Source organism: Dyadobacter sp. SRI_021 (assembly GCF_057586235.1).
Window position 1 is genome coordinate 57,672 of sequence record NZ_JBYCZM010000011.1, and the last position, 115,343, is coordinate 173,014.

General features: G+C 49.8%; 100 protein-coding genes and 1 pseudogene (1 of these 101 only partly in view). 49 read left to right on the forward strand and 52 right to left on the reverse strand.

Features of this window, described 5'->3' with window-relative positions:
* Window positions 1–62: 62 nt before the first annotated feature.
* Window positions 63–905, reverse strand: a complete 843-nt coding sequence (gene accD / locus AC2YIT_RS26420) for an acetyl-CoA carboxylase, carboxyltransferase subunit beta (protein WP_487281193.1) — start codon at window positions 903–905, stop codon at window positions 63–65.
* 219 nt (window positions 906–1,124) lie between these two features.
* On the opposite strand from accD, the gene AC2YIT_RS26425 reads away from it, so the two are divergent.
* Entirely contained in the window at window positions 1,125–1,667 is a 543-nt protein-coding gene (locus tag AC2YIT_RS26425; RefSeq protein ID WP_430850027.1) for an NADPH-dependent FMN reductase, read from the forward strand.
* A gap of 47 nt (window positions 1,668–1,714) precedes the next feature.
* Here the strand turns inward: AC2YIT_RS26425 and ftsZ are convergent, their stop codons facing one another.
* The 15 genes from ftsZ to AC2YIT_RS26500 form a co-directional block, all read right to left on the reverse strand.
* A complete protein-coding gene (gene ftsZ / locus AC2YIT_RS26430) occupies window positions 1,715–3,151 on the reverse strand; it encodes a cell division protein FtsZ (protein ID WP_430850029.1) in 1,437 nt (478 codons plus the stop codon).
* A 36-nt stretch (window positions 3,152–3,187) separates the two neighbouring features.
* Window positions 3,188–4,534, reverse strand: coding sequence for a cell division protein FtsA (gene ftsA / locus AC2YIT_RS26435; protein WP_487281194.1), 1,347 nt, complete (start codon window positions 4,532–4,534; stop codon window positions 3,188–3,190).
* A 15-nt stretch (window positions 4,535–4,549) separates the two neighbouring features.
* A complete protein-coding gene (locus AC2YIT_RS26440) occupies window positions 4,550–5,326 on the reverse strand; it encodes a cell division protein FtsQ/DivIB (RefSeq protein WP_430850033.1) in 777 nt (258 codons plus the stop codon).
* A 25-nt stretch (window positions 5,327–5,351) separates the two neighbouring features.
* Window positions 5,352–6,755, reverse strand: a complete 1,404-nt coding sequence (gene murC / locus AC2YIT_RS26445; protein WP_430850253.1) for a UDP-N-acetylmuramate--L-alanine ligase — start codon at window positions 6,753–6,755, stop codon at window positions 5,352–5,354.
* A gap of 17 nt (window positions 6,756–6,772) precedes the next feature.
* Window positions 6,773–7,870 carry an undecaprenyldiphospho-muramoylpentapeptide beta-N-acetylglucosaminyltransferase gene (gene murG / locus AC2YIT_RS26450; RefSeq protein ID WP_487281195.1) on the reverse strand — a complete coding sequence of 366 codons (1,098 nt, stop codon included), beginning with the start codon at window positions 7,868–7,870 and terminating at the stop codon, window positions 6,773–6,775.
* Between the two features lies 1 nt (window position 7,871).
* Window positions 7,872–9,026, reverse strand: coding sequence for an FtsW/RodA/SpoVE family cell cycle protein (locus tag AC2YIT_RS26455; RefSeq protein WP_430850037.1), 1,155 nt, complete (start codon window positions 9,024–9,026; stop codon window positions 7,872–7,874).
* Window positions 9,027–9,073: 47 nt separating this feature from the next.
* Entirely contained in the window at window positions 9,074–10,417 is a 1,344-nt protein-coding gene (murD, locus tag AC2YIT_RS26460; RefSeq protein WP_487281196.1) for a UDP-N-acetylmuramoyl-L-alanine--D-glutamate ligase, read from the reverse strand.
* Between the two features lie 153 nt (window positions 10,418–10,570).
* The gene (mscL, locus tag AC2YIT_RS26465; protein ID WP_487281197.1) at window positions 10,571–10,900 is read right to left on the reverse strand and encodes a large-conductance mechanosensitive channel protein MscL; all 330 of its coding nucleotides are present in this window, start codon (window positions 10,898–10,900) and stop codon (window positions 10,571–10,573) included.
* A gap of 24 nt (window positions 10,901–10,924) precedes the next feature.
* The gene (locus AC2YIT_RS26470) at window positions 10,925–11,857 is read right to left on the reverse strand and encodes a DUF3078 domain-containing protein (protein ID WP_430850042.1); all 933 of its coding nucleotides are present in this window, start codon (window positions 11,855–11,857) and stop codon (window positions 10,925–10,927) included.
* 98 nt (window positions 11,858–11,955) lie between these two features.
* The gene (locus AC2YIT_RS26475; protein ID WP_487281198.1) at window positions 11,956–12,558 is read right to left on the reverse strand and encodes an RNA polymerase sigma factor; all 603 of its coding nucleotides are present in this window, start codon (window positions 12,556–12,558) and stop codon (window positions 11,956–11,958) included.
* Between the two features lie 135 nt (window positions 12,559–12,693).
* A complete protein-coding gene (gene tsf, locus AC2YIT_RS26480) occupies window positions 12,694–13,530 on the reverse strand; it encodes a translation elongation factor Ts (RefSeq protein ID WP_487281199.1) in 837 nt (278 codons plus the stop codon).
* 183 nt (window positions 13,531–13,713) lie between these two features.
* A complete protein-coding gene (gene rpsB, locus AC2YIT_RS26485; protein ID WP_090382083.1) occupies window positions 13,714–14,532 on the reverse strand; it encodes a 30S ribosomal protein S2 in 819 nt (272 codons plus the stop codon).
* A gap of 157 nt (window positions 14,533–14,689) precedes the next feature.
* A complete protein-coding gene (gene rpsI / locus AC2YIT_RS26490; RefSeq protein ID WP_015812950.1) occupies window positions 14,690–15,076 on the reverse strand; it encodes a 30S ribosomal protein S9 in 387 nt (128 codons plus the stop codon).
* A gap of 3 nt (window positions 15,077–15,079) precedes the next feature.
* Window positions 15,080–15,523, reverse strand: a complete 444-nt coding sequence (gene rplM / locus AC2YIT_RS26495; RefSeq protein WP_487281200.1) for a 50S ribosomal protein L13 — start codon at window positions 15,521–15,523, stop codon at window positions 15,080–15,082.
* Between the two features lie 125 nt (window positions 15,524–15,648).
* Window positions 15,649–16,344 (reverse strand): hypothetical protein, encoded by a 696-nt coding sequence (locus AC2YIT_RS26500; RefSeq protein WP_487281201.1) that lies wholly within the window; start codon window positions 16,342–16,344, stop codon window positions 15,649–15,651.
* A gap of 18 nt (window positions 16,345–16,362) precedes the next feature.
* On the opposite strand from AC2YIT_RS26500, the gene AC2YIT_RS26505 reads away from it, so the two are divergent.
* The 6 genes from AC2YIT_RS26505 (at window position 16,363) to AC2YIT_RS26530 (ending at window position 20,349) form a co-directional block, all read left to right on the forward strand.
* A complete protein-coding gene (locus tag AC2YIT_RS26505; protein ID WP_487281202.1) occupies window positions 16,363–17,115 on the forward strand; it encodes a 3-keto-disaccharide hydrolase in 753 nt (250 codons plus the stop codon).
* 65 nt (window positions 17,116–17,180) lie between these two features.
* Window positions 17,181–17,423, forward strand: coding sequence for a hypothetical protein (locus AC2YIT_RS26510; protein WP_430850053.1), 243 nt, complete (start codon window positions 17,181–17,183; stop codon window positions 17,421–17,423).
* The gene (locus AC2YIT_RS26515) at window positions 17,420–17,833 is read left to right on the forward strand and encodes a type II toxin-antitoxin system VapC family toxin (RefSeq protein ID WP_430850055.1); all 414 of its coding nucleotides are present in this window, start codon (window positions 17,420–17,422) and stop codon (window positions 17,831–17,833) included. Before AC2YIT_RS26510 ends, AC2YIT_RS26515 begins: the two co-directional genes overlap by 4 nt.
* Window positions 17,830–18,633 carry a Rossmann-like and DUF2520 domain-containing protein gene (locus AC2YIT_RS26520; RefSeq protein ID WP_430850057.1) on the forward strand — a complete coding sequence of 268 codons (804 nt, stop codon included), beginning with the start codon at window positions 17,830–17,832 and terminating at the stop codon, window positions 18,631–18,633. The genes AC2YIT_RS26515 and AC2YIT_RS26520 overlap by 4 nt, the downstream gene beginning before the upstream one ends.
* A gap of 64 nt (window positions 18,634–18,697) precedes the next feature.
* Window positions 18,698–19,219, forward strand: a complete 522-nt coding sequence (locus AC2YIT_RS26525) for a KdsC family phosphatase (protein WP_487281203.1) — start codon at window positions 18,698–18,700, stop codon at window positions 19,217–19,219.
* Window positions 19,220–19,230: 11 nt separating this feature from the next.
* Window positions 19,231–20,349, forward strand: a complete 1,119-nt coding sequence (locus AC2YIT_RS26530; protein WP_487281204.1) for an acyltransferase family protein — start codon at window positions 19,231–19,233, stop codon at window positions 20,347–20,349.
* On the opposite strand, the gene AC2YIT_RS26535 is transcribed toward AC2YIT_RS26530, so the two are convergent.
* A complete protein-coding gene (locus AC2YIT_RS26535) occupies window positions 20,350–21,180 on the reverse strand; it encodes a polysaccharide deacetylase family protein (RefSeq protein ID WP_487281205.1) in 831 nt (276 codons plus the stop codon). It abuts the gene before it with no gap.
* 44 nt (window positions 21,181–21,224) lie between these two features.
* Between AC2YIT_RS26535 and AC2YIT_RS26540 the strand changes: the two genes are divergently transcribed.
* Window positions 21,225–22,445, forward strand: coding sequence for a metallophosphoesterase family protein (locus AC2YIT_RS26540; RefSeq protein ID WP_487281206.1), 1,221 nt, complete (start codon window positions 21,225–21,227; stop codon window positions 22,443–22,445).
* A 109-nt stretch (window positions 22,446–22,554) separates the two neighbouring features.
* Here the strand turns inward: AC2YIT_RS26540 and AC2YIT_RS26545 are convergent, their stop codons facing one another.
* The 5 genes from AC2YIT_RS26545 to AC2YIT_RS26565 all read right to left on the reverse strand — a co-directional run bounded on the left by AC2YIT_RS26545 (window position 22,555) and on the right by AC2YIT_RS26565 (window position 31,188).
* The gene (locus AC2YIT_RS26545; RefSeq protein ID WP_106595637.1) at window positions 22,555–22,941 is read right to left on the reverse strand and encodes a TraR/DksA family transcriptional regulator; all 387 of its coding nucleotides are present in this window, start codon (window positions 22,939–22,941) and stop codon (window positions 22,555–22,557) included.
* A 190-nt stretch (window positions 22,942–23,131) separates the two neighbouring features.
* Window positions 23,132–24,112, reverse strand: a complete 981-nt coding sequence (locus tag AC2YIT_RS26550) for a pyruvate dehydrogenase complex E1 component subunit beta (protein WP_430850067.1) — start codon at window positions 24,110–24,112, stop codon at window positions 23,132–23,134.
* Window positions 24,113–24,320: 208 nt separating this feature from the next.
* On the reverse strand, window positions 24,321–25,196 hold the full coding sequence (locus AC2YIT_RS26555) for a transglutaminase family protein (protein WP_430850069.1): 876 nt from the start codon (window positions 25,194–25,196) through the stop codon (window positions 24,321–24,323).
* Window positions 25,186–27,738 carry a circularly permuted type 2 ATP-grasp protein gene (locus tag AC2YIT_RS26560; protein WP_487281207.1) on the reverse strand — a complete coding sequence of 851 codons (2,553 nt, stop codon included), beginning with the start codon at window positions 27,736–27,738 and terminating at the stop codon, window positions 25,186–25,188. Before AC2YIT_RS26560 ends, AC2YIT_RS26555 begins: the two co-directional genes overlap by 11 nt.
* 27 nt (window positions 27,739–27,765) lie before the next feature.
* The gene (locus tag AC2YIT_RS26565) at window positions 27,766–31,188 is read right to left on the reverse strand and encodes a transglutaminase family protein (protein WP_487281208.1); all 3,423 of its coding nucleotides are present in this window, start codon (window positions 31,186–31,188) and stop codon (window positions 27,766–27,768) included.
* A gap of 315 nt (window positions 31,189–31,503) precedes the next feature.
* Here AC2YIT_RS26565 and proC point away from each other — a divergent pair, with 315 nt between their 5' ends.
* Both proC and AC2YIT_RS26575 read left to right on the forward strand, forming a co-directional pair.
* Window positions 31,504–32,307, forward strand: a complete 804-nt coding sequence (proC, locus tag AC2YIT_RS26570; protein WP_430850075.1) for a pyrroline-5-carboxylate reductase — start codon at window positions 31,504–31,506, stop codon at window positions 32,305–32,307.
* A gap of 86 nt (window positions 32,308–32,393) precedes the next feature.
* Window positions 32,394–33,305, forward strand: a complete 912-nt coding sequence (locus AC2YIT_RS26575; protein WP_487281209.1) for a 2-oxoadipate dioxygenase/decarboxylase family protein — start codon at window positions 32,394–32,396, stop codon at window positions 33,303–33,305.
* Here AC2YIT_RS26575 and AC2YIT_RS26580 read toward each other — a convergent pair.
* Genes AC2YIT_RS26580 through AC2YIT_RS26590 form a run of 3 tightly spaced genes read right to left on the reverse strand, consistent with a single transcriptional unit; the run spans window position 33,302 to window position 35,836 of the window.
* Complete coding sequence (locus AC2YIT_RS26580; RefSeq protein WP_223400718.1) at window positions 33,302–33,598, reverse strand: DUF2442 domain-containing protein; 297 nt, start codon at window positions 33,596–33,598, stop codon at window positions 33,302–33,304. The two genes, AC2YIT_RS26575 and AC2YIT_RS26580, sit on opposite strands and share 4 nt — an antisense overlap.
* Window positions 33,598–33,861 (reverse strand): DUF4160 domain-containing protein, encoded by a 264-nt coding sequence (locus AC2YIT_RS26585; protein WP_291200876.1) that lies wholly within the window; start codon window positions 33,859–33,861, stop codon window positions 33,598–33,600. The genes AC2YIT_RS26580 and AC2YIT_RS26585 overlap by 1 nt, the downstream gene beginning before the upstream one ends.
* Window positions 33,862–33,898: 37 nt before the next feature.
* Entirely contained in the window at window positions 33,899–35,836 is a 1,938-nt protein-coding gene (locus AC2YIT_RS26590; RefSeq protein ID WP_487281210.1) for an SGNH/GDSL hydrolase family protein, read from the reverse strand.
* 101 nt (window positions 35,837–35,937) lie between these two features.
* On the opposite strand from AC2YIT_RS26590, the gene AC2YIT_RS26595 reads away from it, so the two are divergent.
* Window positions 35,938–36,222, forward strand: a complete 285-nt coding sequence (locus AC2YIT_RS26595; protein WP_291200882.1) for a hypothetical protein — start codon at window positions 35,938–35,940, stop codon at window positions 36,220–36,222.
* 131 nt (window positions 36,223–36,353) lie between these two features.
* Here the strand turns inward: AC2YIT_RS26595 and mraY are convergent, their stop codons facing one another.
* From mraY to rsmH, 5 genes are all read right to left on the reverse strand, one after another.
* Window positions 36,354–37,568: a phospho-N-acetylmuramoyl-pentapeptide-transferase gene (gene mraY / locus AC2YIT_RS26600; RefSeq protein WP_223400721.1), complete on the reverse strand. Its 1,215-nt coding sequence runs from the start codon at window positions 37,566–37,568 to the stop codon at window positions 36,354–36,356.
* Window positions 37,569–37,639: 71 nt separating this feature from the next.
* Window positions 37,640–39,115 carry a UDP-N-acetylmuramoyl-L-alanyl-D-glutamate--2,6-diaminopimelate ligase gene (locus tag AC2YIT_RS26605; RefSeq protein ID WP_430850083.1) on the reverse strand — a complete coding sequence of 492 codons (1,476 nt, stop codon included), beginning with the start codon at window positions 39,113–39,115 and terminating at the stop codon, window positions 37,640–37,642.
* 6 nt (window positions 39,116–39,121) lie between these two features.
* Window positions 39,122–41,266 (reverse strand): penicillin-binding protein, encoded by a 2,145-nt coding sequence (locus tag AC2YIT_RS26610; protein WP_487281211.1) that lies wholly within the window; start codon window positions 41,264–41,266, stop codon window positions 39,122–39,124.
* 20 nt (window positions 41,267–41,286) lie between these two features.
* A complete protein-coding gene (locus tag AC2YIT_RS26615) occupies window positions 41,287–41,700 on the reverse strand; it encodes an FtsL-like putative cell division protein (RefSeq protein WP_106595648.1) in 414 nt (137 codons plus the stop codon).
* 275 nt (window positions 41,701–41,975) lie between these two features.
* Window positions 41,976–42,893, reverse strand: a complete 918-nt coding sequence (gene rsmH / locus AC2YIT_RS26620; protein WP_430850088.1) for a 16S rRNA (cytosine(1402)-N(4))-methyltransferase RsmH — start codon at window positions 42,891–42,893, stop codon at window positions 41,976–41,978.
* A 140-nt stretch (window positions 42,894–43,033) separates the two neighbouring features.
* On the opposite strand from rsmH, the gene AC2YIT_RS26625 reads away from it, so the two are divergent.
* The 4 genes from AC2YIT_RS26625 to AC2YIT_RS26640 all read left to right on the forward strand — a co-directional run bounded on the left by AC2YIT_RS26625 (window position 43,034) and on the right by AC2YIT_RS26640 (window position 47,851).
* On the forward strand, window positions 43,034–44,281 hold the full coding sequence (locus tag AC2YIT_RS26625; protein WP_487281212.1) for a peroxiredoxin family protein: 1,248 nt from the start codon (window positions 43,034–43,036) through the stop codon (window positions 44,279–44,281).
* Between the two features lie 144 nt (window positions 44,282–44,425).
* Window positions 44,426–44,893 (forward strand): MarR family winged helix-turn-helix transcriptional regulator, encoded by a 468-nt coding sequence (locus tag AC2YIT_RS26630; protein WP_430850092.1) that lies wholly within the window; start codon window positions 44,426–44,428, stop codon window positions 44,891–44,893.
* A 36-nt stretch (window positions 44,894–44,929) separates the two neighbouring features.
* Window positions 44,930–47,335: a 3-hydroxyacyl-CoA dehydrogenase/enoyl-CoA hydratase family protein gene (locus AC2YIT_RS26635; protein WP_487281213.1), complete on the forward strand. Its 2,406-nt coding sequence runs from the start codon at window positions 44,930–44,932 to the stop codon at window positions 47,333–47,335.
* A gap of 72 nt (window positions 47,336–47,407) precedes the next feature.
* Window positions 47,408–47,851 (forward strand): RrF2 family transcriptional regulator, encoded by a 444-nt coding sequence (locus AC2YIT_RS26640; protein WP_430850096.1) that lies wholly within the window; start codon window positions 47,408–47,410, stop codon window positions 47,849–47,851.
* Here the strand turns inward: AC2YIT_RS26640 and AC2YIT_RS26645 are convergent.
* From AC2YIT_RS26645 to dctA, 7 genes are all read right to left on the reverse strand, one after another.
* Complete coding sequence (locus AC2YIT_RS26645) at window positions 47,843–49,492, reverse strand: hypothetical protein (protein WP_487281214.1); 1,650 nt, start codon at window positions 49,490–49,492, stop codon at window positions 47,843–47,845. The genes AC2YIT_RS26640 and AC2YIT_RS26645 overlap by 9 nt on opposite strands.
* Before the next feature lie 4 nt (window positions 49,493–49,496).
* Window positions 49,497–50,444, reverse strand: coding sequence for a glycosyltransferase (locus tag AC2YIT_RS26650; protein WP_487281215.1), 948 nt, complete (start codon window positions 50,442–50,444; stop codon window positions 49,497–49,499).
* A gap of 54 nt (window positions 50,445–50,498) precedes the next feature.
* Window positions 50,499–51,575, reverse strand: a complete 1,077-nt coding sequence (locus tag AC2YIT_RS26655) for an NAD-dependent epimerase/dehydratase family protein (protein ID WP_430850102.1) — start codon at window positions 51,573–51,575, stop codon at window positions 50,499–50,501.
* 240 nt (window positions 51,576–51,815) lie between these two features.
* Window positions 51,816–52,070, reverse strand: a complete 255-nt coding sequence (locus AC2YIT_RS26660) for a hypothetical protein (RefSeq protein ID WP_309988257.1) — start codon at window positions 52,068–52,070, stop codon at window positions 51,816–51,818.
* Between the two features lie 77 nt (window positions 52,071–52,147).
* Entirely contained in the window at window positions 52,148–53,881 is a 1,734-nt protein-coding gene (locus tag AC2YIT_RS26665; protein WP_487281216.1) for a M3 family oligoendopeptidase, read from the reverse strand.
* A 201-nt stretch (window positions 53,882–54,082) separates the two neighbouring features.
* Window positions 54,083–54,313, reverse strand: coding sequence for a DUF433 domain-containing protein (locus AC2YIT_RS26670; RefSeq protein WP_430850106.1), 231 nt, complete (start codon window positions 54,311–54,313; stop codon window positions 54,083–54,085).
* 46 nt (window positions 54,314–54,359) lie between these two features.
* Window positions 54,360–55,631 carry a C4-dicarboxylate transporter DctA gene (dctA, locus tag AC2YIT_RS26675; RefSeq protein ID WP_487281217.1) on the reverse strand — a complete coding sequence of 424 codons (1,272 nt, stop codon included), beginning with the start codon at window positions 55,629–55,631 and terminating at the stop codon, window positions 54,360–54,362.
* 214 nt (window positions 55,632–55,845) lie between these two features.
* Here dctA and AC2YIT_RS26680 point away from each other — a divergent pair, with 214 nt between their 5' ends.
* From AC2YIT_RS26680 to AC2YIT_RS26710, 7 genes are all read left to right on the forward strand, one after another.
* Window positions 55,846–56,193, forward strand: a complete 348-nt coding sequence (locus AC2YIT_RS26680; protein WP_487281218.1) for a DUF6686 family protein — start codon at window positions 55,846–55,848, stop codon at window positions 56,191–56,193.
* A 42-nt stretch (window positions 56,194–56,235) separates the two neighbouring features.
* A complete protein-coding gene (locus tag AC2YIT_RS26685; protein ID WP_487281219.1) occupies window positions 56,236–57,033 on the forward strand; it encodes a heme/hemin ABC transporter substrate-binding protein in 798 nt (265 codons plus the stop codon).
* 6 nt (window positions 57,034–57,039) lie between these two features.
* The gene (locus AC2YIT_RS26690; RefSeq protein ID WP_487281220.1) at window positions 57,040–58,146 is read left to right on the forward strand and encodes a FecCD family ABC transporter permease; all 1,107 of its coding nucleotides are present in this window, start codon (window positions 57,040–57,042) and stop codon (window positions 58,144–58,146) included.
* On the forward strand, window positions 58,143–58,940 hold the full coding sequence (locus AC2YIT_RS26695; protein ID WP_487281221.1) for a heme ABC transporter ATP-binding protein: 798 nt from the start codon (window positions 58,143–58,145) through the stop codon (window positions 58,938–58,940). The genes AC2YIT_RS26690 and AC2YIT_RS26695 overlap by 4 nt, the downstream gene beginning before the upstream one ends.
* A 25-nt stretch (window positions 58,941–58,965) precedes the next feature.
* Complete coding sequence (locus AC2YIT_RS26700) at window positions 58,966–60,012, forward strand: hemin-degrading factor (RefSeq protein WP_487281222.1); 1,047 nt, start codon at window positions 58,966–58,968, stop codon at window positions 60,010–60,012.
* A 289-nt stretch (window positions 60,013–60,301) separates the two neighbouring features.
* Window positions 60,302–62,854 (forward strand): adenosylcobalamin-dependent ribonucleoside-diphosphate reductase, encoded by a 2,553-nt coding sequence (locus tag AC2YIT_RS26705; RefSeq protein ID WP_487281223.1) that lies wholly within the window; start codon window positions 60,302–60,304, stop codon window positions 62,852–62,854.
* A 138-nt stretch (window positions 62,855–62,992) separates the two neighbouring features.
* Complete coding sequence (locus tag AC2YIT_RS26710; RefSeq protein ID WP_430850122.1) at window positions 62,993–63,223, forward strand: helix-turn-helix domain-containing protein; 231 nt, start codon at window positions 62,993–62,995, stop codon at window positions 63,221–63,223.
* A 5-nt stretch (window positions 63,224–63,228) separates the two neighbouring features.
* Here AC2YIT_RS26710 and purB read toward each other — a convergent pair whose 3' ends face one another.
* The gene (gene purB / locus AC2YIT_RS26715; RefSeq protein WP_430850124.1) at window positions 63,229–64,584 is read right to left on the reverse strand and encodes an adenylosuccinate lyase; all 1,356 of its coding nucleotides are present in this window, start codon (window positions 64,582–64,584) and stop codon (window positions 63,229–63,231) included.
* Window positions 64,585–64,738: 154 nt separating this feature from the next.
* On the opposite strand from purB, the gene AC2YIT_RS26720 reads away from it, so the two are divergent.
* The gene (locus AC2YIT_RS26720; RefSeq protein ID WP_487281224.1) at window positions 64,739–65,479 is read left to right on the forward strand and encodes an MIP/aquaporin family protein; all 741 of its coding nucleotides are present in this window, start codon (window positions 64,739–64,741) and stop codon (window positions 65,477–65,479) included.
* Between the two features lies 1 nt (window position 65,480).
* Here AC2YIT_RS26720 and AC2YIT_RS26725 read toward each other — a convergent pair whose 3' ends face one another.
* The gene (locus AC2YIT_RS26725) at window positions 65,481–70,940 is read right to left on the reverse strand and encodes an alpha-2-macroglobulin family protein (RefSeq protein ID WP_430850128.1); all 5,460 of its coding nucleotides are present in this window, start codon (window positions 70,938–70,940) and stop codon (window positions 65,481–65,483) included.
* Between the two features lie 141 nt (window positions 70,941–71,081).
* Window positions 71,082–72,305: a 4-hydroxy-3-methylbut-2-enyl diphosphate reductase gene (locus AC2YIT_RS26730; RefSeq protein ID WP_487281225.1), complete on the reverse strand. Its 1,224-nt coding sequence runs from the start codon at window positions 72,303–72,305 to the stop codon at window positions 71,082–71,084.
* Between the two features lie 180 nt (window positions 72,306–72,485).
* On the opposite strand from AC2YIT_RS26730, the gene AC2YIT_RS26735 reads away from it, so the two are divergent.
* The 3 genes from AC2YIT_RS26735 to AC2YIT_RS26745 all read left to right on the forward strand — a co-directional run bounded on the left by AC2YIT_RS26735 (window position 72,486) and on the right by AC2YIT_RS26745 (window position 74,954).
* Window positions 72,486–73,049, forward strand: a complete 564-nt coding sequence (locus AC2YIT_RS26735; RefSeq protein ID WP_487281226.1) for an RNA polymerase sigma factor — start codon at window positions 72,486–72,488, stop codon at window positions 73,047–73,049.
* A gap of 275 nt (window positions 73,050–73,324) precedes the next feature.
* Window positions 73,325–73,933, forward strand: a complete 609-nt coding sequence (locus AC2YIT_RS26740; protein WP_090149522.1) for a restriction endonuclease subunit S domain-containing protein — start codon at window positions 73,325–73,327, stop codon at window positions 73,931–73,933.
* Window positions 73,893–74,954, forward strand: a complete 1,062-nt coding sequence (locus AC2YIT_RS26745; protein WP_430850135.1) for a hypothetical protein — start codon at window positions 73,893–73,895, stop codon at window positions 74,952–74,954. Before AC2YIT_RS26740 ends, AC2YIT_RS26745 begins: the two co-directional genes overlap by 41 nt.
* A gap of 9 nt (window positions 74,955–74,963) precedes the next feature.
* Here AC2YIT_RS26745 and bshC read toward each other — a convergent pair whose 3' ends face one another.
* The 7 genes from bshC to AC2YIT_RS26780 all read right to left on the reverse strand — a co-directional run bounded on the left by bshC (window position 74,964) and on the right by AC2YIT_RS26780 (window position 85,434).
* Window positions 74,964–76,514: a bacillithiol biosynthesis cysteine-adding enzyme BshC gene (gene bshC / locus AC2YIT_RS26750; RefSeq protein WP_430850137.1), complete on the reverse strand. Its 1,551-nt coding sequence runs from the start codon at window positions 76,512–76,514 to the stop codon at window positions 74,964–74,966.
* Window positions 76,515–76,765: 251 nt separating this feature from the next.
* A complete protein-coding gene (locus AC2YIT_RS26755) occupies window positions 76,766–78,580 on the reverse strand; it encodes an acyl-CoA dehydrogenase family protein (RefSeq protein ID WP_487281227.1) in 1,815 nt (604 codons plus the stop codon).
* A 165-nt stretch (window positions 78,581–78,745) separates the two neighbouring features.
* Window positions 78,746–81,634, reverse strand: a complete 2,889-nt coding sequence (locus AC2YIT_RS26760; protein WP_430850141.1) for a putative Ig domain-containing protein — start codon at window positions 81,632–81,634, stop codon at window positions 78,746–78,748.
* A 1-nt stretch (window position 81,635) separates the two neighbouring features.
* Window positions 81,636–82,751, reverse strand: a complete 1,116-nt coding sequence (locus AC2YIT_RS26765) for a glycosyltransferase (protein WP_430850143.1) — start codon at window positions 82,749–82,751, stop codon at window positions 81,636–81,638.
* Window positions 82,748–83,755, reverse strand: coding sequence for a glycosyltransferase family 2 protein (locus AC2YIT_RS26770; RefSeq protein ID WP_430850145.1), 1,008 nt, complete (start codon window positions 83,753–83,755; stop codon window positions 82,748–82,750). Before AC2YIT_RS26770 ends, AC2YIT_RS26765 begins: the two co-directional genes overlap by 4 nt.
* A gap of 106 nt (window positions 83,756–83,861) precedes the next feature.
* Complete coding sequence (locus AC2YIT_RS26775) at window positions 83,862–85,040, reverse strand: acetyl-CoA C-acyltransferase (RefSeq protein ID WP_430850147.1); 1,179 nt, start codon at window positions 85,038–85,040, stop codon at window positions 83,862–83,864.
* Window positions 85,041–85,200: 160 nt separating this feature from the next.
* Window positions 85,201–85,434, reverse strand: coding sequence for a PspC domain-containing protein (locus AC2YIT_RS26780; protein ID WP_430850149.1), 234 nt, complete (start codon window positions 85,432–85,434; stop codon window positions 85,201–85,203).
* Window positions 85,435–85,729: 295 nt separating this feature from the next.
* Between AC2YIT_RS26780 and secA the strand changes: the two genes are divergently transcribed.
* Complete coding sequence (gene secA / locus AC2YIT_RS26785) at window positions 85,730–89,074, forward strand: preprotein translocase subunit SecA (RefSeq protein WP_487281228.1); 3,345 nt, start codon at window positions 85,730–85,732, stop codon at window positions 89,072–89,074.
* A gap of 328 nt (window positions 89,075–89,402) precedes the next feature.
* Entirely contained in the window at window positions 89,403–90,062 is a 660-nt protein-coding gene (locus AC2YIT_RS26790) for a phosphatidylserine decarboxylase family protein (RefSeq protein WP_487281229.1), read from the forward strand.
* Here the strand turns inward: AC2YIT_RS26790 and AC2YIT_RS26795 are convergent.
* Together AC2YIT_RS26795 and AC2YIT_RS26800 are read right to left on the reverse strand one after the other, a co-directional pair.
* Window positions 90,054–90,674, reverse strand: coding sequence for a rhomboid family intramembrane serine protease (locus AC2YIT_RS26795; protein ID WP_430850155.1), 621 nt, complete (start codon window positions 90,672–90,674; stop codon window positions 90,054–90,056). The two genes, AC2YIT_RS26790 and AC2YIT_RS26795, sit on opposite strands and share 9 nt — an antisense overlap.
* A gap of 24 nt (window positions 90,675–90,698) precedes the next feature.
* Complete coding sequence (locus AC2YIT_RS26800) at window positions 90,699–91,673, reverse strand: polyprenyl synthetase family protein (RefSeq protein WP_430850157.1); 975 nt, start codon at window positions 91,671–91,673, stop codon at window positions 90,699–90,701.
* Window positions 91,674–91,898: 225 nt separating this feature from the next.
* Here AC2YIT_RS26800 and AC2YIT_RS26805 point away from each other — a divergent pair, with 225 nt between their 5' ends.
* Entirely contained in the window at window positions 91,899–92,729 is an 831-nt protein-coding gene (locus tag AC2YIT_RS26805) for an aminotransferase class IV (protein ID WP_487281230.1), read from the forward strand.
* A gap of 62 nt (window positions 92,730–92,791) precedes the next feature.
* On the opposite strand, the gene AC2YIT_RS26810 is transcribed toward AC2YIT_RS26805, so the two are convergent.
* The 3 genes from AC2YIT_RS26810 to AC2YIT_RS26820 form a co-directional block, all read right to left on the reverse strand.
* The gene (locus tag AC2YIT_RS26810) at window positions 92,792–93,649 is read right to left on the reverse strand and encodes a hypothetical protein (RefSeq protein WP_487281231.1); all 858 of its coding nucleotides are present in this window, start codon (window positions 93,647–93,649) and stop codon (window positions 92,792–92,794) included.
* 143 nt (window positions 93,650–93,792) lie between these two features.
* Window positions 93,793–94,815, reverse strand: coding sequence for a thiamine-phosphate kinase (gene thiL / locus AC2YIT_RS26815; protein WP_487281232.1), 1,023 nt, complete (start codon window positions 94,813–94,815; stop codon window positions 93,793–93,795).
* An 81-nt stretch (window positions 94,816–94,896) separates the two neighbouring features.
* Window positions 94,897–95,352, reverse strand: coding sequence for a hypothetical protein (locus AC2YIT_RS26820; RefSeq protein ID WP_430850165.1), 456 nt, complete (start codon window positions 95,350–95,352; stop codon window positions 94,897–94,899).
* A 139-nt stretch (window positions 95,353–95,491) separates the two neighbouring features.
* Here AC2YIT_RS26820 and AC2YIT_RS26825 point away from each other — a divergent pair, with 139 nt between their 5' ends.
* The 20 genes and pseudogenes from AC2YIT_RS26825 to AC2YIT_RS26920 all read left to right on the forward strand — a co-directional run.
* Window positions 95,492–95,728 (forward strand): cytochrome b5 domain-containing protein, encoded by a 237-nt coding sequence (locus AC2YIT_RS26825; protein ID WP_015813015.1) that lies wholly within the window; start codon window positions 95,492–95,494, stop codon window positions 95,726–95,728.
* 20 nt (window positions 95,729–95,748) lie between these two features.
* Entirely contained in the window at window positions 95,749–96,618 is an 870-nt protein-coding gene (locus tag AC2YIT_RS26830) for an N-acetylglucosamine kinase (RefSeq protein ID WP_487281233.1), read from the forward strand.
* Between the two features lie 105 nt (window positions 96,619–96,723).
* The gene (locus AC2YIT_RS26835) at window positions 96,724–97,974 is read left to right on the forward strand and encodes a sensor histidine kinase (protein ID WP_430850171.1); all 1,251 of its coding nucleotides are present in this window, start codon (window positions 96,724–96,726) and stop codon (window positions 97,972–97,974) included.
* Complete coding sequence (locus AC2YIT_RS26840; RefSeq protein ID WP_487281234.1) at window positions 97,974–98,660, forward strand: response regulator transcription factor; 687 nt, start codon at window positions 97,974–97,976, stop codon at window positions 98,658–98,660. The genes AC2YIT_RS26835 and AC2YIT_RS26840 overlap by 1 nt, the downstream gene beginning before the upstream one ends.
* Window positions 98,661–98,753: 93 nt before the next feature.
* Window positions 98,754–98,993: a 50S ribosomal protein L28 gene (gene rpmB / locus AC2YIT_RS26845; protein ID WP_090384950.1), complete on the forward strand. Its 240-nt coding sequence runs from the start codon at window positions 98,754–98,756 to the stop codon at window positions 98,991–98,993.
* A 90-nt stretch (window positions 98,994–99,083) separates the two neighbouring features.
* Window positions 99,084–99,575, forward strand: coding sequence for a 2-amino-4-hydroxy-6-hydroxymethyldihydropteridine diphosphokinase (gene folK, locus AC2YIT_RS26850; protein WP_487281235.1), 492 nt, complete (start codon window positions 99,084–99,086; stop codon window positions 99,573–99,575).
* Between the two features lie 278 nt (window positions 99,576–99,853).
* A complete protein-coding gene (locus tag AC2YIT_RS26855; RefSeq protein WP_487281236.1) occupies window positions 99,854–102,217 on the forward strand; it encodes a TonB-dependent receptor in 2,364 nt (787 codons plus the stop codon).
* Between the two features lie 35 nt (window positions 102,218–102,252).
* Window positions 102,253–103,176: a DUF4249 domain-containing protein gene (locus AC2YIT_RS26860; protein ID WP_487281237.1), complete on the forward strand. Its 924-nt coding sequence runs from the start codon at window positions 102,253–102,255 to the stop codon at window positions 103,174–103,176.
* 89 nt (window positions 103,177–103,265) lie between these two features.
* Window positions 103,266–104,384 carry a DmpA family aminopeptidase gene (locus tag AC2YIT_RS26865; protein WP_487281238.1) on the forward strand — a complete coding sequence of 373 codons (1,119 nt, stop codon included), beginning with the start codon at window positions 103,266–103,268 and terminating at the stop codon, window positions 104,382–104,384.
* Window positions 104,385–104,620: 236 nt separating this feature from the next.
* Complete coding sequence (locus tag AC2YIT_RS26870) at window positions 104,621–105,271, forward strand: response regulator transcription factor (protein ID WP_487281239.1); 651 nt, start codon at window positions 104,621–104,623, stop codon at window positions 105,269–105,271.
* 137 nt (window positions 105,272–105,408) lie between these two features.
* Window positions 105,409–105,600: pseudogene (locus tag AC2YIT_RS26875) on the forward strand (response regulator transcription factor); the annotation flags it as partial.
* Between the two features lie 21 nt (window positions 105,601–105,621).
* Window positions 105,622–106,785: a hypothetical protein gene (locus tag AC2YIT_RS26880; protein WP_487281240.1), complete on the forward strand. Its 1,164-nt coding sequence runs from the start codon at window positions 105,622–105,624 to the stop codon at window positions 106,783–106,785.
* A 156-nt stretch (window positions 106,786–106,941) separates the two neighbouring features.
* Window positions 106,942–107,880, forward strand: a complete 939-nt coding sequence (locus AC2YIT_RS26885) for a hypothetical protein (protein WP_487281241.1) — start codon at window positions 106,942–106,944, stop codon at window positions 107,878–107,880.
* Between the two features lie 32 nt (window positions 107,881–107,912).
* A complete protein-coding gene (locus AC2YIT_RS26890; RefSeq protein WP_487281242.1) occupies window positions 107,913–110,381 on the forward strand; it encodes an ATP-dependent Clp protease ATP-binding subunit in 2,469 nt (822 codons plus the stop codon).
* Window positions 110,382–110,423: 42 nt separating this feature from the next.
* On the forward strand, window positions 110,424–110,891 hold the full coding sequence (locus tag AC2YIT_RS26895) for a hypothetical protein (protein WP_430850193.1): 468 nt from the start codon (window positions 110,424–110,426) through the stop codon (window positions 110,889–110,891).
* A gap of 43 nt (window positions 110,892–110,934) precedes the next feature.
* Window positions 110,935–111,774 (forward strand): hypothetical protein, encoded by an 840-nt coding sequence (locus AC2YIT_RS26900; protein ID WP_430850195.1) that lies wholly within the window; start codon window positions 110,935–110,937, stop codon window positions 111,772–111,774.
* 105 nt (window positions 111,775–111,879) lie between these two features.
* On the forward strand, window positions 111,880–112,965 hold the full coding sequence (locus tag AC2YIT_RS26905) for a hypothetical protein (protein WP_487281243.1): 1,086 nt from the start codon (window positions 111,880–111,882) through the stop codon (window positions 112,963–112,965).
* 38 nt (window positions 112,966–113,003) lie between these two features.
* A complete protein-coding gene (locus AC2YIT_RS26910; RefSeq protein WP_487281244.1) occupies window positions 113,004–113,834 on the forward strand; it encodes a fibronectin type III domain-containing protein in 831 nt (276 codons plus the stop codon).
* A 4-nt stretch (window positions 113,835–113,838) separates the two neighbouring features.
* Complete coding sequence (locus AC2YIT_RS26915) at window positions 113,839–114,960, forward strand: hypothetical protein (RefSeq protein WP_487281245.1); 1,122 nt, start codon at window positions 113,839–113,841, stop codon at window positions 114,958–114,960.
* Window positions 114,957–115,343, forward strand: the start of a protein-coding gene (locus AC2YIT_RS26920) for an OmpA family protein (protein ID WP_487281246.1). The gene runs 933 nt beyond the window's last position; the window shows 387 of its 1,320 coding nt (coding positions 1–387); its start codon is at window positions 114,957–114,959; the stop codon falls past the right edge of the window. The genes AC2YIT_RS26915 and AC2YIT_RS26920 overlap by 4 nt, the downstream gene beginning before the upstream one ends.

Below are 115,343 nucleotides of genomic sequence, written 5' to 3' on the forward strand. Positions count from 1 at the left end.
CATTACAAATGCAAAGCGGCCCGCCAGATAACCTGACGGGCCGCTTCGCTCAATGCATTTGCCTATTTGAGCATATTCAGCAAGCTTGTCAATTTATCTTTCAAATCCTTCCGATCGACGATGAAGTCGAGGAAACCATGTTCCAAAACGAATTCTGCGCTTTGAAAACCTTTCGGCAGGTCTTTACCGATCGTCTCGCGGATGACGCGCGGACCGGCGAAACCGATCAAAGCTTCGGGCTCCGAAATGTTGAAGTCGCCAAGCATCGCGTAAGAGGCTGTTACACCGCCGGTTGTGGGGTCGGTTAGCAGCGAAATATAGGGCACTTTGGCCTCCGACAATTGCGCCAGGCGTGCAGAGGTCTTGGCCATCTGCATCAGCGAAAACCCTGCCTCCATCATCCGTGCACCTCCCGACTTCGAAATCATGAGGAACGGCACCTTCTTTTCGAGCGAATAGGAAATCGCACGAGCGATTTTTTCCCCTACCACCGAACCCATCGAACCACCGATGAAGCTAAAATCCATACAAGCGATCACGAGGTCGAGGCCATTCATTTTACCATGCGCTGTCCGAACCGCATCCTTCAACCCGGTTTTCTTCATGGTCGACTTGATCCGGTCCGGATAAGCCTTGGTATCCACAAAGCCCAGCGGGTCGCCGGAGATCAGGTTAGCGTCGAGCTCGATGAACTCGTTGTCGTCGAAAAGCAAATTGAAATATACATCCGAACCCACCTTCTCGTGGTAGTTGCAATGCGGGCAGGTAAAAGCATTCTGCTTATGTTCCCTGGTAGGGGTGATTTTTTTGCAATTAGGACATTGATACCACAAACCGTCCGGCGCTTCGCGCTTCATTTCAGTTGGTGTATTGATACCTTTTTCTTTGCGAATAAACCAGGACATATTTTATGCGGGTTGATTTATGTATAATTATCTGAAAATCAGATGATTATTTAAATTTCATGATGAATAACGGGCTCAAATATAACAATAATTGTTGTGTATCCTGAAAACCGGCCTGGTAACGTGTCCGTTTGGCGGTTAGATTTGCTACCAGTAACCGCGTCGTTAGAACAATTTCAAACATAATTTGTTACTAGTGACAAGAACATTAACCGGCACATGACTGCATCCACATCGCCTATTGTGATCATCGTTGGCACCAACCGGCCCAACTCGATGTCCAGGAAAATAGCGGAATATTATCAGGGAATTCTACAACAACTGCACGCACCGAGCATTATCCTTGATCTGGTGAACCTACCCGACGACTTTACGGTATCCGCATTATATGCCAATACCGGCAAGAACGAGTCATTCAACAATCTGAAATCGTTGCTGGAACAGACAGACAAGTTCGTGTTCATCGTGCCGGAGTACAACGGCTCGTATCCCGGCGTTCTGAAAGCCTTTATAGATGGCCTGCCTTACCCCAACAGCTTTTCAAACAAGAAGGCCGCATTAGTAGGCCTATCGTCCAACATGCAGGGCGCCGCCATTGCATTGAGCCACTTGAACGACGTTTTCAGCTACCTGGGCATGAATACGCTCGCGTTACGCGTGAAGCTCGCGCAAATCCGCTCACATTATGCGGATAATGTAATTTCAAATGCATTATATAAAGAACTGCTCGAAATTCAGGCCGGGCAGATCATCCATTTCTAGGACATTTAAATAATGCATTAAAAAAGGGAGCTCATCGCTCCCTTTTGCTATTTCAGCCAGTGCTGTTCCATTTCATGTGCCGGAATGGCGGGTCGCTTCCAAAGCTCTACCCTGCTGCGGCGGTAAGCCGGGCCTTCCAGATCGGAATATTTTACAAGCCCGTCACGGAATGATTTGATCATCATTTCCATTTTCAGGGCATCTTCGTCCGTCCAATCGCTCGCTGGCTCAACTTCTGTCAACGAAATGTTGATAGGATCGAAACCGTGCGTTACTCTTTCATCTTCCAGAACAAGGTCGATCGAGCTCGTTGGGGTATTTTCTTCGAGTTCGCCCGTCAATACCAGTTCTTCTTCAACGACCACAGGAGGGAGCTCGTCTTTTGGCTCTTCCACAACTATCGGAGCCGGTTCAGGCTGTCCTTTCACGCCTTTGAGCTGAATGCCTGGAATCGGCGATTCGATGCTATCGAAACCAGCGGCTACGACAGTCACGCGGAGCTTGTCGCCCAGTGAATCGTCGGTGATCGTACCCAGTTTGAACATACGTGCCTCTCCACCTACTTGTGAAAGCACATATTGCCAGATCTCGCGCTGCTCGCGCATCGTAGCCTCCTTCTTCTTGCTGGTAGCAAGCGTTACGAGGATTCTCTTCGCGCCACGGATATCGCGGTCGTTCAGAAGTGGCGAGTCGAGCGCTTCTTTGATTGCATTCTGCGCGCGGTCGGCTCCGGTGGATTCCGAAGTTCCCATTACCGACTGACCGGCGCTTTTCAACACTTTCTCCACGTCTTTGAAGTCGGTGTTGATATTACCGTTGGTGGTAATGATCTCGGAAATACTTTTCACGGCATTGAGCAAAATGCCGTCCGCTTCCGCAAACGCCTGCGTCAATGTCATGTCCTCGTACAGTTCTTCAAGCTTGTCGTTAAGCACCACGAGAACCGTATCGCTATATTCTTTCAGCTGCTCGATACCCTCGAGCGCTTGTTCTTTTTTGTCAAGTCCCTCCCAGGTGTAAGGCGCGGTTACCACGGCCACCGTCAGTTTGCCCATTTCCTTGGCCAACTGCGCAATCACCGGTGCGGCGCCTGTTCCTGTTCCACCACCCATACCTGCGGTGATAAATACCATTTGTGTAGAACCTCCCAGAAGACCTTTAATCTCCTCGATCGTCTCCAAAGCCGCTTCCTTGCCTTTCGTGGCATCGGTACCGGCTCCCAGGCCTTGTGTCAAAGTTGCACCCAGCTGGATTTTCACGGGCACCGGGCTGTTGGCAAGCGCTTGTCTGTCGGTATTACAAACCGCAAATTCCACATCTTTGATTTTTTTCTCAAACATGTAGTTCACAGCATTGCTACCACCTCCGCCGACACCAATTACCTTGATGATGGCCGGCTCCCCGTTGCCCTCTCCGCTTGGGTCTTTAACGATTTCATTCACTATATAATCCTGGTCTAATGCGTGCAACAAGCTTTTGTTCATATTCTTTCCGGGGTTGAGTATGCGTAATAATAGCTGTTAATAGTCTCCCAGACTTTCGTCTTTCTTTCCGATAATACCTGTAATGTTGTCCCAAAACGTTCCATTGCGCTTAGGCTGCTCTTTCACTTCCTTCACAGGTTCTTTCTGCACCACATTACCCGTATTGAATGCCGATGCAGGCTTGCAAACCGACTTCACCCGCGGGTCTACCGATTTTAACCCCGCCCAGGCCAGTCCGATGGCGGTATTGAATGATGCGTTGCTTACCGCGTCGGCTTTCGCCGTGCGATCCAGGTTTTCGGGATAGCCCACGCGTACTGACATATCGGTAACCCTTTCGAACAAGGCTTCGATCTCCGGAATGTTCGCCGAGCCGCCGGTAAGGACGAGTCCACCGATCAGTCTGTCGGCATAACCCGACTTGATGATCTCCGCATAAACCATCGCCGCGATTTCTTTCAAACGCTCTTCGATGATCAGTGCTACATTCTTTTTTAAAACCGGCTTGGGTTGGCGGCCTGCGAGGTAGTTGATCAGGATCTCGACATTCAAAGGAACGTCTGCAGAAACTGCTACGCCGTATTCTTTCTTCAAATGCTCTGCATTCTCGAACTGAATACCGCAGCCAACTTCGAGATCGGATGTAATGTGCCGCCCGCCGATTGGGAACGACGCAATATGACGCACAATGCGGTCATGGTAAATGATCAAGTCTGTGGTATGGTCGCCTATGTCCACCATCGCGATGCCGGCTTTCATTTCATTGTCCGTAAGCACGGCCAGGCTGGTCGCCAATGGCGCCAGTACCAGCTTGTCGCATTTCAATGCCTGGTCGGCCTCCGCAAGGCTTTTCTTCGTGCGCAATACCGACTGGCTGTTGGCAGAAACTACCAGGAAGTTCCCCCCCAGTTTAATGCCCGTGCGGCCCACCGGCTCGCGTACGCCCGTCGAGTTATCGACCGTGAAGTCCATTGGCAACACATGCAGCACATCGAAGTTCGGTTCGATTTTCGCGCGGTACATATCATCGACCAGCTGGTCTACATCCCGCTGTGTCACTTCCTCGCCCGACGACGCCGACGGACGGATCACGCCATCGCTTTGCGCGCTCACTTTTACATGTGTACCGCCGAAGCTCACATTCACTATTCCAATATCGAGATCCGATCTTGAACCGGCTTCCGCCAGTGCTTCCCTGATCGCGCTGCCAACCTGTTTAATGTTTTCAACAGAGCCGTTTACTACTGCTCCTGACGGCACAGGGACTTCGCTGAAGCCCAGAATCTCGATATTGTTCCGGCGTGTCGCTGAGCCTTGCGCAGCCACCACCGTTATTTTGGTACTTCCAATATCTACCCCAACTACAATCTTATCGTGTGCCATGCTGATGGTGAATTATTATTCACAAACTATTTGATCTTGAAACTTAACACTAATTCTTTTATACCGGCCCCAATCCTTGCTTAACACCTTATCATAAAAGATGCGCAGCTTTTTGAACTTGGACTCGAAATCCTCCGCCATTCCCAGCTCGATCCGCTGATCGCCCAGCAATGTCATAAGGCCTATCTCACCATCCTTATCTACATTCATTTGTGTGACTTGCGCCTTCCAGAACGGATCAGTGTTCAGAAAACGCAATAACTCCAAAACCTGAGCGCCCTTTTCGGACCTCAGCTTTTGAGGGTTCTGGAAATACGCTCCTGAAACCAGTAACGTTCTTGCTGAATAACTTTCTGATAGAGGAAAAAAAACGCCCTCGTGGTTGATATAGTATCCCGATGTGTTCCGTATTTCCCCATTATCCGAAGTGTTAATCCAGCGCGCAAGCGGCTTTTCCTGCTCTACTTCGACTACTATATTACCCCTGAGGTCACGAAAAACCTGACATTTCTTGATCAATTTATTGCGGCTGACACGGTTTTCCAGATCGTGCAGGGCCACATCACTAAGCCTGGCACCGATCAGCGGATCACCACCGTTCTCAGTCAGCAGCATTTGTACATCCATTTGGTTCAGGAATCTTGTACCCGAATCGCCCTGGATTGATATTACGAGATTTGTACAACGCTGTTGACCCAGCTTGCTTTCCGCCATACCGATGCCGGCAATAGGCAGAATAAGCCACAAACTACGCTTCAACAAAGTCCATGAATAGTCAAATTTACGTAACATCTTAGTAATATTAAAAATGCTTTGACTAATTATTCGCAACTGGATTTTGCAGTAAATCGCGTATCGGGCCCACCAAAGTATCGATGTCCCCGGCGCCTATTGTGACTACAATATCCGTATTTAATTCTTTTAAAAGTTGTAAAACTTCTTCTTTTGCAACCAGTTGTTTATCATTCGAGGTGACTTTGTCCAGGATCATTTCAGAATTGACACCGTCGATGGGCAACTCGCGTGCAGGATAAATATCGAGCAATAAAAGCCGGTCGGCCAATGACAAACTTTCTGCGAAACCATCGGCAAAGTCGCGCGTGCGGGTGAACAGGTGCGGCTGGAAGATCGCCGTCACGTGTCGACCCGGGTACAACCCTTTTACGGATGATAGAAATGCCTCGATTTCCGTCGGGTGATGTGCATAGTCGTCGATATATACATTCCCTTCTTCCTCCACCTGGTATTCGAAACGGCGCTTTACACCCCCGTAACTTTCCAGCGCTTCCTTAATCTTCGCCGGCTCCACGCCTATATATAGTGCCACTGCACTCGCTGCGATAGAATTTTCGATGTTATGGTAGCCCGGGATTTTCATCGCAATGCCTTCGATTACGCCGCCGGGATAGACCAGGTCGAACACGAACCGCGCATTTTCGATGCGGATATTCTCCGAATGGTATGGCCCGCTATTTAAGGAATAGGTAAATACCTGCGCCTTGCAGCTATCCGCAATTTCCAAACCCTCCCGCATGAACAATGCGCCATTCTCGTCAATCTGGCTCACATAATCGCGGAAAGATTCGAGGACGGCTTCGTGCTTGCCGTAAATGTCGAGGTGGTCGGCGTCGGTAGAGGTTACGATCGCGATCTCGGGAAACAACGTGAGGAAAGAGCGGTCGAACTCGTCGGCTTCTACTACACAGAAAACTTCTTCCAGCCTATCGGTAGGCTCGTTCAGGAGCAAGTTAGTGCCATAGTTTTGTGTAATACCTCCCAAAAACGCCGTGCTGTTCACATGTGCGTGGCGCAGGATATGCGCTACGAGCGAGGACGTGGTCGTTTTCCCGTGCGTACCCGCGACGCCGATCGTTCTCAGGTTTTTGGTTAAAATGCCTAAAACCTGTGAGCGTTTCAGGATCAGGAAATTCTCGTCCCTGAAATAAAGCATTTGCTTGTGCTGCACAGGTACGGCCGGTGTGTAAACGACGAGCGTCTGCTGTGGATCGGCGACGAATGCTGCCGGAATGGTCGCGATATCATCTTCAAGCGTTACCGAAATGCCTTCTTCGATGAGCTTGCCGACCAGGGTGGTCATGGTTTTGTCATATCCGGCTACTTCAAAGCCATTGGCCTTGAACCAGCGGGCCAGCGCACTCATGCCAATCCCGCCTATTCCTACAAAATAGATATATTTCCAATTTGTCACAGAGGATGACATCATATTCAAATCTAGGGTTACTGAATCAAATTAAATACTTCCGCGGCAATGTCGTCGGCCGCGCTCGGGCGGGCCAGTTTGTTGATATTGGTTTGCAATTCACGCTGGCGGCCCACATCGTCGAGCAATGCCAATGCCTGATCCACCAGCTTCTCGCGTGCTTCCGAGTCTTTGACAAGAATGGCCGCATTACTATCGACGAGGTTCATCGCATTCTTGGTCTGATGGTCTTCCGAAGCATACGGGAACGGCACGAGAATGGCAGGCTTCGCGGCGAGGCACAATTCCGACACTGACAATGCACCGGCGCGTGACACTACCACGTCGGCCACAGCATATGCCAGGTCCATCGTGTATATAAAGTCAAATGCCTTCACCTGGTCGGTTCCCAACTTTTCGACAGCGGCTCTGGCCTTGTCGATATCATTCTTCCCGGTTTGCCACAATACCTGATACCCGGCCTCCACTAACCTTCCCAAACCTTCGGCAATACTCTCATTGATTGAACGCGCGCCGAGGCTACCACCCATTACAAATAGTGTTTTAGCGCCCTCATTCAATTCAAAATGCTCCAAAGCAGCGGAGCGTTTTAAATGCACATAAGTAATATCGCTCCTGACGGGATTACCTAACATCATAATTTTCTCTTTTGGAAAAAATACCTCCATGCCCGGATAGGCCACACATATTTTCGATGCTCGCTTCGCCAGCAGTTTGTTGGTAATGCCCGCGTAAGAATTTTGTTCCTGGATTAAAGTCGGGATGCCGGCCATGGATGCCATCATCAGCAATGGCCCACTGGCAAAACCGCCTACACCAACTGCGACATCGGGCTTGAAATCTTTGATCACTTCCCGGGCCTTCATCAGGCTTCGAAGCATTTTAAATGGAAGTGTAAGGTTTTCCAGCGAAAGACTTCTTTTAATCCCCGCAATGGGGAGCCCCACGATTTTATAACCAGCGCGGGGCACCTTTTCCATTTCCATTTTACCCAATGCACCTACAAACAGGATTTCCGTATCCGGTTCCCGGTGCTGCAATGCATGGGCAATGGCAATGGCCGGGTAAATATGCCCGCCTGTACCGCCTCCGCTGATAATGATTCTTTTTGCCATGTTAAATGCGTTTTTCCTCCACGATTTCGCCCCGGCTCACGCTGAGGATCATGCCCATTGCAATGCCCGTGAAAAGCAGCGACGTTCCTCCCTGACTAAAAAACGGCAGCGTCTGTCCCGTCACCGGCACCAGCCCGACCGTTACGGCCATCGCCGAAAACGCCTGGCTCACTACAATGAATGTAAGCCCGGCCGACAGTAACCCGCCAAATGGCCGCTTAGTCGCTTCGATCGCTTTGAGACCCCGGTACAAGAGGATCAGGTAAAGAATAATCAACGCCGTGCCGCCCAACGTGCCATATTCTTCCACCGCGACCGCGAAGATAAAGTCCTTCTGAGGCTCGGGAAGGAAACGGCGCTGGCGACTTTTTGAAACCCCTTCCCCGTACAACCCGCCGCGGGCCATGGCCATATAGGATTGCTGGGATTGATAGACTACGACATCTTTATCAAAAAAAGTAGAAATCCGGCTCTGCGCCGTTCCTGACCTTTGTGTGGAGTTCAACAGAATGGCGATGGTCGCGAAGAATACCAAACCTAGCGCCGTAAATGCGAGGTAATGCAGCGGAACTTTGCCGACGAACATCAGCAAAAAGCAAATACCGGCCAGCATCACGGCGGTCGATACATTACTCACGAAAATCAGTCCGCACACAACGCCCACGAGCGCGAGTGGTTCCATAAAAAGTTCACGGGTATTCCAGCCGCCTTTGATATGCCTCGCCAATATCAGCGACAAATGCGCTACCAATGCCACCTTGGCCCATTCCGAGGGCTGGAAACGCTGGCCAATCACCGGGATCTCGATCCAGCGGGCAGCGTCGTTCACCGATCTCCCGAAAAACATCGTGAATATCAAAAGCAGGATGGAGCTCCAAACGGCGAGGCGCGTCACATATACAAATTTGATGTAGGGCACACGATGCACGAAGTACATCACTGCAAGCGAAAGCACGCACAGCAATGCATGTTTGTAGAGGTAATATTCAGTGTTACCATCCATCTGGCTGTAAGCGTCCTTCACCGAAGCACTGTACACCACCACAATGCTCCACATCAGCATGATAATGCATATACCCCAGATCCAGGGATCGCCTTTGAGGTTTTTGCTAAACCACGCCTGGGTATCTTCCCTTGTTTTGTTCAGGAAATCCATATCGTTTGGCAGCTAGTGAGTTTATTGTCAATTATAGTCAGGAATGGTCACTGAATAAGATTTCTGACGGCAGCTTTAAATTGATCGCCCCGGTCCTCGTAATTTTTGAACAGGTCAAAACTCGCGCAGGCGGGCGAAAGCAGAACGATATCCCCCGGCACGCCCCACTCCCGTCCTTTGTTGACAGCGTCTTGGACGTCCTCGGTTGCATATATTTGCGGGACTTTACCTGAAAAATAGTTTTCAAGTTTCGCCGGGTCCTTCCCCAGCACGATCAGCCCCTTTACTTTATTCTTTACCAGTTCTTCAATTTGTGAATAATCATTCCCTTTATCCACGCCACCGGCAATCAGGATTACAGGTTTATCGAAACTACCCAATGCATAGAAAACCGAATCCACGTTGGTAGCCTTTGAATCGTTAATATACGTCACTCCGCCAATCACTTCTACCTGTTCCAAACGGTGAGGCGCGTTGGTGAACGATTTCAGGCCTTCGCGGATCTTTTCCGCCTCGATGCCCAGCAACTGCGCCACCGAAATCGCCGCCAGCGCATTAATCGCATTATGCGGGCCTTTGATCGGCAGCTCACTGAATGCCTGCTCAAATGCATGGCCATTGATATGCGAAATCAACTGTGCGTCTTGAAGGTACGAGCCCGATTCCAATGCATTTTCCAACGAAATCTCGACCCTACCAACCATCGGGTTTCGCTTTTCAAGCTCCTTTTGAATCACTTCACTCTCTTTATAATAAATGAAATGATCCGAGGCCGTCTGGTTACGGATAATGTTAAACTTGGAATTGACATAGTTCTGGAAATCATACCCATAACGATCAAGGTGATCGGGAGTGATATTCAGGAGGAGAGAAATATAAGGATGGAAATTGACGATATTATCAAGTTGGAAGCTACTGATTTCCAATACATAATAATCAAAATGCTTTTCGGCAACGGCCCACGCGAAACTGTCGCCGATATTGCCGGCGAGACCTACGTTCAGGCCTGCGGTTTTTAGCAAATGATATGTCAATAATGTGGTGGTCGTCTTGCCGTTACTACCTGTGATCGCGATGAGTTTCGCGTCCGTATAACGCGAGGCGAACTCTATTTCGGAGATAACAGGAACGCCCCTTTCCTTCAATGCGACGATCAAAGGCACTTTATCGGGAATCCCCGGGCTTTTCACCACGAGGTCGCTTTCGAGGATACGCTCCTCCGAATGCTGTCCTTGTTCAAATGGAATATTCTCACTGTTCAGAATGTCCGCGTACCTCTGATGCAACTGGCCCTTATCCGATAAAAAAACTTCAAAACCTTTGGATTTCGCAAGAATCGCGGCGCCGGCGCCGCTTTCTCCGCCACCCAGAATCGTCACTTTTTTTTGCACAAGAATCGAATTAAAACGTTGAACAATCTGCAATAACCACGAAGGTAAATCTTTTGCCGAAAACTTCTTTTACTGCCCTCCCAATAACGCAGATAAAAAAAGAGGCACAGGAAATATGCCTCTCGATTACTATTTATGATCTCTAAACTACTTCTACTCTTTCTTCAATGATTGCGATAATTTCAACCGATTGGCCGCTTTTACGATCAGGAATATCACCCAGGCGATGAGCAGGAATTGAATGAGGGTCTGGATAAAGTTTCCATACCGGATCGCTACTTCCGGGGTTTCGCCGACAGCTTCTTTCAGCACAACTTTGAGTTGTGTAAAATCCACACCGCCGAGGATGAGACCCAGGACCGGGTTGAGGATGTCTTCCACCAGCGAAGTCGTGATTTTCCCGAATGCCGCACCAATGACGACACCGACAGCGAGATCCAGCACATTGCCTTGGGCAATGAAAGTTTTAAACTCCTTTAGCATAACAAGATGAGGTTAGTTGATAGATTAAAAAGCAAACAAAAAGCCTATGCTGAGGGCCTGAGCGAACTGGATCTTGTTGCTCTGGTCTTCGTCGTAAACCATAATAGCACCTAGATTGACATTGACATACTTGTTGATCTTCGCGGTCAGCTGGGCGTCCAAACGGTTGTCTATATTCAAAGGGTGCTTGAAGCTCGAGAACATCAGGTACCGGAATTTCAGGTTGACGTCCTTCGCGATATCCTTATCAAAATTGGCTACGAGCTGGATCAACGCGGCTTCAGTACGCACCTTCTTGCCAATGGGCACGCCATAATTTTTCTGATCAGGCGTGTTTACATACAAATCCTCATCAATCACGATGGTCTGCCGCAGTGCGCCCGGCGCGAGATCAACAAAGAAATAGGGCACGGGGCGGTATTCGATACCGATCGCCTCGGTCAGATAGGCGGGAGCGAGTATTCCGGATACCTTTTTCTTGAACTTGACCGTATCCGACTCGGAAGAATACTCATAACCGTTACCAAACTGCGAAAGGAAGTTGACATTGGCGAAAAGGCTCCATTTCGCTGTCAATTCGCGGTTGTACTTGGTATCGAAGAATATCCGGTCGACGTTTTTGCGGCTTTGCTGGCCTTTGTTACGGACGATACCATACTGTCCCTGGAAGTCGTTCCGCCAGGAGTTCTTACCTACTTTTTTCTCGTTCAATGCATTCAGGAAAAGACCCAGCGCAATTGAGTTTACGCCGCCGCCTGTCCAGTTGGAACTGAAAGAACCCTGGTTCAGGTTAGCACCAAATTCGATTTTGTGCCAGGCAGTGTCATTAGCGGTTTTCAAACGGCCGGAATTGATCGAATTGGAGAGATCAACTTTGTTTTGGGAAAAGGCCGGGAATGTCAGAAGTGCGAGTAAAGTTAAAGCAATAAAGGATGTTCGTTGGAGTTTTTGGCTCATAGTCAATGTGTTTAGTGGGACAATACTCATTAAATTTCCACGGTTTACAACTAACAAATGAGGAGGTTACGGCCAAAGTAAAGCAATTTCTGACGCTTTCAAAAAAATTTGCCCCCTTCGGAAAATCTATGGTACCATTTGCGAAGCTTCCTGCGCGACCGCATCAGACGCATTTTAACCGCACTTTCAGTGATTTTGAAGAGGTTTGCAATGTCACGTATACTCCGATCATCGAGATAACGCAGATAGATCATCGCCTTATCTTCGAGCCCCAGCAAATCAAGCGCTTCTTTCAACATTAGCAGATTGACTTCTTCCTCAAACAGCCCTTGCAAACAAAGTTCTTCCTTCCCGAGGCATTCAGGCGTATCAGCCTCGTGCACCAGTATAACCCTGCGCTTACTCCCGCGTGCGAGATCCATACAATGGTTATGAGTGATGGTAAAAAGCCAGGTGGAGAATTTGGCGCCGCTCTTAAACGAACTCATTTTGTGGATCAGTTTAAGAAAGACATCGTGCATAATGTCTTCGGCCCGGGTAGCGTCTTTGGTGAGTGTGACGCATTTTTGATAAACCTTCACGGCGTAACGCTCGTAAAGTTTCTGGAAATGACGATTGTCCCTTGATTCGAGGAAGAGTCTAACTAATTCTTCATCTGTCGAATTATGCTCCGAACAGGAAATGCTCCGTGTTTCAACCATTCTGCCTGATGAAATGCCGCCGATAGCGTGTGTCGAAAAATAAATTGCATTTAACTTTCTGTAAATATGAAAAAACAACGCCTGGTATACAAATTAGATACCAGGCGTTGTCAATATATTTATTGCTGAAAAGGCTTATCCGCCGATCGCTACACGTTTGAAAGATGTTACCGTCAAACCTTTTGAAGTTTTCTCAAGCAGCTGGCGGATAGTCAGTGAAGAATCTTTCACGAACTCCTGGTTCAACAGGGTGCTGTCTTTGTAGAACTTCTGCAATTTACCCTGAGCGATTTTCTCAAGCATTGCCTCAGGCTTGCCTTCCGCACGAGCCTGCTCTTTACCTACTTCGATTTCGCGCTCGATAGTAGCAGCGTCGATGCCATCCTTGTCAAGTGCAACCGGCTTCATGGCAGCGATCTGCATAGCCACGTCTTTACCAAGCTCGGAAACGTCCGTTCCGTTTACACCTGCAAATGCTACCAACACGCCCAGTTTACCGTTTGAGTGGATATAAGGCACCACTTTGTCCGCAGAAACGTTTTCATAAGCAGTGATTTCCAGTTTTTCACCCAGTTTACCTGTAAGCTCCACCATGTGCTCAGACACAGGACGGCCGTCAGCCAAAGTCGCAGCCAGAAGGGCATCTTTGTCAGCGATGTTATCCGCTACTGCTTTGTCAAGGATAGATTGCGCAAGGTTTTTGAAATCTTCCACGTTCGATACGGGCTCAGTTTCGCAAGCCAAAGCAACCAGTTTACCGTTGGTACCGTCAGCGCTGATGTTGATCAGAACAGTTCCTTCTGATACAGCGTTGTCAGCACGTTTTGCAGCAACTTTCTGTCCTTGTTTACGGAGAATATCAACGGCTTTGTCGAAATCGCCATCTGCTTCCTGCAGGGCTTTTTTACAATCCATCATGCCCGCGCCGGTCATTTGGCGGAGTTTGTTTACATCTTGTGCGGTAATTGCCATGATCTGATAAGAATTTTGTATTAATGTTTTGAATTGAAATGGCCTTTAACCGGAGATTATCAATTGGTTAAGGAATCGCATTTCGGAGAATTTTAAAAAAACGTAGCCCATAGCAAGAGGCTATGGGCTACCGTATATGTCAAGTATGGCGGGTCATTTGAAAACTACGCCATATTGCCCTTTTTACTCTTCGTCGGATTCAGCAACTTCTGCTTCTGCCGCAACTTCGGCGCGAGGGGCTGCCTCTTCACCTTTGTCAGCTGCGCGTTTAGCTTCTTCTTCCTCAACCAGGCGCTGATCGTCTTTGTCTTGTTTGCGTTCCATCAAACCTTCTTCGATAGCCTTTCCGATCGCCAGCGTGATCAACGAGATTGCTTTGTAAGCATCGTCGTTAGATGGGATAGGGAAGTCAACCAATTCAGGGTTTGAGTTGGTATCGCAGATCGCAAAAATAGGGATGTTCAATCTTTTTGCTTCTGCTACCGCAATGTGCTCGCGTTTTACATCAACGATGAAAAGTGCCGCTGGAAGGCGAGTAAGGTCCGCTACACCACCTAGTACTCTTTCCAGTTTCTCCTTTTCACGTGTAAGCATCAGGCGTTCTCTCTTCGCAATATTGCTAACCGTGGCTTCGTCTTTCAGCATCTTCTCGAGAGTCTGCATTTTTTTCAAAGACTTGCGAATCGTGCCAAAGTTTGTCAGCATACCACCCAACCAACGATCGGTCACGTAAGGCATTTTAAGGCGTTTTGCCTCTTCCGTTACGATTTCCTGCGCTTGTTTTTTAGTAGCAACAAACATGATCTTACGTCCTGAACGAACGATCTGTTTCAACGCAGCTTCCGCTTCGTTCAAGCAGCTCAAAGTTTTGTTCAGGTCAATGATGTGGATCCCGTTCTTCTCCATGAAGATATACGGAGCCATCCGTGGATCCCACTTGCGGGTAAGGTGACCAAAGTGGACACCTGCATCCAATAGTTCTTTATATTCTATTTGTGCCATTGCCAAATTTGATTTAAAATATTTTAGACTTGTTACGCAGCACGAAGCATCGGGCACGATAAGCGACGTCTGGACAATTTTCAGTTGAAAGTTTATGAGTTTAAAGTTCAAAGACAATCTTACATTGAACTCATCGACTCTAAACTTTGAACCATTCTTAACGTTTCGAGAACTGGAACCTTCTGCGTGCCTTAGCGCGTCCGTATTTCTTACGCTCAACCATACGTGGGTCACGGGTAAGGAATCCTTCTTTTTTCAATGCGCCACGGAATTCGCCGTTGTATTGAACCAGTGCACGTGAAACCGCCATACGGATTGCTTCCGCCTGGCCTGAGATTCCACCGCCTCTTACGTTTACTTTGATATCGTAACCATTTCCACCTGAGATTGTCGCGAACGGTTGTTGCAACACGATCTGGTGTACTTCAAATGGGAAATATTCTTTGTAATCACGACCGTTTACTTTAATGTCGCCTTTACCGGGTGTAAGGTAAATACGAGCAACGGCTGTTTTTCTTCTACCTATTGTGTTGATCACTTCCATGAATTACAATTGGATTTGCTTTGGTTGCTGTGCGCTGTGCGGGTGTTCTGCGGCAGCGTAAACAAACAGGTTTGTAAATAAACGACGTCCCAAACGGTTCTTTGGAAGCATGCCTTTTACGGCTTTCTCGATCACACGCTCAGGGTGTTTTTCGAGCAACTCGCGAGGAGTTTGAAAACGTTGACCTCCTGGGTAACCTGTGTGGCGAACATAAATTTTGTCCGTCATTTTCTTACCTGTCAACTTGATCTTATCGGCGTTGATAACGATAACGTTATCACCACAATCCACATGAGGAGTGTAGCTTGCTTTGTGTTTGCCTCTGATAATCTTAGCAACTTCGCTGGCCAGACGACCAAGAACTGCATTTTCAGCATCCACAACAATCCACTCCTTGTTTACTGTGTTTTTGTTCGCCGAGATGGTTTTGTAGCTTAACGTATCCACGATTAACAAAAAATTAAATTGATTTTCAATAATTTACACTGTAACAAGACAGTCCATCGCAAAATGGGAGTGCAAATATAGAGTTTAACAAATTGAATTACAAGTATGTTTGTGAAATTCATTTGTCAATTGCCTAATCCAAAGGCCAATGCGACGTATGGAAGGCCGTAAAGTTTGGACACATGTCGCTGGTTGTTATCGAGGTAAACGTTGAAACCGTCGCTTTTTTTTGTAGTATACGTAAGTCGGGTATAAGTGTAACCGAGCTTCACACCCACCCTCCGGGTTGCCATCAAACGCACAAATGCTTCCGACTGCCCGGTGTTCCTGCGCAGCGCTAACGGCAATGCATTGAAGAGCGTGGGCTTGCTGGCTAGCCACTGATTATAATGGGGCGTACCGTTTGTGGGAACATTCTTCTCATAATACGCGTGCCTTTTCGAGCCGTAAGTCAGCCCGATCAGATCGGTATTCACACCAATATCGAGTTTCCAGAAACTCACGTTCACACCTGCGATAAAGCTGAGCCCGTTGACAGAAACATCCCGGTACTCCAGATAGTCCTTGATACCCGCAATACGCTCGGTGTAAAGGTTTGCCCTACCGCCGTAGAGCCCCCATGCCCTGAAACCGACACCAATCCGCAACCAGGGTAACCGCTGCGAACCTATTTCCTCGTGATACATCATAGAGGGTGCCCACGAGTTGCTCCCTAAACTGGCACCGACATCCACACCGCCAGCAATCGGGGAAGTATATTGTGCGTGTGTGGAAGTGGCATTCAGTAACAAAATGATCAAGAGTCCTTTTAAAATTTTCATGGCTGAACCCATAGTTAGATGATGAATACTACAATAATAACTCATACCCAAAAGAAATCGCGGGTTATCCGTTTGCAAGCGGTTATATTGCTACTCTGCGGATTATGCGGCAACAATTTGCTCGCGCAAAGCACCGGTCAACTGGCATTCGTTCCGCTTTTTAATGGTAAGAACCTGAACGGCTGGGTCGATGTGAATACCTCCAAAGAAACCTGGAAAGTCAAAAACGGAACATTAATATGCTCTGGCAAACCGATTGGCGTCATGCGCTCTGATCGGCAATACGAAAACTTCATCCTTGAAGTAGAGTGGAAACATATGGAAGCCGGTGGCAACTCGGGTATATTCATATGGAGCGAAGGTACCCCTCAGGAACACGACCCGCTCACCAAGGCCATTGAAGTACAAATGCTCGAACTCGAATATGCCCCGCAGCACAATGCAACCGAAGACTACGTCCACGGCGAGCTCTTCCCCACCATGGGCATGACCGCCATTCCCGACAACCCGCGCGGCATCCGCAGCAAATCCCTGGAAAAGCGCTGCAAAGGCAAGGGCGAGTGGAACAAATATGTGGTGGTGGCCGTCGACGGCACTGTCAAACTGTCCGTCAACGGCAAGTTCGTCAACGGCCTCCGCGCCTCCGAGCGCAAGAAAGGCTACATCTGCCTCGAAGCCGAAGGCGCCGAAATCCATTTCCGCAATATGCGCATCATGGAGCTGCCCGGCGGCATTACCACGCCGGAGCAGGTGGCGCCGGTGGTGGATTGAAGGCACTGGAATGGGTTATGTATAGACAAAATATTATATTAGCATAATAACTAACTGAAAATGCCATGCAACAAACATTTCAGGTAAATGCGTCGGATCTTGATGACGGTTTTATAAAATCGGTTCAGGACATTTTTGGTGACAGAAAATTGAAGATCGTAGTCGAAGATATTGCGGAGAGCAATGAATACAAAGACGCTCTCTTGGACAGCTTATTCGGCAGTTGGGAAAGTGAGGAAACTGGGGAAGAACTTGTAAAAATGATATATTCGAGTCGTAGTGATTCACCCAGGGACATTGAACTATGAGTCAATACCTATTAGATACCAATATTTGCATACACTATTTGAAAGGAGACTTTGACTTAAGAAAGAAGGTTCGTCAAATCGGTCGTATTAACTGCTACATCTCCGAGATCACCATTGCAGAACTTTTATTTGGTGTTGAAAATAGCTCGCCGGCCAGATATCAAGAGAACCTGAAAAAGGCTCGCAAATTTGAACTGGCCTTTTCCGCCCAAACTTTACCAACTGTTACTGGTTTTTCTATTTATGCCAAAGAAAAGGCAAGATTAAGAAGAAGCGGCCGGATTATCGGTGAATTCGATCTGCTGATTGGCTCAACCGCGTTACGATACGGCCTTACCTTAGTCACTCGCAACACAAAAGATTTTGCAAACCTGGCTGGCATCCAGCTTGAAAATTGGATAGATAATTGAAAATCTCCTTCATAGGCGCTGGTAATGTAGCCTGGCATCTGGCGCAGGCGTTTGAGGATGCGGGGCATTGGATTTGCGAGGTGTATAGCCGCGACACGCAGAAAGCGCGTCAGCTGGCTTCTTCCTTATATGATACCAATATCCAGCCCGATCTCAATTTCTCGGAAAGTGAAGCCGAAGTGATCGTAATCGCCGTCACGGATGACGCTATCGAGAGCGTAATCCAGCGCATTGTGCTGCCCGAAGGCGTAATCCTTGTGCATACGTCGGGCACACGCTCTCTGGCTGAATTTCAGAAACTTGTGGAGATTTACAGCGACGTATATGTCCACACGGGCGTGTTCTATCCTTTACAGACATTTACAAAGGACGTCGAAATGGATTACAGCGAGCTCCCGTTCTGCATCGAGTCGCGAAATGAGCTCATTGAAGGGAAATTGATGCAGCTGGCATCGAGCGTGAGCGATAATGTCACCCGCATGGATTCCGACGAACGCTTCATTCTGCATGTGGCAGCCGTCTTTGCAAGCAATTTCACCAACTACATGCTCACGATCTCCCACGATCTCCTCGAACGCGAACAGCTCAATTTTGACCTGCTGAAACCGCTCATTCAAACCACTATTTACAAGGCCCTGGCTTCCGACGATCCTTCAATCGGCCAGACCGGTCCGGCGCGGCGAGGCGACTGGAAAACCACCGCGCGCCATCTCGAATATTTACAGGAAACCAACGAGGACTACACCGAAATATACCGCCTGCTCACCGACAAGATCCGCAACCTCTACATTTCAAAATAATCAGTAGCCGCATCGTCACGAAAAAAGTTAGGCTATATTTGCAGGATTCACAATTCGCCTATTCATGGATTCGACTTTAACGGAACGTTTCAAGCGCATTACTACCTTTATTTTTGATATTGACGGCGTCATGACCGACGGTAGCGTCATTGCCCTCGAAACCGGCGAGCAGCCCCGCATTTTCAACGTGCGCGACGGTTACGGCATCAACCGGGCGATCAGAATGGGTTACCGCGTGGCGATCATCTCCGCGCAGAGCCAGGTAGGCGTCCGGAAAAGACTCGAATACCTGGGTGTTACCGATATCTTCATCGGCACCTCACCGGACGGCAAACTGCCCGTTTTCAAGAAATACCTGGCGGAAACCGGCCTCGCCGAAGACGAAATCGTATTCATGGGCGACGACCTGCCCGATTACGAAGTGATGCGCACAAGTGTAATGGGCGCCTGCCCGGCCGACTCCGCCGACGAGATCCTCGCTATCGCCGACTATATTTCCCCTAAAAACGGCGGCCGTGGTGCCGTTCGCGACCTGATTGAACAGGTGATGAAAGTGCAGGGAAAATGGATGGCCTGGTTTGAATAAAAAGCTTGGTGGTGGACAAGAAAAAGCGCTATTTCCCGAACCTGAACGGTATCCGTGCTATTGCCGCATCGCTGGTGGTATTTCACCACCTCGAACAGGCCAAGCACGCATTGGGCATTGCCAATGTGTACGATATGCCCATTATCCAGCACGCCGGCCGACTTGGCGTGGGGCTGTTCTTCGTATTGAGCGGCTTTTTGATCACCTATTTGCTCCTCGAAGAGCGCGGCAGGTTCGGTAATGTCGACGCGAAGAAGTTTTACCTCCGCCGCGTATTCCGCATCTGGCCTATCTACTTCCTGATCATCGGCCTGTCGTTTTTTGTTTTCCCGCACATCCCGATTTTCTATTATCCCGGCATTGAAGAAAAGCTCACGGTAGACCTGTCCGAGCGCCTCACGTTGCTACTTTTGGTACTGCCCAACTTTGCATTCGTCCTCTACGATCTGCCCTATTGGTGCGCCCAAACCTGGTCCATCGGCGTGGAAGAGCAGTTTTATTACCTCTGGCCATGGTTGATCAAATACCCCAAAAAGCGCATTCCAATACTCATTTTCTTCCTCGCACTGACGGCTGGTTTGCTTTATATCGGATTGGAAATGGCCGATCCATCGGAAGAAACGCGCAAATCCATGATTACCACCTTCCTGGGCCAATTCCGCATTCAAACAATGGCTTTGGGCGGGTTGTGCGCGTGGCTGGTTTATAATGATAAATTGAAATTCCTGAACTTCATTTTCCGGAAAGACGTTCAGATTGTCGCGTATACAATCCTACTCGCTTTGTTCTTCTCCGGCGTCCATTTCTTCGGGTTTTTGGAAGTATATGCGCTTTTCTTCGCATTCTTTGTGCTGAATGTGTCGTGCAATCCCAATACGATTGTGCATTTAGGCCACCCTATCATGAATCATTTAGGGAAGATTTCTTACGGCCTCTACATTTATCACGTAGCGGTGATCGTGGTCATTATTAACCTGTTCACAATGTATTCGCCGCAATGGGAAGGTCCGGTTTATCAGATTCTGCTTTATGTAGTAAGCTTCATCGGCTCGGTGGCGGTCGCTACTTTCTCTTTTAATTATATTGAAAAACCACTCCTCGCGTATAAGGACCGCAAGTTCGGCCGTTAACTATTTCTTCACTTTCGGCAGTTCCGACATCGTGTAGAATTTCAGTTTCTGCTGATCCGCCTCACGCAAAACCGCCGCCAGAAAACTGACATTGAAACCATATTTACCATTCTCCGGCGCACTATACAGCGGCTCGTGCCCGAAAACCATCAATGCAGTGCCATTTTCCTTCGCTTCCTGAATCGCCTCTCCAACCTCCTCTTCGGTCACCTCGTCGTAATCGATCATCAATGCATCCACTTTCTGCTCTCCATCGAATGCATAGTAAATCGCATTCATCCAACGCGGCGGCCATGCGTAGAGCTGAAAGCCTTTAAATTTTCTCCTCGAAATAGCCACATCGCGTAAAATTGTAAACCCTTTCGCCAAAAGCACCGAATCGACGCGATCATTATGGTTTCCGCCGGGATGCGCGTAGGAAGTGGGTTTGAAACCTGCCGCATGCATGTGGCGCAAGCCTGGTTCCAGTTCGGTTTCAATATATCCTTTCGGTCCGCCCGCGGCCATGAGCTCCGTAGATTTCGCATGCACTGTTCCATGGAAACCGATTTCATGGCCTTCTATTTCAAGTTGTTTCAGCATCGCTATTTCTTCCGTATTCAAGCTGTCCGGACAGGTAATGAAGAAGGTCGCTTTGGCATTATATTTCTGAAATAATGGCCTGAGCTGATACCATTCTTTGATAAAATGATCGTCGAATGAAATGGCAATACCGCCCGCATCGGGCTTCCCGGATGGGCTTCCACAGCCCCAAAATGCGCTCACCAGCGCGAAGAGCAATAGCCCACCTAACCCGTTTAATGCACTGGAAGCGATTTTAATGTATTTCAAAACTTCGGAAATGATCTGTTATTTTCGCTAAATTAATGACACGGATGAAAATACTGCACACCGCCGACTGGCATATCGGCAAAAAGCTCGACAACTTTTCCCGCCTCGACGAACAGCGCCTCGTCCTCGAAGAAATTTGCGAAATAGCGGAACGCGAGGCCGTCGACGCGATCGTCATCGCCGGCGATCTGTTCGACAACTTCAATCCGTCGTCCGAAGCGACTGAGCTTTTGTACAGCACATTGCACCGCTTGTCTGCTAACGGCACCCGCGCCGTGATCGCCATCGCCGGCAACCACGATTCCCCCGAGCGCATACAGGTACCCGACGCGCTTGCGAAGGTTTGCGGCATCCTGTTTGTCGGCTTTCCCAATACGGAAGTCAAACCGTTTTGCACACAGGGGCAAGTCGACATTATTAGAACCGCTCCGGGATTTATTGAAATCAAACTGCCTAATGCCCCCTTCCCCCTGCGCGTACTGCACACGCCTTACGCGAACGAACAGCGTTTGAAAACATTCCTCGGCGTGGAAGAGTCGGAAGAAGCATTACGCATTCATTTACAGGAGCATTGGCAAAATCTGGCCGACCAATATCTCGATGACAAGGGCTTTAACCTGTTGGCCACGCATTTATTCGTGATGCAAAAAGGCGGCCCCATGCCCGAAGAGCCCGACGACGAGCGCCCGATCCTGCATATCGGTGGAGCCCAGGCCATTTACACCGAAAACTTCCCGAAACAGGTGCATTACATTGCATTAGGCCATTTGCACCGGTTTCATCAGGTGGATAAGGTGCCTGCGCCATCCGTGTATTCCAGCAGCCCGCTGGCTTACAGCTTTTCGGAGGCCAATCAAAACAAATATGTGATATTGATTGAAGCGGAAGCCGGGAAACTAGTCGGTTATAAACCCATAGAGCTCCTGAAAGGCAAAAAGCTGCGTCGCAAGAGCTTTCACAGCATTGATGAGGCCATCGAATGGCTCGGCGAGCATTCGGAAGATTTAATTGAACTGACTATCGTTTCCGATAACTATCTCGAAGCTTCCGACAAAAAGCGGCTTATGGAAGCGCATTCTGGCATTATCCAGATCATTCCACAGATTAAGAAGAGCGAGGTAGCGGATACGTCGTCCGAAGTCGATCTCTCGCTGAGTATAGAAAAGTTATTTCAGGAGTATTTCAAATCCAAAAACAAAGGCCAGGAGCCCTCCGAGGGCTTAATGGAAGTTTTTCGCGAGGTGCTGGGAAGCGAAGCGGAGTAGCAAGAGCAAGCAATGGCGCGAAGGTCTCCATGCTTTGCACCATCGCAAAAAAAGCGGGCTATCCCATTTGGAATAACCCGCTTTCTGTCCTATTTGGTCTTGATGAATGTCAGCTAGCTCTTTTCAGCTTCGCCTCAATAGTCTGCTGTGTATGCGGTACAATGCGCAGACGCTCTTTCGGGATCAGTTTGCCGGTGTCGATGCAAATGCCGTAAGTACCGTTTTTAATGCGGATCAGCGCGTTTTCGAGCTGTACCGAATATTTTTGGAGACGAGCGGCCAACTGGCTCAGATTTTCGCGCTCACTGGCATCTGCCCCATCCTCCACAAGCTTGGCCGCGCCGGCTGTTACGTCCGTGCCGCTATCGTTCTTTTTGCTCAAACCTGTTTTAATGTATTCGAGCTCACTTCTTGTCGCTTCCAGCTTCCCACGGATCAGCTCTTCAAACTCCTTTAATTCTTCCTCTGAATATCTTGTTCGTTCTTCTTGCATAATCTGAATTGATTTGTTAGTCTACATCAAGGAGCGTTCAAAGCACAAAAGTACTAGTATTCTGCCTATTTCGGAATAGTATTTAATTAATAACCACTTTCAAATGAGAAACTTACTAACGCTGACATCAGGGGCTATAATCAACAAAGCCAAAACCTGGATCGGTAATGGCTTTGCTGAGAATCTCCGAAGATTATTTATAAAGCACCGATTTCACGGCCTCCACTGTGCGCTTCACGCTAGGCAGGATCTCCTCGATCAATGTTGGCGCATATGGAAGCGGTACATCACGGCTGTTCACACGGATCACCGGCGCGTCCATATAATCAAATGCATGGCGCTGGATGTGGTAAGCGAGTTCCGAAGAAATAGCAGCCAGTGGCCAGGCTTCCTCGACCACCACACAGCGGTTGGTTTTCTTAACAGATTCAACTACCGTTGCGTAGTCAATCGGGCGAACGGTGCGCAAATCAACCACTTCCACATCGATACCTTCTTTTTCCAGTTGAAGCACCGCCGGCATTACCACGCGGGGGATCATTTTACCGAAAGAAACGATCGTAACATCTTTACCCTGGCGTTTGATATCAGCCTTACCCAGTGGAATAAGGTATTCTTCCTCAGGAACAGCCATTTTATCACCATACATCACCTCCGATTCCATGAAGATCACCGGGTTGTTGTCGCGGATAGACGATTTCAAAAGACCTTTCGCGTCGTAAGGGTTCGAAGGAACGACCACTTTCAGACCCGGCGTGTTGGCAAACCAGTTTTCGAAGTTCTGCGAGTGCTGTGCGCCGAGCTGACCTGCATTACCGGTCGGTCCGCGGAACACGATCGGGCAACCGTACTGGCCGCCTGACATCGAAAGAATCTTAGCCGCGCTATTGATGATCTGATCGATCGCCACCAGCGAGAAGTTGAATGTCATAAACTCGACGATCGGGCGCAGGCCGTTTCCCGCAGCACCTACCGCAATCCCCGCAAAGCCAAGCTCCGCGATGGGTGTATCGATCACGCGCTCAGGGCCGAACTCATCGAGCATTCCCTGACTCGCCTTATAAGCACCGTTGTATTCCGCAACCTCTTCCCCCATCAAAAAAATACTCTTGTCAAGGCGCATCTCTTCCGACATAGCGTCGCGAATGGCATCTCTAAATGCTATTTCTTTCATTCGTAATTCTGATAATTATTAATTCTTAGAAGAAACCACCGCAGCATCATTGCATCTGACACAGACCGACCTGCGTGGTTACATTAAAAGAGGTTTTGTAAACTTATTTCAAAACGATCTGGTAAAATTAGGCAACACCGGCCAATTCTCAAATTCTTTCCCGGAACCATTCTGTTAAAAAATGGGGTAAATGCGGCCCGTTTTGGTATTAAATCGGGATCACGTCCACTTCTACTGAAAGTGTGTGTTTTCCGTAGCTGAAAATAATGCCTTTCAGTGGCGGCACATCGCTGTAATCACGGCCCCAGGCAGTGATTATATGCCTTTCTCCCGGTACCACATTATTAGTCGGATCGAAATCGCACCATCCGTAATCGGGGATAAACACTGAGATCCAGGCATGCGAAGCGTCGGAACCTTGCAACTTGGGTTTTCCGGGCGGCGGTAATGTTTCGAGATACCCGCTCACATATCGCGCCGCAAAACCGAAACTGCGGATACAGGCAATGGCCAAATGTGAAAAATCCTGACAAACGCCCTTTTTAGCAGCTAACACCTCTTTAATAGGTGTATTCACCGTCGTAAAATCGGGCACGAACTTGAATTCGGTGTAGATCTTTTTGCAGAGTTTCGCTATGCATTCGTACAAAGGCGCATTGTCATTGAAGCAATCGCTGGCGAATTCCCTGACCTCGGCGTCCCATTTCACCAGGGGGCTGGGCAATGTGTATTCCAAAACCGAAATTTTCGTCGCACGGTCGCTTGTGAGCCGCTGCCTGGCCTCTCCGCTGGTAACCGACGACGGAATGAACAGCGAGCCTGTACGCTCTTTCAAACGTTCCACAATGGCTGTCGTGAGCACCGTCAGCGTTTTATGGGGTGAGTGCAAGGAAAAATAATGCGTGGTATTACCGTAAAAATCGACGCGCTCACTGATTTGCGCCGGTTCCGGGGTGATTTTAATGCTGAAATCCTGGCAAAGCTGGTCGGGTAGCGTGCGTGGCGTGAGGCACACCAGGCTGTGGTAGTTGTTCACAGCCTCGGCGTATTTGTATTCGGTTTTATGGATCAGCTTATACTTCATCCGTATCGTAGTCCATCGGTTCAAAAGAGTGGTGTATCAAGGTGTGACTGAAATACTGGTTGGTAAGATAAATGGATACCGAACTCACCAGCCTTGCAACCTCTCCAAGCAGGGTAAAGAGCTCGTCCCGCTCGTCATCAGCATTACATTTCGTCAGATCCGGAATATTCGAAAGTTTGATCAGCGTCGAAGCTTTCAATGCGAGCTTTTCGGCCTCGTTCAGCCTTTCCCCATGTGCGGTAGCAGGCAGTTCCGCCAGGTTTTTGCCCAGCTCATCAAGCATATAGGTCAGCGAATAAGGCAAGCGCGGTTCCAGCAAAATCATATCCAGCATGGCCTCCACGCTCAAATGCGACTTATAAATTTGCCGGTAATTCACCAGCATATGGTGGTTGATCAACGTCGCCTCGATCAGCTCATTCTCCACCGCAGCCGAGCGCCCCACACCAAAATTCGACTGGATCACGCTGATTCTCGATAGTATCCTTTCGATTAGCTTCCCCGTTTCCAGCAGCAGATAGCTGTTGTCCCGCGGCATGCTTTCGGCGATTACCCCCAGGAACGTGAACATATTATTGAATAGGCCGTCGAGTGTGCGCTGGATGTTGGTACTATTCATGTATGACGCATTCCGGATCTCGTGGTAACCGTTGTCGATCAAATCCACAATGCGCCAGATTTCCAGCTCCCATTGGTTCCTCACCGCACCGACGGCATTCAAAAACGAGCCAATATTCGAAGCGACAGTCCCTGCGCGGCAGTTGTCGGAAATCAATGCGATGATTTCCCTGTAAGGGTCATTCAGTTTTTCATCTCCGTCCAAAAACCCGGGATAGGTCGCCGAGACGTGCGTCAGCGATTGCAAAAGCACTTTAATGTGCTCCTGCTTTGCCGATCCGCCAAAGTTGCGATCGAGGTTGAGCACATTGATGGTAATGTTCATAAACTTGATCACCGCCATTGTCCGCTCGCAGTACCGCCCTACCCAGAAAAGATTTTCGGCGCTTCGGCTCGGAAGTGAAACGTGCTTGTTCACCGCGGCAGGAGTATTCAGGACAATGCGCTCCTGCGGCTCGTCGGATTTGTCGGAAACGATCCAGGTGTCTTTTGAAAAGCCTCCCTGCTGGTTGGAAATCACAAACCGGTCCTTCACCGCCGAGCTCCGCGTGAGTCCACCCTGCATCACGTGGTAACCGTTTTCATCCGCCACCAGAAATGCCCGCAATGCCGCATAACGCGGCTCTATCGCGCCGTTAATCAAAGAAGGCGTCGTGGAAAGGCTCACCTCCTGCTGAGCGATAAAATCGTGCGGCCTCTGGGCGATCATCGCTTTCAGCTTGGCTTTTCCTTCATCGGTCAATGTCCGGCCATAAATCGAAGCAAATTTGGATTTCCGATTGGCCTTTTTGATGATCAGCTCACCGATATTGTCGAGCACGTAGGTAAGTTCTTTCTGATGCCCGCACCACCAGGTGGCGACGTTGGGCATAATCAGCTTTTCTCCCAGAAAATACTGGCATATATTCTCCATGAATGCGAGAAAAGCATGGTTTTCCAGCACACCCGAGCCCGGCGGGTTCATGACCTGCACATTACCAAGGCGGATCGCCTGCAAAAGCCCCGGTACACCAAGACGGGAGTCCTCCCGCAGTTCCAGCGGATCGCACCAGTCGTCGTCCACCCGTCGGACGATCACATCCACTTTTTGCAGACCATCAATGGATTTCAGCCACACGCTCCCGTTGCGCACCAGCAGGTCGTCGCCCTGCGCGAGCGTGTAACCCAGGTACGAGGCCAGATAAGCGTGCTCAAAATAGGCTTCATTGCCGGGCCCCGGGGTAAGATAAACGATATTGGGGGCCTCGCGGGTTTTGTCCGACAGCCTGAGTACCGTGTTTTGAATGCTGTTAAAAAAAGGCGAAAGCTTGCTCACATACATACCGTCGGCCAGTTCGGGCAACAGCTTGCTCATCACAATGCGGTTTTCAAGCGTGTAGCCCGAGCCGGAAGGCGCCTGCGTGCGGCTATCGAGCACCCACATTTGTCCGTCCGGTCCCCGCGCCATGTCGGCTGCGAACAATGTCAGCTGCCGCGGGCCAGGTACTCTGATATCAATGCAGGGCCGTAAAAATCCTGTGTTTTCAAAAACGAGTTCCGCTGGGATAACTGCGTCCTTCACCAGGTTTCTGGGCCCGTATATATCCTTCAAAATGAGGTCGAGCAATATGGCCCGCTGCTGTAAACCTTTCGAAATCTTATCCCACTCGCGGTGCTCGATCAGGAACGGGATCGGGTCGAGCTGCCAGGGGCGGTTCATGCCGTCGGGACTGCCGTAGACATTGTACGTCACACCATTTTCCCGCAGTTTACTGATAATCTCCTGATTACGGTTTTGAAGCTCCCCGATGCCCAGCTTTTCCAGTGTGGCGAAAAGCGCCTGCCAGTGCGGCTTCAATTTTCCGTTGGGATCCAGCACCTCGTCGTAAGAAGTCAGGCCGGCTTGATAGGATTGTAACAGATTCACGGAAGCCTCGGTAAGCATATTCAATGTCAGGGTTATACTGCAAATCTATCGCGATTTCCAGAATTTGCGTAAATCCAGCGTATTGGGATACTCCGGATTGATCAGTTCGATCGGGGTGTCGCTGCGCATTTCCTTTTTCGTTTCGGCTACAAACCGGGAAACGCCCGAAGCCGTCTTCTCCACCACCGGCACCTCGCGGGTAGCCGATGGCGTATGTCCGAATCCCTGGAAAAGGCTGATTTTGCGCGACTCGGCCTCGAATGCATTGACCGGATAAGTATCAAAACTGCGCCCGCCGGGGTGCGAAACGAAATAGGTACAGCCACCCAATATACGGTTATTCCAGGTATCCACAATATCGAAAACCAGAGGCGCATCGGCCCCGATAGTAGGGTGCAATGCCGACGGCGGGTTCCAGGCTTTGTAGCGGATGCCCGCCACATATTCGCCTTTAATCCCCGCGCTCCGCAGCGGCACGCGGCAGCCGTTGCAGACCAGGATATGCCTTCCCTCCACAAAACCGCTCACTTTTACCTGTAACCTTTCGAGCGACGAATCCACAAACCGCGCTGTGCCCGCATTCGACAGTTCTTCCCCCAAAACATGCCACGGCTCGATGCCCAGGCGCAATTCCAGCTGAATATTGTCGACCGTAATACCGCCGTAATGCGGGAAGCGGAATTCGAAGAACGGGTCGAACCACGAAATATCGAAGTTGTAGCCTGCCGCTTTCAGGTCGTTCACGACATCCACCATATCGAGGTAGGCAAAGTGCGGCAGCAGGAAGCGGTCGTGGAGCTCGGTGCCCCACCGGATGAGTTTATGTTTGTAAGGTTCTTTCCAAAACTTCGCGATGAGCGCGCGTATGAGCAGCGTCTGCACGAGGTTCATATGCTTGTGCGGCGGCATATCAAATGCCCGGAATTCGAGAATACCCAACCGCCCGCTCGACGAATCGGGCGAATACAGTTTATCCATGCAAAACTCGGATCGGTGGGTATTGCCTGTGATGTCCACCAATAAATTCCTGAAAATGCGATCGACCATCCAGAAAGGCACTTCGCCGTGTTCGGGGATCTGGTCAAATGCAATTTCAACCTCGTAAAGGCGCTCGTCGCGGCCTTCGTCGATGCGCGGCGCCTGGCTGGTAGGGCCTATGAACGGACCGGCAAAAAGGTAACTCAATGCCGGATGGTGCTGCCAGTAGGTCAAAAGACTGCGTAGCAAGTCGGGGCGGCGCAATATCGGGCTATCGGCCGGTTTGGCACCTCCAATGGTGACGTGGTTACCGCCACCCGTACCGGTGTGCCGGCCATCGACCATGAATTTGTCAGTTCCCAGTCGGGAGAAGAATGCTTCTTCATATAAAGCGCTGATATTATCTACCAGTTCCTGCCAGTTTTTCGCAGGGTGGATATTCACTTCGATTACTCCCGGGTCGGGCGTAACGATCAGCTTCTGCACCCGGTAATCCGATGGTGCCGGATATCCTTCGATCCGCACCGGCATTTTCAGCTTCGCGGCAGTGGCTTCGATGGACGCCATCAGATCGAGGTAATGTTCCAGGTAATCGGTCGGTGGCAGGAATACGTAGATAATGCCGTCGCGCTCCTCGACGCAAAGTGCGGTTTTAATCACCGGGACGTCGAAAAGCAGGTTATTTCGGGCTTCTTCCTTCTTTTTCTTTGAATCCTCTTCCTCGTCAACCGGCTGTACATTTAAAGGCAGTTCATAGGCCGGCGCAACGGAACCATAGCGGGCCTGCACAATAGGCTGATAATCGGCCAACGCGGGCAAATCCTCAAACGGGCTACGCTCTATCGGCTGTTCACGGCGCTCTTTGGCGATTTCAGGCAAGGAATTCAACGGCAAACGGTAGCCCATCGCTGAATTACCGGGTATCAGGAAGCAGTTACCCCGGCGAAACTGCCAGGCAGTACTCGCCCAATGCTTCCCGCTTCCCTCCCATTTGACCGGAATCACGAATCCGGCGGGGTTATTCAAGCCTTTTTCGAGCAATTTCGCCAGTGTCCTGCGTTCGACGGAATCTTTGAGATTCACTTTCAATGGGTCGACATTCACCGGTAGCTTACCTTCTTCCATGGCCCAGTAAACAGGGTCTTCATAGGCCGGTGTAATGTTATTGGTATCGATCCCCAAGTACTTGGTCAGTTCATTTGTAAAAATCTCTGCATCGCGGAATGTATATTTCGTCTCCCCCTCTTTGGCTACCAAGTCATCGTTTTTCCACATGGGAACACCATCATTCCGCCAGTACAAGGCATATTGCCAGCGCGGGAACAACTCGCCCGGGTACCATTTTCCCTGACCGAAATGCAGCAGTCCGCCATGTGCAAAGCGGTTTTTAAGCCGCAACGAAAGATCATAGGCCAACTGCCGCTTCAATGGCCCGTCGGCAGCGGTGTTCCATTCGGCCGATTCGTAATCATCTATGGAAATGAAGGTAGGCTCGCCACCCATCGTGAGGCGGACATCGTTTTCCTGCAAATCCTTTTCCACATCATAACCTACCTGCATCACCTGCGCCCATTGTTCTTCGGAATAGGGCTTGGTGACGCGCGGGTCTTCGTGAATGCGGAAAACCTTGTTATCAAATTCAAAAGTCACTTCTGCAACGTCGGTAGCACCTGAAACCGGAGCTGCGCTGGCATAATCCGGCGTGCAGCAGAGCGGAATATGCCCCTCGCTGGCAAAAAGTCCGGAAGTCGGGTCCAGACCGATCCATCCCGCACCAGGCACGTACGCCTCCGTCCACGCGTGAAGGTCGGTGAAATCGGCTTCAGGCCCGGATGGCCCGTCGAGCGACTTGATATCGGAAGTAAGCTGCACCAGGTAGCCCGACACAAACCGCGCCGCGATGCCCAGATGCCGCAGGATCTGCACGAGCAGCCACGCCGAATCACGGCACGATCCGCTTTGGATCGTAAGCGTCTGTTCGCAGGTCTGCACGCCCGCTTCCATACGAATGTTGTAATTAATGGCCTTGTACAGTTCTTGATTGAGGTACACCAGGAAATCGACTGTTTTGATATCCTGTTGAATATTCAGTTTTTGAATAAAATCCATCAAAAGCGGTCCTGCTTCCCGCGGTTCAAGGTAAGGCCCCAGCTCCTTTTCCAGGGTCGCCTCATATTTGAAAGGATATTTATCCGCATAATCCTCCACAAAAAAGTCGAACGGGTTGATCACCTGCATTTTCGCGATCACCTCCACGTCGATGCTCAATTCTGTTGCCTTTTCGGGAAAAACAACCCGCGCCTGGTAATTTCCGAACGGGTCTTGTTGCCAGTTGATGAAGTGATTTTCGGGCGTAATTTTCAGTGAATAGCCCTCGATCGGTGTGCGCGAATGCGGCGCAGGACGCAACCTGAAAATATGCGGTGAAAGTGAAACACTCCGGTCGAACTTATATCTTGTTTTGTGCGAAATAGCAACTTTTATAGCCATAATAGGAGTATTACAATAAAATTAGATAATTTGGCAGGCAGGGACATATCAAATTCTAAACAAATGCTTTGCGCTTATTTTTCAAAATATAAAGCAGGAGTAAATCACCAAAGCAGAATATTATTTTTTTAAATATTTCTTCATCCTGCTCAGTCCCCTTCTATTATCCGCAAAGCTAAGGAGTGTGACAAAGAACATGCCGCTTCCCGGTCGGATTCATCATTAATTAATCTGCAAGCTCGCGCAGGACAGATAATTCCTTAAAAGTTACGACATTCGCCAAAATCCTTACAATACCATTAGTTTAGTCCAAAAATGAAAATTGCTATCATCGGCTGCGGCAACATGGGTATGGCCTTTGCCCGCGCCTTCCTGAAATTTGACCTCGTCAAAAACCAGGACTTTTTACTGGTTGAGAAAAGCACCGACCGTATGGACAGCCTCACGAGCTTCCAGCCGGGCGTGATCACCGGCGTGATCGGACCGCAGATCGGCGAATACGACCTGATCATCCTTTCAGTGAAGCCGCAGGATTTCCTTTCGGTAGCCGGCGCCCTCAAAGAAGTCATCAAGCCCAGCCAGGTAGTATTGTCGATTATGGCTGGTGTCACGATAGAAGGCATTCAGAATGCGCTGGACCACAAAGCGGTGATCCGCGCGATGCCTAACACGCCTGCAATGCTGGGAATGGGCATTACTGCTTATTCTGCATCACCGGAAGTGGATATTCATCAATTACGCAAAATAGAAAACCTCATCAATGCGACCGGCCGGTCGGTATTCCTTGAAGACGAGGAACAACTGAATGCGGTGACGGCATTGAGCGGCAGCGGTCCGGCTTACTTTTTTTATGTCGTAAAAGCGATGATCGAAGCCGGCAAGCAAATGGGCTTCGAGGAAAACGTGGCTGCATTGTTGGTGAAACAAACCATGTTAGGCTCCTATCACCTGATCAACACCGCCGATAAATCGCTCGACGACCTGATCAAGGCGGTAGCGTCCAAAGGCGGTACCACCGAGGCTGCATTGCGCCAGTTTGAAGCCGGTGAACTCGATAAAACGCTTGAAAAAGGCATTTTTGCCGCGCAGGTGCGATCGGCAGAGTTGTCGAAAGGATAGATTATCAGCTTGATCGCGAGGCTGTCCGACGGTTTCTCCGGTCAGGCTGACACTCAAACTACACTAATCATCAGACTTCAAAAAATATGGAAACATCAGCCAGCAAACTCGCCACTCTTGATATTGTTCTGAACGGATTAATGCGCCGCTACAAAGAGCGCGTGCCCGACGTGGGCATTATCCTCGACGCGATGGTAGCGGATGACGTCGTTAAAAGGGCTGACGATATCGAAAACGACCATATCGCATTCCGTACAATGGGCGTACCTCAGCTGGGCGTACAATCCTTCGAGAAAATATTCCTGCATTACGGCTACGAAAAACGCGACCATTATTTTTTTGAAGGTAAAAAACTCGACGCCTGGTGGTACGCCCCGCCGCGGGAGACCGATCCGCGCATCTTCGTGAGCGAGCTCCGCGTAGGCGACCTTTCACCTGAGAGCCAACGTATCATCCGCTCCTACACCGACGAAGTTACCAGGGATCCCGTCGATTCCCTCGACCTTGACAATGGCGAAGCCGTGGACGCATTCCTGCACCAGCCGCTGTGGCGCACACCGACAGTTTCGGACTACCAGTCGCTGCTTAAAGAAAGCGAATATGCGGCATGGGTGATTTACAACCGCTATTACCTCAACCATTTTACGATCAGCGTTCATAACCTGCCGAAAGGCTACAACACCGTCGCGCAGTTTAATGATTTCCTGGAAAAGCACGGCATTAAGCTAAACACTTCCGGCGGTAAAATCAAAGTAAGCCCTGATGGTGGGTTACTGCAAAGCGCTACCGTTGCGGAAATGCTGGATGCGGAGTTTGCTAATGGCGAAAAGCTGCGCATTTCCGGCTCTTATGTGGAATTTGCGGAGCGGAAGGTACTGCCGGATTTTGCCGATCTCCCGGCCGGCCAAGTCAAAAGAAAACATCGCCGCGATGGTTTCGAAGCAGGGAATGCGGATAAGATTTTTGAGAGTACTTATACTACGCAGACGGGGCGCTAGGCCGGAGTTGAGTTTTGGAAAAGGACGTCCGGGCAGAAATCGAGCGGCGCAGGAATGATCTTACCATCATAATCGACCATTTCTGCCAATCCATCCCAGTAGATCGTACGCCCGTCGGTTTGAGCCTGCTTGAAAGTATTCCTATCGAGAATTTTCTTGAAAATGCTTCCTTCTTTTTCAGCATATTCTTGAAGAAAACTGCCGAAATCGACCGATCTGACGATTCCATCAGTCCAGAGTGCCTTGATTACAAACGGCTCGATTGACAATATTTCTTTAATTCTCGGATTCATTATTGCAGTGGCCTGATCTTTCGCAGCCTTCCATTATCCTTCTGGGACTCTTCGTAATTCAAAAACAATTCATCCCTATAAAGTTCCACCCACGCCTGAATCAACCTAACCTGTTTACGAGGCAAATCTCCGACAATTACATTGCCCGTCTCGATCGAAAATTGTGCTTCCTGGCCCCCATATTCTGCGTGGAAATGCGGCGGCAGGTGATCTTTGAAATACATGTAAATAATGATTCCGAAAAAGCGCGAGATTTCAGGCATATCATATCCATTTTAGTGTGTGAAAACTGCATGCTATTTACTCATTTACAAGCAAATGCACAACCCGGAGCGCATTCCCCTCACTCTTCTCATTTTTCTCCGTTGAAATCGTCAAATGCAGCTTGTGCTTACCTGTTGATAATTCATCGGCCAGCATGAGATACCAGGGCAAATGCAGCTGATTACTCCAAGGCGTGTAGGTATCGAGCGTTTGCGGTTTTTTGCCGTCGATCGTGTAGGTGATTTTGCCAGCGTCCGGACCTGAAATGATGGCGATTCCGACGCCGCGCCCATTGAATTCGAAATCCAGCGAAGACCCGGCGGTCTCGCTCACCAGCATCGGTACGTTCACAAAGCCCGGGCGGGTAGAGAACTTCACCTTCGGTTTCCAGTCGGGATTGAGCGTGAATCCTTTGAGATTTTTAGCTTCTTCCAGCTTATGGTAGCTCCCTTTCTCGTAGCTAAAACGGTCCATCGCAGCGGGAAGCTTTATAGCACCAGTGGCAGGAGATTCCATTTTCAGCATTTCCTTGATGGTTTGGGCATAGATTTCTTGCCCGTAGGGAGACGGATGCAAATCTTTAAAATCATACTTCCAGGTGAATTCGCCGGCCTTAATACGGTCGTATACTTCTCTTGCCAGGTTAATGTAAACAGCGCCATAATATTTCGCGACGCGCTCGTGCACGCCTACCTCCACAGGCTGCCTGCCCGCATCGTAGTCGTCATTCTTTTTCGGCTCGGCGAAGGCCATCATCACCACATTTGCACTGGGATTAGCGGTATACATTTGCCTTAAAATACCATCCAATGCCCTGACTTGTGCCTTTTCACTGAAACCATTTCCCCGGTCATTCACGGCCGCCTCCAAAAAAAGCAAATCGGGTATTCCTTTGGCGAGTACGTCGCGACTGAAACGCATCGAATGCGGTGTGCTGCCCAGCGATGGAATGCCTGCAGCGATGAATGTAAATTCAGTCTCCGGAAAATGCTCCTGCAAATATTGGGAAGTTTTGTCGCGCCAGCCGGGGTTGTGAGTAATAGAACCGCCGAGGAATGCAACCGTGCCCTTCTTCATGGTCCTGAACTTCTCAAATGCATTACCCAGGCCTTTGTTCAGCGTAATGTACGGCGTGTGAAGCAGCGGCTTTTGAACCGGTACGCTGTTTTCTTCGATAAAATTGGCAAATAATTCGGGATGCTCGATCGGGAAATGGTGGCCTTCGAGCGTCTGCTCGCCGCGCGTCATCGGGTACACGCTCACAGGCCCGCCTAATGCGAGGTAATTTTTTACTAACAGATCTGTGTTCTCAGCTACGGGTACTAGCTCGTCCTTCAAGCCTACCACATGCACGATTGGCACTTTGTAGGAAGCTAAACCGGCCAGGTCGTTCAATGGAATGTCAGTGAAACTGCTGGCTTGCTCTTCCGTCAGGTTAAAAATTTGCCTCCACGCTTCCCAATCCTTGGGCGAGCCTTTGCCCTTTCCTTTGCCGCCCGGCCAGCTTTTCGGATCGGCGACGGGAGCTTCGGCGTAAATGCAACTTACTTTATCGGGATTACGTTTCGCCCAGCCGTACACATACAACCCGCCACGGCTCACACCTTCCAACGCCACTTTCGGGGCGAAATGCTTTTCTTTTACGAGGTAATCGTAAAAAGCGTCCCACACCTGCATCGCTTTCGGATGGGCGAACATGTCGTTGGTGTTGACGTACGCCACATGAAACCCTCGAGTGAGCAAAATACTGTCCATATCGGTGTGCCACGCGGGGAAATGTGCCCGCCACACCCACGGGTTGCCGTCAATCGCCTTTTTAGGTTTCACATACCACGCATTGCGGCCCTGAAACGTGAATTCTACCTTTTCAAAACCTTTCCAGTGGGTCGTTTTTTCGGGGGCTTGAGCTGAAATATTGAGGGCTGACAGCGTGAATACCGCCATCAGAAGCAATGCAAATCTTTTCTTTTTCATAGTTTTCAAAAGCACATTTTTCCGCCGTTTTACCGCCGGGCACATTTGCTTTGGTATGATATTTTAAAACATTTACCCGAAAACAATCTTGAAAAAGACTTATGGATAAGATCGAAAAGTTTAAGACCATGGAGAAAATCCTGCGTGAGATCGAGGATTTGAAAAACAGCGAGACTGCCGTGATCAAGAAGATTGGTCAGATTGAAACAGAAAACATGAATGTCAACGTCCAGAACCTCGACAAGTCATTGAACGAGATTTACGACGGTGTCTATAAAAATCTCCAGAATGTGGAAAACCTTCAAAACTCTTTCACCGAAACCGTCGCAGATTTCAAAGAAAAGAACAAGATCACCGATGAGATGTTACTTGAACTAAGAGAATAAATTACCCCGATATCATCAGACTAAAAACCGCAAAAAGCTCCGATTCGCATGAATTGGAGCTTTTTGGTTGATGGGAAGATGGAGGAAAGGGACAAGACAAGGGTCGACTAAAAGAATCCCTTTTCTCCCCTCTATCGTAACTTTAACGTAGCCAATGTCAAAATCGCCAAAATGATACCGACGATCCAGAAGCGTGTTACAATTTTCGCTTCGTGAATGCCTTTTTTCTGGTAGTGATGGTGCAGCGGCGACATCAGGAATATCCTTCGTCCTTCGCCGTATTTCTTTTTGGTATATTTAAAATAACTGACCTGTAATATCACCGACGCATTCTCGACAATGAAGATCCCGCACATGACCGGGATCAGCCATTCCTTGCGGATCGCCAGTGCCACTACCGCGATCACCCCTCCGAGCATCAAACTGCCCGTATCACCCATAAATACCTGCGCAGGGTACGCATTGTACCATAAAAACCCGACACAGGCCCCTATAAACGCCGCACAGAATATTACCAGCTCTCCCGAATTGGGGATGTACATGATGTTCAGGTATTGCGAGAATTTTGTGTTACCCGACAAATAGGCCAGCACGCCGAGCGTCAATGCGATAATACCCGACACACCCGCTGCGAGGCCATCGATACCGTCGGTAATATTGGCGCCATTGGAAATCGCGGTGATGATGAAAATCGCAATAATGGTGTAGATAACCCAGGTATATTCTTCGGGCAGCCAGCCGAAAAGCAGCGCCTTGTAGTCGAATTCGTTGTTCTTGATGAACGGAATGGTCGTTACCGTCGGATGGATAATGTCGCGGTAACGCTGCACTTCGCCCAGGCTGGAACTCAGCACAGGCTGGTCATAGACCCGTATTTTGACATTATCGTTAAAAGAAAGCGTAATACCGACGATCAGCCCCAGGCCTACCTGGCCGACGATCTTGAAACGCCCCGCCAGTCCATCTTTGTTGTTCCTGAATTTTTTCAGATAATCATCCAAAAACCCGATTCCTCCTGTCCAGACAGCCGTAATGAGCAGCAGAACGATGTAGACATTACTCAATTTCGCAAACAGCAAAACGGGGATCAGCAGCGACGCAAGGATAATAAAACCACCCATGGTAGGCGTTCCCGCTTTTTCCATCTGGCCTGCCAGTCCAAGGTCACGGATCGACTCGCCCATTTGTTTTCTCCGCAGCAGATTTATGATCGACTTTCCGTAGGCAGCAGCAATAAACAGCGACAAAACCGTCGCCCCTAATGCCCTGAACGAGATATACTGGAATACCCCGGCCCCGGGAATGTTGAATTGTTTGTCTAAATAATCGAAGAGATAATAGAGCATGAAAAAGCGTGTTGGGATGACGGCTGCAAAATTGGTTTTTTTAATAGACTACGCCAAAAGCATAGTGATTTTTAATTGCCCGCCCGTTTTGCGAACACTTCCATCAGCACTTCCTTATCATCGAAATGGTGTTTAACACCTTTCACATCCTGGTAATTTTCATGTCCTTTACCGGCGATCAGGATAATGTCGCCAGGTGCCGCTTCCAGTCCGGCTTTCAAAATGGCCTCATGGCGGTCTTCAATCACGGTTGTTTTTTTATAATCCAATGGCGGCACGCCTTTCCGCATCTGGTCGAGGATGTCCATCGGGTCTTCAAAACGCGGATTATCCGACGTCAGAATCACGCGGTTACTATAACGGCAAGCTATTTCCGCCATTTTGGGCCGCTTTTCGGCATCGCGGTTACCGCCGCAACCTACTACCGTCACCACCTGCTCATTCCCCTGCCGCAAATGCGTGATCGTTTCGAGCACGTTTTCGAGGGCATCGGGCGTGTGTGCGTAATCCACAATGCCAACGATATGGTCCGCAGAATGGAACTGTTCGAAACGGCCCGGAGGGCTTTTCAGGTTGGAAAGTTCTGTCAAAACGGCCTCTTCCTTCTCGCCCAAAAGCACCGCTGCACCATATACTGCAAGCAGATTATAGGCATTAAATCGACCGATCACGCGGAACCACACTTCCTGGTTATTGATCTCCATGTGCATGCCCGCGAGCGTATCCGAAATGATCTTGCCCTTGAAAGTCGCGAGCGTTTGCAGTGAATAGGTTTCAACGCGCGCTTTGGTGTTTTGTACCATCACATTGCCCCGGCGGTCGTCGATGTTAATTAATGCAAATGCAGATTTGGGCAGCGCGTCGAAAAAGCCCTTTTTAGCTTTGATATAGTTATCGAACGTCTTGTGGAAATCGAGGTGATCGTGGGTAATATTGGTAAAAATGCCCCCGGCAAAATGCAACCCGGTAATACGGTGCTGCGCCACAGAATGCGAGCTTACTTCCATAAACACGTGGCTGCAATGCCGGGCGACCATTTGAGCCAGCAATGCATTCAATGCAACGGCGTCGGGCGTGGTATGTGTGGAAGGGATAACCTCGTCTTCGATCTGGTTCTGGACCGTCGACAACAATCCGCAGCGATAGCCCAATGCCCGGAAAAGCTGGAAGAGGAATGTCGCCACCGAGGTTTTCCCATTGGTACCGGTTACTCCCACGAGTTTTAACTTTTTGGAAGGATGCCCGTAGAATGCGGCGGCGATCAATCCCATGGCCGAGGCGGAGTCCTCAACTTGAATGTAGGTAATGTCTTCCCTTACACTTTCGGGCAATTCCTCGCACAATATGGCGGTCGCACCGAGCCCGGTGGCTGTGTGGATAAACTGGTGACCATCCACCTGTGTGCCGCGCAACGCCACAAAAAGGCTTCCAGGCATTACTTTTCTGGAATCCAGGATGATATTTTTGACCTTAACGTCGGCATAGCCATGGATAATGGCCCCTTTAACTTCGCCAAGCAGGCCGCTCAGCACTTGTTCGTTTTCCATGAAGGATTATTGTAATGTAAGCAGGATTGTCTTGCTTCCTGATTTATTGCTGCCCGGCGGCAGCGATTGCTCCACCACCTTGCCAGAGCCTTTGAATGTTACCCTGAAGCCCTTGTTCTCCATTAAATACAAAGCATCGCGCATCGACATGCCTTGCAGGTTCGGCACATCGCGCGAATCGACTTCGCGCGGGTTCCATTTGGTTTTACCTTTCTTATAGAGCGATGCCGCGGCATATTCGCTTTCCTCAGGTGCCGGCGTCATGTTCAATGTTTTGCTGATGACATTCAAGTCGCTGGTAGAGCCCGCCCATTTCACATCTTCTGATTTTTCAGGAATGGAATCCTTCACCGGTTTCTGGATAGCTACGTCATAGGCGTAAATGCGGTCGGCCACTTCCTTGAAAACAGGAGCTGCCACGCTTCCGGCGTAACGGGTGTAATCGGCACCGGTGCTTTTTGGATTGTCGATGATCACAATGCAGCTGTATTTCGGCTTATCCGCGGGGAAATACCCTGCAAATGAGGTGTAGTTTTTGCCTTCGGTATAAACCCCGTTGATCAACTTTCGCGCCGTACCGGTTTTCCCGGCAATCTGGTACAAATCACTTTTAATGTGTTTGGCCAAACCTGCATTCACCACGCCTTCAAGCATTTTCTTCACTTTCCGGATCGTTTCAGGTGACGCAATCGGCTTCTCTTCCACATATGGCGGGATTTTATCTTCGATTTCCTCCGCATTCCGGATCTCGCGCACAATCATCGGACGTACCCAATAACCATTATTCGCCACGGCATTGTAGAATGCCAGCGTTTGTAAAGGCGTCATCTGCATTTCATAGCCGTGCGCCATAAAGTACATCGAGTAACTGCTCCATTGCTTCGATTTGCGGTCGCGGATCAATGGCGGCTTTTCGCCCTTCATATGGATACCTGTCGGCTGAGTAAGGTGGAATTGCTTGAGATAACTCAGGTATTTGTCCGGTTTGTTCGCAAAATACCGCTGCATCAGCTGTACAATACCAATATTCGACGACTTCTCTAAAACCTGCGAAGCGGTAATGGTACCAAAGCCCCCCCGGTGGGCGTCGCGGATAATGTGGTTGCGGAACTTCATAGCGCCGTTACCGGTGTTTACCGTCACTTGGTCGGGGTCCATATGCGTTTCTTCCAGCAAGGCCATCATCGTCGCCAGCTTGAACGTGGAGCCGGGATCGTTGCTGCCTGCCAATGCATAATTGAAAACTTCCTCATATTTACCAGGACCGCGCTTGGTGAGGTTGGCCATGGCCTTGATTTCGCCCGTAGCCACTTCCATGATAATCACCGAACCGAAATCCGCGTCCATCTCGAGCAGCTTCCGGCGCAGCGCGATCTCGGTGCGCTCCTGGTAATTCATGTCGAGCGTGGTGTAAATATCCCTACCTGCGGCAGGTTGCACGTTCAATGCGTCGCCCACGGGAATTTTCAGGCCTCCTTCCACTTTTTCTACCCAGCCGATACCCGGCCTTCCTTCGAGCTGCTTGTCAAAACTCGCTTCCAGGCCGATGTACCCGCGCCCGCTTTTCGGATCGATGCCGCCGATCGTTCGGTCGGCCATCGGACTGAATGGCTTGTAACGCTTGTAGATCGTCTCGAACTTGCCGCCGCCGCCTTTGCGGTCCTTCGCAAAAAACGGCCATTTTTTGAGCCGCTCGCGTTCCAGATGTGTGATTTCCTTGCTTTTCAAGCGCAGATACCGCTTACTTTTGCTCACGCGATAGCGCATGATTTTGCTCTTGTAGCCTTCGGCCGTGTTTTCCTTGAAGTTTTTAGCGAGTAGCGACGCCAGTTCGTCGATGTGGTTGTAGAAATAGGCCGAATCGGCGACTTTGGTATCAAAACCTACATAATAATACGGCAATGAGGTGGCAAGCAAACTGTTGTCGCTCGCATAGATATTCCCGCGCATGGCCGGGATCGTGTCCAGTTTCAGGTCGTTCTTTTCAGAATATTCGGCCCACGTTTTACCTTTAAATGTATCGTAATACTGCACCCGTATCAGCTTCACAAAAACCATGATCGCCAATACGAACAGCATCCAACCGACCAGGCGGGCCCGGTTGATCAGTGCTTTTTTATTGTTCTGACCGCTTTCGACTTCGTTTTTCATGAGGCGTTGAGAAAAAACGGCTATTCTTCGTCTTCTTTTAAAATAATTTTCTTGGGCGGGGTCAAATTCTCGACCAACCCTTCGGCCTGAACTTTCTCCACTACCACGGACTGTTTCCCGGCCCGCTCATATTCGGCATGAATGGAGGTATATTCCGCTTTCAGGTCGTCGACTTCCTTTTTCAGCTTAATGCTTTTCCGCACATAGTCCTCCGACTGGAATCCGATCCGCTCATAAGCGACGAGCAAAATGATCACCCATCCGAAATAGTAAAAATATTTCACCGGCAAACGCTCTTCCTGGCCCGGCAGTTTCTCGCCGAAAACCTTATCGAGCGGCAAAAATTTGTTCAGCCAGTTGAACAACGAATATTCCCGCTTCCGTTTGGGCGGCTTGGGCGGCACCGGCTTTGGGCGTTTTCTATTTTCAGCCATGCGTAACGTTACGTTAAGTATTTTGTGCGCTTAGGTTTAGTCAGGAGATTTTCATTTGTGGTCAAGTGTTGTCTGGTGTAGTCATGTATTGTCAGGAGTTGTTAAGTGTTGTCATTTGTTGCGGCCCGCCGCGCGGTAAAAAATTCTCTCTCAAATATCATTAACTATTCTCTGGCAACACCTGACTATCAATGACAACCCTTGACCACACCTGACTACAAACGACAATACCTGACTACTCTTGACCACACTGACAACATCATACCCCGGCACCATCAAGCCTTCGCGGCAACGCGCAACTTCGCACTTCTGGCGCGCGGGTTTACGGCTACCTCTCCCGCAGTGGCTTCGATGGGCTTGCGAGTGACGCTTTTCAGCGGTTTGATCTCGTTGCCATAAAAGTCCTTCTCGACTTCTCCGTAAAACTTCCCTTTCTGAATGTAATTTTTCACCAGCCTGTCTTCCAGCGAATGGTACGACATCACTACCAGCCTGCCGTCGGGAGCGAGCACCTCGGGTACCTGCGTGAGAAACTCTTCGAGCACCGCCAGCTCATCATTCACCTCGATCCGCAGCGCCTGGAACACCTGCGCGAAATACTTGTTCTCGCGATGTTTGGGCGCGTAGCGCATGAGAATGCTTTTCAGGTCATTAACGGTTTCGATGGGCGTATTGTATCTGGCGGCAATGATCGCCTCGGCGGCGGTGCGGGCATTGGTCACCTCTCCATACATACCCAGGATGCGTTGCAATTCCCCTGCCGAGCGCGTTTTGAGCACTTCACGGGCGGTTTTCTCTGTATTGGGGTTCATGCGCATGTCCAGGTCGGCGTCAAAACGGGTAGAAAACCCCCGCTCGGGCGTATTGATCTGGTGCGACGAAACGCCCAGATCGGCCAGGATGCCGTTCACCTGGGGTGCTTTATTCAGTTTCAGGTAACGTTTCAAGTGCCTGAAATTGGCGGGGATGAATGTAAATCGTGGATCATCCTTAAATTCCAGCGCATTGGCCACAGCGTCGGGATCCTGATCGAAAACCAGCAGGCGCCCGGTCGTCAATTTTTCGAGAATAGCCCTGGAATGCCCTCCGCCACCGAAAGTAACGTCGACATAAATGCCATCGGGCTGTATTTGAAGGCCTTCCAGACACTCGGACAACATGACGGGAACGTGGTAGGTACTAGGCGAATCCATTTGTTAAAAGCAATGTACTGAGGAACTATTTCCGGCAATCCGGCAGTTACAAACTTAGCAATTTTCAAGCGTAGGAATCATGCCCGCGCGGGGAATTAATTTTGGCACCACTAATGTCTTTAAACACCATATAATTGAATATGAGACTCCTGTTATCGTTTGGAATACTTTCATTTTTTGTCTTCATCAACAGTTTCCAGGCATTCTCCAACACTCCCGTAAAATCGGGCATCTGGCGCGCTACGCTCACCCGCGACCAGCAGAAGCTGCCCCTGATACTCGATATTTCGCAAAACCCCGACGGCAAAACGCTCACCGTGCACATCATTAACGGAACGGAAAAGCTTAAAATGGACAGCAGCTATTTCCAGAACGACTCACTCGTGATCCCGATGATGATGTTCGATGCGAAGATCATCGCCAAATCGTCCGGTGACGAGTTAAAAGGCACTTACTATCGCTATGCCAACGGCGCTGTGGCGGGCTCGTTGCCTTTTGAAGCCGAGCAGGGTGAAAATTATAAGTTTTTCAAAAAAGGCGAAGCCAAAAGTTCCCGTAACGTGAGCGGCAAATGGGCCACTACCTTTAAAAACCCGGCCACCGGTGACGAAACTATTGCGGTAGGCAACTTCATGCAGCAAGGCACCGACGTAACGGGCTCGTTCCTCACCCCAACGGGCGATTACCGTTTCCTGACCGGCTCCGTCAACGGCGACAGCCTCTATTTATCCACATTCGACGGCTCATTTGCCATGCTTTTCAAAGCAGGCTTTCAGCCGGACGGGACGTTGAAAGGCAACCAATGGTCGGGCGTGAAAGCATTCAAAACCTGGACCGCCAAGCCGGACCCGAATGCCAAGTTGCCGGACGCTACCAAAATGACCTTCCTCAAACCAGGCTTCAAAAGCGTCGACTTTGAATTAAAGGACACCAAAGGTAAAACCTGGACATTGAAAGATCCTCGTTTCACGGGCAAACCCGTCATTATCCAGATTATGGGTTCATGGTGCCCCAACTGTATGGACGAAACCAACTACCTCGCTCCGTGGTACAAAAAGAACAAGAGCCGGGGGGTCGAGATTATAGGCTTGTCCTTCGAGCGCAACGACAATCCCGAGATCGCCAATCCTAAAATCGACAAGATGGTGAGCCGCTTCGGTATTGACTACCCGGTAGTACTTGCAGGTACCAGTTCAGATGCTTCCACAGCGAAGGCATTGCCGATGCTGAACAAAGTAATGTCCTACCCGACCACTATTTTCATCGACAAGTACGGTAAAGTGCGCGAGATACATACCGGCTTCAACGGTCCGGGCACCGGCCATTATTACGACGAGTTCGTGGCCGATTTTAATACCCTGATGGATAAGCTGATCAGCGAAAAGTAATCGGCCAAAGTATAGCAACACACCGTCGCATTACGAGGCGGTGTGTTTTTTATTGACCACAAATTAGTATGCTTGCATAATAGTATGCACATTGCTTACATTTGTGACAAGGGCATTACCTGATACCAATAGCTTTTTGAAACGATGCGCAAGGAAAAAACAATCGATTTCCAGATCAAATGGGCCTGGCATTCCATATCGCGGATGTACAACGCCTATGCTGCCCGTTTTGACACGACAATGGCCGTTGGGTATGTGCTCCTGAATATCGACATCGAACATGGCACACCTGCTACGAAAATTGCACCTTTGCTCGGTATGGAGCCGCGCAGCCTGGTACGCATGTTGAAAAACCTCGAAGAAAAGGGCCTCATTCGCCGGGAAGTGAGTAAAGACGACAAGCGTTTCGTCCGTATTGTGCTCACCGAGCTCGGCAAAGAGAAACGCGAGCTCGCACGCGAGGGCGTGATTTCCTTCAACACGATGATCCGCGATAAAATACCTCTGGACAAGCTGGTCGTGTTTTTTGACGTCATTAAAGATATAAACCGATTGGTGGAAGAAGAGAACCAGAAGCTCAAAGCCGGTGAGGTCACCGAAGATCTGGAATAACCATCAATCCCATCCTGAAAACCAACCTGAGTAAAAATGAATCGTTCCATTCGTAAAGTAGCTGTTCTTGGTTCAGGCATTATGGGCTCCCGCATTGCGTGCCATTTTGCCAATATAGGCGTTGAAGTGCTTTTGCTGGACATCGTTCCGAAAGACCTTACCGACGCCGAAAAAGCGAAAGGCATCACGGCCGACCATCCCGCGTTCCGGAACCGGATCGTGAACGATTCGTTCCAGGCGACGCTCAAAGCGACGCCGGCATCGTTGTACAGCCCGGCATTCGCCTCGCGGATCAAGCTCGGCAACTTCGACGATAACCTGGCCGATATTAAAAATTACGACTGGGTGATCGAAGTAGTAGTCGAGCGATTGGACATTAAAAGAAGCCTTTACGAAAAAGTGGACGCGCTCCGCAAGCCAGGCACGCTCGTTACTTCCAATACTTCGGGGATTCCCATTCATTTGATGGCAGAAGGCCGGAGCGAGGATTTCCGTAAGCATTTCGCCGGAACGCATTTCTTCAATCCGCCGCGCTACCTGCGCCTGCTCGAAATCATTCCGACGGCCGATACCGACCAGGGTGTTGTGGATTTCCTGATGCATTACGGCGAGCTGTTTTTGGGAAAAACTACGGTGCTCTGTAAAGACACGCCGGGATTCATTGCTAACCGTTTGGGAATTTATGCATTGATACAAACCATCCGAGTGGCCGAGGAAATGGGCCTGAGCGTGGATGAAGTAGATAAACTGACTGGTCCTGTCGCCGGACGTCCGAAATCGGGTACTTATCGACTCTCGGACGTGGTAGGACTCGATACCACTGTGCATGTGGCCAATAACCTCTATGCTTCCGGCGAAGGCAAGGACGAATCTCGCGAGGCATTTGTGCTGCCGGAAATCATGCAAAAGTTGTTTGAGAACAAATGGCTGGGCGATAAAACGGGCCAGGGTTTTTATAAAAAAATCAAAGACGAAAAAGGTAAGTCGGTAATCCTGGCACTGGATTTCAAAACGCTGGAATATGTGCCGTCGGGTAAAGTGAAATTCGAAACGCTGGAAGGCACGAAGAATATCAGCGACGTGTACAAACGCTTCGGCGCGCTGGTAGCGGGCAAGGATAAGGCCGGCGAGTTTTACAGAAAGACATTTGCCGATGTTTTCAAATACGCCACATTCCGCATTCCTGAAATCTCCGACGAAATATTCCGCATCGACCAGGCCATTACAGCCGGTTTCGGCTGGCAATATGGCCTTTTCGAAACATGGGACGCCATCGGTGTGAAAAATATGCTGGCGATCATGGAATCGCTGGATATGAAACCGGCTGCGTGGATTTACGAAATGCTCGCAACAGGCAACGAATCGTTCTATAAGGTCGAGAATGGCAAGCGATTGTATTATGACATTCCTTCCAAATCCTACAAACGCATTCCGGGACAGGACAGCTTCATTCTGCTCAGCAACCTTTCTAACAATATTGTGTGGAAAAATGCAGGTGCTAATCTGTACGACATCGGTGACGGTATCCTGAACCTTGAATTCAAATCCAAAATGAATACCATGGGTTCGGAAGTGATCGAAGGCATTCAGAAGGGTATCAGCCTTGCCGAAAAGGATTTTCGCGGACTAGTGATCGGAAATGAGGCTGTCGAGGCATTTTCTGCCGGAGCCAACCTGGCGATGCTGTTTATGTACGCCGTCGAGCAGGAGTTCGACGAGATCAATCTCGTGATTTCGCAATTCCAGCAAACGATGATGCGCGCCCGGTACTCGTCGGTGCCAGTGGTGGTGGCGCCTCACACGCTTGCGCTCGGGGGCGGTTGCGAGCTCACATTACACGCGGACAAGGTGGTCGCGCATGCGGAAACATACATTGGTCTGGTCGAATTTGGTGTGGGATTGATCCCCGCCGGTGGCGGTACCAAAGAAATGGCGCTGCGCTGCTCGGACATGTACCAGGCGGGCGACCCGGAATTGAACATTCTACAAAATGCATTCATGAACATCGCACAGGCGAAAGTGTCCACTTCTGCACACGAGGCGAAAGCGATGAATTACTTGCAGGACAAGGACCAGATCGTGCTCAACCGATCCCGGTTGATCGCCGAAGCGAAACAAGCGGCGATTGATCTGGCTGAAAATGGTTATACACAGCCCAAACCGCGCAACGATATTAAAGTGCAGGGCAAAACGGGCATTGCATTGTTCCTGGCAGGCATTACCCAAATGCGCCTGGCCAATTACATTACCGACCACGACGCTAAAATCGCGAGTAAACTGGCCTATGTGATCAATGGCGGCGATTTGAGCTACCCGCAACTGGTTTCAGAACAATACCTGATCGATCTTGAACGGGAAGCCTTCCTTTCCTTGTGCGGCGAGAAAAAGACGCTCGAAAGAATGCAGGGGCTCCTCAACGGCGGAAAACCGCCCAGAAACTGACCGGGAATTATTGTTTCACCAAATTATGTTTCATCTTTACGGTTGCTGACCCAAAAGTACATTTGATCAACAATGATTTCGAAAAAAGCAAAATACGCGCTCAAGGCCCTCAAAGTTCTGGCGGAACAATATGGAAAAGGACCGGTGTTGATCTCTTACATTGCTGAAAAAGAGAAGATTCCGAAAAAATTTCTGGAAGCGATCCTGCTGGACTTACGGAACAATGGCGTACTGCAAAGCCAGAAAGGAAAAGGCGGCGGCTATCTGCTTCGCGTACCTCCCGGGGAAGTCAATTTCTCGAAGGTGCTGCGGATCATCGACGGCCCCATCGCTCCTGCGCTCTGCGTTTCCATGTTCTTCTATGGCAAATGCGACGACTGCAAAGATGAAGAAACATGCAGCCTGCGCACCGTCCTCGAAAGATGGAGGGATGCCAACCTGGCTGTTTTGGACAAGACAACGCTGAATGACCTGTTGCAGGCCGAAAACGCCGCACCAACCGACATTCTATCGTAAGGCGGAAGACAGAGTCGCCGCGCGGCGCGGGGTCGCCCGCCGATCATTGCGGATGTAAAGCCGCACATCGTCATATTCGCCCAGCAAAGTGTAGTGATTACGGATATATTGATTTAACTCAGGGTAGCTTTCGATGCCCTGAGTTTTTTTATCCTGTACCCAGTGGCTATTCTTGCCCACTGCGTCGAGGACAAATGCCGGCTTCGTCCTTTCCAGATCCGACATGTAGCGCTTGCGATAGTTATCGCGCATAGGATGTTCAAAAATTGACCGCTCTGAGTGGTTCTCGGCCGTTCCCTGCGCTAGTTGGGCTTCTACGTAATACGAGCAATTCCAGCCCCACACAACCATATAGTCGCCTTCTTTTTTCCATTTCAGGATTTCCGTTACTACCGGGCTTTGCTGTAAAGTCGTCTTGCCTACCGAATCGAACGTATTCAACCGGCGCTCCTTCACAAAATGTACCGTGTCATAGCCGCCAAACCACAGCACAATGATCCCCGGAAATGCAAGCGACCAGCCTTCGACAGCCGAGAAGCCGTAAGCAGCCAGTAATGTCCAGGGAATAATGCAGAAATTGAGGTAGTGGATAAAATCGTTACCCGACTTCGTCACGGCGTAAATACTGGCCAGAATGAGGAACAGAATGGTAAACGGCACATGAAAATCCATTTTGCCGGGAACGTAAAGTCTTACAATCCGCACCAGCCCGATCACAATCGGGACGATCAATGCGAGGCTGAAAAACTGAAAGTCCGTCGATAACGAAACGATTTTGTAGAACTGAGCGGGGATTTCCGCGAAAGTGCTTCCTCCTGCGTAAATCGCATTTCCCAGCACATAAAAATCAATTAGGTCATCAAAAACGCCGAACGCCAATGTGAATACCAGGAAAAAAAGCGGCACGGTAAGCCCGCCCAAAATCAGTGCCCCCGCGGATTTGAACTCACCATATCTTTGATAACGGCTGAACAATACCCAGAATGCCGACAGGACGATCACAGCCACAATTGGTACGGCCTGCAATTTCCCGAAAGGGACCGCGCCCGCCGCCAAACCCAGCAGATAAAGCCCGCCCGGCGAAGGCGCCGTTTTCGGATCGAGGTGCGAAAGTTGGTACACACAGAATGCGAGCAAGAGCACCGGAAGCTGCTCACTCGAATAATGCACGAAATCGATTTCCTGCGTAAAAGCGACGAAAAGCAACGGTACAATCGAAACGCCGCGTGCAATGGTCGCGCCAAACCAGTTTTTCAAAGCTGAAAACAGCAACAGCCAAGCTCCCGCGACACAAAGCAAGCCCATAAAACGCGCAGCCGTATAATCGATCTGGAAACCTAGTAGTTTGGGAAGTACGAGCAGATAGTTATCCAGCGGACCAATAGTCGTGCCGTCGACCGACCGCCAATACACCGGGTCTTGCAATAGGGTAATCGCGTGGCTGAGCATCTGGCTCTCGTCCTGGTTGAGCTCGCGGTTAAAGACGATCACCGGCAACCGCATGATCACAAGCAATAAAACGCCCAATGACAGGTACGCCCGGGTAGAGAGTGACTTATTTTGTGAGGCAAAAATGACAACACCTGCCAATAAATAGCCCAGAAACCAATAAACAGGCGGAGAATTGTCGAAGCTCAACATACGATTAGCTAAAAGACTCTACTTTCTCGACAAAATCGCGGTAGTGAACGGCGGGGATAAAATGCTGCTGCGACCGGTACTGCAACACCATAAACACCAGAAACAGCGAAATAAGGAAGGATTGCAGCATGAGGATCATGAGCGTACTACCCAATGTCGATGCCCAACCGGGCGTAGCATTTCCGATCAGTTTCAGGAAAAGAATGAAGAATATAAATCCAATGGCGACGGCCGACATGAAGATCGAGAAGATCAGAATGCGCACCGCAGTAGTGTCTACCATGACTGAGATGGCACTCAGACCGTGCAGTACAAGCGACACGAAGTTCATTTTACTCTCACCGGCCAACCTGTTGGCCCGATTGGTGAGCACCGAATCGTAAGGAATGCGCGATTTGATTACACCGCCCGGATAGTTGTTCCAGATTTCGGAAACACGAACGAGATTCTGCAAACGGCTTTGCGGCACCAGGCTGAAATTGCCGAAAGTGATCACCTTGCCTGTCAGCAGTTTAAAAACATATTTATAGATCACATAGAAGAAGCGGAACAGAAAGCCCTCGGTACGCTTGTTACGTTCCGCAAAAATGATCTTGTCAGGTTCCTCTACCGACCTCTCTGCCAACCTGTTGATATCACCCGGCGCATCTTCTCCATCCGCGTCCATTACGATCACCTTATCTGCCTTCATATTTTCGGCGGCATACGACAACCCGATTGCAATCGCTTTCTGGTGGCCGAGGTTGCGGTATAGCCGCAGCACTTTCAGCTCCTTTCCACCAAAAGCCGCAAATGGCGCTGTTCTCGCGCGCGAAGAGCAATCGTCGACGATGAGCAGTGTAGTATTTTGGAGAATCGGGGTATTTAAATCTGCATTAATTTTTTGAATCAGCAGATTAAGTGCCTCCCAGTCATTGAATTGGGGGATAATAATGACGTAATTTTCTGGCATGGGAGAGAGTTACGAAAGCCCCCGGAAAGAAGTTCCGGAGGCTCTAAAAGTGATTTAAACCGTTTTTACGCCCAATCGCGACGAGATCCCGTCGTGGATCTGAGTCAGTGTTTCCACCAGGCCATATTCCCAGTTCCAGCCGGGGTAATGCGACTTGAACTTCGAAAGGTCACTCACATACCAGATGTGGTCTCCGATACGGTTGGTCTCTGAGTAAGAGTAAGAGAGTTTGTTTCCGGTGATCTGCTCACACAACGCGATTGCTTCGAGCATCGAGCAGTTGGCAAAACGGCCGCCGCCGGCGTTGTAAACTTCGCCCGGACGCGGGTTTTGGTAATAATGCCAGAACATGTTCACCAGGTCGTGGCTATGGATATTATCGCGTACCTGCTTGCCTTTGTATCCGAAAATCGTGTAATGCGTTCCGGTAATGGCGCATTTCATCAGGTAAGCCAGAAAGCCGTGCAGCTGCGCACCGGAGTGGTTAGGGCCTGTGAGACATCCTCCGCGGAAAACAGCCGTTTTCATGCCGAAATAGCGGCCGTATTCCTGCACCATGATGTCGGCAGCCACTTTGGAAGCCCCGAAAATGGAGTGCTTCGTGTGGTCGATGCTGTGGTTTTCGTCGATGCCGTTCTCGAAATACGGGTGGTTCTCATCAATTTCCCAGCGCGTTTCGAGCTCTACCAATGGCAGGTAGTTAGGGTTATCCCCATAAACCTTGTTGGTAGACGTGAAAATAAACACGGCCTCAGGTGCGTGCAGGCGGGTCATTTCAAGCATGTTCAATGTACCTACCGCGTTCACACCGAAATCGGTGAATGGCTCGCGGGCTGCCCAGTCGTGGCTTGGCTGCGCTGCTGCGTGAACGATCATCTTAATGTCCGTTCCATACTCCTTGAAAATAGGTTCGAGTTGGCTTACCTCGCGAATGTCCGCAGAATAGTGTTTGTAATTGCCGAAAGCCTCCTCGATACGGTTACGGTTCCACTCGGTGTTTCCATCCGCGCCGAAGAAGTACTGACGCAGGTTGTTATCAACTCCGATGACCAGATCAAACTTGCCAGCCAAAAAAGCAACTGATTCACTTCCAATTAGTCCGGCGGAGCCGGTGACCAAAGCTATGTTCATGTTTTGAATACTTTTTAATCGCTTATTTCTTTCTAAAATTTTGGCTTCGCCCTGCCTCGAATACGTAAAGTAAATTAAAAATGTTCAATCGTCACAACTTCACTTAGTCAATGGGCAGATTCCAGAAGGATAATACGCGCAATGCAATATTAAAATTGTTCAATAACTAAAAAAATAGGGCAAAAAAAAGATATCCCCATTTCGTGGGGATATCTCATATATTTTCTCAATGAATGGTTGCTATTCTTTCACCAGTGAGCTAGGAATTTTACCACCGTAAAGTTTCGCGCGGATGTCGTTTACGCGGGCGTCGAGCTCAGGCTTCGCATCATACTTGAATGACATCTGACGCGGCAGGGAATCAGGGCTTACGCCGTACACCCACTCATTACCGGCGTTCACATCCTTCTGGTCCTTGTGGTTATACTTTTGGTATTCACAAGAAGAAAGAAGCACCACACACGCAACAAAAGCAACTATTTTATTGAATTTCATTTCTTTGATCGTTCATAGTATTGTGCGCAAAAATAACCGCCAATTTCATAACCACCAAATTGCGGGCTGCTGAAATATTATTTTTTTAACTCAGCCAATTCATCGCGCACAAACTGCATCAGCTCAGCGATATGCCGCTCCGAGAAATCGAACGGAATATTGGCTGCCTGGTAAATTCCACCGATCGTGGCCGTATAACCCAGCTTCAACGCATCGAGATAACCCTTCAAACCTCTCGCGGGGTCTTGCCGGTAATTTTTCCAAACGCCGATCGCTCCGAGCTGTGCGATGCCGTATTCAATATAATAGAACGGTACTTCATAAATGTGCAACTGGCGCTGCCAGAGGTACTTTTTAAAGTTTTCCAATCCCGACCAGTCCATTACCGTATCCGTGAACTCTTCGTAAATGCGCACCCACGCCTCGGTACGCTGCTCCGGCGTGTGCTGCGGGTTCTCGTACATCCAGTGCTGGAATTTGTCCACCGTCGCAACCCAGGGTAATGTTTCGATAATAGACTCCAGATGCGTGATTTTCGCACGTTTCAGATCTCCCTCATTATCAAAGAACTCATCCCAGAAATCCATCGTAATCAGCTCCATCGACATCGAAGCGAGTTCCGCCACTTCCGACGGCGTGTGTTTGAAGGAGTTCAAGGCCAGATCGCGCGTCACGAGCGAATGCACCGCGTGCCCGCCCTCATGCAGGAGCGTAACCATATCGCGCAGGTTCGAAGTCGCATTCATGAAGATAAACGGTACGCCAATTTCATCGAGCGGGTAGTTATAACCACCTGGAGCCTTGCCTTTCCGCGATTCGAGGTCGAGATGTTTCATCGTCTTCATAATGCGCAGGCAGTCGCCCAGGAACGGATCGAGGCGCGAGAAGGCACGGATCGTTTTATCCAGCAGCTCTTCCCCGGTTTCGAATGGCTTCAACGGCGGCAACCCCTTCGGATCGACCTTCGTATCCCATGGGCGAAGCGCGTCCAATTGCAATGCGGCCTTCCGTTCTGCCGCCATTTCATTCAAAATGGGCACCACAGCCTTTTTCACCGAGCCGTGAAAGTTGAAGCAATCCTGCGGCGTGTAGTCAAAACGGCCCATTGCCGCGAACATATAGTCCCGGTAGTTGCTGAAACCGGCATTGCGCCCGACGGTATCGCGCAGGGCTACGAGCTTGTTCAGCAAATCGTCCAGCTTGTCGTGATCTTCATAACGGCGTCCGGCAATGGCACGCCATGCTTCCTCGCGCACATTGCGGTCGGTCGATTGCAGGCGGTCCGCAGCACGTTGCAGGGTCATTTCCTCGCCGTCGAGCGTCACCGTCATCGCGCCGGCGATAGCGCTGTATTTGCGCTCCTCGGTCTGCATTTCGGTGATGACCGGGATATTCTCTTCCCGGAAAATCTCGATTGCCTTCTTCATCCCGCGCAATGTGATCGCGAAGCCGGGTTCGGTCAGCTCACTCAGGAATGGGTTATCGACGATCTTTTTGTCGAGTGCATTGCCGTATTCCGCCAGTTTCGGCTGAATTTCGGTGATGAAGAATTGCAATGCATTAATGAGACCTGTATTGGCTGTATCGCAAGTCTGGCGGATGTAGCGCCATGCAAAGTTTTCGGAGAGATACGATTCGATCTCGCTGCGGTCCGAAAACCACTGTTTCAAATCTTCCAGCGAGTTAATCTCCCTGTTTTTCAAATTCTCGAAGAACGGCTGCACATCATCCCATTTCTTCAAATCAAATTCTTCCCCAATAAAAGGCCGTTTCGCCCGCGTAGGTATATGAAGTGTTTCCTGATTGGACATATAAAAGGTACTTTGTTAAAAAATCAAATATAAAAATTGATATCCCATGGCTGCAAGAAGACTACAAAAATGGTTTTGAACGGATTTTTTGGGTTGTAATTGTCGTAAAATGGCCAAACAATCCCTTTGAACGCTCGTTCAGCAATCTGATCAAAATTTCTGAAATGGCTTCCGTTTCAGGGAAAGCATACCTAACAAGGATCATCGAGCCGCTTCCAGACTTTCCTCATTAGCTATCACCTCCGCCGCATATTGCAAAGCCGCTTGGATCGATTCGGAACTCAAATCGGGATACATACGAATCAAATCAGCATGCGTCGCACCCTCTCCCAATTTTCGCAAAATGAGCTCGACGGTCAGTCGCGTCCCCTTAATGACCGGCTTACCGAGCATTATCGTATGATCAGATATTATAAAATCTCTGTAAGTCATAAGAATCAATTTTCAAGCATAGAACACTAAAATACGACTTTTGGCACTACAACTTCGTCTGTTCCGGCTGCGTTACATCGCTCAAATTATCGGTAACAACATTCTCTGTTTCCTGAATATTGTTGAACGCGTATTCCATTTTACTGCGGTCGAATTCCTTTTCGTTGTTCGCAAGCCAGATCGTAGCGACGCCGTTGCCGATGAAGTTGGTAATGGCGCGGGCCTCCGACATGAAACGATCGACGCCGAGCAGAAGTGCCAACCCTTCGACCGGGATTACTTTAATGGCCGTCAAAGTTGAGGCGAGAACCACAAAACCGCTCCCTGTTACGCCTGCGGCCCCCTTCGAGGTGACCATCAGAATGCCGATCAGCGATAATATTTGCCCGATATTCAAATGTACATTGAAGACCTGCGCAAGAAAGATGGTGGCCATCGAGAGGTAAATAGTCGTTCCGTCGAGATTGAAGGAATATCCTGCGGGTACGACGAGCCCTACTACCGGTTTCGAACAACCCATTCGTTCGAGTTTGGCCATTAGGGAAGGTAAGCCCGCCTCTGACGAGGAAGTCCCGAGCACTATGAGTAATTCTTCCCGGATGTATTTCAAAAAGCGCCACAGGCTGATTTTATAGGTCCTTAAAATCAATCCCAAAACCCCGAAAATAAAGACCGCCATCGTCGCATAGACGGTTCCCATGAGCTTGGCGAGGGGCAGCAGCGTGTGAATGCCGTATTTCCCGATCGTGAACGCCATCCCACCCAATGCACCGATCGGCGCAAAGATCATCACGAGGTGCAATGCCTTGAAAACGTATTTGGATACAAAGTTCAGGCCATCTACAATACGCCGCTTGGCTTCAATGCGGCTCAGTACCGAGCCGAAAACCAATGCAAAAAGCAAAACCTGCAAAGTCACATTGTCCAGGAAAAATTGCAGCCAGCTGAAATCATGCGCCTTACCGGCATATTTGGAAATATCCCCCTTTTCCAGTGAAGCGGTGACCACGCCGTGACCGGGGCGGATGATGTTGGCGACGATAATGCCCACCACGAGCGCGAGGGTCGTCACCACTTCGAAATAGAGCAATGCTTTGGCACCCACTTTCCCCACCTTTTTGAGGTCACCCATGCCCACAATGCCCAAAGTGATGGTCAGGAAGATGATAGGATTGATAAAAAGCTTCACCACCGAAATAAACCCTTCGCCGAGAATCTTCATCTCAACCGCCTTTTCAGGGAGATAGTGCCCGAGCAAGGCACCGGCAGTAATGGCGGTAAGGACCCAGAAGGTCAGGTTGGTAACAAGCTTTTTCAACGGCGTTCAGGTAATAGGAATAAAACAGATCGTGTCGGGTGCCGCCCACTGTTGGTCGGGCAACTTATCAATTTACAATAATAAGAAGTCTCCCAGACGATTCCGGGAAGGTGGTTGTAAATTTTTATCAACTATTTATACTTGGTCTAAATTAATACCATATATTTGCCACAGACAAATGGCAGGCATTCACATCCATGATCATTAACAGGCTATGCAGGAGGATTCGCATTCATACAATTCGCTTCGGATTTTGAGCCACACCCCCAAAGGCTACATAGGGCAGTGCCATTGCTGCACGCATTTCAATTTCGCCTACGGTAATGTGCTGTTTGTCTTCACAGAGGACGGTCTGCGGGGCTTTCAATCCATTTTGTACGATCAATCCCACCTGCAAAGCATCGGCGAACCGCTTCCGCACGGCAAAGCCCATTTGCTGCCATCGCCCATCCCGAATTTCATCCTCTCTTTCGACGATACCGAATTAGAAGAGATCCGCACGATGTTTCAGGAGGCACTGCTGGTTTTGGAAGTGGATAAAATATTTTCCCACAAAAAGTAAAATACTGAAATGCAGACTCTTCCGAGATTCTATATTTGTTTAATGCTAATCCTCTCGGCAACGGGTGGGGGTTATGCAAAAGCGCTCCGCATCGTTTCGGCGAACGGGACATTAAGTGAAATCCTTGTGGGACTTGGTTTGGAAAAACAGATCGTCGGCGTGGACGTGACGAGCACCTTCCCCGCCTCTCTTGAAAAACTTCCGAAGATCGGCCATAACCGCACCATTGCCGCCGAGGGTATCCTTGCATTGAACCCCGACGTAATCATTTACACCAATCAGAGCATGCTATCGCCGGCGGTGGTGAGACAGCTGAACAGCAGCGGCAAAAAACTCGTCGAGTTCAAGCATGAGTATTCCAAAGAAGGCGCGATCAAACTGATCCGCGAAGTAGGCGCCTATTTCAATGCAAATGCCCAGGCTGAGAAAATGGTGAAAGCGTTGCAGGCCGACCTAGAGAAGATTCCTGCACCGGCTAACCCCAGGAAATTACTCTTCATCTACGCCCGCGGCACGGGCACATTAATGGTTTCCGGCACCGGCACTTCGCTGGACAAAATGTTCGCATTGGCCGGGCATAGGAACGCGGTCAGCGGTTTCACCGACTTCAAACCGCTGACCGCTGAATCACTCATTGCAGCTAACCCCGATGTGCTCGTACTGTTTTCCAGCGGATTAGAGAGCCTCGAAGGCATGGACGGACTCCTGAAAGTACCGGGCGTGGCGAATACCAATGCGGGCAAAAACCGCAGAATCGTAACTATGGACGGTCAATTCCTCACTGGCTTCGGGCCGCGGGTCGGCAAGGCAGCCATTGAACTCGCTCAAAAAGTAAAATAAGAGGCCATGCTGACAGAAACGATAAACGAGCGGGAAACAACAAAAGCAGAAACGCTTCATAAGCACATTTTACCCTCTTCGACGGCCAAGATGGTGTGGATACTGAGCTTCATCCTGCTGGCGTGCGTGATTTTTGCAGCATGCACCGGCGCTTTGTCGATTTCCATAAGCGAGTTATGGCGGATCGTCGCATTCAAGCTCGGCTGGATTTCCGAAATGCGGGTCGAGGAGCAAAAATCGATCGTTTTCTGGATCATTCGCCTGCCGAGAGTATGCCTGGCTGTGCTGATCGGCGCTGGATTGGGCATTGCAGGCGCATCGCTGCAGGGGCTTTTCCGTAATCCGATCGCCGACGCCACACTCATTGGCGTCACTTCCGGCGCTTCGCTTTTCGCTGCGTTCGTCATTATGCTCAACGTTAAATATTTTGGAATACTGAACGAGCTCGCCGGCGCATACAGCATTTCGTTTGTCGCCTTCGTCGGTGCGGCCTGCACGACCTTACTCGTGTATCAGCTATCAAAGCTCACCGGCGACGGCGGCGTCACCACATTGCTGCTCTGCGGGATCGCGATCAACGCATTCGTAGGAGCGATGACAGGCCTGATGACCTACCTCGCCGACGACGCACAGCTCCGAAGCATTACCTTCTGGAATCTCGGCAGCCTCGGCGGCGCCAGTTGGACGTCCGTCATGGCCGTAGGGCCGTTTGTAGCTGTTTCGATTTTCTTTATGCCTTATCTTTCAAAAGCATTGAACCTGCTCGTGCTGGGCGAAAGCCAGGCCGCAAGCCTCGGCGTGAATATGAAGTCATTGAAACAAAAAGTGATCATTCTCGCGACGATGGGCGTAGGCGCGTCTGTGGCTGTTGCGGGAACAATCGGCTTTGTTGGATTGGTAGTACCACACATTATACGCACGTTGTTCGGACCAAACCACCGGACACTCATCATCGGGTCGGCATTGTCGGGCGCTATCGTGCTCACCCTGGCCGATACCCTCTCCCGCACCATTGTAGCGCCGTCGGAGCTCCCGATCGGCATTCTGACGGCCATGCTCGGTACACCTTTTTTCATTTACATTTTGTGGGAACAAAAGCGCAAACGGCTATGATCGAGGTCAGGAATGCGGGATTTGAGGTTAGAGGTCGGAAACTGCTTGAAAATGTCAGTTTTTCAGTCAGATCAGGTGAATTCTGGGCGATCGTGGGCGCTAATGGTGCGGGAAAGTCGACGTTGATCAAATTGATCTCCGCGGAGTACAGCACTACGACGGGAGCGGTGCATTTCCACGACCGCGATCTTCGGAAATACAAACTGAAAGAGCTGGCCAGAAAACGGGCCGTATTGTCTCAACAAAACAATATCACGCTCTCATTCACCACACAGGAAATCGTGCTGATGGGCCGCTATCCGTTTTATGACGCCGATCCTGCGCAGCGCGACCTGGCGATTGTCGATATGTGCTTGAAAAAAGTGGGGATTGGCCATCTAAAGGGCCGCCTTTACCCGACATTGTCGGGCGGCGAGCAACAGCGCGTGCAGCTCGCCCGCGCGCTGGCGCAAGTGTGGGAGATCGAAAACGGCCTGCTCTTGCTCGACGAGCCTACTGCCGGAATGGACCTTTTGCATCAATACGAGACATTCCAGCTGGCAAAGGAGCTTACCCGTAAAAATTTCGCGGTGATTGCCGTGATCCATGACCTGAACCAGGCATTGCAATACGCCGACCGGGTACTGATGCTCAAAAACGGCCACGTCCATGCTATCGGCTTACCCGAAAGCGTGCTGACCGAGCATGCCATCCACGAGGCTTTCGGATTGCCGGTGCGGATTATCCAGCCGGAAATGACGCCGTACCCGGTGATTGTGCCGCAAGTGGCGCCCGTTTCGTACCATTTACCCTGATTAATAACTATTAAAATACGCAAACATGAAGTCAATCCTTTCACCGGACAGAACTGAATTGAAAGAACGCTGGGCGGAGTACAAGCTCGACAACCCCAAATCCCGCATCCGCGACGACGCCAAAGCGCTAGGCACCTCGGAAGCCGAACTCCTTGCCACCGGCTTGGGCGCCAATGTGCAGCTCCTCGACGGCGATTTCAGGGAGTTGATCAAGGAAATGGGCTCGCTCGGGCACGTGATGGCGCTCACACGCAACGACCACGTAGTGCACGAGCGCAAGGGGGTGTATGAGAAGATATCGTTCAATAACCACGTCGGCCTTGTGCTGGGCGAGGATATCGACCTCCGCCTGTTCCTCGGCGATTGGAAATTCGGCTTCGCGGTTTCGGAAAACGAGCGTTACAGCCTGCAATTCTTCAACAGTTTCGGAGAGGCGGCGCATAAAATTTACCTTACGGAGAAAAGCAACAAGGAGGCCTACGACGCATTGGTTACCAAATACCTGGCGGCCGATCAGGATGTAAACCTGTTTGTGAGCGAGAAAAAAGAGAAAGTAGCCGAGCCCGACGAGGCCACGGACCTCGACGAAGCGGCATTCCAGCAAGAATGGCTGGCGTTGAAAGATACTCACGACTTTTTCACACTGCTGCGCAAACACAACCTTTCGAGAAAGCAGGCACTGCGTAATGCTCCCGAAGGTTATGCCCACCGTATCAAGCCGGAAAGCATGAAACCGCTGTTCGACGCGATTTCGGAGACCGGACTGCCCATTATGGTGTTTGTTTCGAATCCCAACTGCATTCAGATCCATACCGGGCCGATCAAAAAGATCTTCGTGATGGGCCCATGGCTGAATATCATGGATCCGGAGTTCAACCTGCATTTGCGGGAGGATGCCGTCGACGAGGCCTGGGTAGTGCGGAAGCCTACCGAAGACGGCATCGTGACGGGCATCGAGCTCATCGACAAGGACGGGGTGATGTTCAACCAGTTCTTCGGCAAGCGCAAGCCGGGTATTCCCGAACTAGCCGAATGGCCCGCTCTAATCGAACAGCATTCGATCAGACTCTGACCCGAAAAGTAAGCGCGCCAACGCTTTAAGATAAAATTTCGCCATAGTAATTAGAAATTGCCGGCTTCATTAATGAGCCGGTATTTTTTTGCAAAAAATTACAGGCCACTTTTTTAATCAAAACAAAATTTTGTAAACTTTTCGAAAAAAGTAAAATATTAATACCCTGAAATACAGTATATTAACAACAAAATTTTGAAAACTTTTTCTCAAAACAACTTTCTTTTCAATCCCAAAATATATAGATTTGAAGCTCTCAACTTCTTCAAAAAACGTCTTATACCACCTAATGGAATCCATAAAATCTTCACAATCAGAAAGAACCTACACCAGTGATGAAGCCTTTCAGGCCTCGCTGGAATATTTCAAGGGCGACGACCTTGCCGCCCGCGTTTGGGTGAATAAATATGCTTTGAAAGATTCGTTCGGAGCCATTTATGAAGCGACGCCGAACGACATGCACCACCGCATTGCGTCGGAGATCGCGCGCATCGAGCAACGTTATCCGAACCCGCTGAGCGAAGCCGAGATTTTCGATCTGATCAAAGATTTCAAATACATTATTCCACAAGGCAGCCCTATGACGGGCATCGGCAATCCATACCAGATCGCCTCGCTTTCCAATTGCTTTGTGATCGGCAACAATGGCGCGTCGGATTCCTACGGCGGCATTATGAAGATCGACCAGGAGCAGGTGCAGCTCATGAAGCGGCGTGGTGGCGTGGGGCATGACCTTTCGCATATCCGTCCGAAAGGCTCGCCTGTCAAGAACTCGGCATTGACATCCACGGGTATCGTACCATTCATGGAGCGCTTCTCCAACTCTACCCGCGAAGTGGCCCAGGACGGCCGCAGGGGCGCACTGATGCTCTCGGTTTCTATCAAACACCCCGATTCCGAAAGTTTTATCGATGCCAAAATGGAGCAGGGCAAGGTTACCGGCGCCAATGTTTCGGTCCGGATAGACGATGAATTTATGAAAGCGGTGGACACGGGGACCACTTACCGCCAGCAATACCCCATCAAAAGCGCCAACCCTTCGCACATCAAGGACATCGACGCGACGGCGCTCTGGAAAAAGATCGTGCATAATGCATGGCAATCGGCCGAGCCGGGTATTTTGTTCTGGGACACCATTATTCGTGAATCCGTCCCCGATTGTTACGCCGACCTCGGCTACGAGACCATTTCGACGAACCCTTGCGGCGAAATCCCGCTCTGTGCCTACGATTCCTGCCGTTTGCTGGCCATTAACCTGTTCTCATACGTAGAAGATGCGTTTACCAGCAAGGCCCGGTTCAACTGGGAGCTGTTCAAAAAGCATATTGCGGCGGCGCAGCGCATGATGGACGATATTATCGATCTCGAACTCGAAAAGATCGATGCTATCCTGCAAAAAATTGATGAAGATCCCGAGGATGCCGAAGTGAAACGCGTTGAGCGCAACCTTTGGCTGAATATCCAGACCAAAGCCAAAGAAGGTCGTCGGACCGGTATCGGTATCACCGCGGAAGGCGACATGCTGGCGGCATTGGGCCTGCGCTATGGAAGCGACGAAGGCAATGCATTCGCGGTGGAAATCCATAAAACCGTGGCGCTGGAAGCGTACCGCGGGTCGGTCCACACGGCCAAGGAACGCGGCCCGTTCACGATTTTCGACTCAGAAAGGGAAAAAAATAACCCGTTTATCAATCGCCTGAAAGAGGCCGACGCGCAACTGTACTACGAAATGCTCGAATACGGCCGCCGGAACATCGCATTGCTGACGATCGCGCCGACAGGCACCACAAGTTTGATGTCGCAAACGACTTCGGGTATCGAGCCGGTTTTCCTCCCGGTTTATAAAAGAAGAAGAAAAGTCAATCCGAACGACAAAGACGTCCGCGTGGATTTTGTCGACGAGGTAGGCGATTCGTGGGAGGAATATGTGGTTTTCCATCACCGTTTCAAGCAATGGATGGAGGTTAATGGCTTTGATACCACTAAAAATTACGCACAGAAAGACCTCGATGAGCTGGTAAAAAAATCGCCTTACTATAAAGCCACTTCCAACGATGTGGATTACCTCAAGAAGGTAAAAATGCAGGGCGCGATCCAGCAGTGGGTCGACCACTCGATCAGCGTGACCATTAACATGCCGAACGACGTCACCGAAGAACTTGTAGGCGAATGCTACATGGAAGCATGGAAAGCAGGTTGCAAAGGCGTTACGGTATATCGCGACGGTTCACGTTCAGGCGTTTTGATCTCCAACACGGAGAAAAAGGAAGAGCCGAAAGACGGCAGCCCGACGCCATTCCCGACGGAACGCCCACAAACACTGCAAGCCGACGTAGTACGTTTTCAGAACAAAAAGGATAAATGGATCGCATTCATCGGCCTGATCGACGGTCGTCCGTACGAGATTTTCACCGGCTTTGCGGACGACGAAGATGGTATCCTGATCCCCCGATGGGTAAATGAAGGTTTGATTATCAAAAACCGGGAAGCCGACGGCAGCTCTCGTTATGACTTTCAATACAAAAACACGCGCGGCTATAAAACGACGATTGAAGGGTTGTCCTACAAATTCAACCCTGAATACTGGAACTATGCGAAGCTCATTTCCAGCACATTGCGCCACGGAATGCCGATCGAAAAGGTGGTAGACCTGATCAGCAGTCTCCAACTCGACGAGGCGATCAACACCTGGAAAGCCGGCGTGGCGCGCGCATTGAAACGCTACATCCCGGATGGAACCGAAGCCGTGAAGCAGAAATGCCAGAATTGCGGCTCGACCAATTTGCTGTACCAGGAAGGGTGTTTAACGTGCAAGGATTGCGGCTCATCGAAATGCGGATAAAAATCATAATTTTGAATGATTGAATAGACAACTATTCGGTCATTCAATCATTCAGTCATTCAAAACTTACTATACTCAAGCTCCTCATTTACCCACTCGCCTGCCCGGTTCAAAGCATTCACGCTTTAAACCGACACTATGGTTATTTCGCAAATCCTGATCAGGTACCGCAGAGATAATGCGCTTTCTCAAAGACAGATGTCCGACATGCTCGGCGTTTCGCAGGTTGGTTACCACAAATGGGAAACCGGCACCACCAAAATTGAAATGGAGCATTACTGTCGCATCGCGACGTTATGTGATGTGAGTTTGCTGGATCTTCTCCCGCGCGACTGGCAGGAGAAGATCAGGGATGAATTGGGGGTCTGACTTCCTTAAAAAGTCTCTTCTACAACACCCAGGTAGTTGAACGGGCTCAATGCGCGAAGTTCTTCCCGTATTTTTTCGGACACGTCCAGTGTTTCGATGAAACGCGAGATCGAGTCGTGGGTGATTTTTTCATTGGTGCGCGTCAATTCTTTCAGCGCCTCGTAAGGCTTCGGATAGCTTTCGCGGCGCAGAATGGTCTGGATTGCCTCGGCTACCACGGCCCAATTTTCTTCCAGTTCTGCTTTCAATACCTCGCCATTCAACTCGACTTTACCCAGACCTTTCAGCAGGGAGTTCAAAGCGATGGCCAAATGCGCGATAGGAACACCGATGTTACGCAATACCGTGGAGTCGGTGAGGTCACGTTGCAAGCGGGAAACGGGCAATTTGGACGCAAAATGTTCAAACAATGCGGATGCGAGGCCGAGGTTCCCTTCCGAGTTTTCGAAATCGATCGGATTTACCTTATGCGGCATCGCGGATGAACCAACTTCGCCTGCTTTGATCTTCTGTTTGAAATAGCCCATTGAAATGTACGTCCACATATCCCGGTTAAGGTCTGTGAGGATCGTATTCAGGCGTTTCAGACAGTCGAAAGTAGCCGCCAGGTTGTCGTAATGTTCAATCTGCGTTGTGTGGCGGCTTCTTTTTAGTCCTAATCCTTCCACAAAATGGTGGCCGAATGCCATCCAGTCCTGCTTCGGATAAGCAACGTGGTGCGCATTGAAGTTACCCGTTGCGCCACCGAATTTCGCCGAATGCGGTATTTTGTCGAGCATTTCGAGCTGGCGTTCCAGGCGTTCCACAAAAACCAGGAACTCCTTACCCACCCGTGTAGGCGACGCCGGCTGCCCGTGCGTGAATGCGAGCATCGGCACGTTTTTCCACTCGATCGACATTCTTTTCAATACGAAAAGCACCTGGCGGAACAACGGTTTAATCTGCCGCTCCATCGCGTCTTTCAGCGAAAGCGGGATCGCTGTGTTGTTGATATCCTGCGAAGTAAGGCCAAAGTGGATAAATTCCTGGTAAGATTCGATGCCCAGCTTTTCGAATTGCTCCTTAATGAAGTACTCGACAGCCTTCACATCGTGGTTGGTCACCTTTTCGATGTCCTTTATATGTAATGCGTCTGCTTCGCTGAAATCTTCATAGATCTTGCGCAATGACGCATATTTCTTCTTGTCAAATTCTGATAGCTGAGGGAGGGGAATTTCACAGAGTGCAATGAAATACTCGATTTCTACATACACCCGGTAGTAAATCAGGGCGTATTCCGAGAAATAAGCCGAAAGTTCAGATACTTGTTTGTAATAACGGCCATCAACCGGAGAGATCGCCGTAAGCTGATTTAATGACATGATTTTCAATACAAAAATTGATTATCAGGCAAAGTTAGCAGAATTCACGGTCCTAAAATGGTAAAACCAGAACGAAAAATTCTTTTTGGGATTGGAAACAGAAATTATAAAACTATTCGCATATTCGTTCACTAACCTTGATTATACAAAGCACATGCAGCCTTCGCCTTTCATTGGAGAATTAATCGGAACCATGGTCCTTATTTTGTTAGGCAACGGCGTCGTCGCCAATGTCGTGTTGAAAAAAACCAAAGGCGAAAGCGGTGGCTGGATCGTCATTACCGCAGGATGGGCGTTTGCGGTGATGTTCGGGGTGTTCACAGCCAATGCATTCGGCAGCGCGGCAGCACATTTGAACCCCGCGGTAACCGTGGGTTTTGCGGTACTTCAAAACGATTACAGCCTTATTTCAACTTTCATTCCGGCGCAGCTGATTGGCGCATTCCTGGGAGCTGTGCTGGTTTGGATGCAATATCTGCCGCATTGGGGCGCTACCGAGGATGGCGGATCCAAACTGGCCTGTTTTTCAACCGGCCCGGCCATTAAAAGTACCGGGGCCAATTTCCTGAGTGAATTTATCGCAACCATGATGTTGATCGTCGGCATTGCAGCCATCGGGTATGCCGGCACTTCCGATCCCGAAAAAGGCGGCATTCCGTCCGGTGTAGCGCCTTACCTGGTGGGTATGCTCGTTTGGAGTATCGGTCTATCGCTCGGCGGTACTACCGGCTATGCGATTAACCCCGTGCGCGACCTCGGCCCACGCATTGCCCACACTATCCTGCCTATTCCCAACAAAGGGAGCTCCGACTGGGGTTACGGCTGGATTCCCGTTCTGGCCCCCATTGCGGGAGCCATCATCGGTGGACTGATTTTGCGTAGCTTCTCTTTATGATCTATTCAACTGTAATTTTGCCGCCGCCTGAGTAGCTACGGAATTCGCCCCGGTACATCGCGTCGGCAGCGGCTGGTCCAATCGTAAATGTACCTTTCGCTACAATTCTCACCTGATAGTAGAATGTCCTCGGCTGACCGTCGGCATTGGTGAAGAAATGAATGCGGTCGTCGCGAATATCGTAATATTCCGGAACGGCTGCATTCGTAATCCATGGCATATCGCGCGGCTCGGTGATCCTTGGGTTTTCTATCTCGAAGCCAGCGGGCAGCAGGTCGGTAACGACTACGTCTTCCACCGGCAACCCGTTGTTGCTGCTAAGCGTCAGTTTCACCACCACGAGGTCGTTCTGATGGAAAGTTTGCACCGGCGCTCCATTGCGTGTCAGGAACTGGCGACGAATGCTGATGCCTTGGTCTTCCTCTACATAACTACCCGTGGCCGACATACCGTCCGTCTGCGCGAACCAGTACAGATCGCCTTTGCCCTGCGTTTTGACCAACAGTTTCTGGTTCAAAATGCCTTTTGAAATCTTCAACTCCTTACCTGAAAACTGCCCCAGCGATTTGCCATTTGCGGAAACAGAAGCTGTTACCGTCGAATTGGATGTCTTTTTCGCCAGTTTACCCAAAGCCAGCACCGCAAATGCCGCTTCCTGCGTATTCAAATAAGAAGCAGACTGAATGGCCAGTGAAAGTTGGCGCCCCAATACCGGGATTTGCGTGTTGGAAGGATCAGATTCAATCAATGTATTCAAAACCAACGACATATTCCGTAGCGGGGATGAATAGCTGTTGTCATAATAATGCCCCGCATTCTCGGCTACATATTTTTTAGGTAACAATGCATTGAAGCTCCGTGCATCGCCCGCGAGCTGGAAAGCACCAGCGAGTAGATACTGGGAATCCTGCGTGAGCAAATGCGGGTTCTGTTTGTAATAATTCATTGCAGCGCGGTTCGGATGGCCATTCAATGCCAGGACATAAAGCGAATAAATGGCTTCCCGGCGAGCGACCGTTTTTTTCGTTTGAGTACCTTTCGGCTGGCCCTCGTAGGCCAATCCATTATTTGTACTGGCGATAATCACCTCCCTGTTCGCGGTGGTACCACTTTGTGCTGTCAGATATTCCACCGCGCGGCTCAGTGTTTTGGCATTAACCTCAAAACCTGCCCGCCGTGCTTCTTCCAGGAAATGCACAGCGTAGGCGGTAGCCCACCAGTCTTCCAGCTGCGCCCCCGGCCACATGCCCATGCCTCCATTGAAAAGCTGCTGCGATTCCACTTTACGGATGGCTTGCTGCACGTTGGTCATCGGATTAAAATCACTTTCTCCGCTCCTGACCGTGTAAACCGGTGCGGCCATTGCTTTGGTAAGGTCTGCGAAATAGATTTGCGGGAATGCTTTTGACACCATCTGTTCCAGGCAACCATAAGGATAGCCGAGCAATGTCGATAATGCCTTGCCACCACCTTGTACCAACGGCGAACGGCTCAATACCAGCTGACTACTGCTTGTGGTGGGAAGGAACGACGATTTAAGGTCGATCACCCCTTGTTTATCGCCTGCAATAAGGCCCGACGTACTGGTTTTCAGCAATGGTGATGCCGGACGAACCGTAATTTCGGTTTGATTGACGAATGTTTCTTTAAATGCATTCACCTTCACCACCACCTTCCCGATGCCGATGGCCGTAGCCGCTTTCACGGCAAACATCGCGCGGCTTTCTTTTCCGGCCGGAATATTAATGTTCTGGGTAACCGGCGCAGCACCTGCCGCCAGTGGGCCGGAGAGCTGGACGGAAACGATCGCCGTTGTCGCTTTGGCCTCGGTGTTGCTGATGTTAACCGGCAATACCAGCTCGTCGCCCGGGCTCAGGAAACGCGGCAGGCCGGCACTGATCACAATCGGATCCGCGACTTTCATATTTTTGGTAGCCGAACCGAATGCATTATCCTTGTAAGCCACTGCCATAATGCGCAGATCGCCGCTGAACTGCGGGATATTCACATCAAAAGTCACATCGCCGCTGCCATTCGCTTTCAGCTGACCGCTCCAAAACGACACCAGTTCGGTACGGCCGTTGCTCAGCGGGTTAATCCTTCTTTCCAGGTCATAACCATCACCGCCGGAGCTGGATGTTCCTGAAATGGTCAGTTCCGGGAAAAGCTGCGCATACAAATCGTGGCTGGAAACTTCCAACGCCCGTTTTTGATAAAAATGCCCGTGAATATCGGGAGTCTTTGTGTTTTTGATCTGCAAAATACCTTCATCCACCACCGCCAGCGTCACCTCCGCATTCGGTTCCGTTTTGATCCGAATCTGCTGCTTCGTCTTCGATCGGGACTTTTCCACTGCCGTAATCGCGACCTCCAGTTTCCGCTCAGGATCTTCCACCAGGACAGGCTCAAAGCCGTGTGCCACCGTCAGCGGCATATCCGACGAATCCAGCGGACGGATCAGCGTAGCTGTTACAAAAACGTTCGGTAAATGCTCTTTCTTGATTTTAAATGTCAATTCGGCCGCCTTTTTCTCGGTGGTTAGAATGTGCTGCTCGAGGACATTGTTACGCTCCACTGTAACCAGCAACCGGCCATCGAACGGCGTTTTGAACAATACGGTCGCAGTTTCACCGGTTTTGTAATGCGTTTTATCGGTTTCCATCAATACCCGGCCTTCATTGCTTACTTCAAAAGACGAATACTGGGTATAACCATAGCCATAAGCGTAGAACTTCGCGAGCGTGTAATGCGCCGCGCCGGGGCGTCGTACCCGTACCTCATATTCGCCAGAAACCGTGGGTATATATCGGAATGTCCCTTTTCCGCCGGAAAGCGTCAGTTTGTTGGAATATACCAGCTTCTCACTCTTGCGTGAGGTGTATTGCAGGCGGTCATATTTTTTTTCCACGACCGTCTGGTATTCCAGCCGTACTACTTCAATGCTCGCCACGGCGCCGTTCTGCAATGCACCACTTTTATTTACGCCCACAATATCAACAGGTACAGGCGCATTGGTTCCGACATAGGCGTCGGGAAGACGAATGCCGTAGAATACCGGCTGGGTGTACACGTCGAAACGCTGTAACCTGTTGACAGGCCGTCCGTTTTCATCGAAAACCGTTACGTAAATCTTGCCTTCGAGCACGCCGATATCCTGTAAGCCGGATAACAATGTAAACTGCTCATTCGCCTGCCCTTGCTCATTAGTCGTACCCTGGCGGCTATCGCGCTCGAAAGTAGTTTCGGCGGGGATATCGAATGTGTATTCCGGGAAACCTTTGGCCGAAAAGCCTTTCCGCTGCAACTGGAAATCCATTTCATAGGTGCGATTGCTTGCTGGCGGGCCAAACAAATTGGTAGCGGTGGCGGTAAGCGCCACTTTCTGACCTGAAACGTAATCTTTGGCAGCACCGCTGAGATCCACCCTAATGCGATCGGGCATGAACTCCTCCACGCTCACCGCCTGGGAACCGAGCAACACTTCGTTGGCATTGTACACTTCCAGGATGTAGGTACCTGTGAGTACACCGGCATCGAGCGGGATTTCCGATTCTACGGCCCCCTGGTCATTGGTCGTCTTGCGCCATGTGCGGAATTCACGGCCGTTAGGCGTTAACAGCCGCAATTTGAGCGGCACTTTTCCCGCGGTTTTCCAATCCTGGGTCCGCAAAACTGTATTGAAATGCATGGTTTCACCCGGGCGGTAAATATCACGCTGCCCGTAGATGAACACCTGGTACCCCGATGCATTATCCCGCAAGCCCTCCACATCGAACCGCGAAGTAAGTACCTGGGTATCTTCCAGCAACAGGTAATTAAAATCATCCTCCGAGCTCGCCGTAATCATTGCAATCTTAAATCCCGGCGCCTTTTCGCTTAGCTTATCGACATGCGCAATGCCGTCGCCATCTGTTTTGAGGGTGTGTACGGTCTGATTATTGGAGCTGACTAGCGTCAACTCAAGATCTTTGATCGGCTCATTGGTTTTAATGGAATTGGCAAAAACCCAGAGCTCGTCTTTTCCCTGCTTGGCGATGAGGCCGATGTCGGAAATGGAAACGAGCTTTGTGGCTCCTAGATATGCCTCTTCCTCCGAATTTACAGCAACGAGATAAACGCCCTGCCGTTTGTTGTCGTCTGGCAATGCAATATTCAATGCGGATATACCCTTGTTTTTGGATAGGTTAGCAGTCTCGACAATCTTGTTCACGATCACGTCACTTAGCTGGCTTTCGCGGTCGTCGCTGTAATTGAAATTACCTGTCGGCTGCCAGTCGTCGCCCACATATGCGTAGTCGCTCCATCTGTTATTATGGATGTAATGCAGGATATTATTGGCGTAAAGTTTTGAAATACGCACCTGTACTTTGGGCACATTCACGATATTCACACCTATATTCCTTGAACTTTTAGAAGACAAATACAGCCCCTTTTTGTTTGCGAACGAAATCGCTGCAGGCATTTTGCCAAAAAACAGGTCGCGCGATGCTTCTTCTTCCAGCGTTTGACCCAAAATGCCTTTCAAAGACTGTTTCAACTGCAATACGTACGTTTCCGTTTCATTGAAAGCGCCCCGAATGATGAAGCCATTTTCAGTAGGCTCGGTTTCCACGGCCGCTTCGGGTGTCACTGTGAAACTCCCTGCGACGCTCTCCTTGTCAAGCTCCTGTGTGGTCACAATCCGTGCGTAACCCGCATTGTTCTCAAAACCCGTTTTAATATCCACCACTTCCAGATGCAGCGGCGAGGGGATACTTACCGTTTTCGAAAGCGCCTCGTTACTGCTGTATGAAGTATTCTGAACTTTTACACCTTTGTCAATGGCAATACTGACCGGCGTTTCATTATTATCGGCCTTCCCTACCTTCGCCAGGGCCAGCGTAACTGACGTTTCATCCTGCGACGGCAATACCCGGTAATCCAGCGGCTGATCCTCGAACAAGACTTTGAGCTTCTCGGCCACATTCTGCGCATTGACAGGATAATTGAAATTCAGCCTTAACCGCGCCTCCTGCCTGCCACTCTCTGTGGAAAGTGTCCACCAGCTCTCCGTTTCGACCAGTTGCAGATACGGTGTATGGAATGTGATCGGGTCCTGGGAGAGTTTATATTTCTTCTCCTTGTCTGCTTTTTCGGTGATCAGCTCGGTTAGTTGCGCCTGATAGGACGTAGCGGCCCCGAAACCTGCTACCGGTGAAAACACGAGCTCGTTCGGCGCGGTCCATTTGAATTTGCCACGAACCGCCGGCTCGAACGTTACATACTGTGTAGAGTCCCAGTTATTCAGTTCAGCCGTAGAAACTAGGTCCTTGTTAAATGTAAAAACCAGGTTTTGCGATTGTCCCACCTCGTCCGTGAAGTTGGTACCCGCCACGCGGATTTCATTAAAGGAAGAACAGCTGCTAAAAAACCAGGCAAAAAGTAAGACGCAAAAAGAGCTCAGGATGGCAATCTTTTTCATAGGAAAGGAGATATAAAAAACGGATGATTTTTGTAACCAAAACCATCCGCCTAAATTAAACTATACAAGTTAATTCGCTCTTAATAACCGCTTTCAAATGATTCAACGGTGCCCCTGCCAGATTTAGCGGTAGCCGTTGCTTCAAAATGCCTGCATCACCTCCTCGATTGGCCTGGCGCCCTCGAAAAATGAAAGCAACCGCACGAGAATCCCTTCCACCACCGCATCCGGGCACGACGCCCCGCACGTCAGCATAATACGCACGGGAGTTTTTGCCGGAATATAGTTTTCTGTGACCACTTCTTCTTTCTTATGCAGGTCAAAATGGCGGATCAGTTGCCTGTCCAGGATTTTATTGACTGATTCGATAAAGTATGTCGGGAATTTCTGTTCACATAGCTCCACCAAGTGCGAGGTGTTGGAACTGTTATATCCGCCTGCAACAACCACCAGATCGGCATCATGCGTGAGCAATGCGTAGGTAGCATCCTGGTTATCGTTCGTCGCATAGCATAACGTGTCGCGCGTGTTCGCGAAACGGTCCTCCACCTGCTCGGGACGCAGGCTGTAATACCTGATCATCACATTTTTGAGATAGTCGGCAATACCCTGGGTGTCGGAAGCCAGCATGGTCGTCTGGTTCACGACGCCGATGCGCTGCAAGTCTTTTTCTGGGTCAAAACCCTCCGAATACTGGTTTTTGAAATCTTCAAAAAACTGTGATGCGGGCCTGGATCCCATCATATATTCGGCCAGGATCTGGGCCTGTCTCATATTCTCCACCACCACGGTCTGGGCATTTTGCTTGCTGTGCGAGAAGGTAGCGCGGGTCTCTTCGTGATTCGGCTTGCCGTGGACCACGATCGTATAGTCTTTCTCCCCGATTTGCGCAGCACGGTTCCAGACTTTCTCCACAAAAGGGCAAGTGGTGTCGTACACGTACGCATTCACGCCCAGCTCCGAGAGTTTCTGCTGATTTTCAACCGTAGTTCCAAATGCCGGAACGATCACAATATCCTCCGCTGTGAGCTCTTCCCAGCCAATGAGCTGGTTTCCTTTGGTATCCATGATAAACTGCACGCCGCGCTCTACCAGATCGCGGTTCACATCCGGATTGTGAATCATTTCACTCAGAAGGAAAATCCGCTTGCCCGGATTTTCGGCAATGGCCTTGTACGCAATGTCGATTGCATTCTCTACCCCGTAGCAAAATCCGAAATGGCGCGCGATCAGAAATTGTACCGGTCCGAAATCAAGCACCGTGGGAGAATAATCCCTTTTCAGCTTGTCGTTCTTACGGCGGAATTCCTTGATCGGGGTGATAATGCGGCTCCGGTAAAAATCGGGGATGTTGAAAGTTTTCATGTACTAAAATCGGTAGATTGCATCAAGGTAGTGCAAAGATAATCCTGCCTTTTCTAAGAACAACACGGTATGTCCCTTTGTTCGGGATTCGGCATTTTGAAAATATTTTTAAAATGAAGTGCAACATGCCGAAGAATCGATTGTCTTTGATTCAGAACGTTCAAAATATAAACCTTCTGCTTGAAAACACAAATTTACCCCGACCGGCACGTCGAACTGGTGGAGCGTTGTAAACTCGGAGAGCGCAAAGCGCAATACGAGCTTTATAAACATTACTCGAAAGCCATGTTCAACATCTGCATGCGGATACTGAACCATTTGGGAGAGGCTGAGGATGCTTTGCAGGAGGCTTTCGTGGATGCATTCACGAACCTCCACCAGTTCAGGCAGCAGTCGACGTTTGGGGCATGGTTGAAGCAAATCGTGGTCAATAAGGCGATCAACCACATGCGGAGCAGGAAGGTAAAATGGGTGGAAATAGAAGAATTCCATGAGACATTAGAGCAAAGCGAGCGGAATGAGGATTCTTTCGGACTGGATGAGAGCGACACGACGCTCGAAATAGAAAGGGTCCGCAACGCGGTACAGAAATTGCCGGATGGTTACCGGGTGGTGCTAAGTCTGTATTTGTTCGAAGGTTACGACCACGAAGAAATCGGCGAAGTGCTCGGGATCAGTGAAACCACCTCCCGGACGCAATACATGCGTGCCAAGCGTAAGTTGACCGAAATGTTGGTACGGTAGCGGAGTGGTCAGGAAGTGGTCATGTGTAGTCAGGAGTAGTCAGAAATGGTCAAGTGTGGTCAGGAAGTAGTCAGGTATGGTCATGAATAGTCAAATGGGAGAGAAACAATAAATGACAACACTTGACAATAAATGACTAAAATGACAATGCATGACCGCGCGGCGGACCGCTACAAATGACTAAAAATCAGATTGTGCAAACACGAATTACGATACTTACCTAAAACTCTTACGGATTTGAGACTATTATTTACACTTGACAAGTTAATTAATCTATGAAAAATTCTTCTGATAAAAAGGATCGATTGGAGCGGTTTGTGCGTGATAACAGGGATGGATTTGATACTTTCTTACCGCAGGATTCTTTATGGAGCCAGATTGAGAGCCAACTACACAACGAGATTCCGATAGTACCTGAAAAATCGAAAAAAAAAATCAGGCGTCTGAGTAACCCCTATTTCGACTGGCGTATCGCCGCGGGGGTGTTCCTGGCGCTCGGGATCGGGTTTCTGGTTTACCTCAATAACGAGTATGGCATTACCCGTGATCCGAACGTGGCCCTGAAAGTTCCCGCATATGCCCGCGAATTCAATCAATACAATGTTGCAATAGACCAAAAAAGGGAGGAGATCATCAAGCTGGCCCGGAACAACCCGGAGCTTTACAAAGATTTCTCCGCTGATTTGGAAAGTCTGGAAGCGAATTATAAAAACCTTCGCTCCAACTTATCGAACGCCCCTAACCAGGAAGCACTGCTCGAAGCAATGGTTCAGAACCTGCAATTACAGGTCGATCTGCTGAACCAACAACTGGAAATTTTGCAACGCATTAACAAAGTGAAAAATGATAACGATAAAGAAAATAGCGACGCTCCTGTTATTTAGTGTGATCGCCACACTTCCGCAGGTAGCCAGCGCAGCCCTCGATCCCGACAATTCCGAACAAAACGGTCTGATAGAGAAGCGTAGGAATATTGTGAAAGTATTCGATGTCAAAAAGAGCGACGCGCTTGAAGTTGACAACCAATTTGGTCTCGTAAAAGTGAATCTGTGGGCCAAGGAAGAGATTAAAGTGGAGATCGTCGTTACCGCCAATGCGCCCTCCGACAACCGCGCCGCGGAATATCTAAGCTCCGTGAATATCGATGAAAAACGCGTCAAAAACGTCATTAGCCTCACTACCCGCATTGACCGTAACCAATTCGGTAACAGTGGCTGGAATAAAGGCAAGGGCGACAAGAATTTCATTCAGATCGATTATACGATCTATATGCCGAAGGAGAACTCGCTGACCGTTCGCAACAAATTCGGGAATACCGATATCCCTTCGTTCTACGCCCCGCTGACCGTCGATTCCAAGCACGGTAACTTTATGGCGATGCTCCTCGAAAACCCGGACAATGTGATCGATATCCAGTTTGGAAGTGCCAAAATTGGCAAAATGGACGGCGGGAAACTGGATTGCCAGTATGCCAACGTAAAACTCGACCAAGCCAAGAAAGTATGGCTGAGCAACAAATTCGGCGAGTTAATGATCGGCGATGTCGTTAACCTGGACGCGGCCATTGATTATTCAGGGGCTAAAATCGGTACGATCCGTGGTACCGGTAAAATCAAGCTCAACTATTCGGGTAATTTCAAAATCGACGAGCTGATGCATTCAGCCCAGAATGTGGATATCCAGGCGCAGTACTCTTCGATTGTGTTGCCTGCCGAGTCCAATCAGTTCAATGTAAGTGTAACGTATGGTAAATTCAGTTACCCGACGGAGAACGTCAATTTCTCGATGCAACCGGATAAAGACGGCCGGCCTGACAAAATGAAGCATTACCAGGGAAAGGTTGGTTCCGGCGGGCCCAAGATTACCGTCACTTCGGTCTTCGGTGATGTAAAAATGAAGAATTAAACCCCTCTCCTATTCTTCCAGGAGCACATTATACCTGAAATCCAGCGGATCGAAGGCATTAATCAGCTTCTGAATAAACTGAGGATCGTTGATATAGAAGTTCAGCAGATTGTCATACCGTTCCTGGGCGATTCCGTTCGGGAACAGTTTGTTTTTAAGGGTCAGCAATTGTTCGATCTCCGATTCATGATTGCGCTCCTCTGCGCGGATAATGCGTTTTTCGAGGTGCTTCAATGAATTCAGAAGCCGCGTCTGCTCTGCTTTCACGGCGCCGTGCATAGTTTGATCTACCTCCGTTGCCTTGGCAAGGATCTGGTCAAAAATGGCGTTGAACGCTTCTTTCTGCTCGTTCAGATTTAGCTCGTGCTCGGTATTACGTTCGATGAAGGTCTTACGCAACGCGATTTCGTCGAGGAACAGATCTTTGTAGTCAATTTTCAGCTTCTGTGCCTTCTTGTACTGATGACCATTTATGTACAATGCGAAATTCCGCGGCATCAACATCGGGTAAGGCACGCCGAAATGATCGAAAACGCCTTTCAGTTGCATCCAGTATGGCACTTCTGACGGCCCGCCTATATACGCGAGGTTAGGCAAAATCACTTCCTCATACAATGGCCGCAAGATCACATTCGGGCTGAAACGCTCCGGATTGGTTTCGGCCAGTGCCAACAACTCTGTTTCGCGGAATTCCAACTCGGTATTGAGCACTTTGAACACGTCGCCCTCGCGTACAATGCGTTCGCGCAGGTTGTCGTCAAGGTAGAAGAAATTGATCTCGCGCGCGTGCAGGGGAGTATGGTAACCAAGCGCATTCAACCGGGAAGTGGTTTCTGTAACGAGTTTCTCCGAAATGGAGTCTTTCAGTTCTTCCTGAATGACCGGCAGGAAGTGCCGTTTTAAATCCGCATGGTCGGCGTCGAGGCTAACCAGCCCGTAACGTCCGAAGAGCTCGTGCATATAACATCGCACGGCGTCGGCCAATGTATTGTTTTCCAGATAAGCCTTAGCGAAAAGCAGCGGTTTATCCGGCAACTGCTTCAAAATACCCGCCAATTCTTTTGGATTCAGCCTTCCTACGGCTCCCTTGTGCTCGCCCGTCCATTTGTGCGTCTGTCCGAAAAGATGGAAGGAAGCGATTTCTTCAAAATCATGATCCTCCGTAGCCATCCAGTAAATGGGTACGAAATTGTACTCAGGATACTTTGCCTTTAATGCCTCCGCAAGCTTGATGATCGTTACGATCTTATAAATAATGTACAACGGGCCCGTAAAGATATTCAGCTGGTGCCCGGTTGTTACAGTGAAGGTATTCTCTTGTAGTAAAACCGAAAAATCGGGCAGGAAAGGGAGGCCGTGGTATTGCTTCGTAAGCACATCGACCAGCGTTTTACGCTTATCGGCCGTAAAGCCCTTTTTATTCAAAATAGCCTTTTCCGCGTTTTCTAACGTCGGGAAGATGCTATAAAAAGATTCAAGCGTCGGTTTCTGATCGAGGTAATCGAGTAGTAATGCAGGAAACTGGCCTGTGGTACGCAGATCCACGGAATGCAAAGTCATGAAAGGTGGTTTTTCAGTAGCTAGTAGAGAATCCAACGTATTAATTTTTGCTATTTGACTCAAAAAAGAAACCTAATACCTAACGAGAAAGGCGTCGTTTTTGGTTTCCCAAAATTGCGCATTTTGGCCAATAATCGAAAACCTTTCACCAAGATACAAAAAAGCCGCATCTGAGTCAGATACGGCTTTCAAACGTGTACATTTTGGTTTTCAGTTGTAGCAGGTTATTCGCCTGAGGTATTTATGGTTTCTTAAAAGACGTAGTCATTTTTGGCTATCAGTTCGTCGGCAATACGGCGGCGCGCATCTTTGAGGTTCATAGGCTCGATCTTCGTGAATCTTTTCAGTCCCATCAGCATTACACGGAGCTCATCGCTCCCGGCAAAACTGGTAATCGCCGAACGGCCCGCATTGTTCACCCTTTCCACCGCGCGGTTGAGGTAAATGAGCGCTATATCCTTATGCAATGCATTCGCCCCTTCCCCCAGCAGCCCAATCCGCTTTTCTACCCGTAACAACACGGATTCCGCCACATAAATTTCAATGACCATATCGGCAATATTCATGATAATCTCCTGCTCCTCAGAAAGTTTCATCATAAACTTTTGCACCGCGGCACCGGCAATCATTAAAGCGGCCTTTTTCAGGTTTTTGATCACTTTTTTCTCCGCCGCAAACAACGTTTCATCTTCATCCGAACTAAAATCCGGAATTGATAGAATTTCCTTACCCACTGCCATGGCCGGGCCCATCAGGTCAAGCTGACCCTTCATCGCCCGTTTCAGGAGCATATCTACCACCAGCAAGCGGTTAATTTCGTTGGTACCTTCAAAGATCCGGTTAATCCGGCTGTCGCGATAGGCGCGATCCATGGGCGCATCGGCCGAGAAACCCATCCCCCCATACACCTGCACACCTTCGTCTACCACGAAATCCAGCACTTCCGACCCATGCACCTTCATGATCGCGCACTCAATCGCAAATTCTTCCAGGGCCTTCAATTTCGCCTCGGCATCGTTCATCCCCTTGTCCTTGAAGGCCTGGATGAGGTCATCTATATTTTGTCCTACCCGGTAAGCCGCCGATTCCGTTGCGAACATTCCCACCGCCATTTCAGCGAGTTTATGCTTGATAGCACCGAAATTGGCGATCGCCGTACCGAACTGCCGGCGTTCGTTAGCATATTGTATCGCTTGCGAAGCCACGCGTTTGGAGCCACCCAGTGCTGCCGCTGCCAGCTTAATACGGCCGATATTAAGGATATTAACCGCTATTTTAAACCCGTTACCCCGTTCGGAAAGCATATTTTCAACCGGTACCAGGCAGTCGTTAAAGAACAACTGACGTGTGTCCGAGCCCTTGATGCCCATTTTGTGCTCAGGTTCGTTCATCGTAATGCCGCCGAACGACTTCTCGATGACGAATGCTGTCAGGTTTTTATCTGTTTCACCATTCTCCTCGATTTTGGCAAAAACAATAAATACATCCGCAAAACCGCCATTCGTGATCCACATCTTCTGACCATTGATCACATAATGCTGCCCGTCGACGCTCAGCTTAGCTTTTGTTTTACCTGAATTGGCGTCCGAACCCGAATCTGGTTCGGTGAGGCAATATGCCGCCTTCCATTCGCCGGAAGCAAGCTTCGGCAAGTATTTGCGTTTCTGGTCTTCATTGCCATAGTAGAGAATAGGCAATGTACCGATGCCCGTGTGCGCCGAAAGCGCCACCGAAAACGAATTGCCCGCGCCCGTGGCTTCTGCCACGAGCATGGAAGTATTGAAATTCATCCCAAAACCTCCAAACTCTTCGGGAACCGCAGTTCCAAGCAAGCCAAGCTCCCCTGCTTTATCCATCAACTCGGAAATCAGTGCCGGGCTTTTGGCCTCGTCGATTTCATTCAAACGCGGCCACACCTCCTTTGAAAGGAAATCGCGGCACGTATCAGCGATCATTCGCTGCTCTTCATTGAATTCTTCCGGAATAAAAATCTGGTTCGCCAGGGTTTCCTTGATCAGAAATTCACCCCCTTTGATGGACGTCTGGTTTACTGCTGCAACGGACATATCTGAATGCGGGTTAGTCGGAAAAGTATTGAGTATGCTTGCATACTATTAGCGATTGATGCAAATATAGATTATAAAAATTATTATGCAAGCATACTATTGTCAAAATAAATGAAAATGACCGCCTTCCACGGACGGTCATTCGCAATGCAGCGTAGGCATCTGCTATTTCTTAAAAATCCTGAATTGCTTCACCAGCTCTCCGTTGTTTTCTACTCTGATAAAATAGATTCCTGCGGACAATCCGATCGCGTCCAGGTCCAGGTTTGCGAGCTCATCCGACACCTTCACCAGCGAATTGGCAACAGGCATTCGCTTACCTGCTACCGTGACAATCTCCCAGCTCAGATTGTCGCCAGGCTTGTATTCGGGGAGTTTGATATTAACAATACTTTCTACCGGGTTCGGATAGAACGCCCAGTCTTTCATGTTTTTGCTGATATCCACCTTATCTCCTGCCGAAATACCGAATTCGATGGAGTTCGTAACCACAGCGGAGTCTGCTCTGAACGCGGTAACGGTCAATGTATATCTCCCCACATAAGGCGCAAAACCGGTGGCATCTTCATACAAGGCGTACGGAAAAATCGCCGTTGTTGACTTTCTGCGGAAAGGGCCGTTCAAATCGAACGAAACTTTGTCGTACTCGAAATTCCCATACGCATACATATTCAGCTTTGCAGGTAAGGAGTCATAAGGGATTACATCATCGCCAGACAATTTCCTGATCACCCGCTGATCCACTTTACTGCCGCCCTGTACAAGTTCAAAACGGAGCTCGGGAGTTTGCACCAGCAATACCAGCGGGATTTCCACGTATGCGCCCGCGTTGTCGTATGCGCGGATAATCAGCCGGTACTCGCCCTCCTCAGTAGGCGTTCCTGAAAATTCATTGAGCGCAAACGTAAGCCATGAAGGCCGGTTTTGTACGGTAACCGATGAAATGTAGCCATCTGCGTCACCGAAAATATTGGTAGGCAGAATATAGCTGAACGGCATGTTGATCTGCGCATATTTCGTAGGCAACCCGCTCGTGGCGAATGGCGGGGAGTTCAAGAACTGTGGCTCGACGACTTTAACTGTAAAATAAGTTTCCACAAATGCATTCAAATCATCGTATGCTTTGAGGATAATGCGGTAATCGCCCAATTTGGTAGGCGTACCACTCAGTACCCCATTCGAAAATGTCAGCCAGGAAGGCAGTTCACTGGCCTCCACTTTAGTAATGCTTCCGTCCGGATCAACAAATGCGGTTTTGGGAATGGCAATGGTAAACGGCTTGTCCACTGCCACCAGCTGGTTGGAGAAATTACTGTCGACGGTCGGCGGTTTGTTCGCATTCTCGCGGGTATCCACACGAATGGTAAAAAAAGCTTCCGCCGAACCGCCCTCGTCGTCGATCCCCTTTACTGAAATGCGGTAGTCGCCGAGCGTCGTGGGCCTTCCCCTCAAGACGCCGTTCTCGTAGCGCAGCCACGCGGGTAACGCGCCCACGTCCACACGAACGATCTTGCCATCCACATCAGAGAAGGTATCGATAGGAAGCCTGTATTCAAAATCTTTGTTAACCGGAATGATCTGCATCGGCACCGGTCTGAAGACGTAGGGCATGTTATTGGACGCATCGTCCCAATAACTTGGTGATAAAATGTCCTCGATCAAACGAATCCGGACCGGGCGCGGCTTCGCCGGATCGGCATAGGCACGTTTGGCCCATTCATCGTAAATCACCCCTTGTGCGCCGCCTTTTTCGGTCGCCGCCGACAAGCGGTACGATACCGAGTCGGCATACACGATGGGCGTCATTGGTTTGTTCAGCCAGGTAACTACGCCCTGCCTCAAAAAGCCTTCGGCGCGGGCCATCTGTTCTTTTGTCGAAATCACCGCGGCCACCACATTCGCTCCATGCTCGAAGTTTTCGTTGATCTGCTTCATATGAGCGGCATTATCAAGGTACGAACTCACAAAGAGTTCATTGGCTGTGATAAAACCCGCAGGCGCATCGCTTTTCAGAATGTCCACCGACCACCGGTGATCATGTGCCGCCAGATTGTCGTTAACCTTGATCCCATCTGTTTTTTCGTTGAGATCGCGAAAACCCAATGTTCCCCGTGTGGCTGATTGCCCATCGAATACCGACCCGTAATCCGACACATATTTGATACCCGGATCGACGCTTTTAACCGCCGCCACCATTTGCTCGGTAAACCTTTTGAGCATCATGTGACGATAAATGTACCAATCCTTTCCATAGCGCTGACGGAACGAAAGGTTAGGCTCCCAGGCAGTCGCCGGCGGATTTGCCTCATCGAACGACTTGAAAGTCATCCCCCACAGGTAATTGATCCGCTCGATCTTTTTGTATTTCCCTTTAACAAATTCCTTAAAACCCTTCACCATGGAAGGAGAATAATCGTAGACAGCCGCATTCTCTTTACCATTTTCGATCAAACCGCCGCCATATTCGCCTTCCTGCGTACCTGTGCAGGTTACCGACACATACAGCAGTTTTTTCTCGGTCTGCAAATACTTATAGTGATTCATTACCTCTTTCACAAAGGCTACTCCCTTATCCAGAATAGGCTGGTTATCAAATCCGAAAAAAGTATCCCCATAACCACTGAGCAGGGACTTACCGGAATGGCTGATCTGACTGTCGGAAACGTCCCAAAAGCCTTTGATGCGCGTGCTGTGCCGGCCGAGGTGAATGCGCAATGCTACCTTCATGCCCAGGTCAGTCGCAATTTTGATCTGCTGGTCGTACTTAGCCCACTGTGGTGTATCGGTAGGAGAATTTAAATAAATTTTGTCCCAGGGAATGGTGATATATACCGCATTGAGCCCGTAACTCTTTGCTGATCGGATCAGGTCCGGCTCCGGACCGATATCGTCAGGGTTAGTAAGGTTCAGGAGCATCAGCGCAAGATAGCGCTGGTTATCTGTTTCAGTGGTTTTTTGCGGGCTTTGCGCTGCCACAGGGCCAGCCCATATGAAGACTGTCAGCAATAAAGCAATACGGATCAAAAACTTAAACGCGCACGTAGAATTGAGCATACTAACAGGTTTTGTCAATTAATTCGATCCATTCATTATATCCGTTTTCCACATTGAAGCGGCTTGCCACTTCGATGCTCCGGGCGCTATCGGTTTTGATTTCTCCATTCATCAACGACCGCATCGCTGCTACCATCTGCCGGACGCTTAGATCGTCGGTAACGACGCCCATTCCATCCTTGATAAACTCAGAAACGCCTCCGGAAGGAAATGCAACAATAGGCTTACCCAGCAACGCAGCTTCTATCATCACCAGTGGGAAAGGGTCCTGCCGTGAGGTAAGCAGAAAACCATTTCCCATATTAAGATAGGCATAATAATCTTCTTTCTGCTTGCCGACCAGGTGAATTTTGGTCGCAGACGTGTTGTTGGCGCAGCGTTGCTCGGTATAATACACCAATCCGTCGTCAATCGTTGCACCGACCCACACCAGATGTACCCGCGGATCATTCACCTCGGCGGCAATATCGGGCAGCATATCAAAACCCTTGCGCTCGGAGGTCATTCCCGACAATACCCAAACAAATGCATCCGCCGGGATACCCAGCTTCCTCCGCAATTCAGCGGAACGATTATCGTCCTTTTTTACCAGAGAGGGGTCGATAAATGAGTAAAGCAACCCTACATTTTTCCCTCCGGCATCTTTCAGTGAATCACAAGTGGTTTGTGAGCACCCTATCAGCAGCTCCGAGTAATCCACAATGCTTTTGAAGTCGGGCGCGCTCAGGTACGCGTATGTGAGCGGCATTTCGTGAAAATGGGTAATTACCTTAATCCCGAATTCCTTGGCCACCACGATCGTCTCGGGGATCATCGTCGTATTCACATACCAGAAATCGGCATTGAAACTTTTAGCAAGCTTCCTTAATGCTCGTAACGTGGGATTAATGCCCAGGTGGAAAGAAATTTTCTCGATCGTATTGAATTTGCGCGGGGCAATATGGACGGGAATGTCCTGAGGAAACTCGGCGAGCAGCTCGCCATTTGCGAAACTGACGATACCGACGTCGAACCGCGAACGGTCTATTTTTTTCAAAATGTACAACAGCATCATTTCCGATCCTGTCCGTGTGGCATAGGGCGTAAAAAAGAGGATTCTCTTCTTGGTTTGATTCATGCAGAGGCAGTTAAGAGGTCGATGTTCTCCTGGGGCTTGATTTTGTACAGCCCTTCGCGGAGGAACAGCGTTTTCCAGAAATATTTTAAAAGAACGCGTGTCTTCCTTACATATATATGTTGTGTGCGAAGTTCCGAGAACGGATTTCCGCTTTTCCTCAAATTAAACAGCATTTTCCACCCATAAACCACCGGCACCATAAAAATGTAATGCAGGATCAGCATGATGTACTGAAAAATACCGTACTGTTTCCTTACCCACAGGAAATTGGAAACCTGCATCTGGGTGCTGAACCGGTTGATCCACGAAATATGCGTCCGCCGGAACGGGTTGTTGTTTTCCAAATGGATAAAAGTGCAATCCTGAAAATAACACAGCTTGCCCAGCTTTCCCAACCGGCCCGACCATTCCACGTCTTCGCCGTACATAAAAAACTCTTTGCTGAAACCGCCTGTCTTTTCAAAACCTTCCCTTCTTACAAACATGAAAGCGCCTACAAGCCAGTCGTGCTGATCAGGATCGGAGTAGGTCGGTTCTGGATAAAGTTTATTGATGACCTTATCTACCAGGCTGCTCGGGGGAAGTATGAAAAACGTCTTCCGGAACTCGTTAAAGCTTCGGTAGAAAGGCATCGGGGTGCCGTCGGGATAGTATTGCAATGCGCCACAGGCGATAATATCGGGCCGCTCGTTCATCCGGTGAAAGCACCGGCCGATCACATTATCGGTCAGCAGCGTATCGGCATTCAACAGCAGCAGATATCTGCCTTTGGCAATCTCCATGCCGCGGTTATTGGCAATACCAAAACCTGCATTATACTCCATATCAATCCACCGCACTTCCGGATGGGCTTCCCTCACCAATGCACCGCCGCCATTCTCAGGATCGTTGTCAACAACAATAACCTCATAAGTTACTCCGGAAGTGACCCGGTTGACAGAATCTAAGCAATTGATAATGAGTTGAGGCGTCCTGTAATTAATGATAATAATGGATACATCCATGAAAGCGGGCGTGCATGATGAAAGGGCAAAAATAAAAAATCTCCCCGGAAGATGGGTAACCATTCCGGGGAGACCTGTAAAATCAAGCCGAATGTTAGTCTACGGCCTAATTGAGCCTTTCATAAATGCCGGCAACGCCCTGTCCGCCACCAACACAGGCAGTTACCATGCCATATTTCTGGTCACGGCGCTTCATTTCGTTGAAAAGCTGGACGGAAAGCCTGGCGCCTGTCGACCCTAATGCGTGCCCCAATGCAATGGCGCCGCCATTCGGGTTCACGATCGCGGGATCGATGCCCAGCTCCTGGATCACGGCAAGAGATTGTGCCGCGAATGCTTCGTTCAATTCCACCTGCTGAATGTCGCCTAGTTTCAACCCGGCTTGTTTCAATGCAAGCGGCACGGCTGCCACAGGCCCTATACCCATAATGCGTGGGTCCACACCCGCAGTCGCGTACGACATCATGCGTGCGATAGGTTTCAGGCCGAGTTCATTTACGAGCCTTTCCGACATAACCAGCACAAATGCAGCCCCATCGGATGTTTGCGAAGAGTTACCGGCCGTCACCGATCCCCCTGCCGCGAAAACGGGTTTCAGTTTATTCAATGCTTCGACGGTCGTATCCGCACGAGGGCCTTCGTCCTGGCTGATGACCGTTTCCTTCGTTTTCTTCTTACCGGAAGCCTGGTCGAAATAAGTCTCTTTGACGGTTACCGGCACAATCCCGTCGGCAAACCAGCCTTCCTTCTGTGCACGCAGTGCCTTTTGGTGCGACTGAAATGAAAATTCATCCTGCGCCTCACGGCTGATATTGAAATCCTTTGCTACCTGTTCCGCCGTAAGGCCCATGCTGAGGTAATAATCCGGATTGGTATGTGCTATTTCGTAGTTCAAAGCGGTTTTCCAACCCATGGTGGGCACGAGCGACATCGATTCGGTACCACCTGCGATAATGCATTCAGCCATTCCGGCATGGATTTTCGCCGACGCCATCGCTATCGCTTCCACGCCCGAGCCGCAATATCGGTTGATAGTGATTCCTGATACATTTTTAGGCAGCGACAGCAATGCCACGTACCGGCCCATCTGCATGCCTTGCTCGGCTTCAGGCACGGCATTGCCCACAATCACATCGTCCACACGGGTAGGATCCAGCTGCGGGGTTTGTTCCAGCAAATGCTTGATCACCGTTGCACCCAGGTCGTCGGGACGTGTAAACCGGAAACCGCCTCTCGGCGCCTTGCCCACCGCGGTACGATAACCCGCAACAATGTATGCGTTCATATTGGATCTGTTTTTGAATCGATATTAATGCAGGCCACCTCGGTAGTATGCCTGCATACCATTCGTAAAAATAGGTATTAATCCCAAAACAACAAACCGCCGGAGTTTGTTTTCCGGCGGTTTGCAACTACCAAGTCTTTGCTGATGGAGTTTTCAATTTTTAAGAAGGAATGTGCCCTTGTTCCAGCTCTTTAGGGCGTTTTGCGCTATCGGGCATGACGATCCAAAGGATAATGTAAAACAAAATGACAGGGAAAGTCACCGGAATGAAAACTGCGAGCACAAACAATACACGCATAATCGTGACGTCAATATCGAAGTAATCGGCTAATCCTGAGGCTACTCCGCCGATCATTTTGTTGCTGGTGTTACGGAACAATCTATTGTGGTTCATGGCTATGTCTGTTTAAATCGTTTGGATGTTTCAAAGGTACTATGCATTACCTAGTAGTCGTTTTAAATTCGTACAAACGGTCTTACACCATTGGCACGGGTGATTTTTGAGGATAGATAAATGGATATTAAAAGATTAGATATGCATTAGGATTCTGCCGGATATTGCGTAATACTATTGGCAATGAATTACCTTTGGGATTGTAAATGCGGGTTTTGCTGACAATGTGACACGCGATTTGTGGCAGGCTCAATATTTTATAAGGAAAAACCGGTTAAAAAACATACATCACATCATGTTTAAAATATTTTCCAAGCTATTTGGCACGAAATCGGAACGGGACCTCAAAGAACTGACCCCGTACGTTGAAAAGGTAAATGCCGAATATGCCCTCCTGGCCTCCCTGTCGAATGATGAGCTCCGGGCACAGTCCGCGAACTTGAAACAACATATTGCCGATCAACTGAAATCTGTCGATGAACAAATAGCAGCGTTGAGACAGCAGGCAGCCGACGAGCCGAATGTGGACAGTAAAGAGGCGATCTTCAAGAAAATCGACGCGCTCGAACTGGAAAGAAATAAAGAACTGGAAAAAGTATTGCTTGATATTCTTCCGAAAGCATTCGCGATCGTGAAGGACACGGCGCGCCGTTTTACAGAAAACGACAAACTGGAAGTAACCGCCAACTATTTTGACCGCGAAGTAGCCACTAAAAAATCGAATGTGACCATTAGCGGCGACAAAGCCATTTGGAATACAACCTGGGACGTGATCGGCCAGCCTATCAAATGGAACATGATCCATTACGATGTGCAGTTGATCGGTGGTGTGGTGTTGCACCAGGGCAAAATCTCCGAAATGGCGACCGGTGAAGGTAAAACCCTCGTAGCTACCCTTCCTTCATTCCTGAATGCGCTCGCAGGACAAGGCGTTCACATCGTAACCGTGAACGATTACCTCGCCAAACGTGACGCCGAATGGAATGCTCCGCTCTTCGAATTTCACGGGTTGAGCGTCGACTGTATCGACCGCCATCAGCCCAACACCATCGCACGCCGCAATGCGTACAAAGCAGACCTTACTTACGGTACCAACAACGAATTCGGCTTCGACTACCTGCGTGACAATATGTCACGGACGCCGGAAGAACTTGTGCAGCGCAAGCACCATTTCGCGATGGTCGATGAGGTCGACTCCGTATTGATTGACGACGCCCGTACGCCATTGATCATCAGCGGACCGGTACCACGCGGCGACGAGCAGGAGTTCCTTGAACTGAAACCCCGCGTTGCGAGGATCGTGGAGGCGCAAAAACGCCTTGCCATGGACTTCCTCAATGAAGCCAAAAAGAAAATCCAGGCTGGTGATAAAAAAGAAGGCGGTTTGGCACTGTTCCGCGCGCACCGCGGTATGCCGAAATACAAGCCTTTGATCAAATATCTCAGTGAAGGCGGCGTGAAAGCCATTATGCAGGAATCGGAGGCGATTTACCTGGCTGAAAACCAGAAACTGATGCCGCAAGCCGATGCCCCGCTTTACTTCACGATCGACGAGCGCCATAACAGCATCGAACTGACCGAAAAGGGGATCGACTTCCTCACCGGCGAATCGGAAGAATCCAATTTCTTCATTCTCCCCGACATTGCTGTCGATCTGGATGCGATCGAAAAAGACACTTCGCTCAGCGAGCACGACCGCGTGATCGCGAAGGAGGCTCTGATCCGCGATTATTCAGTCAAAACAGCCCGTATTCACACCGTAAACCAGCTTTTGAAAGCATTTACATTGTTTGAAAAAGACGTGGAATACGTGATCATGGACGGAAAGGTGAAGATCGTCGATGAGCAAACCGGCCGTATCATGGAAGGCCGCCGCTATTCCGACGGCTTACACCAGGCAATCGAAGCGAAGGAAAATGTGCGCGTAGAAGACGCTACGCAGACCTACGCGACGATTACCCTGCAAAACTACTTCCGGATGTACCACAAATTAGCTGGTATGACCGGTACCGCGGAAACAGAAGCAGGCGAGTTCTGGGAAATCTATAAACTCGACGTCGTTTCGATCCCTACCAACAGAGGAATTATTCGCAAAGACCAGGAAGATAAAGTTTACCGCTCAGTTCGCGAGAAATACAATGCAGTAACCGACGAAATCGTAGAACTCGTAGAAGCCGGCCGGCCGGTACTCGTGGGTACGACTTCGGTTGAAAACTCCGAGATCATCAGCCGAATGCTGACGCTCCGCAAAATCCCGCACCAGGTTTTGAACGCGAAACAACACCAGCGCGAGGCGGAAGTGGTTGCCGAAGCCGGTAAACCAGGAACTGTAACGATCGCCACCAACATGGCTGGCCGTGGTACCGACATTAAGTTGACGCCGGAAGCGAAAGCCGCAGGTGGTTTGGCGATCATCGGTACGGAACGCCACGAAAGCCGTCGCGTCGACCGCCAGTTGCGTGGCCGTTCGGGACGTCAGGGTGACCCGGGTTCATCCCAATTCTTCGTGTCCCTGGAAGATAACCTGATGCGTCTGTTCGGTTCTGACCGTATGGCGAAGGTAATGGACCGCATGGGCCTCGAAGAAGGCGAAGTCATCCAGAGCAGCATGATCACGAAGTCGATCGAACGCGCGCAGAAGAAAGTGGAAGAGAACAACTTCGGAATGCGGAAGCGCCTGCTCGAATACGACGACGTGATGAACTATCAGCGCGACGCGATCTATACCCGTCGACGCAATGCATTGTTCGGAGATCGTCTGGCGGTAGATATCGCCAACACATTGTTCGATGTGTGCGACGAAATCGCGACTACCGCGGGAAGCTACGCCGAACTGGAACTCGCGGCCATTACCACATTGGGCATGGAAGTTCCTTTCAGCGAGGATGAATATGGCGCGATGAAGCCTGCCGACCGTTCACAGAAACTGTACGACGCTGCCGAAAAACAATATCAGGACAAAAACGATGCGATTTCAGGCAAAGCACTGCCCGTTCTCCGCTCGATTTACGCGGAACGCGGTGCGGTCATTTCGGAAATCATGATCCCGTTCACCGACGGTATCCGTCAGGCGGGTGTAGTGGTAAGCCTTCAAAAAGCGATCGAAAGCGAAGGCAAAGAGATTACCCGTGAAATGGAGAAAGCGATTGTGCTTTCGCTCATCGACCAGGAATGGAAAGAGCATTTGCGTGAAATGGACGATTTGAAACAGTCGGTTCAGAATGCCGTATTCGAACAGAAAGATCCATTGTTGATCTATAAATTCGAGTCGGTGGAGCTCTTTAAACGCTTCCTGAGCAAAGTAAACTTTGATATGATCTCCTTCCTGATGAAGGCCGATATCCCGCAGGAAGAAGCGGCACCGCCAACCGCCGTACCACAACAGGTACGCCGTCCGGAACCAGCGCCCGAGCTGCATACCAACCGCGAGGAAGACTACGACGTTGAAACCGACACATTCCATTCACAGGAGTCGACGACCAAAGCGCAGCCTGTTCGTACCGTTAAAATCGCCGACCGTAACCAGCGCGTTTCGGTTCAATACCGCGATGGCCGCATTGTCCGCGATGTGAAGTTCAAGAAAGTAGAACACGAGGTGAAAAACGGCGATTGCGTCGTGGTTGACGTGCATGAAGATTAGTCACTTATGGTCAGAATTGGTCAAGCTTAGTCAGGTGTGGTCAGTCAAGAGTAGTCACTTATAGTCAAGGGTTGACATTAATAGTAATGTGAGAGAAGAATAATTTCTCAAAACAATCATAACAACACCTGGCAAATGACCGCATCTGACAAAAAATGACCATACATGACAACACATGACTACAAATGACCCCTTGACAATACCTGACAAAAACTGTCGGTAAAATACAGCCCTGGCGCCAAGCGTCGGGGCTTTTTCGTTGCCGGAAAATCAGGATTTATGCGATATTTGCATTTCGGAGACCATCATTAACAAAAAACGAGCCTGCATGAAACTGCATAGAGAAGGATATACGATCATGGCTGTAACGGCTATTGTACTGATCATGATCAATTTAGGGATCAACTATCTCCTTCCCGACGGCTATTGGATCCCACGTCTGACGCTAATCGCCAGCATCGTGATTTTCTTCCTTGTAGTGCAGTTCTTCCGCGTTCCCACGCGTGTTGTACGCAAGAGCGACCGCGAAATCGTGGCTCCGTGTGATGGTAAGGTCGTTGTGATTGAAGAAGTGGTTGAGACAGAGTATTTCAAAGGCCCACGCCGCCAGATCAGCATCTTCATGTCGCCATTGAATGTGCATGTCAACTGGAACCCTATCAGCGGGGTAATTCAATATTTTAAATACCATCCAGGCTTGTACCTTGTTGCATGGCACCCGAAGTCCAGCACCGAAAACGAACGTACGACGGTTGTAATCCGCAATAAGGAAGGTGTCGAAGTACTATTCCGGCAGATCGCAGGCGCGGCCGCACGTCGTATACGCTGGTATGTGAAGGAAGGCGATAAAGTGGAGCAGAGCACCGAGATGGGCTTTATCAAATTCGGGTCCAGAGTCGATCTTTACATTCCCCTGGACGCCGAAGTCAATGTTAGCCTTCAAGACAAAACGGTAGGTAGCGTCACCGTACTGGCGACATTAAAATAAACGCCAGCTCAGAATCTGCTCAAAAAACTGCGGTACCGCGCTTGGATACACCACAGCCATAAAAACCATCCCGAAAATGGCCCCGTACATGTGCGCACTGTGATTCACATAACTGGTCCCGCGTCGCGCTTCGTAAAATGAATACCCGAGGAACAGCAAGCCAAAAATGAATCCGGGCATGCAAATAAAGAAATAAAGGCAAATCTGCATTAGCGGTGCATATAATATCGCCGCAAAAAGCACCGCCGATACTCCACCGGAAGCTCCAAGAGAATTATACTTCGAATTTTTACGGTGCTTTAAGAAGGTCGGAATGTCGGAAACTATAATACCCACCAGGTAGAGGAACAGGTAATAAAACGTCCCGCTTGGCCCGAAAAGCATTGAAAACAGCCGCTCGATGCTCTCTCCCACAAACCACAGGGAGAGCATATTGAAAATCAGGTGCCCAAAATCAGCGTGCACGAAACCCGAGGTCACAAACCGGTAGTATTCGTTGCGTTGCGTCACGCGGTAAGGATTCAGGATCAGCTTATCCATCAAGCTGTAATTGTTGAAAGCGTAATAGCTGATCCCAGAAGTTATGATCACTAAAATGAGGGTAATCGACATATAATGGATTATTTTTTGATAAGATTACTTTTCCCGCGCCACAAGCTGCTCTACAAACTGTAAAAGCACTTCTTTCTGAACGCTCTCCGTGCGCAGTTGCTGTAAACTAGCCATTCCTCGCGAAAAATATTCATTTATTTTACGTTCGGTAAATGCCCGGATGTCCAGTGCATCGTAAATACTGGTTACAGCGGCTACTTTCTCCGCATTATCGAACGTATCAAGGTTTATCCATCGGTCGAGCTCAGTTTTCAAACTACCTCCCGATTTTGACAATGCCTCAATCAGCAAGAATGTCTTCTTATTGGCGATAATATCGCCGCCTACCTGTTTCCCAAATTTGGCAGGGTCGCCGTAAACATCCAGCAAATCATCTTTCAGCTGAAAACCGATGCCCATATTCTCACCCGCCGAATACAAAAGTCTTGTTGTTTCCTCATCCGCCCCGGCAATCATCCCCCCCAGCTCCAATGCGAAACCGAGCAACACCGACGTTTTCAGGCGGATCATACCGATGTACTCTTCCTCCGTCACATCCCAGCGTGTTTCGAAATTCATATCGAGCTGCTGGCCTTCGCACACTTCCGCGGCTGTCTGGTTAAACCGGCTCAATACCGCCCGCAGCTTGTTCGGCGCCACATCCAGCAGCAGGTCATAGGCACGGATCAGCATTACATCGCCCGACAGAATGGCTGTATTCGCATTCCATTTCTCATGTACGGTAGGCATACCCCTGCGCAGGGGCGCACGGTCCATGATATCGTCGTGCATAAGTGTGAAATTGTGGAAAACCTCCACCGCCATAGCCGGTTTCAGGGCTTTTTCAATATCCGTATCAAAAATAGAGGCGGCAAGCAGCGTCAGCAACGGCCGGAAACGCTTCCCGCCGAGCGACATGATATAGGTTATCGGCTCATAAAGCTCCTCAGGCGCATCGCCATAGGAATGCCGGTCAAATTCAATCTGAAGTTTTTCAAGTAATGATGTGGGTTGGATCATGCGAGGCCTAATATTCATTTTATGAAACGTAAAATTGGCGAATCGTGCCGACAATCGCTCTATAAGTTGTCAAATCCCCGACGCAACCAGGTCGAAAATTGCTTTATCAACTATAATTTTCAAACGATTCACTAATTATTAATGCTTTGAAAGTTTGACCCCAAAAGCAGCCACACTCTTTCACATTATCAATAACTTTACCCCAATCAACAAAATCCGCTTTCAATGCCTTTCTTCCAATATTTTAACGGCGAAATCGTCCCGCTCGACCAGCCCGTTTTTCAAACCAGCGACCTTGGCTTACTGCGGGGTTACGGATTATTCGATTTTTTCAGGACTTATAATGGCGTCCCGTTCCGGTGGGACGATTACTGGCAACGCTTCGAGAATTCGGCGCGGTTATTGAAACTGCCGCTTCCGGTGACCCAGCAAGAGACGGAAAAGATCCTGGCCGATTTGCATTCTATGTCCGGGGAGGCAGAAGTAGCGTTCCGGTTTGTACTCACCGGCGGCTATGCGCCGGATAGCGTGCATGTGGTGCAACCCAATTTACTGATCCGCACCGAAGCATTGCCCCAGGATAACCCAGCCGGCCGTTTGAAAGGTATTAAAGTGCTACCTTACGAATATGTTCGCGATTTACCGGAGATTAAAAGCACCAATTATGTGCATATGGTGCTCATGGCCGACGAAATGAAACGCCAGCAGGCCGCAGATTTGCTTTTTCACAAAGACGGTGAAGTGAGCGAACTTACACGAAGCAATTTATTCGCATTCCAGGGCGATAAACTCATTACTTCTGACCGCAATGTCCTCAACGGCGTGACGCGCCGTGTGGTGATCGAGCTTGCCAAAGCAGATTTTGAGGTGGAAATACGTCCGGTTACCTACAAAGAAGTGATTACCGCCGACGAAGTGTTCACGACCAGCACCACTAAATGGGTTATGCCGGTGGTGCAGATTGGCGATCAGCCCGTCGTGAACGGTCTGGCCGGCAAGCGGACTTTACATCTGCAGAAGCAATTTGAAGAACTGGTAGCCTGTTGGGGTAAATAATAAAAAAGTGGCAATCCCGGCGGGAAAGCCACTTTTCACTACACTTGGTAATAAGCACTTATCTAGTTAGGCGCAATAGGTGATTGCAAATTGACGATCGGCCAGATTCCCGGCGTGGGAACGCTCACGCCTTTGGTGGCGCCCCTGGTAGCTGCGTCGGGGCCGAAATAGTACAGCGGCCAACCTTTATAAGTAAGCTGTTTCTTTCCAAACACATCAATCGTGCTGAACAATGCCTTATCGACACCCGTTGGCAGCGATTTCAGGTCGGCCGTGTAAATAGGCCAGGTCGCGTCATTCGAGAAATCGGGTTTGGTGTAGTTATTCTTGTTGTTTTTATCCTTTACAAACGCGTACAATGTCCGTCCCTTACCGTCGGTGAAGAACTGGGTGGCACCGGTACCCTCGGTGTAATCCGATTTGTACGATTTTCCATCGTTGCCCACCAGCTGGCCACTGGCAATCATAATGGTGTAATCCGTTTTGGCGGCAAACCAAACTGTGCCCACATTATCTCCATTGGCATCTCCGCCCGCCACATCATCCTTATAATAGTAAAGCGGCCAACCTTTGTAGGTGGTTTGCGACTGGCCACCGGTTGTAATCGTTCCGAAATCGGCCTTATCCAAACCCGCGTCGAACTTGATCGCCGTCAGGTCCCCCGCCGAATAGATGGGCCAGTTGACCAGGCACTGTCCCGTGCAAGTCGAGACGCCGGCAGGGTCTTTCGAGAAGAAATAGAGTGGTCTGCCATCTTTGTCTGTAAGGATTTTACCACCTACTTTGGCATTGTCTTTCAATTGAACATCGTTGGTAGGGGTTGGTGTAGGATCGGTCTTGTCGTCGTCCGAGCAAGAGAAGCTGACGGCCATTAACAGCCCCAATACAACCAGCATTCTGGAAGTTGAAAAGATTTTCATCGGATTTAATTGTGATTTGTTAGAGATGAATTGGATACGTCGCGATTACGACCAAATCTTTCCGATGGTTGCGTGTATGGGCTAAAACAAAAAAGCATAACCGGTGAGGGTTATGCTTTGAAGCTTTTATGGCGAGGAGCCAATCAGGTATTCCAACCCTGCGCCGTGAGCGGCACGCGGGAATCGCCCTTGGTGTGAAGCTCCACTTCGCCCTTTTTATCGGTGATATAACCTACAAAAGTAATTTTGGGATTATTCTTGATCTGCTCGTAGGCCGATTGCGAAACCGTGAAAAGCAGTTCGTAATCTTCGCCGCCATTCAATGCTGCGGTCGCCGCACCAATGTTCAGTTCGGATGCCGCCAGGTAGGTTTGTTCGTCGATCGGCAGCCGCTCTTCGAAAACCACCGCGCCCACACCCGATTGCGCGCATATATGCAGAAGATCGGAAGCGAGCCCGTCCGATAAGTCGATCATCGAAGTCGGTATCACTCCGGCTTCGTCAAGTTCGTAAATCACGTCCATTCTCGCTTCGGGGCGCAACTGGCGCTGGATCACGTAATCCTTTCCTTCCAGCTCCGGTTGCATATTCGGGTTGGCCAGGAACACCTGTTTTTCTCTTTCGAGCAATTGCAGGCCCATATAGGCTCCACCCAGGTCGCCTGTTACACAAAGCAAGTCGTTCGGCTTTGCCGTATTCCGGTATGCGATCTTGTCTTTTTTGACCTTGCCAAAAACACTTACGGATATGATAAGCCCCGAACGCGAGGAAGTGGTATCGCCGCCTACGAGATCTACATTAAAATCCTTGCACGCCAGCTTCATTCCCTCATAAAGCTCGTCCACAGCTTCCACCGAAAAGCGGTTGCTTAATGCAAGGCTAGTCGTGACCTGCCGCGGAATGCCGTTCATAGCCGCGATGTCGGAGATACCTGCCGCGATGATTTTATAACCAAGATGTTTGAGCGGGAAAAACGTGAGGTCAAAATGAATGCCTTCGAGGAACATATCGGTAGTCAGCAAGCCGAATTCTTCGCCCAGATCGATCACCGCCGCATCATCGCCAATGCCCCGGACGGTATCCGCCAATGTGGTCCGTATTCCTTTATTTATTCTCTGGATCAGCCCGAATTCTCCCAGGCTGCTTATTTCAGTTCTTGTTTCCATGCCGCAAAATTATACAAAAAAGCGAAGCCATTCCCGCATTGGAAATGGCTTCGCGATGGATATGCGATATTGACTTTCCGCTTACGGGTTGGTCAATGTGTATTCATTAATGGTATTACCCGTTTTAGGACTTGCCGTGAGTCGTGTGAGCACCACTTTCGCATCGTCGATCGAGTTGATCGTGAATTCGAGCTTCCCGCCTGAGCCGGTGGGCGCAGGGGTCAAATTAGTGAGTACCAGCTTGGTATCGCCTTCCACGTCCCAGTTTCCGGTGAAAGTTTTGCCATCAACGTCCGTCAGGCTCACTGTTTTTGTACCCCCGGTGTTGGTAAGCGTCAGCCGGAAGCCGGAGTAAGCGGCTTCGATGTTCCCGGAACCGCCACGGGTATAAACCACCGTCGCACCGTGCTTAACAGATTCTGCCGTCCAGGCCTTTGCGATCCTTTCTGATACAGGCTTAACCTTGTCCTTACAGCCCGCGGCAACCAGCCCTAGAATCATCACCGAACACCAAAGAAGAGCGTAACTTTTTCTCATATTTTATTTTTCGTGAATGTCTTTTCAAAACGCCAAGTTCTTACATTTTAGTCTTATAATCAAAATATTCATGACAGATCGTTTTCTAAATTTTCCAACGGAATACCCTTATCGCTAAATTGCACGCTAAAACAATATAATGAAAGTATATACCAGGGCACAACTGGCGCTTCGCAACGGGCAGGACCGGGAAGAAATATGGTGTGCATATAAAGGAATGATTTACGACGTAAGCGCATCGCGGCTCTGGCGCAACGGCCACCATTATGAGCACTGGGCAGGCCAGGACCTCACCAAAGAGCTCGGCGACGCCCCCCATACCGAACGCGTTTTCGAACGGTTCAATATCATCGGCAAACTGCAATTACCCGAATAACCCAATTGAAAGATTCCCATATGTCTTCCAAATATATCCTCATTGCCGACAGCGGTTCTACCAAAACAGACTGGGCTTACATTCACACGGAAACCGGCAATTATCAACCGGTGCAGTCCGCGGGCATTAACCCGTTTTACCAGACGACCGAGGAAATAATTCCCGTCCTGCAAAGCCAGGTCGTGCCCGGCATCGGAGGGGACATTGAGGAAATCCATTTTTACGGTGCCGGGTGTGCCAACGAGCAGTCCAGTTTACCTGTTACCAATGCTTTGAAACACTGCTTTCCCTCCTCCACGGTTGTGGAAGTGGCTTCGGATATGCTCGGCGCGGCGCGCGGGTTATGCGGGCATGAGCCCGGGCTCGCATGCATATTGGGCACCGGCGCGAACAATGCGTTTTTCGACGGTCGCCGCATTGCGCATTCGATCGGCTCGCTGGGTTTCTGGCTGGGCGACGAGGGCAGCGGCTCCTACCTGGGCAAGACATTGGTCGTGCATTACCTGCAAAACGAGCTGCCCGCAGACCTTCATGAAAGTTTTACCAAAGAATACCCCGGTCTCGACCGTCTTACCGTGCTCGACCATGCCTACAAAAAGCCTTATCCGAACCGGTATTTTGCTTCCTATTCCAAATTCATTGCGGAAAACCGTACCCATGAATTCATTCGGGATTTGCTCAGTAATGCATTCGGGCTATTTGTAAAAAAATATGTTTTGAAACATGCGAATGCGGCGCAATACCCCGTGCATTTCACTGGTTCAATCGCGTATTACTACCAGGATATTCTTCGGGGGGTGCTGGAAAATAATGGTTTGAAAACCGGCCGGATTCTGAAATCGCCTCTGGAAGGATTGATCGGCTACTATCTCACCGATTTGAAAGCTTAAAAAGTTAATGAAATGTTAAACAGCAAAACGCCGGTTATGTTACCGCTGGCACGGCTGTTTAATTGAACGAATGGCCGTATATTTATTGGTCATTTCGAGTTAGTTATGTCAAGACGTACCATTCAATCCCTCACGGTTTTTTCTGCATTGCTCATTATCGGCGTGGTTATTACGCAGATTTACTGGGTAAAACAGGCGCTCGACCTCCGGCACCGGCAGTTCAACCAGAATGCCCACATAGCATTGCAGGACGTAGCCGGCAAACTCGCCAACGTGTGCGGGGTAATGCAAACCACCAATCCCGTCGAGCAACTTTCACCGGAGTATTTTCTGGTGAACACCAACGCCACCACCCAGCCTGAAATGCTCGAACATTTTATCAAGGACAGTTTTCAAAAACATAACCTGATCACCAATTTCGAGATCGGAATTTACGATTGTACCACCAACCGCATTCGCTACGCCATGTCGTTGAGTACAAAAAACAATGATAAAAATCCCGCCAAAACGACCAACTGGGTTAAAACCGACAAATACCCCTATTACTTCGGCGTGCGCTTCCCCGAGCAGGAAACCTATTTCGCGGGCAGTATCAATGGGGCCATCTGGTCGTCGGCGCTGGTTATGGTGGCAGTGTCGTTCTTTGCGTATGCATTATTTGTGATTTTAAGGCAAAAACAGCTCTCGGAAGTGCAGCGTGATTTTGTCAATAACATGACCCACGAGCTGCAAACGCCTATTTCGACGATCCGCATTGCGGCCGATGTGCTGAATTCCGATAATATCGTGTCCCAACCCGTGCGGCATAAGCGGTATGTGCAGATCGTGCAAGACGAGATCCTCCGCTTGCAGGGCCAGGTGGAAATGGTACTCTCCATGGCCAAAGCCGAACGCGATGCACTGCATTTGCAAAAAGAAAGGCTCGATGCCCGGCAGATGATCGAATCCATCCTGCTGCCTTATGAAGAAAAGGTGCGTTTCCAGGCTAATGCAACCAACAGTATGATTGAGGCCGATCCGTTCCACCTCCGCTGCCTGATCAGCAACCTCGTCGATAATGCATTGAAATATTCCGATGATGTGCCGGATGTGGTGGTGGAGACATACAATAAAGGCAATAACCTCGTTATAGCTGTCCGCGACCAGGGCATTGGCATTGCGCCCGAATACCAGAAAAAGGTGTTCAACCAGTTTTTCCGCATTCCTTACGGCGATGTGCATAATGTGAAAGGCTTCGGGATCGGTTTGAGTTATGTCAAACAGATCGTTCGGGCGCACCGCTGGCACCTCGGCCTGGAAAGTGCCCTGGGCAAAGGCAGTACATTTAAAATCACTATTCCGCAGAAACACGCTTGATGAAAAAGAGAATCCTGTATGTCGAAGACGACCCCAATCTGGCATTTGCCACCAAGGATAACCTCGAACAATACGATTACGAAGTCGTACATGCTACCGACGGCGTCGAAGCGCTGGAATTTTTCGGAAAAGAACATTTCGACATTTGCGTGCTCGATATCATGCTGCCCAAAATGGACGGCTTTACATTAGCGGAGAAAATCCGCGCTTCCGACAGCCAGGTGCCTATTCTCTTTCTTTCCGCTCGCTCGATGCAAGAGGACAAGATCAAAGGCCTCAAACTCGGCGCCGACGATTACGTTACGAAGCCATTCAGTATCGAGGAACTGAAACTCCGGATCGACGTCTTCCTCCGCCGCAGCAAAGCCGATTCGGTATTGGTAGTGAAACCCGGCAGCAAGCAGATCGGGAAATATGTGTTTGATTTTCAGAAACTGACATTAACCCTCGACAGCAAATCGCAAAGCCTCACCTTCCGCGAAGCCGAAGTGCTGAAATTCATGGCCGAACGCACCGATCAAGTAATTCGCCGCGACGAGCTTTTGAAGGCCATATGGGGCGACGACGACTATTTTATGGGCCGTAGCCTTGATGTTTTCATTTCGAGATTGCGCAAATATCTCTCCGGCGATCCGGACATCCGTATTGATAATGTGCACGGCGTGGGTTTCAGAATGAGATGGTAAAAAGGTGTTTTTTTGAAAATTTGTTTTGTCCTTACTTGCTCAACAAAAATTAATTACGCATCTTTGCACCCTCATTTGGAAAAATTGTAAGTCATGGCTAAGGTTTGTCAAATAACAGGTAAAAGAACTCGCGTCGGAAATAACGTTTCCCACGCTAACAATAAAACAAAACGTAAATTCTTCCCGAATTTGCAAAAGAAACGTTTCTTCCTTCCTTCGTCAGGAGAATGGGTTACGTTGAAAGTAGCAGCTTCTGCTCTTCGTACCATCAACAAAAACGGTATCGAAGCAACTATACAAAAAGCATACGACAAAGGAACGCTTACGTTCTAAAAGGAATTTTACGAATTTATTTGGAAAAGGACTTTCCTCCGATCGGGAAGTCCTTTTTTTCGTGGATTGATTATTCCAGACCAACTCGTAATGGCAGCAACCGGCCAGGTTTTTCTGTTGTTAGGCTCCAACCTCGGCGATCGCCCGCAGGTACTCGCAGCCGCGCGTGAAGCCATTGCCGAACAGGCCGGAAGCATTACCTGTCAGTCGGCGATATATGAAACCGCTCCCTGGGGCATTACCGACCAACCGGCGTTCCTCAACCAGGTACTCGAAATTACCACCTCCCTCCTGCCTGAGGATCTACTCAGGATCATTCTCAACATCGAGCACGACCTCGGGCGCGTACGTTACGAGCGCTGGGGCGCACGTGTGATCGATATCGACATACTGTATTTCGGGCAAACCGTCATGGATTCCGCTCGGCTTACATTACCACACCCACGCATTCAGGACCGCCGTTTTGTACTGGCCCCCTTAGCTGAAATCGCGCCCGACTTTATGCATCCCGTTTTACAAAAAACCTCCTCCCAATTACTGGAACAATGCCCCGACACATCTACCGTGTCAAAAATACCTTGAAATAGTACCATAAGCGTTTTCCCTATTTCATTTCGGGCTCAAAGCCATTTATTCAGGTTTTTTACCAGTTCATCATTTTTTACTGTCTTTTTAGGCTGATTAACACGTGCTTTGTCGGGCCTGTTAAGAAAATGTCGAAATATTTTTTAGCCGTCGGCAGGGGGTATATCCACACTGAGTTGTCACGGAGAAAAGGAAAAATTCAATTTGATCGTCTGTAAGAATGACTGCCTACTCACAGCAACATAAACCAATTTGATAGTAAACAAACCAAGTCCATGAAAAACAGAATACTCAAATGCCTTCTATTAGCCTTGATCAGCCTGCCGGCGCTCGCACAGAACCGGCACTCCGTGAGCGGTTACGTCAAAGATAACTCCAACGGTGAGGGGCTCATTGGCGTGTCCGTTTACGTACGTGAAGCCGAAACCGGCGTGGTTACCAACCCTTACGGTTTTTATTCACTCACCCTTCCCGATGGCAAGTACACACTCGTATTTAGCTACATCGGTTACCAAAAGGTGACCCGCGAGGTGGTACTCGACGGCGACAAGACCGTGAGCATCGAAATGGCCGACGAAAGTAACCAGCTCGCGGAGGTGACGATTTCAACACAAAAAGAAGACGAGAACGTCCGCAGTATCGAAATGTCGGTGAACAAGGTGGAAATGAAAACCATCCGCAAAATGCCTGCATTGCTCGGCGAGGTCGATTTGATCCGCAGCATTCAGTTGCTTCCCGGCGTGACGACCGTCGGTGAAGGTGCTTCGGGCTTTAACGTGCGTGGCGGGGATGTTTCTCAAAACCTGGTATTGCTCGATGAAGCGCCGGTTTACAACTCTTCGCACTTGTTCGGGTTTTTCTCGGTATTCAACCCGGACGCGGTGAAAGACGTGAAGCTCATCAAAGGCGGTATTCCCTCGCAATACGGCGGCCGTATTTCTTCCATTCTTGACGTGCGTATGAAAGAAGGTAATGCCAAGAAACGCGAAATTAATGGCGGTATCGGTTCGATATTCTCCCGCCTGACTTACGAACAGCCTTTTGCAAAAGGAAAAGGGTCGTTCATCGTGGCAGGCCGTCGTTCGTACATTGATATTCTGGCAAAACCTTTTTTGAACTCGGATTTGAAGGATTCCAAATTCTATTTCTATGATTTGACGGCTAAGGTGAATTATCAATTGGGTAATAAGGATACCTTTTATGCCTCGGGTTATTTTGGAAAAGACGTGTTCGGCGGCGGAGATTTCGGCTTCGGTTGGGGCAACAAAACGGCAACAGCCCGCTGGAACCACATTTTCTCGAACAAGCTTTTCATGAACCTGACCGGATATTACAGCAACTACGATTATAACCTGGGCCAAAACCAGAACAAACCCGACGCAAAAGACAAGTTCGACTGGAAATCAAAAATCATCAGCACCAGTATCAAACCTGATTTTACATTCTACATTACCCCTAACAACCAGCTGACGTTTGGTGGCCAGTATATTTATTATGATACACGCCCGGGCAAAGCGACCTTCGTTTCGGAAGGCGATATGCAGGACATTAGCCTCGAACCACGCTATGCCGACGAGTCTGCATTATATGTCGGTAATGAATTGAAATTCGGCGACCGCATTTCATTACAATATGGCGTGCGCTACTCCTATTTCCGCAGCCTCGGGCCGGCTACCGAATACGAGTATGCCGACAAGGGCAAGGGCGTCCGGAAGGATCCTATTTTCCCGGGTACCGAATATAAAAGAGGTGATGTGATCAAAAGCTACGGCAATCTGGAACCCCGTGCGGCATTGAATATCGGTATCACCAGCAATGCGTCTATTAAGGCCAGCTATAACCGCACATCGCAATACCTGCACTTGCTTTCCAACACCGCAGCCAGTTCTCCACTCGACGTCTGGACTTTGAGCGGTATTAATATCAAACCCGAAAAGGCTGATCAGGTAGCGTTAGGCTGGTTCCAGAACTTCCAGGATAATACTTACGAGGCTTCTGTGGAATTGTATTATAAAAAACTCTACAACCAAATCGACTATGTGCCGGCTTCCGACCTGCTGCTGAACGAATACTTCACCGGCGACCTGTTGTTCGGTAAAGGCAGGGCCTACGGAGCTGAGTTTTATGTAAAGAAAAACAAAGGCAGACTGACCGGTTGGGTTAGCTATACGCTTTCGAGAACAGAGCGTTTGGTGGAATCCATTAACAATGATGATTGGTTCCCCGCCCGTTTTGACAAACCGCACAACATTACGGCGGTAGCCATATACGAACTAAACAAGCGGTTATCCCTGTCATCCAACTTCACGATTCAAAGCGGAACCCCGGCAACATTCCCGACCAACCGTTATAGCACCGGCGGCTTTGAGATTGGCAACAATTACAATGGCCTGCGCAACAACAGCCGCATTCCCGCTTACCACCGCCTGGATCTGGCCGCGACATTGAAAGCGAAAAAGAAGCTTTTCAAAGTCGGCGAGGGCGAATGGGTATTCTCGGTGTATAATGTTTACAACCGCCGCAACCCGTTCTCTGTCTACACACGGGTCAATGAGGATAACCCGCTTAAAACAGAAGCCGTACGCTATTCAGTGATCGGAAATTTCATTCCTTCCGTGACCTACAACTTCAAATTCTGACACCAGCAAACTAAAATCACGCCAGAATAACTGCAATGATGAAAACATTAAAATATATCAAATACCCCGCATTGTTCGCAATTGCATTGATGTCCCTCACAAGCTGTGAGGATGTGATCGACCTCGATACTGCAAACGGTCCCTCCCAACTTGTCGTAGACGCCTGGCTTACCAACCAACCCGGTGAGCAGGCCATCAAATTGTCGTGGTCGCAAGCTTATTTCGACAATAATGCCCCGAAACCCGTGCTAGGTGCGCAGGTAACTGTTACCGACGACAAAGGCAAGGTTTACAAATTCGAAGACACCGACGGCGACGGCAAATATACCTGGGGTAAAACCACAGCCGACACGCTCGGGCACGTCGGCCGCACCTACTCACTCAAAGTCGTGAACGGTACGGATACGTTCACCGCCCAATCAGCGCTCAAACGCGTACCAACCGTCGATTCTGTGGTGTACCGGCACGAAAAATGGCCTTTCGAACCCGACAAAGGTCCCCGCGAAGGTTTTGTAGCCTCATTCTACGCACGTGATCTCGAAGGCGTGGGAGATACCTACTGGATCAAACCGGTGATCCGCGGTAAAGCGGTGGTAGAAAAAGCTGCCAACATTTCCATTGCCTACGATGCTGCATTCGGTGCCGGCGCCCCATCCGACGGGCTGATATTCATCCTTCCATTACGCGAATCGATCACGACCGATTCATTGTACTCGGCAGGGGCTCAAATAGGTGTCGAACTGCACAGTATTACCTATGAGGCATTTGAGTTTTTGAAACAGGTAAACGAGCAAGGTACGAATGGCGGATTGTTCGCCACTCCAATCGCCAACGTCCGGTCAAATATCATCAATGCCGATCCCAAGGGTCCGAAAGCACTCGGATTTTTCAGCACGTCAGCAGTGAGTCGCATGGAAACGGTGATCGACCCGGAAAAAGCCCGTCCCGACAACGACTAAAATTACACTTCAACAGCAGATGTATCCACTGGAGAGCCCCGGTTCCCAGTGGATTTTTTACTATATTTCATCCTGAATCAAACCGACCTATGAAGCGCTTCCTCTCACTCCTGCTCATACTCCCGATCACGCTTGCCGCCCAGAAACGTCCCCGCGATCTGGGTATCAAAATAGGCGTGCTGCCCTCAGGTGCATTGAATGCGATCACCGATGTAACGGGCGTGAAGGTAGGCCAGGTGACGCTCACGGAAGGCGCGGATGTACGTACGGGTGTGACGGCCATTCTCCCGCACGACGGCAACATGTTCCAGCAAAAGGTGCAGGCGGCGATGTACATCGGCAATGGTTTTGGTAAAATGACGGGCTATTCGCAGGTCGAGGAACTTGGTACGATTGAATCTCCCATTGTTTTAACCAACACATTGAGCGTACCCACAGCCGCCGACGCGGTAATTGACTGGACATTGGCCCAGAAGGGCAATGAGAATGTAAGATCTGTAAACCCGGTCATCGGCGAAACGAATGACGGCTTTTTGAACGACATCCGGGGCCGCCATGTGCGTAAAGACCATGTCCTGAATGCATTGGCCCAGGCCGAAACCGGCCCGGTAGCCGAAGGTAACGTGGGTGCGGGAACCGGCACGGTTTGTTTCGGATGGAAAGGCGGCATCGGCACGGCATCGCGAAAATTGCCTGAAAAGCTGGGCAACTACACGGTGGGAGTGCTGGTACAGACCAATTTTGGAGGTGTTTTGAAAGTAAACGGCGTGCCCGTAGGCCAGGAACTAGGGAAGTATGCATTCAAGGAATCACTCGACAAGTCGTCGGACGGCTCCTGCATGATGATAATCGCTACGGACGCGCCCCTGGACGCCCGCAACCTGAAACGGCTTGCCAAACGCGTTATGCTCGGCATGGCGCAAACGGGCGGCATCGCCGCGAACGGAAGCGGCGATTACGTGATTGCCTTCTCGACAGCCAACAAGGTACTGCACGAAACATCCGAAGCAGTGTTCAGCTCGGCATTCCTGCACAATGACTACGTTTCGCCACTCTTCATGGCGGCCATCGAAGCTACTGAGGAAGCCATTATCAATTCGCTTTTCATGGCCAGGACTTCCGAGGGTACTCAGGGCCACAAAGTAGAAGAGCTCCCGAAGGACAAGGTACTGGAAGTCATGCGTAAATACGGGCGAATTAAGGAATAGCCTGAGAAATAATTCGACGTATATAGTATATAGTCAGTGAATACCCCTAAGGGAATCCCTTGTATTTTGGATAATGCAAACAATTAGTTAGGATTTTAGCCGAAAAACGCTAATTTTCAACCCTTTACGAAACCGGGTAATCTTACCTGGCTTTTCCTGTACTTTCCCGTATTGACCAGACCTGTCGCTTAGAATTAATTTTGATGTGTAAATTCTAGTACTCAACCCCGAAAAGTATGGAACATTCTATTACACACGCGTGCCTCGTCCATCCGCATCCATTAGAGTGCGAGGCGGTTGCAGAATGGCTGAGGAGGAGGTCTTACATCGAACTGGTTGGTAAGTGTAATAATCTTGAACAAATCACCCAGTTACCCTACCTGAAAGAAATTGATATAGTAGTTGTATTCGCCCATCACGCCGAGAAGACGGCAGACCAGATTTTAAAGATCAGAAAACTCTACCCCAAACTGAAATTCCTGTTGCTCGCTCCAAGTCCTTCGGCCGAATCCGTCCGCGAGGTAATACGGTCGGGCGTAAGCGGCTACATTGTTTTTGAAGCCGAACTCGATGAGTGGGAGCGGGCCATACGGGCCGTTTCGGAAGGAAAAGTGTACTATGGGCAGGAAGTAATGCTCAAACTCGCCGAGACCTCCATGGACAAATATATTCAGGAACCGGCCCCTTCCACACGTGATTTTTTAAGTAAAAGAGAAGTGGAAATCCTCCGGCTCGTAGCCAGCGAATACTCAACCAACAAGATTGCCAGCGAGCTATGCATCAGTGATAAAACGGTCGAAACCCACCGTCGTAACCTCTTTCAGAAACTGGGTGTCAGAAACTCGGTAGGCCTCACCAAAATAGCCGTCCGCATGGGCGTGGTGTAGTTTTTCATAGGTCATCATAATGGAAAACCCTTAAAAGCAACAGTCAAAACCATTAGTAAAATCAGGGTAAAAATCCGGAAAATTCAGGGTATCTGCCGATTGAAATAGCGCTTGCGCCGTAACAACTTTGTCTAAGTGTTTTAATTATGGAACTGACAAAGCGCGAAAAGGAGATCCTGGATCTGATCATGGACGAAATGAGCTCCAAAGAGATCGCCGAAAGGCTGCAAGTGAGCATTTCCACGGTGGAAGCTTATCGGCGAAGTCTGTTCAGGAAATTCGGTGTACGATCAGTGATAGGGCTGGTGAAAGCAGCCATGAAAATGTAGTACTCGTAATTACAAATTAGTATGGCAGATATCCGTCGCATGGCCGTCAACTGGGTCGACGGGATGAAAATCTCGCGGCAGCATTTCATCGAAACAGATCATTATCACACCGATCAGGTTCGACGCGCCGGGGCCGCATTGCTCACTCCGCTGAACTTTGGCCTGCTGCTCCCGAAAGACGGGAACGACCCGCTGGAAGTACAGGTGTTGGGCGATGCCGGCAATCAGATCCGCGTAAAAGTGAACCGCTGCCAGGCCATTACGCCCGATGGCAGCCTGCTCGACGTCGAAGAAACCGACGACCTGAAACTCGACACGTCGCTAGCCGGAATCCTGGAACAATACCGGCTCCCGATGACGCAGAATGTGGAAATATATATGGTACTCAGCGTAGGCATGTTCGAACGACAGCCGACCGGAACGCCTTCGGAATCAGAAATCCCCGTGCGGCATCCTTACACTCTGGCACTCTCACGCGTGAGTCTGGTACCTTCGGAGCTCATCAATATCGAGCAATGGGGTGGCCCGGGGCTGATCATCGGTAAGCTGGCATACAGCAATTCCGAACTGCGCGTTTTGCACGATTTTGTACCGGCAAGCCGGGCAGTGCGCAGTCACAAAAACCTGCGCGAATGGCACAGCCGCTGGACGGGCTATCTGAACGACATCGAAATGTATTCGTTCCGGATCTTGCAGAAGATCAAGACCAAAAGTCAGAAGAGTACGCTCTCGGACAGTGTTCAATTGATGGTGGAAGGGCTGTTAACTACCATGACGATGGTGAACATCAGTTTCCAGCGAATAATCCCTTCCGAGCCGCCGATGCAAATGGTGACCTCGATGATCCAGACGGCCCAAGCCATTAGAGTGGCGATGGAATGCCTTACCGACAGGGAGAAAGAAGAACTACTGGGTTATCTCGGCGAATGGGCCGATGACTCACCCGGAAGCATTGAAAAGCAGCTGTTAGCCGTGATACAAGCGCCGTTTAATCAAAATGACATGTTGCCCGGCCTGCGGGTCATCGACAGTTTTTACAGTATGTGGACGGCGCTGTTCCTGAAACTCAGCCAACTTGAATTTATCGGAAAACGCAAAGGACAACAAGTATTTATCATCGAAAGTCCTGTACAAGAGCCACCTGTGCAGCCGGAAAAAGCAAAATCGCGGTGGAGCCCATTGTAACGACCCACTATGTCCCTTTCCCAGGGATTTAAATCCCTGGATACAAAATGTACCGCGCCTCTGGCGCTATTTGAGATACCCTAACCCAGGGTTTCAACCCTGGGCCTCCAGACGACACGTTACCCTGCCACATAACGGCACGCACATGTAGCAACTATGGAACCAACTAACAAAAACCAGAGAAAAACAGCGATCGGGCGGTTTGTAGGCATGTACGTATTGTCGCTCACGTTCCCGCTCGCGGCCGTGTACCTGCTCATGCGGGTGCCAAACTCGGTATCCGCTTCCGAAACCCGCCGGTACCGGGAAATCGTCGAAGAGCAGGACCCGATGCTGGTTGACACCGACACGCTCAGCCAGATATCGCGCAGGCTCATCCAGCTGGACGGCGTTTACAGCAGCGCCACCGACGAAATGGCCAAAGCCACGGCGCGTACACAGTTGGTGGACATTGAAAGCCGCGTCAACAGCATTATGAGCCATTTTAATAATCTCGCGGCCGCCGCGGCGCACGAGCAGAACAAGCGATTATCGACCGGCATTGCCAAACTGACCGAAGCGCTCGTCACTTACCGTCAAACCATCGGCGAGCTGAGGCGCACATTGGATAGCAAGGGCATTGATATGCAAATGGTGAATGACCTCCGTAATCAGATCAACATGAAAGACTTGGAAATCAAGGGAATGGAACGTCAGCTGCTAACTGCAGCGGCAGGAGGTGGCGGTGGTGGCGGTGGCGGTGGTGGACCCGACAAAGAGCTACAAGCCAAGCTGACTGCGCTGCAACGTGACCTCGACAATTGCAGGAGTTCCAAATCGGGTGGTGGCGACATCACGGCTATCCAACGACAACTCGATGAATGTCTGGCCGCCAAAAACGGGACCGCCGTCACATACCGCGAATGGCTCCGGTATTCGGAGGCCGAAGGTTACTACCAATTGCTTACACAGGGGAACCTGCGCAAAAACGACCGGAAAGTATACTACGACCAGGCGAAACAGATATTCGACGGTTTACAGGTTTCGACCGCCAACAAGGACATGAAAGCGAAAGCGACCGAGCGCCTATTGGCATTACAAAAAAATCAGCCCTGAGAAACAGCGTTCCAAATCTATCCCATTGATCCATGCAAACCGAAGCACTCAGATACGCGATCACGATTGCACAGTCGCTTGCGCGTGAATACCGGCAGGAGCGGTTTGGTCCCGCGCATTTACTCATGGGCCTGCTGCATAATGACGTGGGCCTGGCGTCCGAGCTTGTGATGGCAGGCAAAGACCTTGCGTACCTGCGCGACTGGGCCGAGGTACGCCTGGAAGAAAGTCCCAAATCGGTGCGCGTGCCGGAACTGCCACAGCCCGACAATCAGGCGGCGGCGGCATTGGAACTGGCCGACCTCATCGCATTACAATTCAATATTGATACTGACCCGCTATGCACATTAGCCGCTTTACTCAAACCCGGGGTGGGGTTTTCTTCCGATCAGTTGAAATCTCTTCCTATTACTCAAAAAGAGGTATTAGCGCTTCACAATCCTCCACCGGTTACTGCTAACGGGGAATATCAAGGTCCAAAACAGTCGGCGCCAGCTGCAAAGGGAGCCGGGTATCTTGAAAAATATACTTCCGATAAAACGCAGCGGGCGGCGGAAGGCAAAACTGACGACATTATAGGCCGCGACAGGGAAATCCGGCAAATGGCCGAAATACTGGGCCGTAGAAGTAAACCCAATGTAATACTGACCGGCGAACCGGGTGTGGGCAAATCGGCGCTAGTGGAAGGTTTTTCCAAACTCATTGCGGAGAAAAAGGTCCCTCAGCTGCTGCAAAACGCCCGTTTGCTGGAACTAGACACGGGTACGCTGGTAGCGGGGGCCTCCTATAAAGGCGAAATCGAAGAACGGCTGAAAGGTATTTTAACTGAATTGAAAGGGTTTGACAAAGCCATTCTGTTCATTGACGAAATCCATATGCTGCTTGACCCGAAAGGTTCGATCGGTGCGGGAGTCGCCCAGTTACTCAAACCCGAACTAGCGCGGGGCGAACTCACATTAATAGGAGCCACCACACCCGAAGAATACAGAAAATACATCGAAAAAGACGAAGCGTTCTCCCGCCGGTTCGAAATACTCCATGTGGAAGAGCCCGATGAAGCCACTGCCACGCGCATGATCGAGCATATGCTGCCGGTTTACGAAGCGCACCATGGGCTGAAAGTGTCAGAAGGCACCGCCGCTGAGGCTGTGAAGCTCGCTAAAAGGTACGTCAAAGACCGTCGCCTGCCCGATGTAGCCCTAGACCTGCTCGACCGCACAATGGCGGCGATGCGATTAATGGATGAAGTTTCTGAAAACGAATTAAATACATTACAAACCGACCTCGATATGCTGATGGCGGTCGACGAAGCGGAAAGGCTGCACGAACTCAGATGGTTTGCTCGGCAGCTTCCCAACCGACTAAGCCCATTGCTCACCGGCCAGCTCGCTGCGAATGAAGAAACCGACCTCGAAACATCCGAAGGCATTCACAATCAATTAAGTGCCAAATTATCCGCATTGCGGAACCTGGCCACGCGCCGCTCCGATTCGATTGATAAAAATGATGTCGCCGCCATTATTTCCCACAAAACCGGCATTCCGCTAGGCAAGCTGCAAAGTTCTGAACGGGACAAGCTGCTGGGCATCGATGAAGTTTTGAAGAAAAGAGTTGTGGGCCAGGATCAGGCTGTCAAAGCATTGAGCGAAGCTATTTTGGAATCACGCTCGGGCCTCATCAAGGCCGGGCAACCCATCGGTTCGTTCTTCCTTCTGGGACCAACCGGAACGGGCAAAACCGAAATCGCGAAGGCGCTCGCCGATTTCCTGTTTAACGATGAGTCGTTCCTGATCCGGTTCGATATGTCGGAATTCAAGGAAGAGCATTCGGCAGCATTGCTTTACGGCGCGCCTCCGGGATACGTGGGTTACGAGGAAGGCGGGCTGCTGGTGAATAAAATCCGTCAGAAACCCTATTCAGTAGTTCTTTTTGATGAAATAGAAAAGGCGCATCCCTCTGTTTTTGATCTCTTCCTCCAAATTCTCGACGAAGGAAAATTACATGACAGGCTCGGCAAGGAAGGTGATTTTTCCAATGCGGTGATCCTCTTTACTTCCAACATCGGGCAGGAACATATTATCCACGAATTTGGCAAAGGAGGCATTCCGCAATCATCCGACCTGATGGAGATTATGGCCAAATATTTCCGGCCGGAATTCCTCGCTCGGCTGACCGAAATAGTACCGTTTGCACCGATCTCAGAGGATAATGTAATAAAAATATTCGATATCCATTTGCGCAGTCTTACCGACCTGCTCGATAAACAGGGCATCAGCCTCAACCTGACTCCCGAAGCACGAAAAAGCATCGCGATGCAAGGTTTTACACCGAGATACGGCGTGAGGCCTCTGAAAGGCGTCATCCGGAACCTGCTAAGGCGGCCGGTAAGCCGGATGATTATCTCCGGGCAGGCCGGAAAAGGTTCGGTGATCGACCTCAGCACCGACAACCATGGAGAGGTCATTTGGAATGTCCACCAGGCCGAAAGCATATTGGAATAGCACCCATTTTGATAAACTATCCACACCTTCCTGAATCGAACAATGAGTGTACTCGGAAATGCAGTGGCGCAATTCGCGCAAACCAACCTGGCCAGCCAGGTTGGGAACGGAGAATGCTGGACGTTGGGCGAACGCGCCTTGCAAAGTGCCGGCGCCAGAACTTCCACGGAAATCATGGGCCACATTGGTCCGGATGACAATTATATCTGGGGAACCGCCATTACAGCGGCCAATCTCGAAGCGGGCGATATTATCCAGTTTCGGAATTACACATTCCGGTTCGATAGTTCGGATGGCGCCTGGCGGACAGAATCCCGTCCGCACCACACGGCGATTGTTATGTCGGTCGACACTTCCGGCGCCGTGGAAGTGTATGAATGCAATGTCAACGGCAGCAAAAATGTACAGCAGAACCGCCTGTACCTCCGTACCGGCGCGATGAGCGGAGGAAGCGTGACCGTCTCAGGGCAAATGTGGTTCTACCGCCCGCAGGCGCGGCCAACTACCTGACCCTTCGCACCGAAAAGTTATCTATCCGAAAACCTGAAACATTATGCACATTCATCTATTCAGAAACGCGAAGCGGTGGGATTCGTGCCTTATTCCGATCGACGATACGACGTTCGGGATGATCCTTCAATTCAAAGTGCGCCTGGTGCGCATCGAACCGACCACCCGCTTTTTTATGGGCGAAACCTATGCCACCGGTAATGGCAGGCTGCACGACACGTACGGGCATTTCCACCTCGACCGTTGGGACGACCACGAATGGGAAAGCTACAAGGACCGGTTTGTAACAGTGGTGCAAAGGCATTGGAGCGATAAATTCATCCTCGATCCCAACAAGGACTGGCACGTCCCCCGCACTACATCTCCGCGCAATTCGGCCACCATTCAATGCGGGTTATCCATTCAGCTCGTGGATAGCTCCTCTCAGGCTCATCAGACATACCGGATCATTCACCCGCGCGAAAACACCTTCAGATCCTACGTGGAAGAGTTTAACCGAACCGGCGTGTTCACTCATAATGACTTGGAACCTCATTGGAATGACCGTCTTACCCGCATTGGCTCAGAGAACCATAATGTGTCGTTTTTACAAACTACCGTCAATCACGAATTCGGCCATACATTGGGATTGAACCACGTCAAGGGTGTCGGTAACAGCGATGCCAACTATGGCGTGACATTATCCGAACGCGAAAACCAGATGGGCATGGGCGGATTGCTCACGCCGCGTCACGCACAGCCGTGGATCACGCGCCTGCGTAACCACCTGATCCCGCAAACGCATTACGACACCACTGTTTCCTTCCGCGGAAGGGTTGCAAGCCCGCAGCTGATCGAATATTGGGATAACGACTGGCGTCCGGCAGCCCCCGCAGCTTCCTGAAAATATGAATGAACCAATCCGCTGAACACAGCGATTAAAGCCATGCAAAAGTTAACCAGCTTATTAATCTTTACAATAATTGCTCTCCTCAACGCGGCATGCAATATGTTCGCACCGGTGGATCCGCTGGCGCCCGCGGCATCGGAGGTGAGTGTTGAGCAGGTGTGGACATCGGGCGCAACCGTGAGAGGAAAAATCGATAATCTCGATCCTAAAAACGATCGTCAGGAAAAGAAAAGCGGCAAAATCCTTGAATATGGCTTTGTTTGGGGTACTCAAAACCAGCCTACCCTTGAAGCCGGAACAGTGATCAAGGTAGGAGAAGACAATCCTCCCACCCCGTTTGAATTTGTACGGGAAATCAACCGGCTCTCCGTGCTTACCACCTATTACGTGCGCACCTACGCCCGAAACCAGGGCGGCGGCATAGGATACGGGCCTGTGGCGACTTTCAAAACGGATGACTACGTTTTTGCAGAGCTTTCCTTAGGTAAGATAACCACTACCTCCAAGGTGTCGGCTGACGTCGTCGTCAATATATTGTCCCTGGGCAATGCCGAAATCTCGTCCTTCGGGGTCTGCTATTCGTCGACCAACAATGAGCCTACCACCAAAGACAGCCGGGCGACAGCAAACGGCAAGGCGGCCAAGGGTAGCTTTACAGTCAATGTAGGCGGATTAACCGCGGGAACCACCTATTATGCCCGCGCGTATGCGATTACCCTGGGTGGCATCATTTACAGTGATGCAACGACCGGCTTCTCACTCGGCGAACCTACTGTTTTTACACCTAAGAAATCGTTCACCATGTACTATTCCAACCCTTATGACCTGGATCAGGGGGCGTTGGTGTCGCAAGTAGGCTCCGAAGATTTAAACTGGTACCCCTATAACGACAAGCCAGGCATTTACCCCAGGAACGGAGCGAAGTTCGCGGTTTTAGGTGCTGTGAATTTCGACCAGGTAAAATACAGCGACCTGACCCGGGCCAACCTTAGTACCGGCTTCATCAACGGCAGCTACACAGATGTAATGGCAAACCAGTTGCAAAACGGCACGGTGATCGCATTTATGACCAATCAGGGCAGGTACGGCAAGCTGCGTGTCGATGCCCACGGCGAAGACCGCCGGCCTGGCTCCGCAAGTGGTGGCGATATGGAAGTGACTATTTTAACCTACGACAAACCGTAAGCGTATACACGTAAACGTAAGGTAAATTATTTAAATTCATGAAAAACGGGCTGTTCACATGGGTGGCTTTCATATCGACTGCGCTATTTCAGTCGTGCAACCTCTTTGCACCGGTCGATCCGCTTCCACCTGTATTGTCAAAGCTGGAAGTGGTGGATATCAAACGCACCGAGATCACTGTCAGCGGAACAATCAACAATCCTGGCAGCAAGAACGACCGGCAGGAGAAAAAGAGCGGCGTCATTAAGGAATATGGTTTGGTATACGGTGCCGCATCCGCACTAGATGTTCAGAAAGACAAGGTGATCAAACTTGGTGAAACACCCGGGCAAACCCCGGTTTTGATTCAGAATCAGAAAATAACAGGGCTTATGTCCGACACCCGCTATTACATTGCGCTCTACGCCCGGAATGAGGGTGGCGGAATAGCCTACGGAGAAATACTGGACATCAAAACGACCCTTATACCACCCGCCGTAGTGATACGCAACTCCGTGAAGGTTGCCAGAACCAAGGCGCTTTGGTACGACCTTGACACCGGAACTGTAATAACTAATGCAAACGACCCGAAAACCGATGTTACCATTGATTTCTTTGCCATCACAGGCAGGGGAACTGTGCTTGAAATTAATTCCGCGAACAAGTTGCAATTCGCGAATCTGAACCTTGCCGATTACGATAAACTCACGTACCTGGATCTCGTGCGGGTCGCAAACTACGGTAGCATGAGCATTACCTATGTATTCAGCGACCAAACGGACAATACCGTGATCGCATTTAAAACCGGAGAAGGCCGGTTCGGGAAATGGCGGATCGAGGACGTGACGGCCAACGACATCACGATGAGCCTCATCACTTACGAAAACTAATGGAATGATGAAGAAACTCTTTACCCTTTTGATGACGCTGCTCGCAATGCAGGTATTTGCCCAGGACCGGATCTGGCTCGATAACGGGAACCCCGTACAAGCCAAACTGAGCCGTGCCATGGACAGCAAACTCGAATGGGTCGCCTCGGACGGCATCCCGCGGGTCTATCACCGGAAACGCTTTCTCGTCATATTCGGGTCGGCCGGGCAATTTATGGTGATTTCCGAGCTGAACGAAAGCCCAAACAAAGCCCAGACGCAAATTGAAGCATTTTACAAGGCTCCTCCCCGAAACGTGAGCCAGGACATTATCATCAAAAGCGTCCCGCTGACCGTGATTACCGGCAACATTTCCTATGAAAGCGACGACGTGATCAACTACCTCACGATGGAAGGCAATGCGGCGTCGATTAACAAAGAGGAAGTGGCAACGGTGATTTACCGCGACGGCCGGCACGAAATCCTGCGCGATGTAGTCGATGTGGCGCCATTACTTGCATTGGCACATAAGGAGATTGAAAAAAAAGAAAGAGAAATCGTCAGGAAAGAACCGGATCCTGCCCAAAACCAGCCTGTTGCCAAGAAAGACGTCCCGCCCGCACCGAAAGAACAACTAAAACCGGTACTGACCGATGCCGAATACAAAGAATACAGTGCGAAAGGCATTCGCCGGGTGGATGAATTCACCTCCTACCTGCGCATTATTGGCGATAAAAGCATGAAATCGGAAGATAAGAACAAGGCGGTACAGCAAGCATTAAGCTTGTTCGAACCGCAGGCTACCGTGGCCGTGAGTTCGGCAAAAGGGGTGAAAAAGTATCCGGTTAAAGAATACCTCAACCGCCTGAAACTCCTGCCGTATGCCAAAATCAATATTACCTGGAATGAGGTCAAATATGTGAGTGAGCTGAAACAGGAGGCTGACGGCAACTACTATGGCACGATCGCCGGACAGCAGGTTTTTGAAGGTTATTCAGCCAACGGAAAGGTCGCCTACGGGGATATTACCCGCAAGAATATCCGTGTCAAACTTGAATCGTATCAGAAAACCATCGATGGAAAGGATACGGTGAACTGGGAAGTTTTATTGGGAAATATAGGGGTCGAAACCAACGAGGGACAATGAAAACCAGGCTATACATCATCCTGCTTTTGGTTCAGGCCGCGACCGCTCCGCTGCATGCGCAATGTGGTTACCTGGCGGGCAAGATCACCGATATTTCGGGCGCGACGCCGCTTGTTGCCAGTCTCTCCGCTAAAACCGAGCAGGGTAAACAGCGACTCGGCAAGTCCGACAGCCTCGGCGTATTCAATGTAGAACTACCTTGCCACATCATCGAGCTGACCATCGAATGCCCGCAATTCCAGACACAGCATATCCCGGTGAATATCGACGGCAAAACCGAAGGCACGTTTTTCATCACATTAGCCATGATGCCATTAGGCAAACAAACCAGCGACGAGCCGTATGCCCAGTCGGAGCAAAAGCATTTTGAATTGAAGGATTCG

What these genes read in the sequence shown, in the direction of transcription:
- AC2YIT_RS26455 (WP_430850037.1), bottom strand. Translation starts at nt 9,026, where the DNA reads ATGGATTTCCTGAACAAAACAAGGGAAGATACCCAGGCGTGGTTTAGC.
- AC2YIT_RS26470 (WP_430850042.1), bottom strand. Translation starts at nt 11,857, where the DNA reads ATGAGCCAAAAACTCCAACGAACATCCTTTATTGCTTTAACTTTACTC.
- AC2YIT_RS26910 (WP_487281244.1), top strand. Translation starts at nt 113,004, where the DNA reads ATGAAAAACGGGCTGTTCACATGGGTGGCTTTCATATCGACTGCGCTA.
- AC2YIT_RS26550 (WP_430850067.1), bottom strand. Translation starts at nt 24,112, where the DNA reads ATGAAAGAAATAGCATTTAGAGATGCCATTCGCGACGCTATGTCGGAA.
- AC2YIT_RS26700 (WP_487281222.1), top strand. Translation starts at nt 58,966, where the DNA reads ATGAAGTCAATCCTTTCACCGGACAGAACTGAATTGAAAGAACGCTGG.
- AC2YIT_RS26660 (WP_309988257.1), bottom strand. Translation starts at nt 52,070, where the DNA reads ATGAAATTCAATAAAATAGTTGCTTTTGTTGCGTGTGTGGTGCTTCTT.
- AC2YIT_RS26870 (WP_487281239.1), top strand. Translation starts at nt 104,621, where the DNA reads ATGGAACATTCTATTACACACGCGTGCCTCGTCCATCCGCATCCATTA.
- AC2YIT_RS26705 (WP_487281223.1), top strand. Translation starts at nt 60,302, where the DNA reads ATGGAATCCATAAAATCTTCACAATCAGAAAGAACCTACACCAGTGAT.
- AC2YIT_RS26770 (WP_430850145.1), bottom strand. Translation starts at nt 83,755, where the DNA reads ATGGATGTATCCATTATTATCATTAATTACAGGACGCCTCAACTCATT.
- AC2YIT_RS26540 (WP_487281206.1), top strand. Translation starts at nt 21,225, where the DNA reads ATGAAAATACTGCACACCGCCGACTGGCATATCGGCAAAAAGCTCGAC.
- AC2YIT_RS26695 (WP_487281221.1), top strand. Translation starts at nt 58,143, where the DNA reads ATGATCGAGGTCAGGAATGCGGGATTTGAGGTTAGAGGTCGGAAACTG.
- AC2YIT_RS26820 (WP_430850165.1), bottom strand. Translation starts at nt 95,352, where the DNA reads ATGAGAAAAAGTTACGCTCTTCTTTGGTGTTCGGTGATGATTCTAGGG.
- AC2YIT_RS26825 (WP_015813015.1), top strand. Translation starts at nt 95,492, where the DNA reads ATGAAAGTATATACCAGGGCACAACTGGCGCTTCGCAACGGGCAGGAC.
- AC2YIT_RS26425 (WP_430850027.1), top strand. Translation starts at nt 1,125, where the DNA reads ATGACTGCATCCACATCGCCTATTGTGATCATCGTTGGCACCAACCGG.
- AC2YIT_RS26610 (WP_487281211.1), bottom strand. Translation starts at nt 41,266, where the DNA reads ATGAAAAACGAAGTCGAAAGCGGTCAGAACAATAAAAAAGCACTGATC.
- AC2YIT_RS26900 (WP_430850195.1), top strand. Translation starts at nt 110,935, where the DNA reads ATGCACATTCATCTATTCAGAAACGCGAAGCGGTGGGATTCGTGCCTT.
- mraY (WP_223400721.1), bottom strand. Translation starts at nt 37,568, where the DNA reads ATGCTCTATTATCTCTTCGATTATTTAGACAAACAATTCAACATTCCC.
- AC2YIT_RS26775 (WP_430850147.1), bottom strand. Translation starts at nt 85,040, where the DNA reads ATGAACGCATACATTGTTGCGGGTTATCGTACCGCGGTGGGCAAGGCG.
- AC2YIT_RS26795 (WP_430850155.1), bottom strand. Translation starts at nt 90,674, where the DNA reads ATGTCGATTACCCTCATTTTAGTGATCATAACTTCTGGGATCAGCTAT.
- AC2YIT_RS26585 (WP_291200876.1), bottom strand. Translation starts at nt 33,861, where the DNA reads ATGCCTGAAATCTCGCGCTTTTTCGGAATCATTATTTACATGTATTTC.
- AC2YIT_RS26810 (WP_487281231.1), bottom strand. Translation starts at nt 93,649, where the DNA reads ATGAAAATCTTTTCAACTTCCAGAATGCTGGTTGTATTGGGGCTGTTA.
- AC2YIT_RS26625 (WP_487281212.1), top strand. Translation starts at nt 43,034, where the DNA reads ATGAGACTCCTGTTATCGTTTGGAATACTTTCATTTTTTGTCTTCATC.
- secA (WP_487281228.1), top strand. Translation starts at nt 85,730, where the DNA reads ATGTTTAAAATATTTTCCAAGCTATTTGGCACGAAATCGGAACGGGAC.
- AC2YIT_RS26680 (WP_487281218.1), top strand. Translation starts at nt 55,846, where the DNA reads ATGCAGGAGGATTCGCATTCATACAATTCGCTTCGGATTTTGAGCCAC.
- ftsZ (WP_430850029.1), bottom strand. Translation starts at nt 3,151, where the DNA reads ATGAACAAAAGCTTGTTGCACGCATTAGACCAGGATTATATAGTGAAT.
- rsmH (WP_430850088.1), bottom strand. Translation starts at nt 42,893, where the DNA reads ATGGATTCGCCTAGTACCTACCACGTTCCCGTCATGTTGTCCGAGTGT.
- AC2YIT_RS26505 (WP_487281202.1), top strand. Translation starts at nt 16,363, where the DNA reads ATGATGAATACTACAATAATAACTCATACCCAAAAGAAATCGCGGGTT.
- AC2YIT_RS26525 (WP_487281203.1), top strand. Translation starts at nt 18,698, where the DNA reads ATGGATTCGACTTTAACGGAACGTTTCAAGCGCATTACTACCTTTATT.
- AC2YIT_RS26880 (WP_487281240.1), top strand. Translation starts at nt 105,622, where the DNA reads ATGGCAGATATCCGTCGCATGGCCGTCAACTGGGTCGACGGGATGAAA.
- AC2YIT_RS26855 (WP_487281236.1), top strand. Translation starts at nt 99,854, where the DNA reads ATGAAAAACAGAATACTCAAATGCCTTCTATTAGCCTTGATCAGCCTG.
- AC2YIT_RS26780 (WP_430850149.1), bottom strand. Translation starts at nt 85,434, where the DNA reads ATGAACCACAATAGATTGTTCCGTAACACCAGCAACAAAATGATCGGC.
- AC2YIT_RS26630 (WP_430850092.1), top strand. Translation starts at nt 44,426, where the DNA reads ATGCGCAAGGAAAAAACAATCGATTTCCAGATCAAATGGGCCTGGCAT.
- AC2YIT_RS26800 (WP_430850157.1), bottom strand. Translation starts at nt 91,673, where the DNA reads ATGATCCAACCCACATCATTACTTGAAAAACTTCAGATTGAATTTGAC.
- ftsA (WP_487281194.1), bottom strand. Translation starts at nt 4,534, where the DNA reads ATGGCACACGATAAGATTGTAGTTGGGGTAGATATTGGAAGTACCAAA.
- AC2YIT_RS26515 (WP_430850055.1), top strand. Translation starts at nt 17,420, where the DNA reads ATGAGTCAATACCTATTAGATACCAATATTTGCATACACTATTTGAAA.
- AC2YIT_RS26710 (WP_430850122.1), top strand. Translation starts at nt 62,993, where the DNA reads ATGGTTATTTCGCAAATCCTGATCAGGTACCGCAGAGATAATGCGCTT.
- AC2YIT_RS26650 (WP_487281215.1), bottom strand. Translation starts at nt 50,444, where the DNA reads ATGCCAGAAAATTACGTCATTATTATCCCCCAATTCAATGACTGGGAG.
- AC2YIT_RS26895 (WP_430850193.1), top strand. Translation starts at nt 110,424, where the DNA reads ATGAGTGTACTCGGAAATGCAGTGGCGCAATTCGCGCAAACCAACCTG.
- AC2YIT_RS26690 (WP_487281220.1), top strand. Translation starts at nt 57,040, where the DNA reads ATGCTGACAGAAACGATAAACGAGCGGGAAACAACAAAAGCAGAAACG.
- tsf (WP_487281199.1), bottom strand. Translation starts at nt 13,530, where the DNA reads ATGGCAATTACCGCACAAGATGTAAACAAACTCCGCCAAATGACCGGC.
- AC2YIT_RS26440 (WP_430850033.1), bottom strand. Translation starts at nt 5,326, where the DNA reads ATGTTACGTAAATTTGACTATTCATGGACTTTGTTGAAGCGTAGTTTG.
- rpsB (WP_090382083.1), bottom strand. Translation starts at nt 14,532, where the DNA reads ATGGCACAAATAGAATATAAAGAACTATTGGATGCAGGTGTCCACTTT.
- AC2YIT_RS26500 (WP_487281201.1), bottom strand. Translation starts at nt 16,344, where the DNA reads ATGAAAATTTTAAAAGGACTCTTGATCATTTTGTTACTGAATGCCACT.
- AC2YIT_RS26840 (WP_487281234.1), top strand. Translation starts at nt 97,974, where the DNA reads ATGAAAAAGAGAATCCTGTATGTCGAAGACGACCCCAATCTGGCATTT.
- AC2YIT_RS26890 (WP_487281242.1), top strand. Translation starts at nt 107,913, where the DNA reads ATGCAAACCGAAGCACTCAGATACGCGATCACGATTGCACAGTCGCTT.
- AC2YIT_RS26905 (WP_487281243.1), top strand. Translation starts at nt 111,880, where the DNA reads ATGTTCGCACCGGTGGATCCGCTGGCGCCCGCGGCATCGGAGGTGAGT.
- AC2YIT_RS26685 (WP_487281219.1), top strand. Translation starts at nt 56,236, where the DNA reads ATGCTAATCCTCTCGGCAACGGGTGGGGGTTATGCAAAAGCGCTCCGC.
- AC2YIT_RS26475 (WP_487281198.1), bottom strand. Translation starts at nt 12,558, where the DNA reads ATGGTTGAAACACGGAGCATTTCCTGTTCGGAGCATAATTCGACAGAT.
- rpmB (WP_090384950.1), top strand. Translation starts at nt 98,754, where the DNA reads ATGGCTAAGGTTTGTCAAATAACAGGTAAAAGAACTCGCGTCGGAAAT.
- AC2YIT_RS26605 (WP_430850083.1), bottom strand. Translation starts at nt 39,115, where the DNA reads ATGGAAAACGAACAAGTGCTGAGCGGCCTGCTTGGCGAAGTTAAAGGG.
- rpsI (WP_015812950.1), bottom strand. Translation starts at nt 15,076, where the DNA reads ATGGAAGTGATCAACACAATAGGTAGAAGAAAAACAGCCGTTGCTCGT.
- AC2YIT_RS26790 (WP_487281229.1), top strand. Translation starts at nt 89,403, where the DNA reads ATGAAACTGCATAGAGAAGGATATACGATCATGGCTGTAACGGCTATT.
- AC2YIT_RS26635 (WP_487281213.1), top strand. Translation starts at nt 44,930, where the DNA reads ATGAATCGTTCCATTCGTAAAGTAGCTGTTCTTGGTTCAGGCATTATG.
- AC2YIT_RS26510 (WP_430850053.1), top strand. Translation starts at nt 17,181, where the DNA reads ATGCAACAAACATTTCAGGTAAATGCGTCGGATCTTGATGACGGTTTT.
- AC2YIT_RS26755 (WP_487281227.1), bottom strand. Translation starts at nt 78,580, where the DNA reads ATGTCCGTTGCAGCAGTAAACCAGACGTCCATCAAAGGGGGTGAATTT.
- AC2YIT_RS26670 (WP_430850106.1), bottom strand. Translation starts at nt 54,313, where the DNA reads ATGACTTACAGAGATTTTATAATATCTGATCATACGATAATGCTCGGT.
- AC2YIT_RS26760 (WP_430850141.1), bottom strand. Translation starts at nt 81,634, where the DNA reads ATGCTCAATTCTACGTGCGCGTTTAAGTTTTTGATCCGTATTGCTTTA.
- AC2YIT_RS26665 (WP_487281216.1), bottom strand. Translation starts at nt 53,881, where the DNA reads ATGTCCAATCAGGAAACACTTCATATACCTACGCGGGCGAAACGGCCT.
- AC2YIT_RS26805 (WP_487281230.1), top strand. Translation starts at nt 91,899, where the DNA reads ATGCCTTTCTTCCAATATTTTAACGGCGAAATCGTCCCGCTCGACCAG.
- AC2YIT_RS26580 (WP_223400718.1), bottom strand. Translation starts at nt 33,598, where the DNA reads ATGAATCCGAGAATTAAAGAAATATTGTCAATCGAGCCGTTTGTAATC.
- AC2YIT_RS26830 (WP_487281233.1), top strand. Translation starts at nt 95,749, where the DNA reads ATGTCTTCCAAATATATCCTCATTGCCGACAGCGGTTCTACCAAAACA.
- AC2YIT_RS26885 (WP_487281241.1), top strand. Translation starts at nt 106,942, where the DNA reads ATGGAACCAACTAACAAAAACCAGAGAAAAACAGCGATCGGGCGGTTT.
- murG (WP_487281195.1), bottom strand. Translation starts at nt 7,870, where the DNA reads ATGGCAAAAAGAATCATTATCAGCGGAGGCGGTACAGGCGGGCATATT.
- AC2YIT_RS26655 (WP_430850102.1), bottom strand. Translation starts at nt 51,575, where the DNA reads ATGAACATAGCTTTGGTCACCGGCTCCGCCGGACTAATTGGAAGTGAA.
- AC2YIT_RS26835 (WP_430850171.1), top strand. Translation starts at nt 96,724, where the DNA reads ATGTCAAGACGTACCATTCAATCCCTCACGGTTTTTTCTGCATTGCTC.
- AC2YIT_RS26645 (WP_487281214.1), bottom strand. Translation starts at nt 49,492, where the DNA reads ATGTTGAGCTTCGACAATTCTCCGCCTGTTTATTGGTTTCTGGGCTAT.
- AC2YIT_RS26860 (WP_487281237.1), top strand. Translation starts at nt 102,253, where the DNA reads ATGATGAAAACATTAAAATATATCAAATACCCCGCATTGTTCGCAATT.
- AC2YIT_RS26565 (WP_487281208.1), bottom strand. Translation starts at nt 31,188, where the DNA reads ATGGCTATAAAAGTTGCTATTTCGCACAAAACAAGATATAAGTTCGAC.
- mscL (WP_487281197.1), bottom strand. Translation starts at nt 10,900, where the DNA reads ATGCTAAAGGAGTTTAAAACTTTCATTGCCCAAGGCAATGTGCTGGAT.
- murC (WP_430850253.1), bottom strand. Translation starts at nt 6,755, where the DNA reads ATGTCATCCTCTGTGACAAATTGGAAATATATCTATTTTGTAGGAATA.
- AC2YIT_RS26745 (WP_430850135.1), top strand. Translation starts at nt 73,893, where the DNA reads ATGATAACGATAAAGAAAATAGCGACGCTCCTGTTATTTAGTGTGATC.
- folK (WP_487281235.1), top strand. Translation starts at nt 99,084, where the DNA reads ATGGCAGCAACCGGCCAGGTTTTTCTGTTGTTAGGCTCCAACCTCGGC.
- proC (WP_430850075.1), top strand. Translation starts at nt 31,504, where the DNA reads ATGAAAATTGCTATCATCGGCTGCGGCAACATGGGTATGGCCTTTGCC.
- thiL (WP_487281232.1), bottom strand. Translation starts at nt 94,815, where the DNA reads ATGGAAACAAGAACTGAAATAAGCAGCCTGGGAGAATTCGGGCTGATC.
- AC2YIT_RS26730 (WP_487281225.1), bottom strand. Translation starts at nt 72,305, where the DNA reads ATGAAAACTTTCAACATCCCCGATTTTTACCGGAGCCGCATTATCACC.
- AC2YIT_RS26575 (WP_487281209.1), top strand. Translation starts at nt 32,394, where the DNA reads ATGGAAACATCAGCCAGCAAACTCGCCACTCTTGATATTGTTCTGAAC.
- bshC (WP_430850137.1), bottom strand. Translation starts at nt 76,514, where the DNA reads ATGACTTTGCATTCCGTGGATCTGCGTACCACAGGCCAGTTTCCTGCA.
- AC2YIT_RS26640 (WP_430850096.1), top strand. Translation starts at nt 47,408, where the DNA reads ATGATTTCGAAAAAAGCAAAATACGCGCTCAAGGCCCTCAAAGTTCTG.
- AC2YIT_RS26765 (WP_430850143.1), bottom strand. Translation starts at nt 82,751, where the DNA reads ATGAATCAAACCAAGAAGAGAATCCTCTTTTTTACGCCCTATGCCACA.
- AC2YIT_RS26725 (WP_430850128.1), bottom strand. Translation starts at nt 70,940, where the DNA reads ATGAAAAAGATTGCCATCCTGAGCTCTTTTTGCGTCTTACTTTTTGCC.
- AC2YIT_RS26720 (WP_487281224.1), top strand. Translation starts at nt 64,739, where the DNA reads ATGCAGCCTTCGCCTTTCATTGGAGAATTAATCGGAACCATGGTCCTT.
- AC2YIT_RS26590 (WP_487281210.1), bottom strand. Translation starts at nt 35,836, where the DNA reads ATGAAAAAGAAAAGATTTGCATTGCTTCTGATGGCGGTATTCACGCTG.
- AC2YIT_RS26555 (WP_430850069.1), bottom strand. Translation starts at nt 25,196, where the DNA reads ATGAAGTATAAGCTGATCCATAAAACCGAATACAAATACGCCGAGGCT.
- AC2YIT_RS26915 (WP_487281245.1), top strand. Translation starts at nt 113,839, where the DNA reads ATGATGAAGAAACTCTTTACCCTTTTGATGACGCTGCTCGCAATGCAG.
- accD (WP_487281193.1), bottom strand. Translation starts at nt 905, where the DNA reads ATGTCCTGGTTTATTCGCAAAGAAAAAGGTATCAATACACCAACTGAA.
- AC2YIT_RS26615 (WP_106595648.1), bottom strand. Translation starts at nt 41,700, where the DNA reads ATGGCTGAAAATAGAAAACGCCCAAAGCCGGTGCCGCCCAAGCCGCCC.
- AC2YIT_RS26740 (WP_090149522.1), top strand. Translation starts at nt 73,325, where the DNA reads ATGAAAAATTCTTCTGATAAAAAGGATCGATTGGAGCGGTTTGTGCGT.
- AC2YIT_RS26595 (WP_291200882.1), top strand. Translation starts at nt 35,938, where the DNA reads ATGGATAAGATCGAAAAGTTTAAGACCATGGAGAAAATCCTGCGTGAG.
- AC2YIT_RS26560 (WP_487281207.1), bottom strand. Translation starts at nt 27,738, where the DNA reads ATGCTTACCGAGGCTTCCGTGAATCTGTTACAATCCTATCAAGCCGGC.
- AC2YIT_RS26865 (WP_487281238.1), top strand. Translation starts at nt 103,266, where the DNA reads ATGAAGCGCTTCCTCTCACTCCTGCTCATACTCCCGATCACGCTTGCC.
- purB (WP_430850124.1), bottom strand. Translation starts at nt 64,584, where the DNA reads ATGTCATTAAATCAGCTTACGGCGATCTCTCCGGTTGATGGCCGTTAT.